Source organism: Planktothrix sp. PLAVEN19ND, assembly GCF_057220675.1.
The window spans coordinates 2,028,358-2,143,700 of record NZ_CM170132.1 but is presented as its reverse complement, the minus strand read 5'-3'; the positions used below and the strand labels follow the sequence as shown (position 1 = coordinate 2,143,700).

Sequence of the window (115,343 nt, the reverse complement as noted above, 5' to 3'; positions counted from 1 at the left end):
AGCGACTTCGTAGAGAGGTAATGTTAAATAATGTGTATCAATGCGCCATCCGGTATTGCGTCGGAAGGAGGCTTGGCGATAGTCCCACCAACTAAACTGTCCACCCTCAGTGGTGAACTTGCGAAAAGCATCTTTAAAGCCTAATTCTAATATTGATTCTAAGGCTTGACGTTCAGCATCACTCGCCATAATATGAGTTTCTCGACCCTTGGGGTTATGAATATCAATATCTTCTAAAGCAATATTAAAATCCCCGCAAATACAAATCTTTTCGGTCTGAGTAAACAGAAGTTTTAAATAGTCTTTGAGATGGTTTAACCAGTTTAATTTATAGTGATATTTGTCGCTATCAATACTGGAACCATTGGGAACGTATAAATTTACAATTGCAATTCCATTAATCATTCCGGTTAAAACTCGTTTTTGTTCATCAAAGTTTTGAGAGGGTTCAGTTTTTAAAATATCCGAGAATCCAAAATGAACCGCCTCTAGGGGAGTTTTACTAAAAATTGCGACCCCGTTATAGGATTTTTGACCATAGATATAGGTATTATAACCCAATTCTTCAAAACAAGAACGAGGAAAATCTTTGTCAATGACTTTAGTTTCTTGTAAACAAAGAATATCAATTTCATTGGTTTGTAACCATTGCAATACCTGATCTTTTCTGGTTCTAATTGAATTAACATTCCACGTTGCAATTTTCATTTTATAGACTATCAAAAAATATCAGAATCTTCAGGTTGAGGAAGCAAATTAGAAGGGGGGCGATCGCTACTCCAAGCCCACCAAACAGAGCCACATTGACAGGCATAAAATTCCTGCCATTTGCGACGGTTATTTTCACTATAAACGGGAGAACGACGATTAATCCAAACCTGTTGGGCTTCTAAACTATTAGCGGAACACTCAGGACAGCAAAACTCAGAAGCGTGAATTGCATCGGTCGTCCAATCTGGAGGGGTGGGTTGAAACGCATCCATTGGCAAAAATACTGAAATCAATGATGGCTACTCCCCCATTATACTAGGAATTAGGGTCAGGAATTTCTACAAATTTATGGCGGGAGGATAAGCCCGATTTAATTGTAATTTGGGATTTGGGGACTCCTAAGTGTTTGGCTAAAAATTTAATTAATTCTTGATTGGCTTTTCCTTCGACTGGGGGAGATTTCAGATGGACGGTAAAACTTCCATCCAGTTCTTCATGGAAAGCCTGTTGTTTAGAATTGGGTTTAACTTTAATTTTTAAGATTGCCAAGGTTTTAAAAAACTGCGATCGCTATTATCAATATAGGATACAGCAATTTGGTATCCTATATTGATTTAAGATTATTTTAAAATTAAGCAGTTAGGGGATAATCTAAACTTTCTAAAGCCTGTTTTACTGCGACTAAATTGTAAGGAAAAGGCGGTTTTAAAGGCCGATAATCTCGTTCATGGGGTTGCCCATGGCGCAATACCGCATTCACCATTAAACAGTCTTCTGTACCCAGATTAACTGCACCGTGAGGAACTCCTGGGGGAATTTTAACCACGGTTGGAACCCGATCACTCAAAGGAATATAACGATATTGACGATTTTGTAAAATCACCAGGACAAATTGACCCCGGACAACCAACAATTGATCGGTTTGAAAACGATGGACAAATAACTTCTCTACCGCCCCCGCCTCGACCTGTACCGTCATCGTTTCATCGCTGGTTTGGGGGGTGAAAAATTCAACCATCCCGGAGCGGATCGAGTTGAGTCTGCGAACTTCAACTTGGTGGATAAGACCCATATTGATAGTCCTCACAATGCAAAATTTTATGCTTTTGTCAAGTGTAAGCGGCGTTTCTGTAAAATTTTGTAATAAAATTAACGAAATTGGGTAATAGAGGCATAAATGCCTCACTACGGTAATAGAATTAACGAAATTCGAGAATGGAGGCATAAATGCCTCACTACGGTAATGAAACACACTCAGTACAGAATGCGATCGCCCTTTTCTACAATTTCTATGAATTTTTATAAATTTTCTCTGTTGATTTCTCTGATTAGTTTCACCCTAACTTCCTGTGGATCTTCCCCAAATTCTACCTCAACAAATCCAACTAATTCCAATCAGCAACCCGCAGAAAATACCCTAAAATTATTATATTGGCAAGCACCAACTATTCTGAATCCCCATTTATCAACGGGGTTCAAAGATTCTGAAGCTAGTCGAATTACTTTAGAACCCTTGGCCAGTTTTAATAATCAATTAGAATTAGTCCCATTCTTAGCCGCAGAAATTCCCAGTCTGGAAAATGGAGGAATTGCGAAAGATGGTAAATCCGTGACTTGGAAACTGAAAAAAGATATTCAATGGTCGGATGGAAAACCCTTTACCGCCGATGATGTTATTTTTACCTATGAATTTATTAGTAATCCCAAAGTGGGAACTACCACATCCGGGACATATGAAATTATTAAAGATATTGAAAAAATTGATGAACATACCATAAAAATCAACTTTAAATCCGTAACCCCGGGATGGTATTCGGTGTTTGTGGGAACCGAAGGAATGATTTTACCTCGTCATATTTTTCAAGCCTATAATGGAGAAAATTCTCGACAGGCACCGGGTAATTTAAAACCCGTAGGAACCGGGCCCTATCGAGTCGTAGAATTCAAACCAGGGGACGTAGTTGTCTATGAAGCTAACCCCAATTTTCGAGAAGCTAAAAAGTTAGGATTTGAACGAATAGAACTCAAGGGGGGAGGCGATGCAGCCTCCGCAGCTAGGGCAGTTTTGCAGACGGGAGATGCGGATTATGCCTATAATCTTCAGGTGGAATCTAATGTTTTAAAACCCTTAGAAGCGACGGGAAAAGGTAAGATTGTTTCTAATTTTGGGGCATTAATGGAACGGATTCTGATTAATCAAACCGATCCAAATAAAACCACACCGGATGGAGAAAGATCGAGTTTGAAATTCCCCCATTCTTTCTTTAGCGATCCTAAAGTACGTCAATCTTTAAGTTTAGCGATCAATCGAGATATTATTGCTAATCAACTCTATGGAATTTTAGGCAAACCAACTTCTAATTTTGTAGTGAATCCTGTTCAAGTTGTTTCCTCCAATACTACCTATCAATTTAATTTAGAAAAAGCCAGTCAACTATTAGATGAAGCGGGATGGAAAGATACTAATAATAATGGAATTCGAGATAAAAATGGGGTAGAAATGAACTTAGTGTTTCAAAGTTCCGTTAATCCTTTAAGGCAAAAAACCCAAGAAGTAATTAAACAATCCTTAGAACAATTAGGCATGAAAGTAGAACTCAAAAGTATTGATCCGAGTGTCTATTTTTCCGGTGATCCTGCTAATCCCGATACCACAGAAAGATTTGCGGCGGATTTACAATTATTTAGTACCGGAAATACTAATCCCGATCCCACCGCCTATTTAAAAACCTATACCTGTGACCAAATTCCGCAAAAAGCGAATAACTGGACAGGGGACAATTATTCTCGCTATTGTCAGCCAGAATATGATGCCCTTTGGAAACAAGCGACCACTGAAATTAACCCCGAAAAACAAAAACAAATCTGGATTAAAATGAATGATATGTTAGTGAATAATTATATTGTAATTCCCTTAATTCATCGGGCGGAAGTAGAAGGAGTCAATCAGAAATTAACAGGCGTAAACTTAACCCCCTGGGATTTAACCGTCTGGAATATCAAAGATTGGAAAAAGACCCCGTAGTAAGCCCCGTAGTAAGCCCTTCAGGGCTATCTTTTATTTTATTATTATTCAACATGACCCGATACCTAATCAACCGGATTCTCACCTCCATTCCCACCCTAATAGCTATTAGTATGGTCGTGTTTTTAATCCTAGCTTTAGCCCCGGGTAATCCCATGGGAGAATTTGCTAATAATCCTGCCATTACACCCGAAGTCCGAGAAAATATTAGGCGATCGCTCGGTTTAGACCAACCTATTCCGATCCGGTATTTAAAATGGATTTTGGCCTTTTTACAAGGAGATCTAGGCTATTCTTTTACCAGTCGTAGCCCGGTTTTAGATTTGATTTTACAACGTTTACCCACAACTCTTTGGATTATGGGGGCGGCTTATATTTTAGCGGTTTTAATCGCCTTTCCCTTTGGGATTATTTCCGCTTTAAAACGCTATTCGGTTTTAGACCAAATCATCACAACGGTTTCCTTTATTGGGTTTTCCTTACCCACTTTTTTTACTGGGTTACTGTTTATTATTATTTTCAGTGTTCAACTCAAATGGTTTCCTTTTATTTATAATAGTACCTTAAAAGTAACCAATTTACAAACATTTTGGCAACAAATCCAACAGTCTATTATGCCTATTTGTGTGTTAGGATTCTATCAAGCTGCAATTTTAATGCGGTTTATTCGGTCTTCTTTTTTAGAACAGTTAAATCAAAATTATGTTCGTACCGCTTATGCTAAAGGTTTACCAAAATTGAATGTAATTAATGGTCATATTTTGAGAAATGCCTTAATTCCAGTTGTGACCTTAATTGCCTTACAAATTCCTGGTTTATTTGCCGGATCATTAGTTACCGAACAGGTGTTTAGAATTCCTGGGATTGGGGCGTTATTAATTGATTCAATTTTTCGCAGTGATACCCCTGTTATTATGGGAATTACGATGGTTTATGCTATTTTAGTAGTAATTTTTAATCTATTTGCCGATATTTTATATGGATTATTAGACCCTAGAGTTCAATATTAATTATTAACTATGACTGTCATTCAACCTTCCGAAAAAACCTCCCAAATCCGCCAATCTAAAACTCTAATTCAGACGGCTTGGCGACAGTTTAAACGAGATAAAATCGCCCTTTTAGGATTAATAATTTTAGGATTATTGATTTTAGCCGTAATTATTGGCCCTTGGGTTTATGGGATTTCTCCGACGGAAATTGATTTTGTTAATTCTCTTTCTTCTCCCACGATAAAACATCCTTTTGGAACCAATGATTTAGGACAGGATCAATTAGCCCGTTTATTAATTGGGGGACGAGTTTCTTTAACCGTTGGTGTCGCAGCGATGGCGGTAGCAATTTTATTAGGAACATTAGTAGGGGCGATCGCCGGATTTTATGGCGGAATTATTGATAGTATATTAATGCGATTAACGGATTTATTTATTTCCCTTCCCCAATTACCTGTATTACTATTAGTTATCTATTTATTTAGAGAATCTATTAAACAAATAGTTGGGCCAGAAGTCGGAATTTTCCTATTAATTATTATAGTAGTTGGTGGGTTAAATTGGATGTCGGTGGCGCGATTAGTGCGAGCGAGTTTTCTCACCACAAGGGAACAGGATTTTGTCACCGCAGCTAAAGCAATTGGTGCGTCTTCTAAGCGATTAATTTGGGTACATATTCTTCCCAATGTTTTGAGTCCAGTGATTGTAGCAGCAACTTTAGCGGTGGGAACTGCGATTATTACAGAATCAACATTAAGCTTTTTAGGATTAGGATTTCCCCCCGATGTTCCCACCTGGGGAAGAATGCTTTATGATGCTCAAAACTATTTAGAAACCGCCCCCTATTTAGCTCTATTTCCAGGGTTAGCGATTTTTTTAACGGTTTTGAGTATTAACGCAGTAGGAGATGGTTTAAGGGATGCTTTAGATCCGCAATCTCATTAATTTATTAGTACCTTCAAACCATTCTTGAGAAGAATTACATCAGACATTTCCCATCTTCGTTGTCGTTTAATTATAGCTTGTAATTTAATATTTTCACCCGACAAGAAAATTTCTAATATTCTTAAAATTGCCACTGATCCCGGTTGTCTCTCCTTTCAATTTCAAGAAAATCAGGTTTTACCTCAGAATTGACAGGATGGATTTTATATGTTATTAATTAAACTATAAAACCAATGATAATCAACCATGAAAAAATATAAATTTTGGGCAGTTTTGGCTGTGTTTACACCTGTTGTTTTTGTGGCTCCAACGATGGCTCAATTCAATACAACCGACCCGGCTGTTTTTTTAAGAGGAGATGCTCGTTCCTGTCAAGGCTGTAATTTGCAAGGGGCTGATTTAAGCAATCAAAGCCGAGTTAATGCTCAACTTAGACAAGCTAATTTGAGCAATGCCAATTTTAATGATGCCAACTTCCGTGGAGCATTTTTTACCTGTGCAAACCTCTCCAATAGCACCATGAGAAAAACTAATTTTTCCTTTGCCAATTTTGTTGATGCTAACTTGAGTGGGGTCGATTTAAGTGGTGCAGATTTAAGTAAAACTGACTTAAGTGGAGCAATTATTGATGACAGAACTAATTTTTCTGGAGCCAACTTAACGGGAGCAAAACTCTGGGATGCCGCCACAATTTTCCAGCCCGGAATGAATTTAAACAGCATTCCGCGAGACTACACGATGGAAACTCAGCGGCGCAAATGTAATAACAGAAGATAAAATCAGTCATCATTTGTAGGGGCGGGTTTATTGAGATTTAAGTGATTAACAAAGATTTAAAAGAACCCGCCCGTACCAGTAATCAGTTATTACCCATTACCCATTACCTTAATTTTTATATATGACATCAACAGTTTTGATTACAGGTGCTTCCCAAGGAACTGGTAAAGCGACGGCTTTATTATTTGCAAAAAAAGGCTACAATGTAATTTTAGCTGCCCGGGAACCGGAACGTTTGGAAACCTTGGCAAATGAAGTTTTATCTTTGGGGGTTTCTACCTTAGCAATTCCGACGGATGTCACTGATATTGAACAGGTTAAATATTTAGTGAATCAATCCTTAGATTATTATGAAAGTATCGATGTTTTAATCAATAATGCCGGAATTTGTTTAACTGCATCCGTTGAACATACCACCTTAGAAGATTGGCATGAATTAATGAATACTAACTTCTTTGGTTATGTCAATATGATCCACACAGTATTACCCCATTTCTTGAAACAAAAACAAGGGACAATTGTGAATGTTGGCTCCTTAGGGGGAAAAATGCCCCTGCCTCAAATGGCAGCCTATTGTGCGAGCAAATATGCGGTGACTGGACTCACAGAATCCTTGAGGTTAGAAGTGCAAAAAAAAGGAATTCATGTCTGTGCTGTTCATCCGGGGATTATTAATAGTAATTTCCTGGAAAGAGCGCAATTTCGGGGGGAAGATGAGTTAGAAGTTGAACAACTGCGTCAACGCTTGGACTCAGCTTTAACCTCTACTTGGGTGAGTCAACCAGAAGATATTGCTCAGGCGATTTGGAATGGGGTAGAGAAAAAACAAGCTGAAGTGGTGGTGGGGCCAGCCCTATTAGCAACGGAAACCTATCGATTATTCCCGGGATTAATGCAATTAATTTTAAATTAGTAGAGTCCCCATTGTAGCATGATTTGATTAGTTTTTGCGAATTAATATGTAACGATATTTAAACCTGATGCAGCAAAATTGCTCTTAGATTGAGTTAGCTGCATTGGTCTATATTTTTTAAAATAAACCTAAAGAGTTATAGGAAAAGAGTTGCAAGCAGTTTCAACTGATTTGCAAAATGCTATACTAAAAGATAACACCCCGAAACTGCCTTAAAAAATTGTCTTAACCAGCCCCAAGTCCGAACTCAGCATTAGATAGACCTCAGCAGGGAAAAAAATTCTACCTTTCGATCATTTTTTATCAAAAGTAACTCAGGAGAATCATTATGGTAAATATCAAGACAGAGGAAAATCCTTCTGGCTTAAAAGATTTGGATGAGCAACCCATCCATATTCTCAGCCAAATTCAACCCCATGGCGTTTTATTGGTTTTAGAAGAACCTAGTCTCAGAATTTTACAAGTTAGCAGTAATGTTGAATCAATTTTGGGGATTTCTACCGAAATTATACTGCATAAATATTTAGAGGACTTATTAGATCCTTTCCAGATGGAACGGATTGAAATTGGATTAAAACAAGATAGCCTCGATTTCATTAATCCAACTAAAATTTGGATCAGAATTAAAGGCGATGATTATGTTATTTTTGATGGAATATTTCACCGCAATAGTTCCGGCTATTTAATTTTAGAACTAGAACCCACTACCTCTCAAGAAAGTATTCCCTTTCTGAGTTTTTATCATTTAGCTAAAATCTCAATTAATCAACTCGAATCTTCCTCAAGTTTGATCGATTTTTGTCAAATTATTGTCCAAGAAGTGCGAAAAATTACGGGATTTGATCGCGTGATGTTATATAAATTTGATCTGGATGGGCATGGAGAAGTAATTGCGGAAGAAAAACGAGAGGAAATGGAACCCTATTTAGGGCTACATTATCCGGCATCGGATATTCCCAAACCAGCCAGAAAGATGTTTAGTTCCAACTGGATTCGCTTAATTCCTGATGCAGCCACTGAACCAGTTCAACTCTTTCCTGAAATTAATCCGATTAGTCATCAACCCACCGATTTAACCTACTCAATTTTGAGGAGTGCTTCCCCTTGTCATCTGCAATATTTACACAATATGGGAGTAGCTTCTTCCCTAACCATTTCCCTAATCAAAGAAGGGAAACTTTGGGGATTAATTGCCTGTCATCATCTCACCCCTAAATATGTTTCCTATGAACTCCGCAAGGCTTGTGAATTTTTAGGGCGAGTGATTTTTTCTGAACTTTCAGAACGGGAAGATACAGAAGATTATGACTATCGGATTCAATTAAACCAAATTCAATCGGCTTTAATTGATGCGATGTCCCAGGCAGAAAATTTTATTGATGGACTCACCCAACATCAACCAAATCTTTTAGATTTAACCAGCGCTCAGGGGGCTGCAATTTACTTTGGTGGGAAATTTACCCTAGTAGGAGAAACACCCCCAGAAACCGATTTAATTTTATTAGTTCAGTGGTTGCAAAAACAGAACCAAAAAGAAGTATTTTATACCAATTCTTTACCCAAACTCTATTCCGATGCCCAAGGTTTTAAAGCTATAGGAAGTGGATTATTGGCTATTTCTATTTCTCATAAAAATTATGTGATTTGGTTCCGCCCTGAAGTCATCCAAACCGTTAAATGGGGGGGAAATCCTCACCAAGCATTTGAAACTAGCCAAGCTGAAGGTCAAGTTTTACTATCCCCTCGAAAATCTTTTGAACAGTGGAAAGAAACCTTGCGTTTACAATCCCTACCTTGGAAACAGGTAGAAATTCAAGCGGCTTTAGAACTGAGAAAAACCCTAATCAATATTGTCTTGAAGCAGGCGGATGAATTAGCTCAATTAGCCCATGATTTAGAACTGTCTAACTCGGATTTAAAAAAGTTTGCCTATGTGGCTTCCCATGATTTGCAAGAACCCTTAAATCAGGTGGTGAATTATGTTCAACTTTTAGAAATGCGTTATCACCAAGCCCTCGATGATGATGCCAAACAATTCATTAATTATGCCGTGGAAGGAGTGAGTTTAATGCAAACTCTAATTGATGATATTTTGGCTTATTCTAAAGTTGATATGCAGAGAATTGAATTTCAATTTACCGAAGTTCAAACTGCTTTAGATCGAGCTTTAATCAATTTGAGAAGACGTATTGCTGAAAATCAAGCTACTATTACTTATGATCCGATGCCGAATGTGTTAGGAGACGGGACTCAATTAATGCAGTTATTCCAAAATTTAATTGCTAATGCAATTAAGTTTAAAAGTGCAAAATCACCTGAAATTCATATCGGTGTTAAACGCATTGAGGAGGCTTGGTTATTTGCCGTTGAGGATAATGGAATTGGAATTGACCCACAATTTGCCGAACGAATTTTTATTATTTTCCAACGTCTCCATACCCGGGATGAATACCCAGGAACTGGGATGGGATTAGCCATTTGTAAGAAAATTATAGAATGCCATCGCGGTAAAATATGGGTAGAATCTAAATTGGGTCAAGGGTCTACATTTTATTTTACAATTCCCGTAGGAGGACGCGAAGGTGAGCACCGAAATGGAAGAAAAATCTAAAATGATCTTTCTGGTTGAGGACAACAATGCCGATATCCGTCTGATTCAAGAAGCCTTGAAAGATAGCCAAATCTCCCATGAAGTGATGACCGTTAGAAATGGAGTTGATGCTATGGCATTTCTTCGCCAAGAGGGAGAGTATGAAAATGCCCCTCGCCCCGATTTAATTCTTCTGGATTTGAACTTACCCCGCAAGGATGGGCGGGAGGTATTAGCGGAAATTAAAAATGATCCGAGCTTGAAACGGATTCCTGTTGTTGTCCTGACAACTTCCCATAATCAGGAGGATATTCATCATAGCTATGACCTCCATGTTAATTGCTATATTACGAAATCCCGAAATTTAAGCCAACTGTTTACAATTGTCAGAGGAATCGAAGAATTTTGGCTAAAAACCGTGACCTTACCGTGCGATTAAAAGATATTTTTGAGAAGGATAAAGATAAACAATGCAGAAAGCTTGCCGTCATCAGGGTACGGAAAAAAAAACAGAGGCTCAGTATTTATCTTCTGGGGAAGAAGAATTTTTATCACCCTATTCAAACCCTGGAATTAATCAAAATCCTCACATTTTTTGTTCTGCCAGTTTTTCTTTATTGGAAAGAGAAAGTAAAGCCAGCAATTCGACCATGAAATCTGCTAGTTCAGTGAAAATCCTGTTAATTGAAGATAGCCTTGCTGAAGCCATATTTTTACAAGAATTACTCAAGGATTCTAATTTTCAACCCTTCAGTTTAGTTCATGTTAAACGCTTGGGAGAAGCTCTGAATCAATTACATGATCATGTTTTTGATGTGGCTTTATTAGATTTAACCCTACCTGATAGTCAAGGGTTGGAATCTGTAGAACGGTTAATTGAAAAATTTCCCAGTTTGCCCATTGTGGTTTTAACCAATACTAATGATGATGAATTAGCAATTATGGCAGTGCGTCAGGGGGCGGAGGATTATTTAGTTAAAAGAGAGGTTGATGGTAATATTTTAGTCCGTTCTCTCAAGTATGCAATTGAAAGAAAACACAACTTAGAAAGTTTAAAAGCCATGAATCAATCTTTGGAAATGAGAGTTCAAGAACGGACTAATGAATTGATCAAAGCTCAGGAACAAAATCAACTCCGCTCGGAATTTGTTTCGATGATTTCCCATGATATTAGAAATCCCTTAAATACGATTTTAGCTTCGGCGGTATTATTACAAGATTATGAACAAAAATTATCCCAGGAGAAAAAAGTTACTTTGTTTCAACGGATTCGATCTGCGAGTAAAAATATGGCTCAATTACTTGATGAAGTTTTATTAATAGGACAAGCGGATTATGGTCAACTGCAATATCAACCTAGTTTGATTAATTTAGAGGTATTTTGTCGCCAACTGGTTGATGAAATACAATTAGGGTATGCAGGAAAATCTCAAATTAATCTGAATTTTAAATTAACTATCAAAGAGGTGATGATTGATTCAAATTTATTAAGAAGAATTCTGATTAATTTATTAGAAAATGCGATTAAATATTCTCCTAAATCTGAAAGTGTTCAATTTGATGTGATCGTTCAAGATCAAATGATTAGCTTTTGTATTCAAGATCAAGGGATTGGTATTCCTGCCGATTCCCTTCCCGTAATTTTTGAACCCTTCCATCGAGCAAAAAATGTGGGTTCTATTTCTGGTACAGGGTTGGGATTAGCGATTGTTAAACATTGTGTGGATGCCCATGGAGGAAAGATTTGGGTTGACAGTCAAATGGGAATTGGAACAACTTTTATTGTTCGTTTACCTTTAGTTAAGGAGGATGAAAATGGATAATTACGAATTACGAATGGGTAAGATATAGAATCTTTAATATATGAGCTATAATTAAAAAATAGAGTGATTATTCCCTTGAAAAACATTAAATTAATCTAAATTTACTGTCTCAGTAATTCATTAATTTATCCTTCCCCATTGTTGCGCTTATAGTGCTTAATAGAGGAGCTAAAGCCCAACAACAAAATTGATTACCTATTCCTTCAAAAAACATTAATTCAGCTTAACTATGAATCTAAATTTACTTTCTAAATTATTTAAAATTTCCCCTAAAAATTTAGGTGCGATCGCTTTAAGTTTTCCTTTCCTAACTATTCCGGTTCCAATTTTATCACAGTTGCCCTCTTTCCCATTACAAATTGTCCAAAAATCCCCCCTATCGCCCGCAGAAATTAATAGCATTGCTGGAGAAATTACCGTTAGAATTGATGGGCCAAAAGGTGGGTCGGGATTTATTGTGGAAAAACAAGGAAATACCTATTATGTTTTAACCAATTGGCACGTCGTTGATCGTGTTGGAGACTATGAAATTGTCACCCCCGATGGTAAACGCTACTTTGTTTATTATAGTTCAATTCAACAACTTCCTAACCTAGATTTAGCCCTAGTTCCCTTTAGTAGTTCCCAAAGATATCGAGTTGCAATTCCATCCGATGCTGGTCAAATTCAACCGGGAAATACTTTATATGTAGCTGGATGGCCTCGTTCTGGAAGTTCTCTTGGACAGCGACTATTTTTAAGTACCAGTGGCACCTTTAGCCAACGTCAACAACCTCGGTTTGGATATAGTTTAGTTTACACTAATTTAGTCAGAAGTGGGATGAGTGGCGGCCCTATTTTAGATGGGGAAGGAAAGGTTATTGGAGTAAATGGAATTGTCCAATTAGGCAATGATTCTGATAAAATTGTTTCTGCGGGAATCCCGATTAATTATTTTTTTGATTGGCGAAAAACGGCAACATTATCTTCAGTTCCTACTCCACCCAATCCCTCGGCTCCGATTACCAATAATCCTGATATTAATGCTTCTAATTCATCGCCTGCCAATACAATCGCTGCGGTTAATAATTCTTTCACTTTAGCCACGACTTTAACCGAACAATCAGGAGAAATATTATCCATAGCTTTAGCCTTTCCCTATGCTATTATTGGTAATAGTAACGGAAATCTTTCAATCTGGAATATTACCACCAGTGGACTAACTCGAACTCTCCCTGCTCATCAGGGATCAATTTATAGCATTAGCCTCAGTCAAGATCACAAATATTTAGTTACAGGAGGGGAAGATGGATTAGTTAAAGTTTGGGATTTAGCTACGGGCTTACAATCTGCAACTTTGCCCTTAATTCAAACTATTCAAGCCCATAATAATCCCGTTTTAGCAGTTAAATTAAGTCCCGATGGTAAAATGATTGCCAGTGGAAGTTGGGATAAAACTATTAAACTTTGGAATCTGCAAACGGGTCAACTTTTGAAAACTTTTATCGGACATGAACAGTTGGTTGGGGCGATCGCATTTAGTCCCGATGGTAAAATTTTAGCCAGTGGAAGTAAAGACAGTAGTGTCAAATTATGGAATGTGGAAACCGGAGAATTAATTCGTACCTTAAAAGGTCATGAATTATCGGTTTTATCCCTAGCTATTAGTCCCGATGGGGAGACTTTAGCCAGTAGCAGTGCCGATGGAAGCATTGGGTTATGGAAATTAAAAACAGGCCAACCCATTCGTCGGTTAAGCGGTCATACCGATGGCGTTTGGTCAATCGTAATTACCAGTGATGGGAAAACATTAATTAGTGGAAGTTGGGATAAAACCGTGAAACTTTGGGACTTAGCCACAGGTCAATTAAAAGGAAATTTAAGAGGTCATTCTGGTTATGTGAATGCTGTTGGGATTAGTCCCGATGGTAACACCTTAGTTAGTGGGGGATGGGATGGGCAAGTGAAGGTTTGGAAGCATCTCTAATTTAACTGTCGTTAGGAAGTGATTCTACTACTAATCTGAATTATTCTGTTATTCTATCAAGGTGTTGTAACGTTTAACTACCTACCTATGAAAGTTGCTGTTTTTAGTACCAAGTCTTATGATCGTCAATTTCTTGAGCTAGAGAATCAAGTCTCCCAAGCCAGTCATGAATTTGTTTTCTTTGATGCTCGTTTGCAACCCCAAACTGCATCACTAGCGGCTGGATTTCCTGCGGTCTGTGTTTTTGTGAATGATGATTTGGGAACAGAAACCCTGGAAATTTTGGCATCTCAAGGTACAAAGTTAATCGCCCTTCGTTGTACGGGATTTAATAATGTGAATCTCAAAACCGCGGCTCAATTAGGGATTAAAGTGGTAAGAGTAACGGAGTATTCTCCCTATGCTGTTGCGGAACACGCCGTGGGATTAATTATGATGCTCAATCGTAAATTATACCGGGCTTATAATCGGGTTCGGGATGATAATTTTGCTTTAGATGGATTGTTAGGTTTTGATCTCTATAATCGCACCGTTGGGGTGGTGGGTACGGGAAAAATTGGACAGATTTTTGCTAAAATTATGACGGGATTTGGCTGTCATCTTTTAGGGTATGACGTTTATCCTAATCCCAATTTTGAGAAACTAGAAAATGCTGAATATGTTTCTTTAGAGGAACTTTGGCAACGTTCGGATATTATTTCTCTCCACTGTCCCCTACTTCCTGAAACTCATCACCTAATTAATCATGAAACTATTGCCAAGATGAAATCAGGGGTAATGTTAATTAATACTAGTCGGGGAAAATTAGTGGATACAAAAGCAGTAATTGAAGGGATTAAATCGGAGAAAATTGGTTATGTCGGCATTGATGTTTATGAAGAAGAAGACAAACTTTTCTTTGAGGATCTTTCCACTACGATTATTCAAGATGATACCTTTCAATTACTGCAATCTTTTCCAAATGTTGTGATTACCGCTCATCAAGGATTTTTTACTGAAAATGCTTTAGATGATATTGCGCGTACCACCATTACTAATCTTTCCGATTTTGAGCAAGGAAATCCTTTGAAAAATGAAATTACTGCATCTTGAAATGCTGGGGATTAATTTGGTGATAGGCTGTTTTGAATTTCCTCTAGCCTATTAGAGCAACTGCCAAAATTGTTATAGCAATTCGTGTAGGATTTGCGAGCACAACCTGTAGGGGTTGGGTCTCCCAACCCTCTTTCTTTGCGCCTGGGTTGGGAGACCCAACCCCTACGATAAAATGTTACAACTTCGGCACGGATTGCTATATTATTTATTTCTTAATTGGAGTGCTGAGAAAATCACTCCTACTCTGCTATCGAATATCCCGCCGGACAATTAACTGCTTGATTGCTGAATAATACGGGTTGAGAAGGAACTTTTTGGGTTGATTGATCACTCTCACAGATAATTGATTTCGTGTTGACATTACTAATGGGTGAAGGTTCAATAAAAACCACTCCAATATAGCTTTTTAATCCGTCTCGTTTAGCTATTGCAACCGATTGAACCATATTTTTTTCATCAACAACTCTAATATTATAGCGATAATTTCGAGTTTCCTCGGGAATACCTTTAATAAATTCTTCTAAATTACTCCTAAAAAGATTATACTTAGTATAACTGGCTTGGTTACCTCGATTCATAATCTCAATATATTGTTGTGCTTCTAATTGTGCATCTTGATCGGCTTGTTCTTTTAATTCTGATGCTGTTGGCATTTTAATAGTAACTGAAGTGGCAATTCTAGGGTCTTCAGATGTTCTTTTAAACAGCAAAGGTTGAGATTTAAACGTCGTAATCGCAGGTTGTTCATCCCCACTAATATTTAAGTCTAACTGAAGTTGTCCATCTTCCTGTAACTCAAAAATTGCAGTTCCGACAATTTTTCCTTGAGCATCACGAAACAGCATAAATCCGGGTTTAAAAGTCGGATCAATCGTGTATTGTAATTGTATGGCTTCGATGGGTGTTACAAATATATAAATCTTGCCATCCTCAGTAAAAATAATACCAGAGTAAAGATTAGTAGGAACTTGCCATTTTCCTACTAATTGTTTAACCACCGGATTTTCAGGTTGAGCCGCTAAGATAACAGGAATAATAGCAGAATTTATCCCTAAATTTGCTACACTAAAACCGACTAAATTTAAGACTAACGACAAAAAAATTAAACTTTTTTTTTGACATAAAATCATTGGCTTTTATCCTTATTTTAAGATAATAAATATTGGGATTCACATAAAATATCGAGTCATATTATCCGTTTCTTATCCACTTAAACGCTGCATAATCCAATCCAAACGATGATCTTGCTCAGTTTGAATACCATTTTCAGGTGGTTTATTAGGCAATAGATTGGTACTTTCATCACAGCCAAGATTGTTCACCGTTGCCCGTAAACGAGAGGATAAAAACTTAGTAATAGCACGATAAAATCTCAAAGAAAATAAAACATCTTCGTCTAATTTTTGAGACAACAGAGGTCGAGAAATAGATAATACACAACAATCTTCCGCCGCTTGTACCGTAGCAGAAGGTAAACGTCCATCGACAAAAGACATTTCTCCTAATACCTCACCCCCACCAATTTTTCCCACAATTTGATTCCCCAATGCAGCCACAGAAACATTTAGGGTTCCACTCAACACAATATATAAGGCATCTAAGGGTTGATTTTCTTCAATCAGAATAGCACCAGCTTGAATGGTTTCTCGCTTACCTTCTGTCACCATCCAGTCTATATCCCGATCATTTAATTCCCCTAAAATCAGTGAAGCATTGGTCATAATGTCTTAATTTTTAGAGAAAATAATCAATGGAAAAGCATTTAAATTGTCGATTACATTTTAAATGATAACAAAAGGTTCTATTCCCCATTTTCTTCCATCTAATATAATTCTAGCATTAATTTTTTGCGATATTCCTGGGTTAAAGGATGTTCGTCTCCGAGTAAATTGAAAATAGTTAACATCGCTTTTTTAGCGGCATCTTCTTTGAATTGACGATGGGTTGACACAATCTCTAAAAATAAAGATAGGGCCGCGGGATACTGCTGGGCTAAGGTGAATTGACAGGCCTTAGCATAATTCTGTTCTAATTGGCTATCTCCAGGGGCGGTAGCATCTTTTTTAAATTGAATTAATTGTTTCAACGCCTGAGCTTTCAGGAAAAATTCTCGCTGATCTTCTGGAATTGTATTTAACAGTTTTTCAGCATTTTCAAATTGGTTTAACACAATTAAAAAATTACCCGCTTCTAACACCACCTCCGGTCGATCTGGATAGGCAGAAAATAGCTGATCGAGTAATTGTTTAGCCTGGGGAAATTTTTGATCAGTAATTGCATTTTTTAACGCTTCTAAACTCAGTTCAAAATCAGATTTTAAATTCATTTTACCCAGGGTTTGCCGAATTTGGATTTCCGTTAAAGCACCAACAAAACCCGGACGCACCTCCCCTTGATCAACAATTCTGACATCGGGTACACCTTCAACTTGATACTCACTTGCTAATTCAGGATTTTGATCAATATCAATTTTTGCTAAAATAAAATCGTATTCTTTCACCAACTTTTCTAAGATTGGTTTTAAAATTTGGCAAGGGCCACACCAAGTCGCATAAAAGTCTACCAATACAGGTTTTTCATAGGAAACCTTGATAATCTCTTGCTCAAAGTTAAATTGATCAACATCGATCGCATATCCCATCTAACAAATCCTCCGATTGACTGCGTTTCCCATTTTATCTTAAATGTTCAGAGTTCAGTTATCAGTTATCAGTCATCAATTATCAGTTACAAATTTACCTCTATTGCTTTTTGCCCAGTACAAATTCCTCATGCTAGATTCGAGGATTGTACCCGGTCAGGTTACCCCCGGCAAAGTCAGACCTGAGATATTTGTCCATGGTTTTCCAAATCACAGTGGTCAATTGGAGATTGATATTCCTCAATAACCCCCCTGGCGACCGCGAGGAACCCTGATGGGGCCAACTTGGGGATCTGGTAAGTGAAATTTAATTATAAATGTATTGAAATTCACGCAAAATTAATGTAGAATCCTGGGAGAAATCGATTCAATCCCCCAGACAACAGCCAAAAGTCCAATTTTTTTGGCATTTTTAGATTCTTTTTGATAAAAATAGAGATCAACTGGGTTGAAACTGTAAACAATAGAGGTATTTATGTCTAAAAAAATGATTGGCGGAATCTTGGTTTTTCTAGGTTTTATGATGTCTCCGTTGTGCTGGTGGAATGATTTAATTTTTAACTTACCTATTGCTTATGGATTTGGATATGTTTTTAGCAAACTGTCTCAAGACTTATTTTTTCCTAGTTCTATTTTTGGATATTGGCTCTCTAATTTAGTGGGAATTTTACTCATGCAATATGGAGCGATGAATGTAGTTGAATCTTCCACCCCGGAACGAAATATCAAGAAAGATTTAGCAATGGGTGTGTTTTCATCAACAGCTTTTACTGTAGTTATGGTAGCATTAGTTCAGTCTAATGTGATTGACCTTTCGCTGTTACCTCATTAGACTGTACATCCGTGCAGTTTGAGGAAAAAATCATGTCTGATTTGAGTCCAAATAAACCGTCATTTGGGGACTGGGGTTCTTTAAAACATTGGTTCACCCTACATTGGCGGTTTTTAATATTAGGCATTTCCTTACCTTTACTTTTGTTTGGAATTCTAGCTTTAAAAGTCGGTGAACATCCCAATGGTTTGTCCTGGGATCTGTCGATTTTATCTGCAATTCATACCACTTGGCAACCGGAAATTGAACCCTTAGTTATCATTTTAACTTCTCTTGGTATATTTCCTAGAATTGTATTACTGGTAATTCCAGTTATTTTAACTTTAGGATATCAAAAAAAATGGCGATCGCTTTTATATTTAGTTTTAACTATTTTAGGTAGTGTAATTATCAGTATATCCACTAAAATTTTCTTTCATCGGATGCGACCTAGTTTGTTTGAATCTTCCTATCCTCTACCTGGAGATTTTTCCTTCCCCAGTGGTCATGCTACATTAAGTATGACCTTTGCAATTACTTTAGTGATTCTAACTTGGAAGACAAAATGGCGTTGGTTAGTAATTAGTTTAGGGGGATTATTCACCCTAGTAATTGCTTGGACAAGACTGTATTTAGGGGTTCATTTTCCCAGTGATATTTTAGGGGGTTGGTTTTTGGCGATAACCTGGTCAATTCTCAGTAGTTTATTGTTCAATATCCATCGGTTTAATTCCATTCCAAATCATCAATCATAGACTCCAGTTAACCCTTGAATTATCATCACATCAATGCCCAGATATTCAGAGTTTTTCAAACCCCTTAATCTATTTTTTTTGTTATTATTACTCCTGATATTTTTTAATCCCCTGGTAATTGTTAAGGCTGGAGAACGGGGGGTTTTTATGGTTTTTGGGAAAGTTCAAACTGAAATTTTAGATGAAGGATTGCATTTTATTATTCCAGTGGCGGAAACCGTACAAAAGATGACTGTGCGGATTCAAAAACAGGAAATATCCGCCGAAGCGTCATCAAAAGATTTACAGGAGGTGTTTACCGATGTAGCCTTGAATTGGCATATTATTCCTGAAGAAGCGAATTTAGCATTTCAACAAATTGGGGATGAAAATGCTATTATAGAAGCGATTATTAATCCGGTGATTGAAGAAATTCTCAAAGCAGTGATGGCCAAATATACCGCCGAAGAAATTATTACTCGTCGAGAAAATGTCAAATCAGAAGTTGATAATTTATTAACGGGTCAATTAATTAATTATCATATTCAAGTGGATAATATTTCTCTGGTTCATGTTCATTTTTCCCAACGGTTTATGGATGCGGTGGAAGCCAAACAAATTGCTGAACAGGATGCCAAAAAAGCAGGCTTTTTAGTTTTGAAAGCCATTAAGGAAGCGGAAGCTAAAGTTAATTTAGCGAAAGGAGAAGCGGAAGCTAATGCTTTGTTACAAAAAACATTAACTCCAGAAATATTGCAAAGGCAAGTAGTTGATCAATGGAATGGAAAATTACCCTTAGTTCTGGATGATAAATCAATTCATAGATTCAATCTGGACACCCTACTTAATCGTTAATTTGATCAGCTAAGGATAACATTTTTTCAAAGGTTTGAGAAATTTGGGTTTGAAACCTTTGGCAATGTTTGATTTTTAAAAAAGGTCGAATTAATTCTAATTCTTGACCATAATCTTGACGATGATCAATAATCCCAATTGCTTTTAACAACCCTAATTTTAATTCTTTTTTAACCATCAACTCAGAAATTCCCGCGGCTACATGACCTTCTTCGACAACGGATTTCACCATTTCTCCGGTATTTAAAACTAAAATAACCTTTAATTCATTCAGGTTAATTCCCCAATTTTGCAGAGCTTCTTCCAAACGTTGTTGAGTTCCTGAACCTGGCTCTCGCATTACCCAATCAGTATTTTTAAGCTCTGCTAAATCAACCTTTTCCCGCGCAAACCAAGGATGGGATTGTCCGACAACAATTAATAAGCGATCGCTACCAATTTCCTCTTGATTTAACAATTTTTTTAGGGTGGGTTTGACCTCACCTTCAATTAAGCCTAAATCAAACTGTCCGTTGGCTGTACCCAAACAAATTTCTTCCGTATTTGCTAAGGTGCAATTGACCATAATTCCCGAATATTGCCGTTGAAACTTACTAATTTTTTCCGGTAGCCAATAGTTACCAATAGTTAAACTAGATCCTAATTTGAGTTCCCCCCGTTGGAGATTATTTAACTCTTTTAATCCTCGTTCAGTTAAAGCCACTTGTTCCAATATTTTTTGAGCTTCAAGTTGTAGTAATTCCCCCGCTTCTGTAATTTCAACATGGCGACCAATCCGATGAAATAACTTAACTCGATATTCTGTTTCTAAACTATGAATCGCAGCACTTACCGCAGGTTGCGTAATATAAAGTCCTTCAGCCGCCCGGGTAAAATGTAGGTGTTCCGCCACCGCCAAAAAAATTCGCAGTTGCTCTAGGGTCATTCCAGCCATTATAAAGTCACTTACCTCTCGCATTATCAGGGGATTGGGATTAGTCTGAATGGGGACTAAAACAATTTAATACAATCGAAATTGTATTCTAATGCAAATTGAGTTAATATGCTTTACAATTTTAGTTTAATTTCACTTAGCCAGTATCTTACATGACTTTAGCTCAAAGGATTGCACCTGAATTTAGCCAGCAACAGCGTTATTTCCAACGTCGTGACCAACTTCCTGCAAGACGGGATCACCTGTGGAAAATTCAGTCTGGTGTTGTGCGTACCTTCACCTACCTGGAAAATGGAACCGTTGTAACCCTGGGTTTATGGGGGGTAGGGGATGTGGTGTCACGGGTTTTATCCAAAGCTGACCCCTACTATATGGAGTGCGTCACCCCAGTTCAGGCGACCTCCTTTCCTATCTCGGAATTTGATGATTTGCAGCCCCTATTAATTGAACATATTCATCAACTGCAAACCTTTTTAGAAATTGTCCATTCTCGTCCGGTTGATGAAGCTTTGCATAAATTACTCATGTTATTAGCCAATAAATTTGGCAGTGATGTTCCCCATGGACAACTGATTGAGTTCCATTTGACCCATCAAGAAATTGCTGAAAGTATTGGGACAACACGAGTCACTGTCACCCGACTTTTGAAAGAATTTGAACAGCAAGGGATCATTGAACGGTTGAATAGACAATTTATTATTCTACCCGGACATCAAGCCTTTTGGCACTATGAAATTTAATTGGTTAGATCTTTTGACAAATAAATTGATAAAATTGATTGTAAGGTTACAAAGAGTAACCCAAATCTTTACCTTAATAATTAGTGAGGTTTATACCATCAATGGCTGTCAATTCTAACCCAATGTTTTTTCCTTCCGATGACTGGTTAACCCTGATCTTTCGCCTAGGAATAGCTTTGTTAATTGGAGGTGTGATTGGATTAGATCGGGAGCAACCGAGTAGACCTGCTGGACTTAGAACCTATATGATTGTCAGCTTAGGGGCTGCAATTTTTGTGATGATCACCCTACAAGCCGGGCTAGATCTTAACTCAACTAATGCCCTGAGTCGGACTATTCAAGGAATTGCCACCGGGGTAGGATTTATCGGGGCAGGAATTATTTTTCAACAGTCAAAACCCAACCTTAAACCTAAAGTTAAAGGGCTAACTTCGGCGGCGGCTTTATGGTTAACCGCAGGTTTGGGAACGGCTACCGGATGTGGATTATGGCAGATGAGTTTAATCGGAACCTTAATGACTTTACTGATTTTAAGGGGGTTCAAAAAAGTCAAAGGGACTTCACTTTATCGGCTGCGAGTGTATAGACCCTTTTATAAACAGCAACGCATCTATCGTCCTAAAACCCAAACTCATACCCATACTGAGGGAACAAATTCAGAAGACTAGGATCGCAAAATAAACAAAACAAATGACCCCATTAATTGCTGATATCTTCAAGGGAATTGCCACCTTTACCGCTACGAATATTGATGATATTCTCATCCTCATCCTATTTTTTTCCAAGGTTAATGCCCACTTCCGCCGTCGCCAAATTATCATCGGTCAATATTTAGGATTTATTTTTATATTACTTGTCAGTTTGCCCGGTTTTTTTGGCAGTTTATGGATTCCTGGTGACTGGATTCGTTGGTTAGGTGTGGTTCCTGTGATTTTGGGGATTTCTTATCTCTTAAAATCTGAAGCAGACAAAATGGAAACTTCCAGCCCTATGGCAATGCCAAAAATGCCGGATAACCCGTCTTTCTCTCGAAATTTTTTATCTCCTCAAACCTATGGAGTAGCGGCGGTAACAGTTGCTAATGGCAGTGATAATATTGCGGTTTATTTTACCCTATTTGCCAGTAGTAGTTTAGACAGTTTATTAACCATCATCGGGACATTTTTATTCCTAGTGGGGGTTTGGTGTTATCTGGCTGATCAGTTAACCAATTTCCCCGCTATTTCCAGAATTTTAACCGGGTATGGTCATACTTTTGTTCCCTGTGTTTTGATTGGTTTAGGAGTTTTTATCGTTAAAGAAAACCTTTTATTAGCACTTCTGGCTCTGTTCATTAGTTATGCTTGGGTCTTATTTTCTAGTCCAGATAAAATAACCTGAGTTAAATTTTAAAATTAACGGGCTATTCATTAATCCCTTTAATCATATTAAGCCCTTTAATCATAAATTAACTACTTGCAATTTCAACAATCTAGGTTAAGATGGTTTTCTCTATTTTTGTCTAATTCCAAACAATGAAAACTGAAAATTATACCGAAACTAACCCCCCTAAATTGATGGACTCATCCGAATCTAAGCCTGAAACCAATCAAAAGCGAAAAAAACTCAACCCCTCCAGGGTTCGAGATCATTTAGCCAATGAACGCACCTATCTAGCTTGGATGCGAACTGCGGTTGGTTTAATGGGATTTGGAGTGGTGATTTTACGTCTGCGCGCGTTTCAACCCGTGACTGTCCCTGGCCCTGGCTATGGTTGGAAATTAGGATTATTATTTTCAGGAGTCGGTTTATTAACCGTATTATTATCGACGGTTCAATATTTTGTTGTCCGTCGAGATATTGAAGAAGATAGTTATGAACCCCCTGACCGTTGGGTGATTTTGTTTAGTTTAGCGGTCACTTTATTAGGAGCAGGAATTATTTATTTTGTCTTCACCAGTCCTGTATCCAGTCCCCTTGATTTCGGTGGCTTTTAATAACAGGTGGTCATAGGGTGCAAAGGAATAGGAATAAAATATCAATATCTATTCCTTATCTATTCCTTTTCTGCTTCTACTTGTGCAACTTCTTCAACTAAAAAAACTAATGCGAAGTTCCGCCTCATTTTTTGATTAATAAAATCTTGAACTAAACGTACTTGTCTTGGCGTAACAGGTTCGGTAGCTCGAACTTTTAAATAAGCAATAGGAGGATCTTGTTTCCAATTAATATGAGTATCTTGTAAATCCACCCGTTGTCCCGTTAAGGTTTTCTGTTCAAAAATGTTTCTCAAATCCGTTTGTAACTGTAGTTGAGTTACGAATTGTAAAAAACTAATCCCTAAAGGAACTGCTACAACGGAAGTAATCATTAATGTTAAAGCAAATTGTTTTCGCAGTCGGGAATAACCTGCCAAAATAAAAACTACCATACAAGCTAAGGCAATCCCAATTAAATTAGTTAAATAAAGTAACGTTGCGCCATAACTTAAATCAAAAAAACCTTGAGATAAGGTTAAACCAACCACACAAAGAGGAGGCATTAAAGCCACGGCAATTGCGGTTCCAGCCACCGCATCACTAATCCCCTTTTCCACCTTGGTAAAACCGCTTAATCCTCCTGCTACAACGGCAATTCCCAAGTCAATTAATGTCGGTTCAGTTCGGGCTAAAACTTCCGAACCAAAATCTTCAATCCCCGTTATTTTTCCTAAGATCATTGATAAGATTAGTGCCACCACCGTTCCTACAATAATCGAGATCATACTACGACGAGATAATTCTTGATCACTTTCTAAAATTCCAAAGGCTAATCCTCGCAACGGTAACATAATCGGAGCCACTAACATCGCCCCAATAATTACGGCTGTACTGTTACTTAGTAATCCAAAGGTAGCAATTAAACAAGCTGTTATTACTAAGACAATATAGTTAAAACACAGTATAGATTCAGCCATTAAATTCTGTCGCATTTGGATGAGGGCATCATCGGATACTTTTTTGAATTTGAGCCTACTTTTCATGACGAATATTAAGATTTATGAAAGTTTAACAATCAGCGATTATCGACTACTAGAGATTAATGGATTTAGGGCATATTAGCATAAAAATGATATAATAATATAACTTCTAAATTTAAAGTTTTATGAAAATAACAGATTTAGCCAAAATTCCAGAACAGGAAGTTTCCCATAACCCAGCAATCAAAAAAAAGGTGATGTTGAGTTTAGGAGATTTACCCCACTTAACAAATTTTTCTCAGGCGTTTTTTGCCCCTGGACAGGTAGCGGGCAGTCATTCCCATATAGATATGTGTGAGGTATTTTTTGTAGAATCAGGTTTAGGAAATATCCGTATTAATGGTATAGATTATCAATTAAACCCAGGGGTTTGTATTGCAGTCGAACCTGGGGAGGTTCACGAAGTTAGTAATACAGGAAATACAGATTTAATTTTAACCTATTTCGGTTTACGCACCTAACCTGTAGTAAGCCCTTCAGGGCTTTTTCCCCACATTAACAGTACCTCGTCAATGAATCGCAACAACGATGTTTATTTAATCGTTAATAGGATTAAAATAATTTTTGATAATATTAATAATCCGTTCCGAAGCGTGACCATCTCCAAAGGGATTAATGGCATTTGCCATGTCTTGATAGGTAATTCCATTCTTTAATAAAATACTCGCTTCTGTAAAAATATCCTGTGCTTTTGTTCCAACTAATTTAGCGGTTCCTGCTTCCACTGCTTCAGGACGTTCTGTGGTTGTTCTTAATACTAATACCGGTTTTCCTAAACTCGGTGCTTCCTCTTGCAATCCCCCGGAATCGGTTAATACAAAATAACAGCGATCAATCGCCGCTACTAATTCGGTATAATCCAAAGGTTCGGTGAGAAATACCCGGGGATGACTCCCTAATTTTTCGGTTAAAGGTTCCCTAACCGTTGGATTTTTATGTAAAGGTAATAATAGGGCGGTATCGGGAAATTCATTCAGAATTTCTAGGAATCCTTCTGCTATTCCCTGAAGCGGTTCTCCCCAATTCTCCCGCCGATGAACCGTGGCTAAAATTAACCGATAGGGACTATTTTCTAATTCGGGAATATTGAGTTTAGGTTTTTGTTTAGCAACGGATAATAAAGCATCAATAACTGTGTTTCCCGTGTGATAAATTTCTCCCCAAACCCCTGAATTTTTTAGGTTTTGAACCGATTGATTGGTGGGGGCAAAATGTAATTGGGTTAACTGAGAAATTAACCGCCGATTGGCTTCTTCAGGATAGGGATTAAACACATCATTGGTGCGTAATCCGGCCTCAACATGACCAACAGGAATTTTTTGATAAAAAGCGGCTAAACTCGCAGCAAAAGCCGTTGTTGTATCGCCTTGAACTAAGACTAAATGGGGATTTAATTGTTTCAATAAATCTTCTAATCCGCGTAAACTTCCACAGGTAATATCTGTTAAGGTTTGTTGCGCTTGCATGATGTCTAAATCTTGGTCTGCGGTTAAATTAAACAACGTCATGACCTGGGTTACCATTTCTCGATGTTGACCCGTTAAAACCACCTGGGTATCAAATCCAGAGGTTTGTTTTAACTGTTGAATAACAGGGGCTAATTTAATCGCTTCTGGACGAGTCCCAAAAACAACCATAACTCGGAGAGGAATCGGAGACATAATCATTAATAATCTTCAATAAAAAGTTAAATTAATTTGAGAATTTATCAAGGTTTTACTATCCTGTTTCCCTTTATTAAGGGAGGACGACTTTAAGATTGTTTGACTTCTAAGGTTCTAATTCTGTTGATAGCCGCAGCTAATTCAAATCGTCTAAAGATTGCCAAATCTCCTTGGGGAAATGGGGCAATAATATCTAATCCTTTGGTGGCAATATCATTCATAATTTGATCTAAAATTTGAGGTAGGGTTTTCTCTCCATCAATATACTGTTGTTTAGCATAAACCATTGCCGCCGCGATCGCCCGTAATTGATCTTGAGAAACAATTTGTTCCACCGCAGAAACATCAATATCTTCGGTTCCAAATAACACCTCGTCCACATCCCTAACCTTCACCCGCACATCCCAACGTCCTCGACTGGGATCTAAACTTTCAGACAAAGGAATTCGCGGACGAATTACACCAAAGTTTTCTCCCCCTTCTAAGGTGCGACCCGTACTATATTGATGGGCAATTTCTTTGGCTTTTTTAGTTAATTCTAGGGCTTGAAAATTCTCCATTCCGATTACCTGATCTGCCACATCAAAATAATCTCCACTGCCACCCATAACTAAAATAGTAGACACAGAATAATCGGTATAAAGTTGGCGAACTTTGTCAATAAAAGGGGTAATAGGTTCTTGATTTTTAGCAATTAATTCTTGCATTCGGCGATCGCGAATCATAAAATTAGTAGCTGCGGTATCTTCATCTACTAATAATACCGCCGGAATTGAGGGAGAATTTTCGGTTAAAACTAATGCCTCTAATGCCTCCATAATATTAGCAGCTTGGGAGGTACTACCACTAGCATTTTCCGTGGAGAATTGCGTTGTCGAACGACCTTGCGGTAATTGATTAATAAATGCAGAAATATCTACTCCCGCCACACTGCGACCATCCTCCGCCCTAATTTTTACCGCCGATGGATTGGTAATCACAAATTCCCGACCATCCCCAGGAATATGATTATAAACCCCTAATTCAATTGCTTTTAATAAGGTTGATTTCCCATGATAACCGCCACCGACAATTAAAGTGATTCCTTGAGAAATTCCCATGCCTTTAATTAATCCTTGGTTGGGACAATTAAACTCCACTTCTAAGGATTTTGGCGATTGAAAAGTGATCACATTTTCGGTTAAGGGGCGACTATCAACCCCACTGCGCCGTGGTAAAATTGCACCATTGGCGACAAAGGCAACTAACGCTTTTTCTGCTAATTGTTCGCGTAAATAATCAGCATCTTCCGCCGTTTCAACGTGACGTTTAATAGCCTCTGCATCTAAATTTTGATATCTTAAAGATCGGTCTACAAGGGTGGGAATATCATCACAAATCATCATCGTAGCTTGACGACCTAAAATATTTCGTCCCCGGGCAGGAAGTCCGACAAAAAAACGCATTTCTACCCCTTTTTCTGAAGTAGAAGCGGTTGGACGGGTGCGTTGTAATACATGGTTTCCGCTAATTATGGGTTTAGCAGAAGGGGGGGTTATAGTAATCAGTGAAGCGGCCGTCCGTTCTAATATTTCCTGACCCATTTTTGTCACCCCAATCATGCCACTTTTGCCCGTTCCCCGATGGCTACTTATCTCCATAGAATTTTGATCAAATTCCCGAATTAGATAGTCTCTTAGGGCAATTTCACGGCTGTGGGTGCGGTATAATTCTGGGGGAAATCCCGCAATTTTTGGGGGAATTTGAACACGGAATTTACTGGGTGCAGCAAAGGGATCGCCTTGCACATAATCAATAATTAGGGTGAAATTGGGAAATTCATAAGTCCCTACAATATCTTTATAAGCTTTATAGCCTCGATTATCGAGATCAAATAATAGCTGTCGGAGATTTTCTTGAGTCTTCATATTAGATAAAAAATAATTAGTTTAATTAAGGGAAGTGGGAAGATTAAAGGAGGTCTGACTATTCAGAAGTTCAGCAACTACATTATAAATTATTTCGGCTGATCCTTCAAAAAAGTTGGGATCTAAATTGGCCATCGTGTCACTGGGTTGATGGTAATGGGGCGATCGCAAATTGGCTGTATCGGTGATTAAAACCGCCGGGATTCCTTGATACCAAAAGGGAGCATGATCACTGCGTAAAACATCCGGTGTGACCAAACCTTTTAAGGGAATAGGTACAGCGACAAGGGGCGGAAATTGAACGGAATTAGAGGTTGATTTTCTAACGGATTGACCAACCCTTTGAAACACTTTTAATAGGGATAAATGTTGGACTTCTCCCACCACGGTTAAAAATTCTCCTCGATCTGGAAATTCAACTCCAGCAGCTTCTAAAAGGGAAGTTACAGCAATTCCTGGAGGATAGGTTTGACAGCCGGGTAAATGACAAGCATAACCCACCATATCTAATATAACTGCCGCTTGTAAATTTGTCAGATTTTTGGGTTTTTCCGTAAAGGCAAAACTTCCTAAAAGCCCGACTTCTTCTTGATCGAAAAAGACAATTTTTAAGCTGCGAGGGGTGTTTTTTTGAGCCAACAAACGGGCAATTTCTAAAATTACCGCTACTCCACTGGCATTATCATTAGCCCCCGGAGAATTGGGAACCGTATCATAATGAGCAGCGAGTAAGATCACTCCGGCTTTTGGATCGGTTCCTAGATGTTCTGCTACAATATTAACACCTTGATCAAAGAATTGTAAATCGGGAGAAAAGTTCAATAATTCTAATTGTTTGACCAAATAATTTCGCACCCTTTCTCGATCAGGATCTTGAAATCTTTTTCCCACTAATACTTTAAGGTGACTCCATAGTTTGGCGGGATCAATTGTATCAATTTGAGGAGAAATTAGGGAAGGAAAAGGCGTAATCTGAGGTTGAGAATTGATAGAAATTGGCTCTATTTTATCATCGGGGAATCCAGCATAGCATCCGACAATAATTCCGATGGCAATTCCCATCCACAAAAAAATCTTAATCCACGGTTTTACCTTCATTCAAAATTAAAATTAATCGGTTTACTGATTATCTTAAATTGTTTCTCCTCTATTTTTATATGGGGAATGTTAATAATTTCTAATTCTACTAACAATTTAGGATGTTTGGGAAGCCATTCTTCAGAAATAGGTTCAAAATTTTCTGCGGTTTTATAAAATCCAATAATTTCTTCCTCTAAACGATTAGCTAATTGATTAATGCGGTCATAATTGTTTTTAAGTTCAATCCAATTTTTTTGAGCCTGAAAGCGATAAATTTGAGCCTGTTTAACGGCGAGTTTAGCCCTAACTTGTCTTAATTTAATGCGAGTGGATTGAATTTCTTGATCGAGTTGTTGTAAATTCAATGACCAGCGCTGGGCTTCATCTTGGGTTTGTTGTTCTAAGGTGACTAAGGATTCTGGGGAAGCATCAGAGGATAAGAAAACGGTAACATGAAAGTTAGAACGCTTACTTCTTAACCTATTATATTCAGCTTTGACCGCATTAATTTGATCTTTAATCGCGTCCCATTCTGTTTGTAAATCTTCTAAAGTTTGGCTCATTTGATCATTTCCTTTGGGTATTTAAGCAAAAACAACGGTTCGATTTCCATAGACTAACACGCGATTTTGCAGGTGTAAACGAACGGCTCTAGCTAAAACTAATCGTTCTAAATCCTTGCCTTTTCTAATTAAATCTGCTACGGTGTCCCGATGACTAACCCGCACGACATCCTGTTCAATAATTGGCCCTTCGTCTAAATCTGCGGTTACATAATGGGCGGTTGCACCGATAATTTTAACCCCCCGTTCGTGCGCTCTTTGATAGGGATTTGCCCCGGCAAAAGCAGGAAGAAATGAATGATGAATATTGATGATTTGGGAGAAATTTTCGACAATTTGGGGAGTTAAAATCTGCATATATTTAGCGAGAACTACTAAATCAATTTGGTATTGTTTTAAAAGTTCTAACTGTTGAGCTTCTTGTTCTAATTTGTTTTCTGCTGTCATGGGCAAATGATAAAAATTAATGCCAAATTGATCGGCAATAGGTTTTAAATTAGCATGATTACTAATTATTAACGGAATTTCAGCAATAATTTCTTTGGCTTGCCATCGCCAGAGTAAATCTAATAGACAATGATCTTGTTTTGTCACCCAAATGGATAACCGAGGAATGGTATCGGAAAAACGGAGTTGCCAATTCGCATTTAAAGGTTTGGCGATCGCACTAAACGCAGGAGAAATTACCTCACGGGGTAAATTAAATCCTTCTAATTGCCATTCAATACGGGTTAAAAAAATATTAGCACTAAAATCCGTATGTTGATCGGCATGAATAATATTTCCCCCATTGGCATAGATGAAATTAGCAATTTTAGCAACCAAACCTTTTTGGTCGGGACAAGAAACTAATAAAGTTGCTGTAGGTGAGTTCATCTTAAACTTTTATTGATTAAATATAATCAAAATTATATCAAATGTTGTTGCGCTTCAGCGCATTTTATTATTTTTAATTAAGATTAAGATGCGCTAAAGCGCAACAACGGCGCAACAACGGTTTAAGGACAGGATTTTAATTGTGTTAATAGTAATACAATTTCATCTACAGCTTCTCTGAGTTGTTGAGTAGATAAGTTGCTTTGATTAATGGTAATACTAAACACTAAGGGTTGATAATCTGGAGGAGAAATATAACCTGATAAGGAGGTAGCTCCCCTCATTGTTCCAGTTTTAGCTTGTACAATTCCCGTAGCAGAATTATCTGTAAAGCGTCTTTTTAAGGTTCCACTTACTCCCCCAATAGGGAGAGAATTTTGATAGAATTCTGCGGTGGGAGAGGTCGCCATGATTCTTAAAGTTTGTACTAAAGCGGAAGGCGTAACTAAATTATTCCGAGACATTCCTGAACCATCAACGAGTTGATAACCTTTGGGATCTACGCCCAATTGATTTAAAATTAATTTGATTTCTTGGAGTCCTAATTCCACACTATCACCCCGAGAATTTTGTGCGCCCAAGGTTCTTAATAGAGATTCAGCAAAAAGATTATTACTGTCTAGGTTAATGGTTTTAATTAATTCTGATAAAGGGGGAGATTCTACAAATGCTAATTCTTCCGGGGGATGGGAAAAATCAGAAGTTATGGAGGTTTTTAATACTTTAATTCCAGAATCGAGTAATATTTTCTGGAATTGTTGAATAAAGTTATCGGTTGGTTCGATAACAGCCGCATAAGCGGATTCCGGTGCTTGACCTACTCTTAATTGTCCTGAAATTCTGATAATAGGTTGACTGAAATCTCGCCCAATTCTCACAAATTCTGGCTCATTTTCTCTGACAGTTCGAGTTTGATTTTCAATTGTCCATCCTGCCGATTGTTCCGGTCGTACCCAGGTGACTTTTAGGGGTTGTCCGACAGCTTGGGGGGCTAATTTTAAGTCTAGGGAATTTTGATTTAAGATTAAACTATTAATCGGGGCTCCATAACCCGCTTGCACGTCTTCCCATTGCCAAGTCGGATGAATGGGTAAACCGGTAAAATAACCATCTACAGCGATTAATTGATTAATCTGATTAATTCCCCTTTTTTTTAGCTGTTGGGCTAGATCTTTGAGTTGAGTTTCTGTTAAGCTGGGGTCGCCTCTCCCGACAACATAAATATTGCCTTGAGTGTCTCCATAAACAGAAGTTCTAATCCTAAAATTTGCTCCTAATTTTTGTAGGGCGGCGGCCGTTGTTAATAGTTTAGCCGTGGAAGCGGGAATAAAATAATATTGACTATCTCGATCATAAACTGTTATATTTTTAGTGAGAGTTTCGATTAAAATTCCCCACCGAGACCGTTGAAATTGAGGACGATTTGCGATCGCATTAATCGCAGGTTCTAATTCCGCAGGACAAATTTTTGTAGCGGGTGAAGTGGTTTGACCCCAAACGGGTTGAGATAAACTAAATAGAGAGATTAAACTACTGAATAAAAATTTTTTCATAACTATTTTTAAAGTTTAGAGTTTTTAAAACTTAGTTTTTATTGATATGGCAGTCGCACCGAACAGTCCGAGCAAAGACTAACATAGTAAACTTATTAAAGTCAAGTCTATTCCCTATTCCCTATTCCCTATTCCCTATTCCCTATTCCCTATTCCCTATTCCCTATTAAAACAAAATTAGCAATTTTTAGACTTCCTCCCGGTTTTCCCATGCGCTGTTCTCCATTATTTAAACATAATTTTAAATACTCGGTATTTTCTAAGGTTTGATTGACTTTTTGGGCAGCTTGATTTAAGATAAAATCATCCGCAGGTTTAGTTCCGATGAGTTGAATTGATAATCCTAATAATCTTAATTGTGCCTCTGCAAACCGATAGGTAAATGCCGGGCCATTCCCCGGAATTGTAATCACAGGTTTTCCTAAACCTACGGCTTGTTCGTTCGCTGTTCCCGCCATTCCTATGACTAAATTAGCCGCGTTTAAAATATCGGCAAAACTATCAGAATAACAAATCACCTCTAAACCCTTTTTATTGGTTAATCTGCCGTTTTGATGTTGCCAATTTAAACCTCTGGCAATTCCATCTAACTCCGCCATTAAACTAGCTACCGCAGCCACTCGAAATTGAATTTTTTGGGAACTAATTTGATCAATTGCTTCTACTAATTTTAACAGCAAGATTAAATTATTTCTAGCTTCAGGAATACGAGAACCCGGAAGAATAGCAATCATTAGGGATTCAGAATCAAGGTTTAAATTAACTCCCCTTGGGGTAAGATTATCCATCATGGGTGTTCCCACGAATTGAGCATTTTTTATCCCTTGATTTTGTAAATCCTCTGCGGTAAACTGATCTCTTGTAAATACAACCAAACAGCGAGGAGACTTGAGCAGAAAAGGTAAAATCAACCCTAAATTAAGTTTACCTTCATAATAACTCGAATAGGCAGACAGAAAAATAATATAAGGTTTTCGGGTTAAATAGGCGATCGCAGCTACAACAATATCTCCCGTTACCATTAAAATATCATAATATGCAGCCTGTTTCCCAATAATTTGTAATTGTTTACCTAATAAACCTATTAAACCTGATGCGATATCCTTGAAAAAAACCCAAGGATTCATATATAAAAATCCCCCCGATGGTAAAGTTCGAGTCGGAGTCAGAATTGGAACTCCCAACCCTTGATAAATATTCCCCTCTCCCACAATAGGCACTGCCGCCATTTCAACATTTGCATCTAAGGATAATAACGCCTTAATAATCTCCCCATTACAGGTATCCTCACCGTGACCATTACTTAAAAATAAAATTCGTTGATTATTCATAAAACTATGCTACAATTATATAAAAATATTCGTCAATTTAAGATTTAATTCATCTAATGATCAATTTTTATGTAAAATAAAAACTGACAATTCTATCAAACATAACCCCAACCGTGAAATTTTTTGTCTATCATACTCCTGAACTAGCCCCTGCGAATGTTCTTCCCGACTGTGCCATCGTCGTGGACGTGCTCCGCGCCACCACCACCATCGCCACCGCTTTAAATGCTGGAGCCGAAGCGGTACAGGTTTTCAGTGACATTGACTCGTTGATGCAAACCAGCGAAAAATGGCCCGCCGATCAACGCATCCGGGTCGGTGAACGGGGCGGGGCCAAGGTGGAGGGGTTTGATTTAGGCAATTCTCCCCTGAGTTGTACCCCGGAATTTGTCAAAAACAAACGATTGTTTATGACCACCACCAACGGAACCCGCAGTTTAGAAAGGATACAAGCCACCCCGGTCGTCTTAACTGCCGCTTTTATTAATCGACGGGCGATTGTGGAATATTTGATCGCCAAAAGTCCAGAAACCGTTTGGGTATTAGGTTCTGGTTGGGAAGGCAGTTTTTCCCTCGAAGACACCGCCTGTGCCGGAGCCGTGGCCCAAAATTTAGTCCATGAAATGGGTTATCCTTTAGATGATTTTGCGGGAAATGATGAAGTTTTTGCTGCTATTTCTCTTTATTCCCAATGGCAAAATAACCTGTTTGAACTGTTAAATCATGCCAGTCATGGTCAACGATTATTGCGTTTAGGGTGTTATGAAGACTTGCAGTATTGCGCCCAGGAGGATATTTTAGATGTGCTACCCATGCAAAAAGAAACCGGAGTTTTAGTTAAGTCAAACATCAAATAACAAAACGGATCGTTTTGGATAAAAGATGTTACAACTTAACTAAAAGGTCTGAATTAATCATTATCTTGATTACCGTTAGTGAATCAACCCTTTTACCCCCCTTCCAACCCTGTAACCTCCCCCTTTTTCTCCTGGATGGGGGAAAGTTTCTACCGCAGCCCCGTTGCACTTCAAAACTTTTATTTAATGTTATCTACCTATCTACAAATCCTCAGTGATTCTCAGCCCCCTCTAGCGACTTTAGATGATTTTGCCCAACGGATTAATCAAGAACACAAACAGTGTTTAGATTCCCCACAAACCGCTTTAATTCATGGGCGGAATGCGGGAGAATGGTTGCTGCACGTTCAAACTCAATTATCCCCGGAAAATTGGCAAGTTTGGTTTCAGGAACATTTCACTTTTTCCCAACAAACGGCCACCATGTATATGCAAATTGCCAAAAAAATGCCTGGGGTAAATCCAGGTATTTTTTCCTCAACAATTGATTCTATTTCTCAGCCAACAAAAACTCTAGTTATTCCAATTATACCATATTCTCAAGCTCTTAATTCAACGGATGAAGTTAAAAATATTTCTGATAAATCCTCTCAAATTCTACCTCCAAAACCCGACTTGCCGTTATTAAATCCAGAGTCCCATGTAGAGACGTTGCATGCAACGTCTCTACATGGGATTTCAACTGAATCAACCACTACAATTCAGAAACCATTAGAAATATTAGAATCTCCTGTAACTCGGATTCAAATTAACCCCAAAGAATCCAGTATTGATGTTGAATTTACTGCTATCAACCCGCCTAAACCTCCAGCCATTGACCCGCCAAAACCTCCGAAAAAAACCGTAGAAATTATTAAATTAATGATTCCTGGGGTTGTTGTGCCAAAAGCTCGTCCTCGGGTAACCAGAAATGGAACCTATTTACCGCCTCGTTATCGAGCGTGGCGAAATCGTGCCGAAGTAGAAATATATCGGCAAATTTCAGAACAAAATATTACCCATAAATTTCCTTTACGCAAAGCAGCAATTGTCATTAAATTATTAGGAAATCATCGAACAAATTCCGATATTGATAATTTAGCAGGTGCTTGTTTAGATGCGTTAACCTTAAATGGTGCGGGGGTATTAATTGATGACCGCTTAAGTTGCTTACCCCAATTAACCGTTGAATTCGATCCCGATGCCAAAAAAACTGGGGTTTCCATTGAAATTGAACCGTTATAATTTTTTGATTCAAGTCTGAATATGAAAAAGGTTTTAGTTACGGGGGGAACTGGATTTTTAGGGCAAAAATTGGCGTTAAAATTACATTCTTTGGGTCAGGATGTTACCGTTTTAGGTCGTAACTTAATTATAGGCGATCGCTTACAACAATTAGGACTCAAATTTTTACCTGTTGATATTACAAATTTCGATAAAATATTATCAGCTATTTCAGAACAAGAGGATGTGTTTCATTGTGCGGCGTTATCCTCTCCTTGGGGACGGGAGAAGGATTTTTACTTAACAAATGTGATCGGAACTCGGAATATTATTCAAAGCTGTTTAACCCATCAAATCAGACGTTTAATCTATGTTTCCACTTCGGCGGTTTATTTTGATTTATCCCATCGGTTTAATATCAAAGAAACCGATAATTTAGCTGCATATCCGATTCATCCTTATATTAAAACCAAGCAATTGGCAGAACAGGAAATTAATCGCGGGTTTCAACAGGGTCTACCCGTGATTTCTATTCGTCCCAGGGGAATTTTTGGCCCTGGGGATAGGGTGATTTTTCCTCGACTTTTAAAGGTGAGTGAAACAACGGGGATTCCCTTAATTAATGGGGGAAAAGCTATTATTGATATGACTTATATTGATAATGTTGTGGATGGGTTGTTATTATGTCAAACTGCACCAGATCAGGTATTAGGAGAATATTTTAATATTAGCAATGGTGAACCGACGGAATTGTTTGATTTATTACAAAGATTATCGGAAAAACTGAATATTTCCTTAAATTTTAAACCGTTATCATACCCGATCGCCTATACTCTATCAACAGCAATGGAATGGATCTATAAATACTTATTAACCGATCAAGAACCCCCTTTAACTCGTTATACTCTGGGTTTATTAGCCTTTAGTCAAACCTTGGATATTACATCGGCTAGAATTAAGTTAGGGTATGAACCTCGAATTTCGATGGAACAGGGGTTAGATGAGTTTGTGAGATGTGGGAGATTTTGATAAGATGCGCTTAAGCGCAACAACGGAATATGGTAGAAATTACGTTTTTGAAGGCGGGATATTGTACCCATCCAGAAGTCATGGTGCTTCCGGGGGGAAGTTGGAAACCCATGGTTTTTCCAGCATTACTTGCCTTAATTCGTCATCCGGTGGGGTGGATTTTATTTGATACGGGATATTCAGAACGATTTTATCAAGAAACCCAATCTCTGCCGAATAAACTGTATGCGGTATTAACCCCGGTTTATTTGCAACCTCAAGACAGTGCTGTTGCTCAACTGGAACAGTTAGGAATTGCACCCGAGGATATAAAATATATAATTATTTCCCATTTCCATGCCGATCATATTGGGGGATTAAAAGATTTTCCTCAAGCGAAATTTATTTGTTTTGAATCGGGATATAATGCGATTAAAAACAAACGGAGTTTTGCAGCATTAAAAGCGGGTTTTTTATCGGGTTTGATGCCAGATAATTTTGAGAAGCGGGTGGTTTTTGTTGAGAATCATCATACCCTAAAATTACCGGAAAATTTTCAACCCTTTGAATGGGGGTTTGATTTGTTTGGAGATGGGAGTTTAATTGCCATTGAATTACCAGGTCATGCGGTGGGACAAATGGGTTTATATTTAACGGATAATAGGGGAAAACAGTATTTTTTAATTGCCGATGCTTGCTGGTTAAATCGTGCCTATCAGGAATTAATTTATCCTCAACGAATTGCGGATATCTTGTTTGCTGATAAAACCGCCTATCGAGAAACCTTGAAAAAAATTAATCAGTTATATCGAAATAATCCTGATGTTAAAATTATTCCCTCCCATAATTCTATTGACTTAACAGAAATTGGGCAATAATACCCTTTTGATAAATTCCTTCCCCCAGCCAGGAAACTAGGGGAAGGCGACCATAAGGAATTATTTGGGTAAGCGTTGGCGGGCGGTCATGCGCCAAGCCAGCAATTCAGGTAAACGCCAGGTAACTCCATTAGATTTCTGATCTAATTCGTCCTGCTCCAAAGCAGTTTTCCAAAAAGCTAAGGCTTGTTTATGGCGATTTTGGGCTTCCAAAACTTGAGCTAAAATATAGTAAGCCACCACATTAGATTCTTTTAATTCTAAGGATTGGCGTAACTCAACTTCAGCCTGTTTTGGATTATTTTCCAGGAAATAAGCCCAGCCTAAATTCTTATACAAGGCGGCTCGGACTCCTTTATCCTTAACCTGTACCAAGGTTTTTTCTAATTTATCAATGGCTTCCTCGGTTTTGCCATCTAAAATTTCCAATCGTGCTAAATTATTAACCGCCGCCTGGGCTGCTCGGTTATTATCCACATCGACTAGAATTTGATACTGTTTTCTGGCTTCCTCAAACTGGTCAAGTTTCTCATAGGTCGAACCTAAATTATAGTGACCCGCACTTAAAGCCCCATGATAGCGAATGGCTTGTAACAAATTGGTTTTAGCCGATTGAAATTCACCTTCTAAATAGTGTTTATAACCCAATTCATTAAAGGATTTACCCATCAACTGATACCAGACTTCTTTGCGGAAGTGACTATTAACAGTATAAGCAATAGGAGCGCCGGAAGTTGTTGTTTCTAATAGCGATCGCTCAACTAAAAAGTCCAAGGAAGTCTGGACTTCGGTTTCCGTTTCCGAGAGAATCAAATCCGTTGCCAACTCACTCAAAGTTGCAGATTTTTGATTTACGGCCAACCAACAGACCAGACGAATTTCAAGCTCCGACAATTCCTGCTCTGTTCGCAGGGATTGACGCACCAGTTCTTCAATCACTAAGGTATTTTGCTTGATGAGTTTCGTCAGATTTCTCACGGTAAAATCAGGAATCTTAGCCGCCCATAATTTTAAAATCAAGGGATTCCCGCCACATAAATGAATCAATTCCGAGAGGAATTTTCCATCCAAATAGAAGGTTTCTTGACCGGATAAAACCATTTGTTGAGCGTCTTGTTCCGATAAACCAGTGAGTTGTAAAGGGGGTTGAGACGCGAAGTTTTGCCAGGATTGTGGAAATTCCCAGCCGATTAATAAAACACTACTGCGATGGGACGATTCACTAATTTGTTGAAATAAAGATTCATAACTTTTGAAAGCCGCATCTTTACTACCGAGTTGTGAGATATATTCTACCTCATCAATCACCAACAAATATCGAGAATCGGACAAGCTTTTTAACAATTGAGCAATCTGTTCCGAATCATCCCAATCTAAAGGTGCTTGAGAATGTTCGGGAAAAGCTGAGGCGATGAATTCACTCGGGGAAGGTTTATCTCGGAGAGATCGCCAAATCACTTGGTCAAAGTCCGGGGCAATTTCCTGTACCAATTTAACCCCCAAGGCGGTTTTCCCAATACCTCCCATCCCCTCCAAGATCATCAGGTGAGCGCGTTCGGTAACTAATCCTTGTTTTAAGGTGACCAGGGCATCAGAACGGCCATAAAAGGCTCCCAATTTAGGGGCGTTACCCCAATCAATTGAAATATTACTACTGAAACCCTGGGGATCAAGGCCACTCATAGACCGCTTTTTGCGCCCAGATTGACCGTTAATTTGTCCTCCTTGATTGTTGCCATCAGCTTGATATTCTGACAGTAACTTTTGCTGAAGTTTGGCTAATTTTCCCGGGCCAGCACCACTAATGTTTAATTTCCTATACACCTCCCCCAAGCGCTTTTGTAGAGCGTCCTTGCGAACCCCTAATTGCTTGGAAATCGCGGTCATTGGTTCTCCTTGGATTGCCCGTGCCATCACTTCGAGTTCATTGTCGGAAATTCCAACTCTCGCGGCCACAGTCTTTAAAAATTCTCTGGGTACCATATCAAATTTAACCTAATAAATTAAGAGTGAATTTTAAGATTGATGCCTAGTGCTAATTCTGTCAATAGGTTTTAATTTCTATCGATTCATATTCAGAACCAAGGATCAATCCCATCTGATCTCTGGCGCAGAGAAAACACAGCCATAACAATTTTGAGTTATACATCTGAGTATGCTCCACACCTTCAAAAACCGCTCAGTTCTCGCGTGAGTAATTAGTCCAAAAAACTAAAAAACTCTAATTTTTGATTCTATCATAGGTTCTCGGTTTTATGAGCTAATTTTTAAAATTTTGGGTTTTCGGTACCCCCACTACTGAAGCCCGGGTTGATATCGAATCTGCTTTTGATCTGGGAAGACCCTACCCAGACCAATTTTAGGTCTAGCGGGGAGAACAGTCCTAGGGTGAAAACAAGAACTTGAGATGATTTTGGGGATAATCGTTTGTAATCAGATAGGTGCTGCTAGGTTAAAAGTGAAGAAGATTGACCGTTCTAAATTATAGGGTAGGGAAAATTTTGAACAGCAGAGTTGAGCCACATTTTAGCAAAAGATCGGATTAGACAATCGACCCAAATCAAAATTTATTCACCTAGGATCAAACCTCAAAACGAATAGCCACGGAGAATCTAAATTGAATCTTTAAATTGTTCTCAATGTCAAAAAAATAATGCTAATATTTTTAAATATTTTCAAAATCAATAAAAATATGGTAATTAGCCGTACCCACCCTCAAGATCTCCACCATTTAAGCACAGAAACCCCTGACCCTGACCCCTTACCTCAAAACTTAGTACAATCAAGGCGAGTAAAACTATTAGCGACGGGAAAATACCTGCCTAAAAATCAAGTTACCGCCGAACAATTAGGGCAAAAATTAGGAATTGAAGCTGCTTGGATTCAAAAAAAATCCGGGGTAATGGTGCGTCATTTTGTTGAAGATGAAACGGCTTCTCAAATGGGTGCGATCGCGTCTAAAAAGGCGTTAGAGGCTGCGGGACTATCCTTAAGTGATATTGATTGTATTGTTTGTACCAGTAGTGTTCCTGAGCAATCAATTCCTTGTACGGCGGCTTTAGTTCAAAAACAATTGGGCGGTGAGTCTTCGGGAATTCCTAGTTTTGATATTAATTCAACTTGTTTAAGTTTCGTCGTCGGGTTAGATACCCTCTCCTATTTAGTCGATGCTGGACGTTACTCCCGGGTGTTATTAGTCGCTTCGGAAATTACCCAAGGAATTGATTGGAAAGATCAAGAAAGTAGCACCTTATTCGGAGATGGTGCCGCCGCCGCCATTATTGGTAAAACCGATATTCAGGAGGGATCAAAAATTATCTGTTCTCGCCTAGAAACCTATAGTCAAGGTGCGAATTTATCCCAATGTTTGGGTGCGGGAAATCGCTATCATCCCCGGGAATACTCCGATAATATCGATCGGTTTTTGTTTAAAATGCAAGGTCGCGCCATTTATCGTTTGGCGGCTAAAATTTTACCTGGATTTATAGAAAGATTATTACAACCTGCGGGATTAACCCTAACAGATATTGATTTAGTGATTCCCCATCAAGCGAGTTTAATGGCGATGGGTTTAATTCGCAAAGGATTGAATATTCCTGAAGAAAAATGGATGGTAATTGCCACAAATCACGGAAACACGATCGCCGCCTCAATTCCGATGACCCTCCACGAAGCTATCCAACAAGGTAAAATTCACCGAGGCGATCGCATTCTGCTATTAGGAACTTCCGCCGGATTCTCCCTTGGGGGAATGGTTTTAGAATATTAAATAATTAATTAATCAGGAGAAATTATGAATATTTTAATCGTCATTTTAGGAATAATAATTATATCAGAGCGGGCAATAAAATGGGTTTTAATTCAACATTTCTTCCAAAAAGCGCAACGGTTATCTGAATCTATACAAACGGTATCATCCTATCAAATTTCCATCCTACAACCAATCTTAAGCGGTGATCCGACCTTATGGGACTGTCTGGGTCACAATTTAGCCCTAAAAACATCCCATCAACTAGAATTTATTTGGCTAATTGATCAGAATGATGCCCCGGCAGAAATGGGATGTCGTCAACTAATGGAAACCTATGCCGATGTCCAGATTAAATTAATCTCCCTACCTCCATCTCCGAATCAAATTAGTCCGAAAATGTTTAAACTGATTGAAGGAGTAAAACAAGCAAAGGGTAATATTATTGCGGTGTTGGACGATGATACTATGTTACCTAATCAAGCCTTTGATCAATGTCTACCATATTTAGAAAAACCTGATATTGGTGTGGCGTTTGGTTTACCCTATTATGTCAATTTTTCTAATTTTTGGTCAACCTTAGTTTCCAGTGTAGTTAATGGCAATAACCTACTTACCTATATTCCCTATACCTATCTAATTAATCCCTTTACCATTAATGGAATGTTTTTTGTGATCAAAAAAGAAGTATTAGAAAAGGTTAATGGTTTTGCCGCTTTAGATAAATTTATTGTTGATGATTATGCGATCGCCCAACATTTTCGCCAACGGGGTTATCAACTCGCCCAAACTCCCGTTTGTCATGGAATTAGTACCCAAATCCAAGACTCCACCCACTATTTTAACCTAATCACACGCTGGTTTATCTTTCCCCAAGCCTCTATTTTAAAATCTTCCCATTTTTCCGAACTAATTGTCTTTTATTTGACAGCATTTATCCCCACAATGTTCCCGTCAATTGTCTTGATTTACAGTATATTATTTCCTTCTATCTATACCTTGATTTATGTAGTTATTTACTTTGGTCTAAATTATGCCCTGTTAAATAACTTCAATCAAAAATATCTGCGAAATGCCACACCAAAAACCCATATTATTGTATTAATTTTAGTTCAAGTTTTACTGCCGATTCATATTATTATCACCCTGTTTCTACCTCGAAAAATTAACTGGAGAGGAAATATTATGCAGTTAAATAAAGATGGCGGGTTTGAATTTATTCAGCGTCGAGATTCCCCTTAACCGGTGATGCTCAATATCCGAATATAGCAACCCGCGCCAAGGTTATAATATTTCAATACTGATATGAAACAACCAGAACTATTACTGGGTGTTCCCTGTCCCCTATTCCCCATTCCCCATTCCCCATTCCCCATTCCCTGCTGACCATTATGCCTAGTTTGCTTGCCGATGTGAAGAATCTGTTAGCCGATTTAATGGGGCGTTACCAGTCCCAAGTAGATTACTTAGCCATTCGTCTGGAAGAAGCTGAAGAAACAGATATATTATTACGAGGAGATCGAATTGAAACCTTGAGTGAAGGACTTTCCATCGGCGGTCAGGTTCGAGCTTGCTATCGAGGCGGATGGGGTTTTTCTAGTTTTAATCGCCTCTCAACCCTAGAAGATCGCATTGGTGAAGCCATCACCGCCGCCAAACTTATTGGTACCGAAGAAACTATTCTCGCCCCAGTTCCAATTATTCAAGATAGCTGTAACCTACCCTTAACGGGAACCGATCCCCGTCAAATTCCCCTAGCCGAAAAAAAAGAATTATGCGATCGCTACGGCCAAATTCTGCGTAGTGTTGACCCCTGTATTGCCACCATTTCTGTCCGCTACAACGACAGCACCCAAAGAATAATTCTGATCACCTCCGAAGGAACCCTCTTAGAACAATCTTGGGTCGATATGGAAATGCGCTTTGCAGCCACCGCCAGAAATGGGGAAACCGTACAAACGGGACGAGAAACCACCGGTTCCCGCAAGGCCTATGAAGACCTGACAAATCTTGATCAGCAGGTTCGCAGTGCGGCGGGGCGGGCGGTAAATTCCCTGGCCCTTCCCCCCGTTAAAGGGAATGTTTATACCGTTGTCATCGACCCCATTTTGTCCGGTTTATTTGTCCATGAAGCCTTTGGTCATTTGTCGGAAGCGGATATGACCTATGAAAATCCTGATTTATTAGAAGTTATGACCTTGGGGCGTCAATTTGGCCCGAAAAATCTCCAAATCTTTGATGGTGCAGCCCCGACCGGACATCGGGGAAGTTATCAGTATGACGATGAAGGAACTCCAGCGACCACCACCCAACTGATCCAAGATGGGGCCTTGGTCGGTCGCCTTCATTCCCGTGAAACCGCAGGTAAATTAGGAGAAGTCCCTACTGGAAATGCCCGTTGTTTGAATTATCATTTTCCCCCCTTAGTCAGAATGACAAATACCTGGATCGAACGGGGTGATACTTCCGTTGAGGACTTATTCAGTGATGTGAAAGAAGGGGTTTATGCTCGCAATTGGTTGGGGGGAATGACTAATGGTGAAATGTTTACATTCAGTGCCGGGGAAGCCTGGATGATTAGAAATGGCAAATTGGCAGAACCGGTTCGAGATGTGACCTTATCGGGAAATGTGTTCACCACCCTAGCAGATATTGAAGCCATTGGTGATGACTTTTATTGGGATGAATCGGGGGGTTGTGGAAAGGGAGGACAAAATGGTTTACCCGTAGGCTGCGGTGGCCCGAGTTTACGCATCCGCAATGTCGTTGTTGGAGGAGAAGCTATGGAATAACGCAAAAACGGTCAGCCGATTAAATGGTGATCAGGTGTTCCGTCGTCCATCACCGCGTTTAGGAGAAATATCTTCGGTATTTTGATCGTCGTGGCTGTGATGGGTGATTTTTATTTGATCGGAGTTCAGAGACGCAGGGAATTCTCTGGACTTGAAAAACTGAATTTGTTCTGGATCACGCTGTTCCATGATTTGAGGTTGAGGGTCAAAACTCTGAGGCACACTCACAATGGTACTGATCATTAAGACGGTAATAAAGTTAGACATTTTTGCCTGATTGTTGGGACGACTACCTGTGAATACCAATGCTTTAATTACCGATCCGGATCATCAATCAAATCCTGATTGATCATCCCCTCATCAAATGTAAAAAAAATGGAGTGAGTCTCAAATTCCAAGAAATATTATAGATATGATTCTATTGTTTCTTAACTCACTCCTGTGTTTTTTGATCATGATCATTAACGTCCACTTCCCCGATGAGGAACGCCTTGTGTATCAAATTCTGGACTGGTTTGAGTTGCGATAAAAGCTACCACTTCACTTTTTGAAGATGAGTTAACATTAATCGGATTAAGAAGATAACGAGTCAGGGTAGCTACTAACAAAGTCGATAGTAAAATAGTGCTGTAGATTCGCATAAGAGTTGTCCGTATTAGAGTGTCTATTCTCTAATACAAGTTCAATCAAATTGATCCGGTAAAAAAACAAACTTTCCCCAGATTGCTTTTGAGTCCTGTAATAGTGTTAGAATAAAGTGGATAAATTTTGTGATCAAGACTCGGGTAAGCGATCGCTAGTTATGACAACTCAAGAACAGAAACATCCTCAATACAATACTGATCGAATGATTGTTCTGAGTCTTTTAGAGCAAGAAGCAACGGACTATAATCTAGTAGAGTTAGCCCGTTTAAAAATTCGTTATCGAGGTTTTCCGGGGGCGAAGGATATTCAAAGCAATTTAGAAATAATCTTACAAACCTGGGGATATACCGACGAAACTTTATTTGAAAAAACTCGCCAAATTCACGCCACAGGTCAAATTTATCGAGGCAAAAAAAACGATCAAGAAGACTGGATTTGAAGGGTGTATTCCTTCTTCTTCATGGTCAAGGTCAGATTCTCCGGCTAAATCCAGAACAAAATTTTCCTGTGCTACTGCGAGTTTTGTGGCAATTTTGTGCAAATATAGAAAGACTGTCTGATAAGAGTACCAGTGACACTTACAGGTGCTATTACCGGGGAGTTAGAGAAGAAATACTAGGTTACAATTTATGAAGGCTGGCGATCGCGTTTCTGTTAAAACATCTGTTGTCGTTTATGTCCATCCCGAACATCGGAATCAGGAATTTGATACTAAGGGACTTGAAGGAAATATTGTATCTGTGATTACCGACTGGCGGGGAAGACCCCTTAGCCCGAATTTGCCTATTGTTGTGGATTTTGGCAATAAATTCAAGGCCCATTTCCGAGAAGATGAGTTAGAATTGATACAATAGTTTGAGAACATAGGGGACAAGAGAATTTTGATTCATGATTTCTCTTTGTCTCCTATTTTTTACCCAAAAACCAACCTAAAATATTAATATCCCTTCGCATTGTTTCAAGTTCTTGGCGGTGGCGTGCGGCGGTTTGATAATACCAGTAACAATATTGAGCAAATTCATCCCGATATTCAACTTCTTGGTGAAACTCACGGGTCAGTTGATGAGCTTGGAGTGCTGCCACCACACCCTGATCGGGTTGTTTAACTGTCTGTTCCCATTCAAATGGCATGATCACAATCCTAGATTAAGGAATGCTTTCACCTTAACACAGGAATCAGTTATAGCAAGAGGCAATAGGGAATAGGCAATGGGCAATAGGTTGAGATTTCCATTGCCTATTGCCCATTCCCCATTCCCCAACACAGGAATCAGTTATAGCAAGAGGCAATAGGGAATAGGCAATGGGCAATAGGTTGAGATTTCCATTGCCTATTGCCCATTCCCCATTCCCCAACACAGGAATCAGTTATAGCAAGAGGCAATAGGGAATAGGCAATGGGCAATAGGTTGAGATTTCCATTGCCTATTCATTCCCCATTCCCCAACACAGGAATCAGTTATAGCAAGAGGCAATAGGGAATAGGCAATGGGCAATAGGTTGAGATTTCCATTGCCTATTCATTCCCCATTCCCCAACACAGGAATCAGTTATAGCAAGAGGCAATAGGGAATAGGCAATGGGCAATAGGTTGAGATTTCCATTGCCTATTGCCCATTCCCCATTCCCCATCTTTACTACAACCAACCCCGTAACCGATAAACTCCTAATCCAATATATTCTTTTAAGGCTTGGGTGGTTTGATGCAAAGACAGGGTATCGGGTATCCAACTGAGTAAAACTCCTTGCCAAGTTTTTTGAGCCTGATTAATTTCAGAAGGAATCATTAAAAAATCCGTGGGTGCTGGAATCACATCCATTCCTAGACGTTTAAAAATTAATAGTGATCGCGGAGTATGTAAAGCAGAAGTCACTAATAAAATCGGCCCTAGAATATTATTTTCTTTCAAAATATTCTGTACATTCACCGCATTTTCATAGGTATTTAATGAAGTCCGATCTTGTAAAATTGCCGAGGGAGAAACACCCATAGCTTCAGCAATTTTAGCCATATCTTGAGATTCGGGATCACCCCCTCCTTGCCAATTAATTCTACCCCCACTTAAGATTAACCAAGGGGCTTTTTTCTGACCATGTAATAAGGCTCCATATAAAATGCGATCGCCGGCTTCCCCGACATCTACCCAAGGACGTGGCGGTAAAGCAGGTTTAGTCCCACCTCCCAAAACAACAATAGCCGCAGCATTAGGAAGTTCAGTTTTGGGCACATTTTGAGATTCAAGATATCCCACTAATAATTGAGCAACCCCTCGACTACTTCCTAATAATAAAATCACTAGGGCACAACCGATCACGGCTCCTGTCCATCGAGGATATTTCCACAGGGTAAATAGAGCCACAAACATTAATAAGCAACTCAATCCCAAGGGGTAAATAAATAAAGGTAAAAGTTTAGATAAAAACAGAAACATGATAAAAAAATTAATTTTTATTTTGTTTAAAAATCCAACCCAAAAGGGTTGTAGCTTGGGTGGGACGGGGATTTGATTTAGATTGGCGTGGTAATAGCTTGGATTTCGTTAGAATATCGGAAAGATTATCGGTAATGGCTTCAATTTCAAAAGTCTCTGTTGATTCTGGTTTCTGATCTATTTGCCACCATTTGACTAAACAGCCTACAGACCATCCCGATATAATCCCTAACTCTACACTGGTCAGTAACAAATCTCCTACAGCGAGAAAACAGAGGGTAAAAAATAATCCCGTTCCCAATCCTGTACGCAATGCTATTGATGATTTTAACATATATTTTTTGAGTTGGTGGATTCGATTGACTAGCTGATAGATTCATGGGGTTTAGCAGCCTATTTACAGTGTAATATCTATTTTAAGCAATTGAAGAATTTTGATAAGGAATAGGGCAATAATTAATCGGTTTGTCTTCGGGATACTTTTGGGCAAATTCCACATTTTGATACAGGTGATTGATCATTTCATTTCCCTCCATAGTGAAGGTTAAATAATGCAACCCGGTTTGAATGTATTGGGCTATAACATTTTTAAAAAAATTTGGATAAGCCTGTCTAATATGATCGGGATGATGATAGCCAAACTGTCGATTTGATCCAGTTTCTTCAAATTCTTGAAATAAATCGGGCATTTTATGAAGATACTTTGGATCAGCCAACTGACCAATTAAATCCGCAGCCCGAATTAAACCAGGATAATCGCTGGTACCTCGATGTTCTTCATCATTAGGAACCGGAAAACGAGTTAACTCAATATAGTGTTGAATTGTGTTAATATCAACTAAGAGATTGTGTTCAAAATATTCTTGGATAAACTGTTTTCCCCGATCAACATGATAAGGAGTTAAACTAGCATCAGTTGTTTCCGGTAGAAGTTGAATTGCTGCTGCATTTTTTCCCGTAGCATAGATTCTGTCTTCTATTCTGTCTTGACGACAAATGCCTTTAACATAGCCAATATCATGACACAATAAAGCAATAATTGTATGTAGCCACTCTTGGGGGGAAACATTTTTTTCGCTGAGATATTTTCCCCGCAAAATTGCTTGTCCCGTTAAAGCTACTAAAATCGTATGTTCAACATTGTGGTATGGTGCATTACTTTTTGAAATTCGCTCCAAAGCAAAATTAGCCACCTCGACCATCAAGTCGGCATAATCAAGTTGTTGGTGGCCGTAAACTTGATAGTAACCTCTGTATAAACGATGAATGCAGTCTTGAATCATCAGAGTTTGAGTTCGGTGGCACATATCGAGGGTTTTCCTTAGAGATAGAGGGGATTTTCCATTGAATGGTGATCAAGAATGGATTTACTTATATTTTGATTCAATTTGAACCGAATGAAAACCAGAAAAGCTCATTAGTTTTGCCAAATTTTTACCGACAGGTAAAATTCCCCCAGGCTAAGTTGATACTTTATCCTGAATTCTCTCCTTAAAACCTCATAAAACCTCAGAAATATTCAGGAATTACCAAGATTTGATTGACTTCTATCACAATTCTCTATACACTTTCAGTGATTTCACTCACACCGGGATTAAAATTAATACTTATAATTAAAATGTACCTGTGCGTAAAGGGTATAATGGTCACGGATGGGAGAGGTTTGTGCAAAAATCTTGATTAAAATTGTAACATCATCAGTTTAATCACAGTATTTTTTATGAATAAATTAAATATATTATAACTAGACTATGGATGCTAAAGCAGCATTAGAATGGATTGATCAATTGATTTTTGAACATCAGGGTAAGCATTTCAATGATTTAGAAAGGGAGGTTTTTATTGGCTCTTGGGAAGGGAAAAGTTACCATGAAATTTATCCTTTAAATCCTAGCTATATTGAAAAATATGTTGGCTATAAACTTTGGCAGAAAATCTCTCAAACCTTCGGAGAAAAAGTTACAAAAAAAACAATTAGAGGCGCAGTAGAAAGGTATCAAAACCAAGATGATTGTGTTCGGTTGAGTCAAATTCCTGGGGAACTACTGCAACTCTCTCCGCATTCTTATCGAGTATTTATCAGTCACGGAAATACTGAGTTAAATATTAATTTTGCACAGCAGTTAGAAGCAATTTTAATTCAAGTTGGGCATCAGGTATTTTCAGCCGCTTGGGAAGTCACCCGCTCTCAAATCAATCAACAGGAAACTGATTTTTTAGCTGAAATTGATACAGAATTAAAACACTGTGACTATTTTATTTTACTGTTATCCCCTCAATCAACCCTTAGTGAAATGGTGATTGAAGAATTGCGTCAAGTCCGAGAATTACAAGATACTCATTCTCACCGTTTACCAATAATTATTTCAATTTGGGTGAATTGTCCAGCTAATTTACCCTTAAATCATGATCTAAGAAGTTATTTATTGGGAACCCTTCAACGCAACTGGACAGATCAACAAGATACGACCTTAATTATACAAGAAATTCTGGGTTTTTTGCAAGAGTCTATTCCCGAATCTCCACAGCAAAATTTACGGTTAAATTGGGATAAATCGGAACTCGAAGAACATCCGAATTTAGCAATAGAATCCCAGCAAATATCCTCGGTTTTTCCCCTTTCAATTAAACCCCTTTATTCCTCGGAAATTCCCTCTCCCCTTCCCGTAGCAGAACCGGAATTACCCAGTGGACAAGTCCGTTTAGAATCGGTTTTTTATATTAAACGGGTTCCCCATGAAGATCAATGTTATCACGAAATGACCCATCCAGGGGCATTAATTCGTTTAAAAGCACCTCGTCAGATGGGGAAAACTTCACTGATGGCGCGAATTTTAGAACAGGGACGGGAACAGGGTTATCGCACGGTTCCTTTAAGTTTTCAACACGCGGATAAATCTATTTTTACTAACTTAAATCATCTGTTACAATGGTTATGTTCTAAAGTAACTCGTAAATTAAAATTAGCCCATCACGTTCCCGATTATTGGAGTGATACATTTGGGAGTAAAGATAATTGTACAGCTTATTTTGAGGATTATTTGTTATCAGAAAGTGATACGCCTTTAGTCCTAGGATTAGATGAAGTAGATCGAGTGTTTCAATATCCGAATATTGCCGATGATTTCTTTAGTTTACTCCGAGCTTGGTATGAAGAAGCTAACTATGGAGGAGGAGATAGTGAACTCTGGGAAAAACTCCGCTTAGTAATTGTTCATTCTACAGAAGTTTATATTCCTTTAGACATTAATCAATCTCCATTTAATGTCGGTTTACCGATTGAATTAACCGAATTTACCGCAACTCAAGTTAACGAGTTAGCACACCGACATGGATTAAATTGGGGAGATATTGAAGTCGAAACTTTAATGAGAATAGTGGGGGGACATCCCTATTTAGTTCGAGTAGCACTTTATCATCTGGTTCAATATTCCATAAGTTTAGAACAATTCGCAGAAATAGCACCTACAGAAGCTGGAATTTATGGCGACCATCTCCGCCGACATTTATGGAATTTACAACAACATCCTGAATTAGCCCAAGCTTTTTATCAGGTGGTTTGTTCTCCTCAACCTGTGGAATTAGAATCAATTTTAGCGTTTAAATTACATAGTTTAGGTTTAGTTCATTTGCAAGGAAATGAAGTTACTCCTCGCTTTGAACTTTATCAAAACTATTTTGGTCATCGTTTAATGATTAAAACCTAATAATTTACTTTAATTTTATGAATTTAACATCTACTCAAACCTATCATTATAAAGTCGGTGGACATCTATCTTTAGATACTCCTAGTTATGTGATTCGACAAGCCGACCGGGACTTATATGAAGCCTTAAAAGCGGGAGAATTTTGTTATGTTTTGAATGCGCGTCAAATGGGAAAAACCAGTTTACGAGTCAGAACTTTACATCAACTACAAGATGAAGGTTTTGCTTGTGCGGCGGTAGATTTAACAAAAATTGGTTCCCAAGATATTACACCCGATCAATGGTATGCGGGAATTATGAGGCGTTTAGTCACCAGTTTTCGGCTTCCCATTCATTTAAAAGCTTGGTTACAGGAACGAGAATTTTTACCCCCCATTCAACGGTTAAGCGAGTTAATTGAACAGGTATTATTAGACTGTATTCAACAACCGATTATTATTTTTATTGATGAAGTTGATAGTATTCTTAGCCTGAATTTTTGTGCGGATGATTTCTTTGCATTTATTAGAACCTGTGACGAATATCCCTTATTAACCTTTGCCTTATTAGGGGTCGCCACACCCAATGATTTAATGCAGGATAAAAGCTGTAACCCTTTTAATGTCGGTCGTCCCATTCAACTGAATGGATTTTGTTATCAAGAAGTACAACCCTTAATCAATGGATTTATTGGGAAAATTAGTCAGCCTGAATTAGTCCTAAAAACTATTTTAGACTGGACAGGAGGACAACCTTTTTTAACTCAAAAACTTTGTTATCTAATTCATCAAAAAGTAATTGAAAATACTCAATATTTGGATATTCCTAGTTCTCAAGTCCAGAGTTGGGTTGAACAGTTAATCCATACCCGTTTTATTGAAAATTGGGAATCTCAAGATGAACCTCCCCATTTAAAAACAATTCGAGATCGGATTCTAAAAGCCGATAATCGGATTATATCTCGCTTAACTTTATATCAAAATATTTTGCAAAAAGGCAGTATTCCCACGGATATTACTGTGGAACAAATGGAACTGCGATTATCGGGATTAGTGGTTAAACAGGGAACCGAATTAAAAGTCTATAACCGAATTTATGAAACGGTTTTTAACGAAAATTGGTTACAAAGAACCTTAGCGAGTCAAGAACCAAGTTTTAATCAAATTATTGCCGAAAAAGAACAAAAACTCTTGTCCATGTTGCGAGAGATGGAAGGGAAAGAATTTGATGATATTTTAAGTGAAATTTTAGGTTCAATTGCCTTAAAACTGGTAGAATTAATGTGTGTGGATCGGATGACGATTTATTTTATTGATAAAGAGAAAAACGAAATTTGGTCAATTAGTACCCGATTTACCGGAAATCAAACCACAAAAATTTCAATTTTAGCGAATAATCAAACCGCCGGACGAGTCACAATTTATAAAAAAGCGATTCCCACAACTTCAGATTATTCTGCGGACTGGTATTCGATTTTTGCCGAAACCCAAAATCCTAGAATTGGGTATCAAATTTATAATCAGTTAACCCTTCCTCTAGGAGAAGATAATCAAACAATTTTTGCTTTTGTTCATTTAGTTAATAAACTTAAAAAAAATCATTTTTTAGCCGATTCTTTTCCAGATAAAATTGATAAAGCTGGATTTACTGAAATCGAACCTCAGCAATTTTTACAATATGTTCCCGGTTTACAACGCATTTTAACAAGCTGTTATGAAAGTTATAAACTAACCCAAAAAATACAAGCCTCTGAAGCCCTAACAGAAGCCACTAGAACGGTTCATCAAAGTAGTTTAGACTGTGAAGAAATTATTCAACGGGTGATGAAAGCAGCCAAAAAATTGATGAATGCGGATCGAAGTACCCTATGGTTATTAGATAAAATTACCCAGGAACTATGGACACAAATTCCCTTTGAAGATGGCTCAATTCGAGAACTGCGATTAAAAATCGGACAAGGATTTGCGGGAAAAGTTGCAGAAACGGGAAATACTTTAAATATTCCCTTTGATTTATATGCTCATCCTGATTCGGAAATATCGCAAAAAACCGATCAAAAAACCGGATATCGTACTTGTAGTTTATTGTGTATGCCTGTTTTAAATCCCGATGGTGAATTAATTGGTGTAACTCAATTAATTAATAGGCGCAAACAGGGTGAATTTCCCGAATATGAACCCGATGATTGGCCGACAGCACCGGAATGTTTTGAGGCGAGTTTTGATGCTAATAGTCAAAAATATATGCAGATTTTTAATTCTCAAGTCGGCGTAGCTTTATATAATGCCAGACAATATGAAGCGATGAAACAACACGCAGAAAATACTCCCCAAGGCGTGATTAGCCAAACCTTAGCTATGTTAAATCAAGTTATGGATGGACAGGGGTTTGATGAAATTTTAGATGCCACATTACGCTCAATTACTTTGAAAACAGGAAAGTTATTAAATGCAGATCGCACGACTATATTTATGTTGGATGAAGAACGGAATGAATTTTGGTCAATGATTGCCGAAAGTGAAGAAAATTGTCCCTTGGAAATTCGAGTTCCAGCTGATAAAGGTATTGTGGGAGAAGTTGCCAAATTAAAAAAAGTCGTGAATATTCCTTATGATTTTTATGATGATCCTAGATCAAAAACGGCTCAAGAACAGGATCGGAGAAATGGCTATCGAACTTATTCAATGTTGGCTTTTCCGTTATTAAATGAACAGGGAATTTTAGTGACGGTTGTGCAAGCGATTAATAAGTTAAAATTAGGATGCGATCGCAGTCTTCCCTTATCAGAAAAAATCGATCATCAAGGATTTACAAGTGATGATGAACAACAATTTTTAGAAAATGCTCCCTTAATTCGGATGATTTTAGAAAGTTTTTGTTCCTATCATAAAACCGCCAGAGGACAAAGAGTTGCAGCCGCTCTAATGGCCGCGACTCGTTCCGTGAGTCAAAGTAGTTTAGAACTTGATGAAATTCTCAAACGAGTCATGGCTGCCGCCAAGGATTTAATGATGGCAGATCGGAGTACATTATGGTTATTAGATCGGCAAAATAATCAACTTTGGACTAAAATTACTTTTAATGATGGTTTAGAAAAAGAAATTAGAATTCAAGTAGGTCAAGGGTATGCGGGAAAAGTTGCAGAAATGGGAGTTTCTTTGAATATTCCCTTTGATTTATATGATTATCCTGACTCGGAAACTGCTAAAAAAACCGATCAGAAAACGGGATATCGTACCTGTAGTTTATTGTGTATGCCTGTTTGGAACCCCGATGGCGAGTTAATTGGTGTGACTCAATTAGTTAATAAAAAGAAACCCCTTGAAGACAATGATCAAGTGTTAAGTTATGATACGGAAGTTCCCGAAGCATTTCGAGTTAGTTTTGATAGCAATGATCAGAAATATATGCAAGTTTTTAATAATCAAGTTGGGGTAATATTACAAAATGCTGAACTTTTAGCCGCCGTTAAACACCAGGAAAAAAGTTTCCGCGAAAAATTTAATCAAGGCAACAGGCAACAGGGAACAGGGAATAGGTAATGGGTAATGGGTAATGGGTAATGGGTAATGGAAAGAGTTTACTTCTCCTGCCTCCCCTGCCTCCCCCTGCTCCCCCTGCTCCCCCTGCCTCCCCTGCTCCCCCTGCCTCCCCTGCTCCCCCTACCTCCCCTGCTCCCCCTGCCTCCCCTGCTCCCCCTACCTCCCCTGCTCCCCCTGCTCCCCCCCTGCCTCCCCTGCTCCCCCTGCTCCCCCTGCCTCCCCTGCTCCCCCTACCTCCCCTGCTCCCCCTGCCTCCCCTGCTCCCCCTGCCTCCCCTGCCTCCCCTGCTCCCCCTACCCATTACCTATTACCATTCCCGCTCTAAACGGGGAGGTAAACGCAATTTAGGGAACTGATAAAAGGTGTTTCCCTCATCATCAATTTCGGGGAATGCTGCAAAAACTTGAACTTGATGATCTAAATATTTTTGGGCAAATTCCGGGCTAACTCCGGCTAAAGCTGATAGTTGAATTAGGGATACTTTGCCACCTTGGGCTGCAACTAATCGATAAAATGCCGAATCTAATTGACGTTGTTGTTCTCGACTATTTCCTAAATTAACAATCAATAAAGTTACTAATACACCCAAACCAGCAACGGAAATCAACTCTAGGATAGCCATAATTAATAAAAACTAAATTAAACAAAATATGGGATTAACAATTAACAGTTTATCGGTTCTGTTAATTGTTAATAATTTACCCTAAATTAAGAGGGTTGCACAAGATTTTCAGCCCCTCGAATCACTTTTGCTGATTCAATCACATCTCCTTTTCTCAGTTCTTCTAACACTTCTTTTCCCTGGGTGACATAGCCAAAGACAGCATAACGACCATCTAATAAATTAAGTCCAGCCGGAGTTAATTCCGGTTCAAATAGGAAGAAGAAAACTTGAGAAGATCCACCGTCGGGAATGGCTTCTGGACGGGCTAAGGCTAAAGTTCCAAAAGCAGAAAAGGGCAAAACCGGATGATCTTGATAACGACCAATTTCTTCAAAGGTGGTGTTATAAATCGGTTCTTGATCTCCTTGGGCTAAAATTTCTAACGGAATACCCCGATATTTTCCAGTTTTAGGATCAATAAAACCATCGTCCGCGCCTTCAGGATCTCCGACTTGCAGAGCATAGGATTCTTCTGAACGAATGAATTTTAAGCCATCATAAAATCCCCGTTGCACTAAATCCACAAAATTACCTGCCGTCACCGGGGCACTATAACCATCCACAACCACTGTTAAATCGCCTTTATTGGTTTGAATTTCAACGGTAGCCCGACCTTTCAATTGGGGCAAATTAGAATATTCGGCGGGAACTTCAAAGGGAAATTCCTTAACCATTAATTCTTCTAATGTGCCAATGTTATCTAATATTTTACCCTGAGTTAATAAAAGGGTTTGCGTATCTTTGAGTTCAACGGCTGCCCGTAAACTATCAATATCCTGTTTAATTTGTTCAACTAATACTTGAGCTTGGGGCTGGCGTTCTTCGGGAATATTGGCCAATAATTCTGCCTCTTTGGTGGCTAAAACCCGAGAAGCGGTGGTGATATTGCCATTAATATTACTCCAGCGTTTTCCCCGCAGTTGGGACTTAATGCCTTCCAAACTGGATTGGATTTTTCTCGCTGCTTCGTTATCAATGGGCAGAGCATAGCGTAACAGGGCTTGACCATCGGTAATGGCATTGCCTTGGGGTAGGATACTTTCCCGTTTTGGGGAACTGTCACCCTCCCACCAGGCGGCACTCAGACCCACCGATAGGGTAAATAGCAGCACAGCCACTAAACCCGTTCTCAACCAATGTTTATAGGTGTTTCTCATGGAATTGGACAAATGCAACATAAATCTTAACTTTTGTTCTCTATACTGATATTGCCACTATTTAGCCCGTTGTTGCGGGAAAAAAATTAATCCTCTGTTCCCCGTTCAGGGGTACAATTAGATGCCGATTATTCTGCCCAGGTATTAGCTTGCATGATTTCCAGTAACGACTTTCGCACAGGTGTCACGATTGTATTAGATGGTTCAGTCTGGCGTGTAATAGAATTTCTGCACGTTAAGCCCGGAAAAGGTTCTGCTTTTGTGCGGACAAAGCTCAAAAACGCACAGACGGGTAGTGTAGTAGAACGCACTTTTAGGGCGGGAGAGACTGTTCCTCAAGCGACCCTGGAAAAAAGCGAAATGAAACATACCTATAAAGATGGGGAAGACTTCGTTTTCATGGATATGGAAACCTATGAAGAAGCCCATTTGAAGGAATCTGAGATTGGTGATCGGGTTAAATATCTTAAAGATGACATGACCGTTAACGTGGTTCGTTGGGGAGAGCAAGTTCTGGAAGTAGAACTCCCGAACTCTGTCACCTTAGAAGTGGTCGAAACCGATCCCGGAGTCAAAGGAGATACCGCCACAGGGGGTACAAAACCCGCTATTGTGGAAACAGGTGCTCAGGTTATGGTTCCCCTATTTATTACTAAGGGGGAACGGATTCGGATTGATACCCGTACCGATAGCTACCAAGGTCGAGAGTGAAAACTCACCGAACTATGATTTCATATTTAAGCGGTTTAGGCTGTTGGGCGATGGGTTAAACACACCCCAACGGACTAAATCAAGATAGACTGCAAATTTAGGGGAGACATACCAACTGTGCAACTAGATTTGAACCAGCTTCGTGAACTGCTGGCTGATCTCGATAAAACTAACATTTCAGAGCTAACACTCAAAAGCGCAGATTTTGAACTGACCGTTCGTAAAGAAGTTTCGCCCGGATCTCAGGCTTTGTCTCCGGTGGAAACGCAATTAACGGCTGCGGGGGTTAGTTCACAGTTGGTGTCGTCTCCGGTGGTACCTACTGCGATTGTTCCTCCAGTTGGGGAAGCTCTCACTTCATCGACCCCAGCAACACCATCGGTGGCTGCTCCTCCACCCCTTTCGGCGGAATCAAAGTGGGTCGAAATTACTTCCCCGATGGTGGGAACCTTCTATCGTTCTCCTGCACCGGATGAGCCCCCTTTTGTGGAAATTGGCGATCGCATTTCTACGGGTCAGAGCGTTTGCATTATTGAAGCCATGAAGTTGATGAATGAAATTGAGGCGGAATTTTCTGGCCAAGTAATGGAAATTTTAATTCAGAATGGTTCCCCCGTTGAATATGGCCAGCCATTAATTAAAATTAAACCAGATTAAATTACCAAATCCCATGGCCAGCCATCCAGACATTCTCAAATCTCCTTAAAACCTAAATTCTCGATCAAAAATTGAGCGAGTGATCGGTTGTGGAATTTCTAAACCTTCTCCCCCCAATACCGTTAAGGGTTTCCCGGCAACGGATAGCCAAACTTTGCTGTTGGGGTTGAGGGTTGTAGAGGTATAAACGATTTGCCCTAAGCGTCCGGTCATGGATGCACTTCCCCCACCTTGGGTAAATTCGGGGGATAAGTCCACATAAACGTCATCGTTGTTGATGGTTAAGTTCAGAAGTTTTGTTCCCTTGGGAATTTCACTAAATTGATTCGGGTCAGAAACCCCGGCTAATAATCGATCCAAGGCAATACTTAAAAATACCGTCGGGTCATTTTGGGCTTGAATTTGTACAGGTTGAGAAATAATCGCCAACCGACCGTTTTTATCCTCTACCCAATAAATCCCTAGGGTTTTCTCTACGGTTTCCGATGGTGAGGTCGTGGGCAGTGGTAAGGTTGGGGTTGGGGAGGAGACAACAGGTTCTTTGGGAGAACGGGAGCTTAATGTCCACCAGCTTAACCCCGCGCCCACAGCAATTAAGCAGGCGGCAATTCCTGCCATAATTCCAATGGGAATAACACGAGTCTTTTGGGGATCTTCCATTGATTTTAAATTTTATATTTCATAACATAGAAAATCCTGACTAGGGATAAACCAAGCCAGTCTCAAAACAATAATACTATAATTTTATCAGAAAAATGGGTTTAAAACCCCTAAGTTCCACTTAGGCTTTTTATTCTATTTTAGAGTATACTAAAGAAGTGATTGTGAGCAACAAAAACAATGAAAGCCAGGTATCGGTACAGAATCTACCCAACTAACCAACAAAAGAGGCTGATGTCTCAATTGTTTGGTTGTTGTCGGGTAGTTTTTAACGATGACGAGCGCTTACTGCCAAGAACAATATCGCGAGGGTAACAAAAAACCTTCTAGCAGTGAACTTTCTAAAAGACTGACAGAACTCAAGAAAACCGAGGAAAAGCAATGGTTAACAGAAGTTTCCTCTGTTCCCTTACAGCAGTCTTTGAGGGATTTAGAACAGGCTTATTCCAACTTTTTTAAATCCTGTAAAGGGCAAAGAAAAGGCAAGAAAGTTAAGCCACCTAAATTTAAGAAGCGTAAGTCTAAACAGTCTGCTAAGTTCACTGATAACGGCTTCAAACTCTATCCTGATTCTAGTTACATTCACCTAGCTAAAATAGGTGATATCAAAGTAATCTGGAGTAGAGAATTACCCGCAACACCTTCTAGTGTTACCCTAATCAAAGATAGTGCTGACAGGTATTTTGTTGGCTTTGTAGTTGAGTTTAATCCTCGGCAATTACCTAAAAACAATAATTCAGTAGGAATTGATTTAGGGATCACCGATTTTGCTACACTAAGTAATGGTGAAAAAGTTAAATCTCCCCAACCTTTAAAGAAACAATTAAAGCGTTTAAGGAAATTACAACGCAATTTGTCAAGAAAACAGAAAGGTAGCAAAAGAAGGGAAGTTGCTAGAAAGAAATTAGCTAAACTTCACACTAAGATTTCTGATATTAGAAACGACTTCCTTCATAAATTTTCAACTAAGATTATTCGTGAGAATCAAACAATAGTCTTGGAAGACTTGAATGTTTCAGGAATGGTTAAAAACAGAAAATTAGCCCGTGCTATTTCTGATTTGGGTTGGCGTAGTTTTAGAGCTATGTTAGAAGCTAAGTCAGTCATGTATGGACGTGATTTTCGAGTGATTGATAGATGGACTCCCACTTCTCAAACTTGCTCTTGCTGCGGTTTTCGCGGTGGCAAAAAAGAGTTAAATGTTAGAGAGTGGATTTGTTTGAATTGTGGTATTTCTCACGATAGAGATGTTAACGCTGCAATTAATATTTTGGTCGCCGGAGGACATTCGGAGACTCTAAACGGACGTGGAGAGAAGGTCAGTCTTTCTGCAAAGAAAGCACATCTTGGCGAAGCGTCAACCCGCCAGAATTTCAGCAGTTGTCCCCTGAGCTTGTCGAAGGGTTGATTTGTTGAAATAGATGGAATCCCCGCCCGTTTTACGGCGGGGTGGATGTCAACTAACAGACTAATAACTACTAATAACTGATAACTTATAACTGATCACTGATTAGTCAATAGCTTTTTTAGTTGCGTCCTTCACATCTTCAACCGTATGACGGACTTTTGCTTCGGCTTGCTTGGCTTTTCCTTCCGCTTGAGTTTGGGGATCTCCAGTCACATCTCCCACCGCTTCTTGAATTTTACCTTCAATATTTTTTGCGGTTGCTTTAACGCGATTTTCTAAACTCATGATCTTACTCCGTATTGGCTTGATTCCAGCTAAATAAACCGAATTGAACTACACTGATTTTTTTACAGTTGGCTTAGTTATCTGTACAGATACTAATAGTAAATATAGGAAAAAGAGTCTTCCTTCAGACAGATATCTATTCAATTAATCCAAAATTAATGAATGAGTTCGGATCAAGATTTTAGCTTTTCAGCATTCTCATGTTTTCCTAAAGGTTAAGTTAAGAAAATATAAGAATTATAGGTATTTATAATTATTCGACAATTATTCGACTAGAATGTGAGGGTATTCATAAGAAAATTTACCGTTGCTTAGACCAGACGAGACAGTGTAGCTCTTGGTTTCAAAGGTTTTTTAAATATTGTTTTAATTCTGCTCTCTTTGTCGATCAATTGACTGCGCGTTTTCCATTAATCATTAAGGTATTGTGCAATCATGAAAAATAAATCAGAATTTAATCTCATATTAGGAACCAATTCTCCCGATTTAATTAACGGCACATCGGGTCAGGACAAGATTTTTGGACGTAATGGCGATGATGATATTCGTCCTGGCGAGGGAAACGATATCGTCCATGGTGGCCGAGGAAACGATCTGATTTTCGGGGGAGGCTCCACTGATGCCGAGGACAATGATACTCTGTATGGCGAACAGGGTGACGACCGAATTTTTGGACAAAGTGGAGACGATCAGATTTTTGGTGGTATTGGTAACGATAGTATGGGGGGAGATCTGGGAAATGATCTCCTGGAGGGCGATTCTGGCAACGATACCCTCGATGGTGGCAGTGGCAATGATTATTTGAAAGGTGGCCCGGGAGATGATCTTCTACTGGGCAATGGTGGTGTTCAGGGTGTACCGTCCATCACTTATCCATCCAACGACACCCTAGTGGGAGGGGCGGGCAATGATACCCTAGACGGTGTATTTGATATCGTCACGGGTTCTTCATCCGGAACAGATGAAATAGATATCCTGACTGGAGGTGGAGAGAAAGATACTTTCATCTTGGGCAAGAATCAGGTGTATTACGATGATGGGGATTCATTGTCTCCTGGAGTCAAGGATTATGCACTGATTAAAGATTTTCAAAAACATCAAGACACAATTCAATTGTTTGGCAATTCTAATGACTATGTTTTAGGGGCATCTCCTTTCCATGCTTCTGACACAGGTATTTTCCTAGACACCAATCGGAATAATATCTTCGACCCTAATGATGAGTTAATTGGCGTTGTCTCAGACGTGAAAAATTTACGCTTATCGGGGGCTTATTTTAACTATGTGTAGTTAGTTGTATAATACTGTGTTCCCCGTGCTGGATTATTAACCTCAGCACGGAAAAGCCGTTTTAAAAAAGGAGAATCGATCATGAATACATTATCGGGTATTGGTAGTGCTGTTGTTAACTCAGTTCCGAATACGTTTAAATGGATCAGAAGCGAACTTCAAAAGGATGCAAAGATTGATAGTTTAGAAACGATCATTCAGCAACAAAACAAGGAGATTGAAGAATGCAAGAAAGAGATTGAAAAACTGACTGAAAGATGTCAATATTTTCAAAAAAAACTTGATGATGCAGATGTCAAGTATGATATAACTAAGATTACTGGTTTTATCAGCCGTACAGCCCAAGAAGCTCAAAAAATAAATGAGGGATTTAAAGCTTGTGATGATGCTGGTTATATGGTTGATATAAAGGCTAATTGTTGGATTGAGCAGGCTATGGAGCCAATCTCAAAAAAATATCAGGAACTTTTGACATCAAAGGAACAGGTAGAAAATTTTAAGCAAGACATAAGTAAGTACATGGAATGGCTTTCTAAAAGCCTTCATCAAGGTAGATATCTTGTTTTAACAGATTTCATCACTGTTCGTTCTATTGGCAATCCTATTCCTTATCAAGCAGCAATAGAAGATATAAAAAAACAAGGAAAGGAATCAGATTTAAAATCAGCAGAATTGCACTACTTTGAAATGTTTCTGAATCATTTAAAATCAGAAATGTGAAGATTAAGTAGGTAGGCGTAATTAAACCCAACTAGGTAGATTGGAAAAACCCTTGCTGTAAATGGCTTTCGGCTATGCTGGAATAGTGGGATATTCGGGATATTCTCGCCCACCTACTTATTGTTAATTGGAGCTTGGCAGTTTTTCTTTAATTTCGTTTAGAAAATCTATAAGTTTTCCAATATCTTTTCCGACTTCAGGAACAAAATCCGTTTTTAATTCTGTGGCCTCTTGCGTAACTCGATTTATAAAATCACGCAACTGCTCAACAGGAGGTTGGTCAGGCAAATTGTTCATAAAACATAAACTCCTAAACAGTTTAATGTTAACAAATACTCATTCTGATGCAATATCTTTAATCAGAAATCAATTTATATTTCTTAACAATTTTCAATTTAAGGAATTTGGCGTAAATCTAAGGTTAAAGGATATTCGGGATTTAAGTGTAAGGGTGGAAGTTTGATTAACCCAGATGTGTGGCCTATGGCGACAAATCGTTCTAACATTCGACCTTCTGCTTCTCGATGATTGATCGGAAATTGTTGATAGATTTTACCATTAGGCGGACTCACAAAATAAGTACAACCCCCGATAGAACGGTCTGACCAAGTATCAACAATATCAAAAATTAAAGGATCATGGGGAGCAATAGAGGGATGTAATAAAGAGGTATAGCGTCGCGCCCGAAACCTGACCGCACCGACATATTCTCCTGAATTTCCAGTGGATTTTAATGGAACAGGGCGACCCTGACAGGTAACAATATATCGAGCCGAATAACTATCAATATTGGCAGAATTTCCTAGAGCATTTCTTAATAGAATTTGCACCCTTTCCATCGAGGAATCTACATAACGTGCCGTACTTCCTGACACCGTTTCTTCTCCTAAAACGTGCCAAGGTTCAATTCCATGACGTAGTTCTAATTCTACTCCCTCTTTTGTAATTTCTCCATAACGGGGAAACCGAAATTCAATAAAAGGAGCAAACCAATCAAATTGAAATTCATAACCAACGGTTTTTAAGTCCTCAATAATTGTTTTTAAATCCTCTCCCAAATAATGGGGTAACATAAATCGATCATGTAGAGTTGTTCCCCAACGAATTAACGAATGGTTGTAGGGTTTTTCCCAAAACCAGGCTACTAATGCCCGAATTAACAACATTTGTAATAGGTTCATCTGAGGATGAGGAGGCATGGCAAAAGCCCTAAATTCTAGTAGCCCTAATTGATTTCTGGGGTTCTCAATTGGATACAACTTATCAATACAAAAAGCTGAACGGTGGGTATTTCCGGTAATATCAACTAATAAATTTCTTAATAATCTATCTACTAATTCAGGCGGAATATGGGCTTCAGGTTTTAACTGTTGAAAGGCAATTTCTAACTCATATAAACTTTCATGTCTAGCTTCATCTACCCGGGGAGCTTGACTGGTGGGCCCCACAAATAAATCACAGAATAAAAAGGATAAACTGGGGTGATTTTGCCAATAGGTAATTAAACTTTTTAATAAATCGGGACGACGTAATAACGGACTATCATAAACGGTTTTTCCGCCTATGGTAACATGGGCACCTCCCCCAGTAGGAATTCGTCGTCCATCTAATAGATATTTTTCCGTTCCTAAACGGGATAATCTCGCTTCTTCATATAAAATAGTGGTAATTTCGACTAATTCTTGCCAATTAGAGGCGGGATGAATATTAACTTCAATCACTCCTGGGTCTGGGGTAATCTGAAACCCGATAATTCCGGTATTAGCCGGGGGTGTATATCCTTCTATTAGGACTGAATATTGGAGTTGGGCGGTGGTATTTTCAATGGCCGTAATTAAATCAACAAAACTCCGAGGGGAGGAAATTGGAGGTAAGAAAACGTGAATTTTTCCCTGTCTAACTTCCACACTTAAAGCCACCCGAATCGAATTAATGGGAGATTCTAAGGGTGCAAAATTCGGAATAATTGGCGGATGAGTTAAGGGAATAATTGCTTCCTGTTCAAGTTGATCATCTTGCCAATTTAAAGAACTTAAAGGTAGGCGAAATCCTATGGGTAAATTTCCCGTTACAAGTTCTATTTTGTTGGGGGTAGAAAGTCGCCATTGGCAACTACTCCAATGAATATTTTCTGCCTTTTTAATTGCTAAAATCGGCAATGTATATCCAGCTATAATATTAGAATTTAGTTCGTAAACCGAAATAATACAATCAGATTTAACTCCTAAATTTCTCACTAAAGATTCAATAAAAATCTGGGCATTTTTTGAGGTATAATTATAATCTTTATCCTCCTGAGCATAGAGTTCTCGATTATGCCATAAAGGAATTCCATCTGTTCTCCAATAACACCCTAAAGCCCAACGGGGCAATGCTTCACCTGGATAAGATTTTCCTAATCCATAATGAATTAATCCCCCATTTTGAGCAAATTTAGCTTCTAATCGGTTTAGTAATTTCCCAGCAATTTTGTATTTTTCTTCTCCTAATGCTGCAATCCGCCATTGGGAAGATTCAAAATCATCAATTGAAACAAACGTCGGTTCTCCTCCCATGGTTAAGCCCACATTAAAATGCTGTAAATTGTTTTCAACTATTTCGCCTAAATCATTGATTTTTTGCCATTGTTCTTGCGTATAAGGTTTAGTAACTCTAGGGATTTCGTGATAGCGAGAAACTGTTACCGAAAAGTCTAGTTTTGACTCGCAAGGTTCAAAAGTTCCCTGAACTGGCCGGGCATCTTGGGGGTCGGCTACACAAACTAAAGGAATATGACCTTCAGCAGTAATTAAACCCGAGGTGGGGTCAAGTCCAATCCAACCCGCACCCGGAAGATAAACCTCAGCCCAGGCGTGTAAATCAGCATTATCATAAACTGGCCCTGGCAACCCATCCAAGGGCGGAATATCATTACTAAGTTGAATTAAATATCCAGAAACAAATCGAGCCGCCAATCCATAATGGCGTAAAATTTGAACTAATAACCATCCCGTATCTCGACAGGAACCGATTTTTTTCTCTAGGGTTTCTTCACAGGTTTGGATACCTGGATCTAATCTGATTTGATATTGGATATCTTGAGCTAGTTTCTGGCTTAAATCAAGTAAAAAATTAGAGGTATAAATATTCTGTTGACGATGAAGTTCTACCCAATTTTTGAGTAATTCTCCCGATTCCGTAATCTCTAAAAATGGACTAAGTTCTTTGGCTAGACGCGGTTCATATTCAAAAGGATAGTTGGTAGCGTAGCTTTCAATTAAAAAATTGAAGGGATTAATTGGTTGAATTTGGGCAATTAAATCTACTTCAATTTTAAAATAATCAGTGGTTTGGGGAAAGTTAACCTTGGCCAAAAAATTGCCATAATGATCCTGTAACCAGGTCAGTTGATAGTCGGAGGGGGAAATATTCAGAGCATAACTCAATATCGGTGTCCGACAATGGGGAGCAGGACGCAATCCTATGGTCTGAGGGCTAAGAATAACCGGACGTTCAAACTGATAGGAAATCTGATGGTTAAGACTAACTTTAATGGACATTTTTTAAATATATTAGATATGCAATATTAGCTAGTGACGAAAAACTGGTACGGGCGGGTTCTTTTAGATCTTTGTTAATCACCGCGCATCTCGATGAACCCGCCCCTACAACTAATAACTGATGACTGATTTCGGGTACGGGCGGGTTATTTGATATCTTTGTTAATCACCTAAATCTTGATGAACCCGCCCCTACAATTGATGACCACAATTAGAACAAAATCGGTCTTCTGGTTTGACCGATGTCCCACATTGACTACAAAAAGACTTAGGACTTGCCTCCGGTGAACCCGACCCCATTCGCAATTCCATATCACCCATTCGCATGGACATCGGGTTCATGTTCATCTGCATATCCCCCATTTTTAGGTTCATGGGTTTCATGGGTTCCATTTTCATCGGTTTCCATCGGTTTCAGTGGAGAAACAGGTACGCTCGTGACTTCGTGAACCGTGAGTTGTTGAGAGTCTATCACCGAGGGCATTTCACCCAGAATACTAACGCTAGTTCCTTGAATTTGTAAGCTTCTTTCCCCTTGTTCGGATATGACTTTGAGTACCAGACCATGGGGAGTTTGGAACACCTGGGGGGGTAAAGTCCAAACTCCGGTTGTAAAACTGCTACTCGCTTGTTGCTGTTGTCCAGGGCCACTGCTAATGAGGGTGACAACAGTTTGGGCTCCCTGATTTTCTAAATAAATGCTTTGACCTGTCCCTAGCTCGCATACATAGCCCATAGGAAGGCTCCTTTGTCAATTCTATAGTGCTATTTTGCATTGTAGGGTCGAGTTTCTCAAAGGATAGGGTTTCTTAACAATTGTATTAGAAGTTACTCAAAGAAAAATTAAAAACGATCCATTCTCCCTCAACAATGGCGATCGCTCCTCCCGGAAAAGGATCGGTTTGGGTACGGTTTGGAGCACTAATTAAAGCGGTTAATTTTTCAATTTGTTCAAAATTAGCAGATTTTTTCATAACCTTTTGTAAGACTTTTCGACTGACTCGACGTTGTAGGGCTTCATGGGTTTGACGCAGGGCTAAACGATTGATTTTTAATCGATCTTGACTGCCATTTTCCCAAAATACCACCTGTTGAAATAGGGTTTCTGTGAGTTCTTCTAAATAGTTAACTTCCGATCGCAATAATTCTGCGGTTTGGGCTAGATGAGATTCGACTTGGGGGTTAAAATGGGTTTGTAAATAGGGTAAAAGTTCTTGACGAATGCGGTTACGAGCATAATGCCAATCATTATTGGTACTATCTAGCCAAATTTTTAGGGCTTTTTCTTGACAAAACTGCCCTGTTTGTTCCCGAGTAATTTCTAATAAAGGACGAACCAAAATTATCGAATTTGTTGATATTGAATCAAGAGGACGTTGCCAAGTTAAGGCTTGTAAACCATCGGCACCACTACCTCGAATTAAATTATAAAGTAGAGTTTCAGCCCGATCGCTTTTGGTATGACCTGTAACAATATAGGGATAATTATGGCTTTGAGCAATTTCAGTTAAAACCTGATAACGCCATTCCCTAGCTGCGGCTTCTGTAGCGGGAATAATAGCAGCAGTTTCTCGATAAAAGGGGATTTGCCAACTATCAGCTAATTGTTCAATATAATCGGTATTGGCTTGAGAATCAGAACGCCAACGATGATCACAATTCACCATGGCAATTTGCCAATGCCATTTGGGTTGTAAATCTAATAATAATCGAATTAAACATAAGGAATCCTGTCCCCCAGATACCGCCACCAATAACCGTTGAGATGCAGGTAAAATATTACGAGCGCGTAGGGTACGATGGAGTTGGGTATGTAATAGAGTCCATTCGGAAAGATTAGACATGATTATCTGTAAAAACAGAGAAATTGATAATTATTTTCCCGATAATAACACTATAAAAATACATATTCATTACCCATTACTCCCTACTCATTCATAATTCGTAATTCATAATTCGTAATTCGTAATTCACTAACAAATCCCTATGCCAAATTTATACACGGAAATTGAGATTGCAGCCTCTAAAAGCCAAGTTTGGTCTGCTTTATATGAAAAACAATATTGGTTTAAATGGAATACATTTTTATGGGATCGAGATCCGAGTCAACGGTTCATTTTAAACCAAAAAGTGACCTTAGCGGTGCGTCGAACTTCCCACGAACCTGAAACAGTATTTCAACCCTTAATACAGACGTTAAAACCGGAAATCTGTTTGGCTTGGAAATCAGAAATTCCTGGGTTTAGTAACCAAACTTGGTTTGAACTTCAAGAAATTGGATTCAACCGGACTCAATATATTCTTAGATATAGCGGTACGCATTACAGTTAGGACACTTCTAAATCCAGCCAACTCATTCCCCATTCCCCATTCCCCATTCCCCATTCCCTATTCCCTTTTACAAGGCAATTTCTTCTCCTTGCTCAGTAAAAATTACCTCATTAATTTGCCAGTTAGAATTACTGATAATTGTTTTCCTCAAACTGCCAAATAAAGCTAATTGTTCACAACTAGATAGGGAATTAAACGTCCGATCTGCATTAGTCGGAACCCGAAAATCAATCGTCACAACCTGTTTGTCTGGCTCCACTTTTATCCGATAATTTAAGGTAAAATCCGAACTACTTTGTTGTTCTAAAACCTCTGCGATCGCCCTTTCTAAAGCCTGTTCTTTAGGAAGCGTAATTTGTCGAGGAACTAACTCAGAACATTGACTATCCACCTGATAAATGGTCACGGGAACGGTGTCAGCAGGGGAGAGAGTTTGTTTTTGAGGTTCAGAGGTCGGTTGAGGGGAAACAGTGGCTTCAGGCGTCGGTGACTGTGGGGTTTCAGTGTCTACCGGAGGGGTACTACAACTACTTAAGCTAAGAATAGTAACACTAAGGATACAAGCGGTCAAAAAAGATTGGATAATGTTCATGGTTCAAAGGGTATTCTGAAAATAACTGTTAGTTTATTCTTCAAGCCTTGAGGTTGATATTCCGCTTTGAACGATCACCCAGTATAATTAAATATTGGATCAAAATTTCGATGATTTTAAACCTCAAATTTTGATTCTAAAATCCTATAATTACTAATTATTTGACAATGGCTACTGCTCCCTGGACTCGCCGCCACATTTTATCCCTAGCTGATTTTACAGCAACGGAATATAATACCATTTTACAAACCGCCACTAGCTTTCGAGAAGTCTTAGGACGTCGCACCAAAAAAGTCCCCGCCCTCCAAGGTCAGGTGGTCGCTAATTTATTTTTTGAACCCTCGACCCGGACTCGTAACAGCTTTGAACTTGCAGCCAAACGACTCTCCGCCGATACCTTAAATTTTGCCCCGGGGACTTCATCCCTGAGCAAAGGAGAAACCATTCTCGATACCGCTAAAACCTATTTAGCCATGGGGACGGATATGATGGTTATTCGCCATAAAGAGGCGGGAGTTCCCTTTGCGATCGCCGCCGAATTAGATCGTTTAAATGCAAAAGTAGCGGTTTTAAATGCGGGCGATGGTCAACACGAACACCCCTCCCAAGCACTCTTAGATTTATTTACCATTTGTCGAATTCTTGACCCGGATCACCCTCAAATTGAACAATTAAATGGCAAAAAAATCGCCATCGTTGGAGATATTTTACATTCTCGGGTCGCCCGTTCTAATATTTGGAGTTTAACCGCTACCCAAGCGGAATTACACTTAGCCGCCCCCCCAACTTTACTTCCAGAATTATTTGCGGAATTTGGCAAAAATCGTCCCGGCAAATTATTTTTACATTGGAATTTAGACGAGGCTTTGGAAAATGCTGATTTTGTCATGACTTTGCGCTTACAAAAAGAACGGATGACCGCCCATTTATTACCCAGTTTACGCGAATATCATCAATTATTTGGTCTGACCCACGAACGGTTAAAAGTCTGTAAACCCCATGTTAAAATATTACATCCCGGGCCAGTAAATCGAGGAGTAGAATTAAGTTCGGAATTAATGGATGATCCAGAATTGAGTTTAATTTCTCAACAAGTGACCAGTGGAATTGCCGTTAGAATGGCACTCTTATATTTAATTGGAGGCGGAAAACCTAATCAATAATTAGGGTTTAATTTTGGGGAGGTTTAATTAATAATTTCCTAAGACTTGTCTTAATTGTTTTAATTCAACTTCGGTTAAATCTCGCCATTGACCCGGTACAAGTCCTGTTAAACTTAAATGGGCGATCGCCACCCTCACCAAACGCAACGTCGGAAACCCCACCGCCGCCGTCATTTTCCGCACTTGACGGTTACGACCTTCGGTTAAGGTTAATTCCAACCAAGCCGTTGGGACGGTTTTCCGAAACCGAATGGGAGGCTCCCTGGGCGGTAAACTGGGTTCGGTAGAAAGTAGTTTAACCTGGGCGGGTTTTGTCCGATAATCTGATAATTGTACCCCCCGAGTTAACTGTTGTAATGCTGTTTCATCCGGTATTTTTTCCACCTGTACCCAATAGGTTCGAGGATGGGCAAATTTAGGATCAATTAAGCGATGTTTCACAAAATTATCATCGGTTAAAAGTAATAATCCTTCACTATCTCGATCTAACCGTCCCACGGGATAAATAGTCGGAATCGTAATAAAATCCTTCAGGGTTTTACGCATAGCTGTTGTCGGATCATCATCGGTAAACTGACTCAAGACATCATAGGGTTTATAAAATAAAATATATCGATAGGACATGGGTAATTAATCTAAGTTTAATTCGTTAAAAACGATAGAATTATTGTTTTTATATTGACGAAAACATCAATCTCGCCTATAATGGGGAAAATTCCCTCAAACCTTGGACGGACAAACTGCAAAAAATTGTTAAGCTCGTCGGAGATGTCTAATAGTCAGAACCCCGGCATAACTGCTACCATACCAATTATGCGCCACTGGCGGCTAGGGTGGCTAGGATGTTTAAATTAACCGTTACTTAAAATTACAGCGAATGGCTAAAGATACTAAAGATAATTCTGGGGCAGAAAAGAAAAAAGCTCTAACCCTTGTATTAAACCAAATTGAGCGCAGCTTTGGCAAAGGGGCCATTGTTCGGTTAGGGGATTCCACCCGCATGAAAGTGGAAACCATTCCCAGTGGTGCATTAACCCTAGACCTGGCCTTGGGGGGCGGTTTACCCAAGGGACGGGTTATTGAAATCTATGGGCCAGAAAGTTCGGGTAAAACCACCTTAGCCCTGCACGCGATCGCCGAAGTCCAAAAAGCCGGAGGAGTCGCCGCCTTTGTCGATGCCGAACACGCCCTAGATCCGAGCTATGCGGCCGTCCTAGGGGTGGATACCGAAAATTTACTGGTTTCTCAACCGGACACCGGAGAAATGGGCTTAGAGGTGGTGGATCAACTGGTACGGTCTGTGGCCGTGGATATTATTGTGATTGACTCCGTGGCCGCCCTCGTTCCCCGGGCTGAAATTGAAGGGGACATGGGGGACTCCCACATGGGGTTACAAGCTCGGTTAATGAGTCAGGCGTTACGCAAAATTACAGGAAATATTGGTAAGTCAAATTGTACCGTGATTTTCCTCAACCAATTGCGTCAAAAAATTGGTGTTGTCTATGGAAACCCGGAAACCACAACGGGGGGAAATGCCTTAAAATTCTATGCCTCTGTACGTTTAGATATTCGTCGAATTCAAACCTTAAAACGGGGAACGGATGAATACGGAATTAGGGCGAAAGTTAAAGTGGCTAAAAATAAAATTGCCCCGCCTTTCCGTGTTGCAGAATTTGATATTATTTTTGGAAAAGGCATTTCTACTTTAGGCTGTTTAATTGATTTAGCCGAAGAAACTGGAATATTAAAACGTAAAGGAGCTTGGTATAGTTACAACGGCGATAATATTGGTCAAGGACGAGACAAAACCCTCACCTATTTAGAAGAAAATGCCACCTTGGCGAAAGAAATTGAACAAAAAGTTAGAGGCGCTTTAGATAGTGGGGCTGTGGTTTCAGCTAATTCTGTCACCCAGGTTGATAGCCATGATGACGAGGATTTCGATACCAGTTCAGAAGAAGAATAACCCTATGTAGTAAGCCCTTTAGGGCTTAGAGTCCTTCAGGGCCCAGAGTCCTAAAGGACTTACTACAATAGACTCAACTTTTGCAGCGCCACTTCGGCGGCTTTTTTTTCCGCATCCTGTTTGCGCTTCCCTTTTCCATAGCCATATACCTTATCCCTAACTCGGACTTCAATGGCAAATTCCTTGGCATGATCTGGCCCAGATTCTCCCACCACATAATATTTGGGGTTTTCACCGGATTTTTCTAACGCCCATTGTTGAAAGCGGTTTTTACAATCAATTAAGGTTTGAGGGGTGGTTTCCGACTGGGGAAAGACCATTTCATTGGCAACGGTAGAAAATAGGGGATGTATAAACTCTCGGACAACATCAATATTGGTATCTAAATAATAGGCTCCAATATAGGCTTCAAAGGCATCACTCAGCAAGGAAGGGTTGGTGCGTCCCCCGTCTCGAATCGCTCCTTTTCCTAACCGTAATAACTCTCCTAAGTTAAATTGCACCGCAAATTTAGCTAGTTGTTTTTCGTCAACCAACACAGACCGCAAACGGGTCATATTTGCCTCACTCATTTTGGTCATATCCTCGGGATAGCGTTTTTTAAATAGCAATTCTCCGACTAAAAATCCTAGGACGGCATCCCCTAAAAATTCTAATCTTTCATTGTCTTCTCCCGCGTTAGGATGTTCATTCAAATAGGAGCGATGGGTTAATGCTTGTAATCGCAATTGTTCGTTTTTAATCTCTGGTAGTTGGGTTTTTGTCATATTATATTTAGGCGATCGCAATTTTTCTCAACTTAGACTAAAATCAATTCTCCATTACAATCTTGAATAATTCCCTCCTTAATTACCGCCTCTACAAATTTACCGAATTTAGCAAAAATTTTTCCATCGGGTTTAGCAATGGATGAGACTTTTTTGTATCCTGCAAGTTGAGGATGGTTTTTGATTAAACGACCTAGCACAGCAAGAGTAGCTTTTTTTCCATCTTTTTGAACCTTTTTGATCAATTCAATTAAACATTTTTTAGCTTCTTCATAAGGAATTATGGCGGGAGAATCTACTGTTTCTGGAGTTGCTTTATCGAGATTAACAGAGTCGATTAATTCATTAATATTATAGGCTATATCCACGGATTTTTTCAAGGCTTTACTAACATTAGCACCATGAATTAATATTACTTTTTTCTCTGACTTTTTCAAATCTTTAACTAAGGGTAAAAAGTCTTTATCCCCTGTAATTAAAATTACAATTTTAATGCTCTTCTCTGGCATTATATCATCTTCGCAATCTTGAATAATCTGATTGTCAACGGCATTTTTTTTCAAGGGAGCAACATGAATTGTTTTAAAACTATTTGCAGAGACTTTCTCTGCAAATAGTTGAGTTTCTCCCCTCCAGTTAGAATAAGCTTTCTTTTTCAATTCCCAGATACAGCCTTGTCGATTTAACCATTGATTCAAAAGTTCAATTTTTTCAAGAGAAATCCGAACATTTTGAACATCCCAAGAAATTGCTATGTTGCCTTTCATAACTGGCTCCTAATTTTTTTTTGATGAATTAGACGCCTAGTATTAATAAAGTTTTGAATTCTAACCCTTCAAACGCCTTTGCCTGAATTAAGACCTATTCGCCATTTCCGAGTCCAAAACAGGACTCCAAAACTAGCACTTTCAGCGCAGTGTCTAAAGAATTGAATTAAAACCCGTAGTTTTGATTGTGTTTGGCTAAAGTCTCAGGTATCGGAATCAGGAATACAGCTAGAGGCAACAGACAGAAGACAAGGGACAGGAGTAAAACACTTAATAATTAAGGATCACAGCCATCATTAATGTCCTAACTGCATTGGCAACTACTGTATTTTTGATTCCGATAGATGAGACAGAAGTCAATTTTCCACTCAAACCTAATAACTAGGTGAATCCACTATAATCAAGCCCTCCGAAAATGTCAAGTATTTTTTTTGCTATTTAGGTTAGGGCCGATAATTTTAAACTCACCGAGTTGAGTCTAAAAACTTGTGATCAAGGTTGAGCTTGCACAAACACGGTTTATCCCATAAATAGCCCTATTTGTGCAAGCCATCACCAACAAAAACAGTTTTTTGTTAAAAAACTCAGATTTTATGACAGTTTACTAAAACATCCTTCCCTGAGATTAGGGATTTTCGTCAGTGTTGTTTTCATTTTCTTTATCTTTTTTATGGCTATTCTTGCCACCTTTGCGTCCAATAGCCGCCATGTGTTCGCGATTTTGGCTGACCGCCTTACCGCCCTTGCGTCCGGCTTCTCTGGCTTCTTCGGAAGTAAATTCGTGAGCGCGTCCCGACTCATGGGCTGCTTTACCGCCTTTACTTGCAATTTCCCGTTGCTTTTCTTGATCCATTGAAGCAAATCCACGTTTTTCCGTAGCCATGATTTTCTCCTTATTTTTTATTAATTGGCTAAACATACTGTATCTGGAGTGATTAGGGTTTACCTTCTACCAGAAGATAGACTTAACCTTTTTCACCAATAAACCGAAACCATACTATTAATAGTAGCATTTCTAATTTAACTCATGGGGAAATGTTCTATTTATTTAATCAATATCCGCTCCAAACCCAGACCTAAAAAGTATGCCTCTACTTAATAAACAATGGTATAAAATAAATCCTTCATTTTTTCCTTTCCCACCTGAGCAAATAATTCATCAAGGGAACTCGCATCTGCAATTAAATGACCTTTTTCCAAAGCCACCCATCTACCTCGATAATGTTGACGATGCCGAATTACCCAATTGAGATTTAAAGGAGTATCGGGGTTGCGGGAGAGTTGCTGAAAAGGCACATTGGGTGACGATAAAATTCTAGCATAGCGTTGAATTTTATCGTGATTAGGATAATCTTGACTGGCTTGAGTAGAGAGGGTTTTAGCTTGATTAAAATTCCCTTGACCCAACGCCAAATCAATCGCTTGAATTAAGTCTTCCGGGGTATCAGCATTCATAGGGATTAAAAACGAATAAACTTCAGCCCTTAACGATTAGCGACCAGAGACTCGAATCAAAGCCAAACGTTGACTGCTTCAGTTTAATAGGTTAGAAAGGCAAACTAAGGCAAAATATTAGCGAATTAAACCCGTTCGTCCGGGTGTTCGCGGATCCAATCTTGCCACAAATCCGGGCGACGTTCACGGGTACGTTGAAGTTGTTGTTGTTTTCGCCATTGCTCAATTTTGCCATGATGTCCTGATAATAAAACATCAGGAACGGGCAGTCCTCTAAACACCGCCGGACGAGTATAGTGGGGATAATCTAGTAATCCTTGTTCAAAACTTTCAGCTTTGAGAGATTCCTCCTTTCCTACAGTTCCTGGTAACAATCGCACCACTCCATTTAAGAGTGCCATAGCTGGAATTTCTCCCCCTGTGAGAACAAAATCCCCCAAAGAAACTTCCCTGGTTACTAAGGGGATAATTCGTTCATCAATGCCTTCATAATGTCCGCAAATTAAGACAATTTGATCACAGTTTAACGCTAAATCTCGGAATAGCCCTTGGTGCATTTGTTCCCCTTGGGGAGTTAAAAAAATCACTTCCCGACGAGGGAATTGGGGTAAAGACTCAACCGCCGCATAAATCGGTTCTGGTTTTAAAACCATGCCCACACCACCCCCAAAAGGTTCATCATCCACTCGGTGATGTTTGTCCTGGGTAAAATCCCGGGGATTAACTAAATGGACATGAGCAATTTCTTTCCCCAGGGCTTTACCCAAAAGACCTGAGCTAAGGGGAGAACTAAAAAAATCGGGGAATAGAGTAATAATGTCAAAACGCACAGTATTATTAGTTGATCACTTAGGCTTAAAATTTTTTTAGGCTCAAACTTGTAACAAACATCTCATGGTATATGATAGTCCATAAACTAAAATATTTGTTAATTCGTATCAAAATATACTAAAATGAAGCAGCTTTTTTGACTCGGGCTTTGCTACCCGAACTGGGTTCGGTTTGAAATTAACCCGTGAAAGAATTGGGAGTCCAAAGCTGATCCTTTAGGTGACTACCACGAAAAACCCGTGGCCCTTCCCATCAGAGGACTCCACCAGGTGAATTCTGATTCAGGAGGGTGGGAGATCAGGTGATCTCGGTCTCCACAGAGGAATCAAAACCAGCCCCATCGAACATGAGGGCAAAACTCATCACTCCAGTAGCTGAACCCAGTATAGATTGATTCGAGGAGACACACTATGCAGCAGTTGACATCTCAAGCCCTTGAACAAATGATTCCCCAACAAACCAAAACCTCTATCATGATTATTGGTGGAGCAGAAGACAAAGTTCATGGACGTGAGATTCTGCAAACCTTTGTTCACCGGGCTGGTGCTTCCAACGCCAACCTTGCCATCATTCCTTCCGCCTCCCGCGAACCCGCGGTTCAAGGAGAGAGATACCAAAAAATCTTTGAGGAAATGGGGGCAAAATCCATTGCCGTCTTTGATATTCGCGAACGCCATCATTGTGAAGATCCCAAGTGGCACGCCTTCTTGGAGACCTGTACCGGGGTATTTATGACCGGCGGTGATCAACTGCGACTTTACAGTTTATTAGCCGATACCCTGCTGATGGAAAAAATTAGAGCCGGGGCCAGACAGGGGCGCATGGCCTTGGCTGGAACCAGTGCCGGAGCCGCCGTGATGGGCCACCACATGATTGCCGGAGGCGGCAGTGGGGAATCTCCCAATCGCTCCCTGGTGGATATGGCAACGGGCTTAGATATTGTGCCAGAATTGGTTGTCGATCAACACTTCCATAACCGGAATCGCATGGCACGATTGGTGAGTGCGGTGGCAGCCCACCCCGATAAAGTGGGCATTGGCATTGATGAAGATACCTGTGCCTTATTTGAAGCCGAAGGCCTATTGCGGGTGGTGGGAAAAGGGTGCGTGACCATTGTGGATACCCACGAAATGTCCTACACCAACTTAGTGAATGCAGGAGCCACCGATCCCCTGAGTGTCTTCAATTTGCGGGTACATATTTTATCCTATGGTGATCAGTATAACCTCCATTCCCGTCGTCCTAGTTCTGCACCCAGCGTGTAAATTCACAGATCACCGACTCCAGGACGTGGTTCAGATCAAGGTTTTCCCCTCTAATTTTGAAGATGGGGAACCCCGATTAGGGGCGATGGAAAATGGGCAGGTCTCGAAAGTTTTAAATCCCCACTGCTCTGATCTCCAAAACGGCAATCGTTGTGAAAAACTGTTCACTGCAAACAGTTTACAAGTCACCTTAGCTTGAAATTGAATAAAGCGGACTATCATCCCGGCCCATTCGGAGCATTATGTACTCACACCCCTATGAAAATTCTTAAAATACAAACCTTAAGAGGCCCTAACTACTGGAGTATCCGACGCCATCAACTGATTGTGATGCGTTTGGATTTAGAAGAATTAACGGAACGCTATAGTTGCGATATTCCAGGCTTCTATAACGGCTTAACTTCTGTTCTCCCCAGTTTAATTGAACATCACTGCTCACCAGGCGTCCGAGGGGGGTTCCTCAGTCGGGTAGAAAGGGGAACTTTAATGGGACACATTATTGAACACGTTGCCCTGGAGTTGCAACAGTTAGCCGGAATGCCCGTAGCATTTGGCCGTACCCGAGAAACCTCCAGTCAGGGGATTTTTCAGGTGGCTTTTGAGTATGATAATGAACACGCCGGCCGTTATGCGGGCCGAGCCGCCGTCCGATTGTGCCAAAGTATTGCCGATACGGGTGCCTATCCCAGTGAAGAACTCGCCCAAGATATTGAAGATCTCAAAGAATTAAAAGCTCAAGCCTCCCTGGGCCCTAGTACAGAAACCATTATTAAAGAAGCCGAAGCCCGGGATATTCCCTGGCAACAACTGAATGCTCGGTTTATGATTCAGTTTGGCTATGGCTGTTATCAAAAACGGATTCAAGCCACCCTGAGCAACCAAACCGGAGTCTTAGCTGTAGAACTCGCCTGTGATAAGGAAGGAACAAAACAAATTCTCCGGGATGCCGGGGTTCCCGTGCCGCGGGGGACGGTGATTCGCTATTTGGATGAACTCCAAGATGCTATTGAGGAAGTCGGAGGCTATCCGATTGCCATTAAGCCCCTCGATGGCAACCATGGCCGCGGGATTACCCTGGATATTACCAAATGGGAAACGGCGGTGATGGCCTACGAGGAAGCCAGTAATGCCTCTAAAACCCGCAGTGTGATTTTAGAACGCTTCTATACCGGTCGAGATCATCGGGTGTTAGTGGTGAACGGCAAAATGGTGGCCGTGGCCGAAAGGGTTCCGGCCCATGTGGTGGGGGATGGCAAATTAACCATTGAACAGTTAATCGAAAAAACCAACCGTGATCCCCGTCGAGGTGATGGCCATGATAATGTCCTAACTCGGATTGTGGTGGATAAAACCGTGCTATCGATGATTGCGGAAAAAGGTCATACCCTGGACACCATTATGCCCCCGGGAGAAGTCTGTTTTCTGCGGGCTACGGCTAACCTCAGTACGGGGGGCAGTGCCATTGACCGCACCGATGAAGTTCACCCGGATAATGTCTGGCTGTTTGCTCGGATTGCTAAAATTATCGGTTTGGATATTGCCGGAATTGATGTGGTCACCCCCGATATTTCTAAACCGCTACGGGAAGTAGATGGGGTGGTAGTGGAAGTCAACGCCGCCCCAGGGTTCCGAATGCACGTCGCCCCCAGTGAAGGCTTACCCCGGAATGTGGCGGGGGCGGTGATGGATATGTTGTTTCCCCCCGGTCAACCCAGTCGCGTCCCGATTTTAGCCGTCACCGGAACCAATGGGAAAACCACGACTACCCGTTTGTTAGCTCACATCATCAAACAAACGGGTTTATCGGTAGGTTATACCACCACCGACGGGATTTATATAGGGGAGCATTTAGCCGAACCTGGGGACAATACTGGGCCCCAAAGCGCCCAACTGATTCTGCGAGATCCGATGGTGGAGGTGGCTGTGCTCGAATGTGCTCGGGGGGGTATCCTGCGGGCGGGGTTAGGCTTTGATACCTGTGATGTCGGGGTGGTACTGAATGTGTCGGCCGATCATTTGGGATTGGGGGATATTGATACCCCGGAACAAATGGCGAAGGTGAAAAGCGTGGTGGCCGAGGTGGTGATGCCCAAAGGCTATGCGGTGCTAAACGCCGATGATCCATTGGTGGTACAAATGGCCGAACGGGTGAAAGCTCAAATCGCCTATTTCACCATGAATCCCGATAATGAGATTGTGTTGAAACACACGGAATCCGGGGGATTGGCCGCCGTCTATGAAAATGGCTATCTGTCGATTTTAAAAGGGGATTGGACGCTGCGGATTGAACAGGCGGTGAATGTTCCAATTACGATGAAAGGTCTGGCCCCCTTTATGATTGCCAATGCTTTGGCGGCCTGTTTGGCGGCCTTTGCCCAAGGGGTGAAAATAGAGCATATTCGAGCGGGTTTGTCAACCTTTATCGCCTCGACTTCCCAAACCCCCGGACGGATGAATTTATTTAATATGGGGAGTTATCACGCCCTGATTGATTATGCCCATAACCCAGCTAGTTACATGGCTTTAGGGGCATTTGTGAAAAATTGGCCGGGGCATCGGATTGGGGTGATTGGTGGCCCGGGCGATCGCCGAGACGAGGATTTTGTCACCTTGGGTCAACTGGCGGCGGATATCTTTGATGAGATTATTGTCAAGGAGGATGATGATACCCGCGGCCGAGAACCGGGTTCGGCGGCGCAGTTAATTAGCCAAGGGATTCAGCAGATTTTAGGCCCTATCCCTGACCCTCGGGTACGTTATGAAACGATTTTGAATGAAACCCAAGCGGTGAATACGGCTTTGGATCGGGCTGGGGCGGGATCGTTGGTCGTGATTTTACCCGAAAGTGTGAATCGCGCGATTCAATTAATTGAGGTTCGCAACCCCATCCATGAGTCTAATAACAATTCCCATTCTCCCAGCCTCAATTCCTCGACGGTGATCAAATCTTCTATCACACTCTAGGGGTGGGTTCTGTAGGGGCGGGTTCTGTAGGGGCGGGTTCTGTAGGGGCGGGTTCTGTAGGGGCGGGTTCTGTAGGGGCGGGTTCTGTAGGGGCGGGTTCGACAGGACTTACGCAAGCACGCTATATATAGAGTGTCAAAAGTAGGCGATCGCATACCAATGATAATAGCAATCGTCCCAAAAAGTCCTGATTATTTATTTAAAAATAAACCCAAAACAATCAAACAAGTTCCATTTTTATCGAAGGAAAATTCAATTCTTTGATTAAATAACTTGACAAAGATTCAGCTTTTAACTGATAGACTGTTTTCTGAGTCAGATGAGCTAATCTTTTCAATTGATTCCAAACTAAAATGGCACAAGCAATATGATTTCTTTGAATACTAGCTTTACGACACTGGCAAGATTCAATCCCTGTTAACTGCTTAATTTCTCGATGAAATTCCTCTATTTTCCAGCGAATAGCACAGGTTTTTTTCGTATCCAATGTGGATGCTTGAGTTAAGTCATTAGTTGCTACATATTCCGTTCTGTTGGTAGAAACAATAACCCGAAATAGCTTGACTTTATGAGATTTAGGGAAATTTTTGATTTTGATTAACTTCCCTGATTTTTCTTCAGTATTAGACCAGTTTAACTTTTCAATTGATTGGTATTTTTCTTTTCCTCCTGTGTCATCTACTAAACGATTCTTTTTCAATGGGCAATAATAAATTTTTCCTAATTCGTCAATCATTGCCATTAGTTTTTGTGACCCATACCAACTATCCATCAGGACTTTTGCGAAGGGGAGTTGTTTTTCTGTCACCAGATTATTCAACATATCAGCTACATGATCTAGTTTGGTTTTATCATCATACTCTGGCTGATATATGCGATAATCAATTACCCAAAATAAACCTAGTTCTGGATTAACATAAACACAGTTAACCAGCCCAATACCTGACAGTACACGATGTTCTGTTCCGCTATATTGACGACGGACTAATTCAATCTTTTCCCCAAACCTTTTATCCAGCACTGTATCATCAAAAATGATCGCACTATTTTCACTTATTTGGATATCTTTTTTGACATTTTGCCACAAAGATTCCGAGGTAAAATTTTCTTTGGTTAAGTAACGGTTTATGGTATCATGGCTAACGTTTTCTAAGTGGTTGGCTAAGTTATTTAAAGTATAATTGTTTGGACTGCTTAATAGATACTGGCAGTAATCTAATTGGCTAAACGACATATTTTTCACCCCAAGTTAACTTAATCAGTTTAGCATAAATATTGACTGTTAAATATCTGTCAATCAGTATGATTTTTGTGTCTAAATTTTATATTGCTGGCGCAAATACTTGAATAATTGGCAGCGTTCGCTGGCTTACCGCACACCATATATAGTGTGCTTGCGTAAGTCCTGTTCGAGTTAACCTTTGCTACCCACAAACAACCGACCAAAACCCGCCCCGATTACTACCCACTACCCACAAACAACCGACCAAAACCCGCCCCGATTACTACCCACTACCCACAAACAACCGACCAAAACCCGCCCCGATTACTACCCACTACCCACAAACAACCGACCAAAACCTGCCCCGATTACCCATAAATCAACGATTAATTCAGTATTATTGTGGGGTTGGGCGGGTTTATAATAATCAGTTGTTGGAAATGGATATTAGTACGGAACCCGCCCCTACGGGGTTGGGATACATTAGGACTTGTGGGAATTCTTTTCTGTCTCAGAGGAGACAGAATCAGAAATATCTGGGGTTGGGCGAGGGTTTATAATGATCAGTTGTTAGAAACAGATATGAGTAAGGAACCCGCCCCTACGGGGTTGGAAGCAATTAGGACTTGTGGGAATTCTGTTCCGTTTCGGAGGGGACTGAATCAGAAGCCTCTGGAGGACTGGAGAGTCCATCTTTAAAGCCTTTGAGACTTTGGCCTAAACTTTTCCCAATTTCAGGAATTTTTTTAGGGCCAAAAATTAACACCGCCACCACTAAAATAATTGCAATTTCCGGCCAACCTAAACCAAACATAATTTTAAGCTACTTTTCTAAAGGGATGAGTTAATGTTTATCCTAAACTGATATTTTAAAATATAAGTCCGAAACGATTAAAATACTTCCATGATGAACACTTCTCCCCCCTCAATTCGAGAACAACAGCATTCCCTCATCCGCCAACTCGCTACCCAAATTGAGGCCAGTTGGCATCAATATCTGGATTTGCAACCCTACCATTTACCAGAGGATTTAGGATATGTGGAGGGACGCTTAGAAGGGGAAAAGCTGATCATTGAAAATAAATGCTATCAAACCCAACACTTTCGTAAACTCCATTTAGAATTGGCAAAAGTTGGCCAAAACCTGGATATTCTCCATTGCGTGATGTTTCCCAGGGTGGAATATGATATCCCCATGTTTGGGGCGGATTTAGTGGGGGGACGGGGCCAAATTAGTGCCGCCATTGTGGATTTATCCCCAACCCATTTGGATCGGAGTTTACCGTTACCCTATCAACAGCAATTACAACCCCAACCCCAACAAAAGTTTTCCCAACCCCGGGAAATTCCCACTTGGGGAGATATTTTTTCGGAATTTTGTTTATTTATTCGACCAACAACACCGGAAGAAGAAACTCAATTTTTGCAAATTGTGACCCAATATTTGAAAGTTCATTGTGAATATGCGATCGCTCAAAACCCGATTTCCGAGGAACAGAAATTAGAAATTATTGCTGGTCAAGAACGGTATTGTACTCAACAACAACAAAATGATAAAACTCGCCGTGTCCTAGAAAAAGCCTTTGGTGAAGAATGGGCTAATAACTATATGACAACGGTTCTATTTGATCTGGCTAAAAGCTAACTTAAGTGGATTTACCAGATTCTGATTTACTGCTTTTTTTTCGTTGAGTTTTACCTGGAGTTTTACTTTGATTTGTTTCTTCAACGGGAGTGTCATGGGGTGATGATTTAATCCCCGCCGGTCGAGTAGTACGGAAGGTCACATTTACTCCTTCATTCGATTGTTCTAAGACTAGCAGAGGCGTGGGTTTGGCTTTTTGATCCCATTCAATATGAACAATCCGCCCTTGAATCGTGGGTTGCCAATTATCATGTTCATCACTAGGACTTAAATAGGTTTCTAAACAATCAATAATTTCATTAATGGTAGTAGATGTCGATTGGGTGGGTAACTTCATCAGTCGCACTTGAATCCGAAATAATACCCGTTTTTTCGAGTCTCCAGCAATTCCGGTTTCATATTCGACATCAAAGATGGAATCCACTTGACGGGCTGTTCCGGCGGTGCTTTGTTCTCCCACGGCCGTTTGAGTCGGGCGGAGGGCGATGGAAATTTGTTGTTTAACTTTCATCTTAATTTGAACAATAATGGCATAGTGGAAAACATCCTCCGCCATCCGCATTCTCAAGTAATCTAAGTTAAATTCCCGGGAGTGAATTAAGTCGGGATTTTTCTCCATTTTGGCAATCGTTCCCACCGCCAATTTATATTTTTTCTGTAGCTCTTTATTCCTAAATATTTCTGTGTTTACCTGTTTAGTTAAAGCCTTGGTTTTGATTTTGAAAAAAATCATACTTCCTAATAGTAAAACAAACAAAACACCCGTCGCCCCCATCCAGATTATATCCGTACCCAGTTGGGGACTTTTAGCCGGAGGTTTTGGGGGCTTTGCTGCCAGCAAAGGCTGAACTAGAATAATTTGATTAGACATAAGTTATAATCACTAAACTGTAGACTCAACTTTCGTAATTTGGAGTAAAACTGTTTTAACCGATCCAAGATATGTTAAAATGAAAACAGTAGGACAATAGTACATCTGTAGTCTTCTAACGATCTGATTGAATTTATTTTAATTGCTCGTTTTTTCTCCTTCAATGTTATTCATAAATTTCATGGCTTTCAGGTTGATAAATTTCTGGTAAAGCTATTAAAAGAAACTAAAATAAACCCTTGATATTGTCATGATCAAATTATTTAACTCCAAGTTATCAAAGATTCCATTCCATTGCCTAGGATTTAGTAAAAACTCACTAAACAAGAGATGGGATAGTTCCCTTTATACCTTACTAGAACCCTGAAGTTTTTATGTTACACTGCAAGCCAGGTTTATGCTTCTACTCTACTGCTATTCTAGCTAAGAATGTTTCCTATTCCCTTGATTTTAGTATTGCGTTGTGAGTTACGAACCCCTACACCACAAATACCGTCCCCAAACCTTTGCCCATTTGGTTGGACAAGAGGCGATCGCTACCACCCTCACGAATGCGATCGAGTCTCAACGCATCGCCCCGGCTTACCTGTTTACCGGGCCAAGGGGAACGGGCAAAACTTCAAGCGCCAGAATTTTGGCCAAATCTCTGAATTGTTCGGCCAATTCCACTCCCACGGCCACTCCTTGCGGGGTTTGTGATATTTGTAAAGGGATTACCAATGGCTCAACCTTGGATGTGATTGAAATTGACGCGGCTAGTAATACCGGGGTTGATAATATTCGAGAATTAATTGAGCGATCGCAATTTGCCCCGGTTCAATGTCGGTATAAAGTATATGTTATAGATGAATGTTTAACTGGAGATAGTTTAGTTCAGACCCGTCAAGGACTCATCCGAATTGATAATCCCCAATTGAAAGGAAAAGAAGTTTTAAGTTATAACGAAGATAAAGGAATGTGGGAATATAAAAAAGTTCTTCGATGGTTAGATCAAGGAGAACGTTCTACCCTTGTTATTAAAACAAAAAATTACGAAATTAGATGCACAGATAATCATTTATTAAGAACAGAAACAGGATGGATAGAAGCCAAAAACGTCAGAGAAGGAATGAAGATCTTATCCCCTGTGAATGTGGGTGTGGAACCTTCATTTACAAATGGGGGACTGATGGAAAAATCCGAAGATTTTCCAGAGGACATCAATTTTATGGAAATGCCTATGGCAAAAAATCCTATAACTTGGATGTCATCATGGAACAAGCTGAAGTTATTCAACCTTTCTGTGCCTGTGGGTGTGGAGAAAAACTGGATGTGCCCCAATTTCTTCAACAAAAAGGTAGAGGAATTCAAAGTATTCAAACTCACTGGGAAAAACATCCTTACAGAAAAGGACACGGAATTTGGGATAAAAGAACCGAACATTTCTTGGCTAAGTCCACAGTTTTGTCAATCGATCAACTTGGGCTTATCTATGGAACTTTACTCGGAGACGGTTCCATCACCTATCCTAACAAAAATAGCCGATTTCCCCGATTGGCTTGGACACATGGAGACAAGCAAAAAGAATGGATGGAATACAAAGCATCTCAATTGTCAGACTTACGACCTAAATTACGAATTACCCCAAATCAAGGGTATGGAAACCTATCCATCTGTTGTCATACCGCTTGCCATATCCAACTCCAAGAAGTCTTTAACGTTGTTAAACCAAATAACAACAAAAAAATCGTTTCTGTTGACTGGCTTAACCGGATTAATTCAGAAGGACTTGCCTGGTGGTACATGGATGATGGAACACTCATCCTTAGCCCACACGGAAGCCCTAGAATTAACTTTTGTACTGAAGGATACTCCGGCGAAGAAAATCAAATCATTGCCAATTGGCTCACCACAAAAGGATATCCAGCCACAGTACAATCCTATACAAAAGCAAAGTCAGGTAAACTCTACTACCGGATCGCCTTGGGTGCTGAAGTCACCAGAAAATGGCTGTCAGACTTTGAACAGTATTCAATCCCATCAATGGAATACAAGTTTAGAAACAGTCGTATCTGTTCAAGCCGGAGAAATCGCTAAAGTTTATGATATTGAAGTAGAAGATCATCATAATTTTGTCGCTAATGGACTTTTAGTTCATAACTGTCATATGTTAAGTACGGCAGCGTTTAATGCCCTCTTAAAAACCTTAGAAGAACCTCCAGATCGAGTTGTATTTGTATTAGCAACCACTGACCCCCAACGGGTTTTACCTACTATTATTTCTCGATGTCAACGGTTTGATTTTCGACGAATCCCCCTAGATTCAATGATCAAACATTTAAAATATATTGCTCAACAGGAAAATATTAATATTGCTGATGATGCGGTTTTTATGGTGGCTCAAATTGCCCAAGGGGGGTTAAGAGATGCCGAAAGTTTGCTGGATCAACTCAGTTTATTATCCGGTGAAATTACTGTTGAAAAAGTCTGGGATTTAGTGGGGGCAGTTCCTGAACGGGACTTAATCAGTTTATTAGAAGCCATTGATTCCGGGGATACGGCTATTATTTTAGACTGTATTCGTAACCTCTTAAACCGAGGACGGGAACCTTTAATTGTTCTGCAAAATTTAGCCGGATTTTATCGAGATTTATTAATTGCTAAAACCGCATCAACTCGTTCTGATTTAGTCGCTTTAACCCAACCGACTTGGGAACAACTGTGTCAATTTTCCCACCGTTGGGATAGTACAATTATATTAGCAGGTCAGAAACATTTACGCGAAAGTGAAGCTCAAATCAAACATTCAACTCAACCGCGTTTATGGCTAGAAATTATCTTATTAGGGTTACTTCCAGCAGCGTTACAAAAATCTGTTATTACTCAAACGGTTACTGTTACCCAAACTCCTCAAAGAATGGTTCAACCTCAACCCGAAACCATTCCCTTTGTGCAACGTTCAGAACCTTCAAACCCGCCACCAAACCCAGTTAATTCTCCAGTTTCTCAACCTACCTATACCCCAGAACCTCAACCCCAAGTTAAAGCAGAAATTCCCGCAACTCCCGCAGAACCACCTATTGTTACTGATGGTAATTTAGATCAAATTTGGCAAAAGGTATTAGCTTGTATTGAACTCCCAGGAACACAATCTTTCTTTCGACAACACGGGCGTTTAATTCAGTTTAATTCGGAAGTTGCATATATTAAAATGAAATCTGAACCTCTGTTAAAAATGGCACAAACTAAACAAAAATTATCCAGTTTAGAAAAAGCCTTTCAGCAGGTTTTCGGTAATTTCGTTAAAATTAATTTTGATAGTAGAGGCGGAAATTCTGTCAATCAAATTCAAGAAGTTAATCCTCCTTCTCCCTCCTATCCTCCCGTTAATAATCCTACGGTTTCTTCTCCTGAAGTTGTACAACCTCCTGTAATTAATACTCAAGAAGAACAACAAATTTCTGAATCTCCAGATCAGAATATTAATAAACAGAATCAAATCGAAACGATTAATAATTATTCATTTAAACCGATTGAAACAGTAGAAACACTTCCGATAAGTCCTGAACAAGCAGATACTCAGGCGTTAGCGATCGCCTCTCAAAAACTAGTCGATTTCTTTCAAGGAAAAATGATTGAATTAGAAGAAAAACCCACATCTAAAACCGCTACTTTATTAGACAAAAAAGCTGATTCTATTGAAATCAATGAAAATGAGAACTTTATAGAAACCGATGATCTGGATGAAGACAATGATGATGATTTTTGATTTCGGGTCTTTGTAATTTCTTCAAAAATACCGGGTATTTCAGAGTATGAAAAACTGCTATATTGTTAAGGAGAGTGGTGCGTGTGTGGAGCTTACGCACCCGACTTGTTTATCTAGCTAGGGAGGTTTTTTCTAAGGGAAAACCTAACTGTTCTCGCTGTTCTAAATAGCGTTGGGCGACCCGTCTAGCTAAATTCCGAATTCGACCAATATAACGGGTTCTTTCTGTCACAGCAATGACTCCCCTAGCATCCAATAAATTGAAACTATGGGAACATTTGAGAACATAATCTAAACTCGGTAAAACCAATCCTTTTTCGATTAATTGCTCCGCTTCTTGTTCATAAAGTCCAAACAAAGTAAACAAAAATTCCGGGTTGGAGGCTTCAAAATTATAGGTACATTGTTCTATTTCTCCCTGGAGGTGAACATCCCCATAATTAATCCTATCAGTCCAGGAAATTTTAGTCATGGCATCCACATTTTGTAGATACATGGCTAGACGTTCTAAACCATAGGTAATTTCGATAGAGACGGGACGACAATCAATACTTCCGCATTGTTGAAAATAGGTAAATTGGGTAATTTCCATCCCATCTAACCAAACTTCCCAACCCACACCCCAAGCACCCAAAGTAGGAGATTCCCAGTTATCTTCTACAAAGCGAATATCATGATCTTCGGGATTAATTCCTAACAGTCTCAAGGAGTCTAAATAAACCTCTTGGATATTATTAGGAGAGGGTTTAATTAACACTTGATATTGATAATAATGCTGAAAACGGTTGGGGTTTTCTCCATAACGGCCATCGGTGGGACGGCGACAGGGTTCGACATAGGCGACCGACCAGGGTTCCGGGCCAATGGCGCGTAAAAAGGTATGGGGGTTCATGGTTCCCGCCCCTTTTTCGGTATCATAGGATTGGGCAATCAAGCAGCCGCGATCGCTCCAAAATTGATTCAATGTAGCAATAATTGATTGAAAATTCACGGGATGTAATTCTGATCTAATTGTTTTTACGTTAATCAATTTTACCATTAATTTTTGGGCATGGATGAAATGCCTTTAAATAGCATTACTAATCCTCCAATTAAAATTGCGATCGCTATTCCCCCCATCACCGCATCTAATACCCCAGTATTTTCCATTTATTGTTAATTTCCTATCATTATTCTGATTCTATTCTAACACAATTTGTTTTCTCTAATATTTTTACATAAATCTGTAGGGGCGGGTTCTACAAAAATATTAAAATACCATCCTTAATCTAAATAAACCCGCCCTTTTCTTTAATCCTCGAAAAAAGGAGAGAGGGCGGGTTTACAAAGATTAACAGTAGGATGTCAAAAACCCTAGGGAAACCCGCCCCTACAAATTAATGGGATATTAATATAGCGTTAGTTTCAAGTTTGGTTGATAATAAAATAGGTTATTTTTATAAAAATCATGTTAAGACAGTCTAAGGGAAAATTTTTGCTCAAGTCTGAAGCATTACTCGAAGAATTTATCTGGTTACATCTTAAACCTTTGCTTAGTTTAGATCCAGTTAAAAAACAATATTTTATTAATAAACAAAATCGTTCTGATATATTAGGAGTTAACCCAGAAGGTAGACTGGCAATATTAGAGCTTAAAAAAGGAGAAGGAAAAGGGAGTATAGATCAACTATTAAGATATCAAGATTTTTTCAGAAAAGAATCTCATCAAGATCCTAATTTTGAACGAGTAGATTTTAGTAAAAAATTTCTTTTAATTGCGATCGCTTCACATTTCAATAGTTCAACCATTGATTATGCTCAAAAAATGATTCCTGATTGCTTATTATTAACCCATGAAGTCAAACAATACGACAATGGAGAATATTTTTTGCTTTTAAAAAAACTTGACAATAGAATTTTATCAAAAATTCCAATTGAAATCATAGAAGATTCATTATTTGAGTCTTTACCTTCCTTTATTCAGGGATATTTGTTAGACAAACCAGAAATTAGAGAAAGGATTTTATTAATCATTCAAAAAATACTATCTTATAGTCCTGATCTAAGTTTAGAGACTCAATATAATTATTCTTCAAAAGAAATGATTTTTGCAAAATTCAATAAAAAGGGTGAGTTATTAACTGATAAAACTTGCATATCTTTTATGTATGATCCCGCCGAACAAACAGATCCAAAAGATAAATTATCATTATATGTTTATTTACCTACTATCTTTTCAATGGTGACTAAGAATGTTAAAAGAGTAGATAGAATTAGAATATGTACTGATGATTATACCAATGTTGAAAAAATTGAAGATTTTTATACTCGTTGTTATAGAAATGATCCTTGTTACTTAAATTATCCTTTAAGAACAACAGAAATTAATGAAGTTTATAAGAGTTTCCAAGATTATTATATCAATTATCGAAAATATATGAAATCTCGTCAAAAGCTAAGACCAGTTGATGCTTCTGATTTTACTTCAGTAGATAGTATAATCCAGATGGCTTTAGAGGATTGGTCTGTTAGATAATATTTGTGTTATACTCAAAAATATCATATTATTCTAATATTCTCTATCTTGATTTAATCTTTCAGAACAATCCTTATGCCCACCTTAACTGTAACAATAGAACAAATTATTGATCTGATCCAACAATTACCACTAGAACAAAAACGGATAGTGTTGCTAGAACTTGCAAAAGAAGCCGAAACCCAACGCCTAGAAGAAAAATCACGAGAGATTTTAAAATCTCAATACCCTGAAGGTAATTTAGTTGATGAGTTCATTCAAGAACGACGAGAAGAAACAGGTAATGATTGCTAACTGTTCACAGTTGGCTATGATTAATGATAAAATTTATAAACACTAAGAAGTCTGGAAAATATTCTGTACCATTTGTTGATTAGAACGCATTACAGCATTATCTAACGCTGCAACTTCTCCTGAGTCCAAATACCACCCTAACGCCCCTAAATTATCTTGTGCTTGCTCTAGGTTTTTTGCCCCAGGAATTGGAATTGTCCCTTTACAAATACACCAATTTAAAGCAACTTGGGTTAAGGTTTTAGAGCGAAATTCTGCAATTTCTTTCAGACTAGCAAAAATGGGTTGAATTCCCGGTAATAATTTTTTAAATAATCCCCCGCGAATGCCTTTAGGTAAAGGAGTATTTTCCGAGAATTTCCCCGTTAATAATCCTAACCCTAACGGACTATAGGCAATTAATTTAATTCCTAATTCATCACAAACCTCTTTTAACCCTAATTCCGTGACTGGATAGGTCGATAATAAAGAATATTGTACCTGTAAAGTTGAAATCGGAATCCCCCGATCTGCAAATTTTTGATAAACTTTTTTTAAGCGTTTCGGCCCATAATTAGATAAGCCAATTCCTTTAACTAATCCCTGTTCATATAAATCCCCCAAACCCTCTAATAAATTCCCTTCTTGCCAAGGTGCGTAATTAGCTGTAGACCAGTGCATCTGAACTAAATCGACATTTTTTCCTAACCGTTGGGCTGAATTTTCACAGGCATGAATCATCGATTTACGAGTTAATCTCCAAGGATAGGGGGCTAATTTTGTGGCGATACAAATTTGCTCTTGATTAATTCCTTGATATTCTTGAGAAAACTGTCCTAAAAGCGATTCACTGCGTCCATTTAATTTTCCTGTCCCATAGGAATCTCCCGTATCAAATAAGGTGACACCCTGACTAACACACAAATTAAATACTTGTTGTAATTGTGTATCCATACTGGGATCATAACCCCATAGGAGGCGATTTCCCCAGGCCCAAGTTCCGCATCCCATCGCAGGAAGATCTAATTTTTGACGGCTTTCCATTGGTTTTAATTTTTCTAAATAATGTTTATATTAAGAGGAGTTAGGCTATTTCAGTTCAACCAACAGAAAATTTATGACCTCCCTACAACAAGACCTGAACCCCAGATTAACAGAAAGCCCTCAAACCGAAACCGAACAATTTCAATGGACAAAACAGTGGTATCCCGTCGCCGTGGTCGAGTTTCTTGACCCCACCCGTCCCCATGCCATGCAATTGTTAGGTGAAGATATTGTCCTATGGCGGGATGGTTCAGGTCAATGGCGGTGTTTTGCCGATGCTTGTCCCCATCGCCTTGTCCCCTTGTCCGAAGGTCGAGTCGAGTCCGATGGCACACTTTTATGCGCCTATCATGCTTGGCGGTTCAATAGTCAGGGACATTGTGTTAGCATTCCCCAATCTCAAGATGCAGAAACGGAGGCTAAACATTGTTCCAACCCCAAATCCTGCGCCGTTGTTTATCCCACCCAAGAACGTCAGGGTTTATTATGGGTTTGGGGAGAATCTGGTTCCCAAGCGCAACAGGAGAGTCAGTTAAGACCCCCCCGTCTAGTTCCTGAATTAGAGGAAAATTCCGATCAAATTGTCAAGTTACCTTGGGGTTTTCGTGATATTCCCTACGGTTGGGATTTCTTTATGGAGAATGTTTCCGACCCCGCCCATGTTCCCGTTTCCCATCATGGAATTGTTGGGAATCGCTACAAAGATGCCAAATATTATGACATGATTTCCCGGCGAAAAATATCAACTCAAGACGGATTTGCTTTTGAAATTACACCGACGGAACCCAATATTTTAGAGGCGGTTCATGATTTTCAACCTCCCTGTCATCAGAGAATTTCTGTTACCAATATAGATGGAGGAAAAATGATCTTGGCGTTGTATGCAACTCCCACTCGTCCGGGGTGGTGTCGTAACTTTGGCTGTCAGGTTTTAATTAAAGGTAAACAAGGTAAAAAACCTGCCGGGTTAGGATTCTTTGCCTTGTCTATGCCCACTTGGTTAAATCATGTCTTGGCTTCGTCGTTTATGCACCAAGATTTAGTGTTTTTGCACCACCAGGAAAAAACTTTAGCTAAACGCAAAGATAAACGTTGGTTAGAGGAAGTTTTTACACCGAATCCCCAAGATAAAATGGTGATTACGTTCCGTCAATGGTTAGAAAAACGGGCGGGAGGTGGTATTCCTTGGTCAGAAAACTGTAATCCAAATCTTCCCCCCGCAGACTTAAATAAACAACAACTATTTGATGTTTGGACAATGCACACCCAAAACTGTCAAGTGTGTCAAAATGCGCTGAAAAATATTAACCGATTAACGGTTTTTTCTAATATCGCTGCTATCCTTTGTTTTGGGTTAGCAGTTATGGTTGATGCTCGAACGGTTCATCAGTTAATGGCAATGCCTCCTATCGGATTTTGGGTATTATTGGGATGTGCGATCGCTTTTGCTACCTCTGGATATTTCTTGAAAAAATTCAGTCGTTTATTCTATATTTATGAGTTTGAACACGCTCATAATGATTAATTGTATTAGCGGTTGATAGAACCATAAAATTAACCCGTTCAGGCGGGTTTTGTCACATCTTTTTAATGATTGGTCGTCTATATTTACGGATTTTAGATAAGTTCTAAAAGGGTTTACAATTGATTATTTAATTACTTTTAAAGCAAGAAATTTGTATTCCCAAATCCGTATAATTAATCAGATTAATTAATTGAGTTTAGGCTTTTTTTTCTTTACCAATGTCTCCTACAAAGGTTTTGTATTTTTGATCTAATGCCCATAAAGTTTGGAATAATACATTGGCTCCTTGGGTACAATGTTCGGGGGAGGTATATTCAGCTTCGGAATGACTAAAGCCTCCTTTTGAGGGGACAAAAATCATCCCCATATCGGTAATTCTGCCGATTTCTAAGGCATCATGTCCGGCGCGACTAGGAAGATAATAATAATTTAAGTTTAATGGTTTACAGACTGATTCAATTGTGGATTGAATTTCAGAAGCTGCTAAGGTAGGTTTAACACTGAGTAAGGGAGTTATGGAAATTTGGGTATTAGTTGAATTAGCGATCGCTATTATTTTATTTTGCAATTGTGCTAACATTTCTTGTAAACAATTATCAGATAAATCTCGCATATCTATAGAAAGTTCTACCTGCCCGGGGATAATATTAACTGCATTGGGTAATACATTAAGATATCCCACGGTTGCTACGGGTTGAGATGGCATTTTTAACGCTATTTCTCGCACGGATAAAATTAATTTTGCCGCCGCTACTAAGGCATCCTGTCGCATTTCCATCGGCGTTGTTCCGGCGTGGTTAGCTTTTCCCATAATCGTAATTTTTAGGCGTTCCATGCCCACCACCCCCTGCACAATTCCAATAGAAACTCCCTTTGTTTCTAATATGGCCCCCTGTTCAACGTGCAGTTCCACAAACGCCGCCAGATCGGCCCGTGAGCGTGCTGCCGTTGCTAGGTTATCCCAGTTGCCTGCCACTCGTGCTAAACAGCCTTGAATCGACTCTCCTGCCTTCGATTGATAACGATCCGGAGTATCGAGTAACACCGTCCCGGCCATCGCCTGGGCACCGATCATGGTACTTTCTTCGTCGGTAAATACTATCACTTCTAGGGGATGATGGAGTTGTAGATCATGGTCTTTTAAAGTGTGTGCTACTTCTATGCCAGCTAATACCCCCAAGGCTCCATCATAGCGTCCGCCCGTGGGTACGGTGTCGAGATGGGAACCCGTCGCTAAAGCCGGAGCCGTAGGACTTTTACCAGGATAGCAGCCGATGAGATTTCCCGCCGCATCGGTGCTGACGGTCATTCCCGCTTCTAGCATCCACTGTTTCACAGTAGCACGCGCCTGTAGATCTTCCGGGGAAAAAGCGAGGCGACAAATACTTCCCGAAGGCTGTTGACCGATTTGGGCTAAAGTGTTAATTCGGTGATGTAGGCGATCGCTATTAATACGAATTTGGGTAATCTTATCCATGATTTGATACTTCTGAAAACCAATAAATCAAAATTTAATCTTTTTTAACCTCTGTTTTTTATTCTCTCCACAATTCTCTTGATTTCCATGCCATAATACTGTATAAAATGTACTTTACAAGCTAAAAAAATGCTATAAATTGATCGCTGAGTTTAATCAAAATATGACAGATAACACTAAACGTATCTTTATTTGTGGTTCTGCCCTCCAGGGTCAACCGGATCATAAAAATTTAGGGAAAGCAAAATTGATTAAATCTGCTAAAACTTTACCCCTATATCGCTTACACGCGGCGGGCAATGGTTGGCATCCGGCAATTTATGAAATTGGAGAAGACGGAATTTCTATTCCTGGAGAAGTCTATGAAATTTCCCACGCCCAGTATGAACATTTACTAATTAACGAACCTCCAAATATGTATCCAGGGGATATCAAGTTAGAAGATGGGGAAGTCCTAACTGCGATGCTCTATCCCCGGGAATTAGTCGAACACTATCGATGGCCAGATATTTCCGCCTTTGGGGGTTGGGCTGCGTATAAAAAATCAAATCCAATTAATTGATTTATATGACCAAAATATCCCCATCCTTTCTCATTTCTGTCTTGTTGAGCAGTCCCGGGTTGATGATAGGGTCTTCTCTGGTTAAAGCTCAATCGGTTATTCCTGCAAATGATAATACTAGAACATTAGTTACACCCGTAACAGTCCCAGGGAATTCCTCAGTTATTAATATTACCGGGGGAAAAGTTTCTGGGGATGGGGCTAATTTATTCCATAGTTTTCAACAGTTTAATGTTCCCCAGAATCAAATTATTAATTTTATTTCTACCCCCAATATTCAAAATATCTTAGGGCGAATTAATGGGGGAAATCCGTCTTTTATTGATGGATTAATTCAAGTTACGGGCGGCAACTCTAATCTATTTTTAATGAATCCGGCGGGAATAATTTTTGGTTCCCATGCCCGTTTGGATGTTCCCGCTTCGTTTTTGGCAACAACCGCCGATGGCATTGGTTTAAGTTCTGGGAGTTGGTTTCCGGCGGTGGGAGATGCCAATTGGAATCAGCTTGTGGGTCGTCCTAATGCCTTTGTTTTTCACTCATCTGAACCTGGGAGTATCATTAATTTGGGTGAATTAGAAGTCGATGCAGAACAACAATTAACCTTACTAGCCGGAACTATTATTAATCAAGGTTCCCTGCAAGGGGGGACAATTTTAGTGCAAACTGTACCCGGAGAAAACTTAGTTAGAATGAGTCAAGCGGGTTATTTACTCAGTTTAGAAATTAGTCCAACCGTGGAAGAAAAAGAATTAGCGATCGCTCCTTTATCTCTCCCACAATTATTAACCGGAGCAGGAATAAAAGAAGCCACAAATCTGAGTATTAATCAAGCGGGAGAAATTGTTTTAACTCAAGGAAAAACCGTACAATCCGGGGATATTGTATTATCAAATACTGCCACAATTGCCGATAATGCTTTTTTCCATGCGAGTCGGAATCTAACCTTAATTGAAAGTCAACTCTACACCACAGAAAACCTAAACCTATTCGCTAACAATACCGTCATCATTCGGGATGGAAAAATCCCCTTTCAAGCATTTTCTGGGGGAAATCTCACGATTCAAGGAAATCAAAATATTGATATTTTAGCCCTGAATTTTCCTCAAATTCCCCTACAAGCGGGAGGGAATTTAACCTTAATTAGTGATGGGTTAATTTCGGGAGATACCCATTTTGCAGCCAGAGGAAACTTTCAAATCTTGAATTTATCAGGAGGCGGAGGAACCTTTTTCAGTCTCTATGACCCGATTATTTATGCTAATGGGAGTGTGATTTTTGGAGATTATCAAGGGGCTTCCTTAAAAATAGAGGCTCAAGGTTCAATTCTAGGGGGAGATATTAATATTACCCAAGCGGATACAACTTTATTAACTTCAAATGACCCAGAATTGGAAATTTTAAGCAGTAGTCCCAGTTTAATATTGCGTTCAGGACAAACCATAACAAATTCTACTCTCAAGGGAAATACATCACTAGGAAATACCTTTTTTATTAATTCTAATCAAACCCTGGGAAATAATATCTCAGTTGGAAATATTACTACCGCCGGAGGGCCTGTTATTCTAAAATCCCCAGGAGAAATTGTTATTGATTCTATTGATAGTTCTGGAGGAAATATTCAATTAGAGAGTAACGGAAATCTGCTCGTATCAGGAACTTTATTATCTGGGGGTGGTAATATTTTGATCAGCACAGATAATTTATTTCGAGTGCAAGGAACTGTTACTGATTCAACTGGAACAAACGTCAGTATTTCCTCTGCGGGCGAGAGTCAAGATGGCAATATTGTCATTGAACATGGAGGCGGTACGGAGATTCCTTTTATTATTGGAGATGCGAGTCAAAATGGAACAGCAAGGTCAATTACAACAGGTTCAGAAACCCTACAAACGACTTTTGAGGTTCCTGTTCCTCCTGCCCGTTTTACCCAGGGAAATATTACGATTAGTACCAATTATACTGCCCCACCAGAAACCCCAGGGGAACAACCCACAGGGGAAAAGCCTACAGGTGAACAGCCTATAGTTGAACAACCTATAGTTGAACAGCCTATAGTTGAACAACCCATAGTTGAACAACCTATAGTTGAACAGCCTATAGTTGAACAGCCTATAGTTGAACAGCCTATAGTTGAACAACCTATAGTTGAACAGCCTATAGTTGAACAGCCTACATGGGAAATTACCCAAGCCCAGAAGGAACAAGCAAAACAAACGCTTCTGCAACCTCAACTTCGTCAGAGTCTTCAAAATAGAATAACAATTCAAGAACAGCCAGTATTAACGGTTGAACCATCGATTGATGGAACAATTAACGATGAATTATCGGAATCAGGTGGTGGATTAACTGTTCAAATGAATGTCAATAATCAACTTACTATTGAAAATTCATCAATTAGTAATTCCAGTTTGACTACGAATAATCAACTTACTACTGAAAATTCATCAATTGGTAATTCTAGTTTGATCGCAAATTCTATTAAAAATCTTCGGTTGGAGATCAATCAAAGTTTTGCGTCTGATAATATTGAAACTGCGATCTCACAAATTGAAGAATTAGTAAATTTGGAATATCTCAATTATTTAGGAAAACCAGCATCAAATAAGCAATTAACTATAGGGGAAATTCAAAATCAATTAAAATTAATGCAAGCTAAAACGGGCAAAAAAACAGCATTAATTTATGTGTATTCTCGACCCGGAGGATTAGAACTGGTAGCGGTTACGACGGATACAATGGTTCGCAAAACAATTTCAGAGGCAATTCCAGAAAAGTTGTTTGCCAAAATCAAAGAATTTGTGGGAGAAATTACCTCTCCTCGTCAACGCAATACCACTAGCTATTTAGCATCAGCACAACAACTTTATCAATGGATGATTGCACCCGTTGAGGTAACTTTAAAGGTGGAAAAAGTTGATATTATTATGTTGAGTTTAGATTCGGGCTTAAAATCCCTGCCCTTAGCTGCTCTGCATGATGGCAAGCAATTTTTAATTGAAAAATATAGCTTGAGTATGATTCCCAGTTTTAGTTCTTTAGATACTCGCTATCGTTCTATTTCTCAAGCAGATGTTTTAGCTATGGGGGCTTCTATTTTTCGAGAACAAAACTTTTTACCCAGTGTTCCTATTGAAGTCAAAACCATTGCCGAACAACGTACCCAAGGTAAATATTTTTTGAATGAAGAATTTACTTTAGAAAATCTTAAACAACAATATAAAGCCCAACCTTCTCCGATTGTCCATTTAGCCACCCATGCGGATTTTTTACCGGGTAGTCCCCAGAATTCTTTTATTCAATTATGGGATACTAAATTAACTTTAGATCAAATGGAGCAAATGGGATGGAGTCGTCCAACAACAGATTTATTAACCCTTTCTGCTTGTCGAACAGCCATTGGGGATAAGCAAGCGGAATTGGGGTTTGCAGGGTTAGCGATCGCTTCTGGAGCTAAATCAGCTTTAGCAAGTTTATGGTATATTAGTGATGCTGGAACCTTGGGATTAATGACGGAGTTTTACCACCATTTAAGCGAAACCACAACTAAAGCAGAAGCTTTACAAAAAGCACAAGTTAGCTTACTGCGAGGGACGGCAATCTTTAAGTCTGATCATTTATTGCTATCTGAAGAAAACATAGAAATTCCCCTTCCCCCAGAACTCAGAAATTTAGAGAATTTTTCCTTAATTCATCCTTACTATTGGGCGAGTTTTAACTTAATTGGTAGTCCTTGGTAAAAGTTAGGGTTGTGGTCGTGTCTTCCCTCGCTCATGGCTCCAGCTTTTTTGAGAAACTAAAGACAACGCTGAACACATCTGTTATGATTGTTCCTACCACAATCTTTTTGCTCCTAACAACCTAATTCACCCGCTATCTCTACAGTCTTACCCTGAATAGACAGGGCTACTTTGTCCTGGGGAAAATATTTGTTTTACCTACCCCTTATCCTGAAATACCAAGAATTGGGAAGTTAGGTTAAACGGATAGACATTTCCTTGAGTTAAAATCGTTTTTTTAAATCTCAATTTCCCTTAAATCATCCCCAAATTTTATTCCCATGAACGGCTTATTTTATCCTTTTTTCTTTCTACAAATTAGCAATTTATTGTTTTTAAAAGGGCGATCACATATATAAGACTATTCTGTTTAATCAACGTGATTAAATAAAAGTATTTAAAATTTTCCTTCAACAAAATCAAAAACTAGGATAACAAACTCATGCCAAATCTTAACTATATTTGGGCGCAAAACCTTGGCGGTACTGGTAATGATGCTGGCAAAGAAATTGGTGTAGATAGCGCAGGAAATATTTACACGACTGGAGATGGAGATATTACTAATAGTAACTTTAGTATCTTCGTCAATAAGTTAGATAGCAGTGGAAATCCATTGTGGCTAAAACCATTTGGCGTGGGTAATAATGTTGCTGATGTTAATGGTTTGAGTATAGACATTGCAAATAATATCTATTTTACAGGAGCTATTTTTCCAGCTATGGCTGCTCCCGGCACACAGATTGATTTTGATGGGAATGGTACTAACGATGTCACTGGCAATGGAAATCGAGATATATTTGTTGGTAAGTTAGATAATAATGGCAACTTATTATGGGTAAAAAACTTAGGTAGTAATAATGATGATAATGCTAGAAGTAGCAGTGTAGATGCCACAGGCAATGTTTATATCACTGGATCTTATTTTACAGTAGGTAATGGCAATAATATCTTCGTTAGTAAATTTGATACTAATGGCAATATTCAGTGGAGCAATATCTTAAATGGAAGTAGTAATGATGTTGGTGATAGCATTAGTGTAGATAATGCCGGTAATGTGTACCTCACCGGTTATTTTGATAGCCCAAGTATAGATTTTAATGCTGATGGTATTGCTGATATCACAAACGATGGACTTTTAGATATATTTATTACAAAATTTGATACCGATGGTAACTATCTCTGGGCAAAAAACTTAGGAGGAACCAATGATGAAGCAGGTTATGGGATTGAGGTTGATGCACTAAATAATATATATATTACTGGTTATTTTAAGAGCCCAAGTATAGATTTTAATGGTGATGGTATTACTGATATCACAAACAATGGACTCTCAGATATATTTATTGCAAAATTTGATACAGATGGTAACTATCTCTGGGCAAAAAACTTAGGGGGAACCAATAATGAACAAGGGTACGATCTTGCCTTAGATAATTCAGGTAATGTTTACACAACAGGCTCTTTCCAGGGTGTAACAGACTTTGATCCTAACCCAGATTATCAAAGTATCCGCACGAGTAGTCCCGGCAACCTCGATGTTTTTATCTCCAAATTAGACTCTTTTGGTAAGTTTGTCTGGGCTAAACGCTCAGGAGGTAGTGGTTTAGATGAAGGTTATGGCATTGCCATAGATGGACTCAATAATGTGTATACTACGGGTAGATTTTCAGGAACAGACTTTGACCCTGGTTCTGGCCAAGCAGCCGATTACTTAACAAGTAACGCTTTACAAGATCTTTTTATCTCCAAAGTAGATTTTACATTCTTATCCTTTTATGAATTTAATACAGCAACATTTACAATCCCAGAAGGGAATACCACTGCAACCCCTAACGTTATTCAAATTAATCGAACTGAAAACACAACTATTTCTGAAGATATTACTGTCATTGCTACTGGAGGAAATGCGATTGCAGGAACAGATTACACTGCGGGGCCATTTACAGTCAGTTTTGGAATTGGACAAACCAGTGCTTTCATTCCCATTGAAATCTTAGGAAATCAAATTATTGAACCCAATAAAACTCTTAATTTAGAGATTGTAGATTTTAGTGGCGAAGGAGGACTAGGGAATCAATCAATAGCGACATTAAACTTAATAAATGATGATACTGCTTATGATTTTAGTTTAGCTAGTTATACCACAACCGAAGGCAATATTACAACTACTTCCAGCCTTGTACAAATTGTTAAAACTGGTGATATAAGTGTTGCAGAAGATATTACAATTACAGCAACCGGAGGGAGTGCTACCCCGGGAACTGACTACACATCAGGGCCATTTTCTGTTAGTTTTCTAGCCGGACAAACCAGTGCTTTTGTCCCCCTTGAACTGTTAGGGGATTTAGTTGATGAACTCGATGAAGATATTACTTTAAGCATTACAGGTTTTAGTGGAAATGGTACTACGGGAACACTGGTTTCTACTACCCTTAATATTACTGATGATGACACATCAGGTGTGAGTATTATTCAAACAGGAAATAGTACCGATCTTGTTGAAGGTGGCATCACTGATAATTATACCATTGCCTTAACTTCCGTTCCCACTGCACCCGTTACTATTACCTTAACTCCTTCTCATCCTGAAATTGATTTAGGTGCAGGTGCAGGAGTTTCTATTACCTTAACTTTCGCTGCGGATGCTGCGGCATTAAATCCCCAAACCGTTACGGTTACAGCCATTAATGATAGTATCTTTGAAGGAAATCATAGCAGTATTATCACCCATTCTGTCTTTAGTGCTGATCCCAATTATAATGATCCAATTGTTCCTATTACTATTGATGGAATAGCTGGAAATACAGTGACAGCTAATATTACGGATAATGATATTACTGATATTACTCTCACTACCTCAGACATCCTCACATCTGAAGTTGGAGACACCGCTAATTTCAATCTAGTTTTAACCTCCCAACCCACATCAGATGTCCTCGTTAGTCTAACGAATAATGACACCACTGAAGGAAGTTTATCAACTCCCAGTATTACCTTTACTCCTAATAATTGGAGTACCCCTCAACTTGTTACCGTTACCGGAGTCGATGATAATATTCAAGATGGAGATATCTCTTATTCTATTATTACCAATGTTGACCCCAGTAGTGATAGAAAATATACCACCTTACCCCCCGATACCCTAAATTTAATTAACCAAGATAACGATAGTATTGGGATTAACCTAACCACCTCCGACACCCTCACATCCGAAACCGGAGATACCGCCAATTTCACCCTAGCATTAAAATCCCAACCCACATCAGACGTTCTCGTTAGTCTAACGAATAATGACACCACTGAAGGAAGTTTATCAACTCCCAGTATTACCTTTACTCCTAATAATTGGAGTACCCCTCAACTTGTTACCGTTACCGGAGTCGATGATAATATTCAAGATGGAGATATCTCTTATTCTATTATTACCAATGTTGACCCCAGTAGTGATAGAAAATATACCACCTTACCCCCCGATACCCTAAATTTAATTAACCAAGATAACGATAGTATTGGGATTAACCTAACCACCTCCGACACCCTCACATCCGAAACCGGAGATACCGCCAATTTCACCCTAGCATTAAAATCCCAACCCACATCAGACGTTCTCGTTAGTCTAACGAATAATGACACCACTGAAGGAAGTTTATCAACTCCCAGTATTACCTTTACTCCTAATAATTGGAGTACCCCTCAACTTGTTACCGTTACCGGAGTCGATGATAATATTCAAGATGGAGATATCTCTTATTCTATTATTACCAATGTTGACCCCAGTAGTGATAGAAAATATACCACCTTACCCCCCGATACCCTAAATTTAATTAACCAAGATAACGATAGTATTGGGATTAACCTAACCACCTCCGACACCCTCACATCCGAAACCGGAGATACCGCCAATTTCACCCTAGCATTAAAATCCCAACCCACATCAGACGTTCTCGTTAGTCTAACGAATAATGACACCACTGAAGGAAGTTTATCAACTCCCAGTATTACCTTTACTCCTAATAATTGGAGTACCCCTCAACTTGTTACCGTTACCGGAGTCGATGATAATATTCAAGATGGAGATATCTCTTATTCTATTATTACCAACATTAACCCCAATAGTGATAGCAACTATATTAATTTACCCCCCGATACCCTAAATTTAATTAACCAAGATAACGATAGTATTGGGATTAACCTAACCACCTCCGACACCCTCACATCTGAAGTTGGAGACACCGCTAATTTCAATCTAGTTTTAACCTCCCAACCCACATCAGACGTTCTCGTTAGTCTAACGAATAATGACACCACTGAAGGAAGTTTATCAACTCCCAGTATTACCTTTACTCCTAATAATTGGAGTACCCCTCAACTTGTTACCGTTACCGGAGTCGATGATAATATTCAAGATGGAGATATCTCTTATTCTATTATTACCAATGTTGACCCCAGTAGTGATAGAAAATATACCACCTTACCCCCCGACACCCTAAATTTCATTAACCAAGATAACGATAGTATTGGGATTAACCTAACCACCTCCGACACCCTCACATCTGAAGTTGGAGACACCGCTAATTTCAATCTAGTTTTAACCTCCCAACCCACATCAGATGTCCTCGTTAGTCTGAATAGCAATAACCCCCAAGAAGGAAGTTTATCAACTCCTAGTATTACCTTTACTCCTAATAATTGGAGTACCCCTCAAATCGTTACTATTACCGGAGTTGATGATAATATTCAAGACGGAGATATCTCTTATTCTATTATTGCTAGTGTAGAGCAAAATAGCGACAGCGAATATACTCAGTTAGCAGATCAGAATATTACTATTACTAATATCGATAATGATACTGCTAATATTTTAATTAATCCGAATATTTTAAAAATTATAGAAGGAAGCAATAATACTTATTCTATTGTTTTAACAACAGAACCGATAGAGCCGATTACAATTAGTTTTAAGACCGATGCAGAACTCAAACCCATTTCAGATATTATTTTTGATAAAAGCAATTGGAACATTCCTCAAACAGTCGTGGTAGAAGTAGTAGATAATCAAGAATTAGACGGCGATCGCAGTACCACTATCACTCATCAAATCACCAGTTCTGAACCTAGTTATAATGGATTAACAATCAGTTCAGTTTTTGTAGGGATTCAGGATAATGATTCTCTCGCAGAAATTTCGATTAATCCCACTAATCTTAGTTTAACAGAAGCGGAAGAAAATGCAACCTATCAAATTAGTTTAAGTGCAAAACCTAATAATCCTGTAATTATTAATATTGAAACAGAAAAACAATTACAACCCATTTCATCCCTAACCTTTGATCAAAATAATTGGAATCAACCCCAAACTATTGAAGTCAAAACCGTTGATGATGCGATCGCAGAATCTCCCCAAACCACAATCATTCGCCATACCGTCAATACTAGGGATTCTCAATATATTGGAGTTCCTATTTCTGATATCACCGCCACAGTGAATGATAATGATATCCCCTCCATTAAAATTACCCAAAGTCAGGGAAGTACAGATATTACGGAAGGGGGAGCCACAGATTTTTATGAAGTAATTCTTACCAGTCAACCGATAGCAAATGTTATCGTTAAGATTACCCCCGATAGTCAAACTAACTTAGGAAATGGAGAAGATAACCCGATTGAATTAACCTTTACCCCGGATAATTGGAGTAGTCCTCAATTAGTAACGGTTACTGCTATTGATGATAGCTTAGTTGAGGATGAAATTCACACCAGTACCTTATTGCATTCAATTAGTAGTAGTGATAATAATTATAATAATACAAATTATATTTTTATTGAGCAAGTTAAAACTAATTTACTAACTGTTAATATTACTGAAAATGATAAACCTCTACCCCCGGGAACACCTGGTATTCGTTTAATTCAACCCGTTAACAGTACAGAAGTTTGGGAAGGATTTGGGTCAGATAATTATAAAGTAGTCTTGGAAAGTGAACCGACGGCTACTGTTTTAATTACGATTAATTATAATAACCAAGTAAAAGGAGATAAACAAACACTTACTTTTACTCCAAATAATTGGAATATTCCTCAAATTGTTTGGATTGAAGCTCTTGATGATCAAGTGAAAGAAGGCGAGCAACTATCATTATCACTTAACCATATTACTAATAGTCAAGATAGTCGCTATCACGCTTTAGAAAAACAACTGATATTGAATATTGAAGATAACGATAATATAGACGAAATCCCAAATACAAACTTCAATACTGCTATAGCTTTAAGCTCCAAAGATAATGAAATTATAGCTTCCAAATCCGATGATATTATCTATGGACGAGAAGGAAATGATGAGTTAATGGGTCAAGGCGGAAATGATATGATTTTAGGTCAACAAGGCGCCGATGGTCTCATGGGAGAAGACGGGAATGATTTACTAATAGGAGGAAATAAAACGGATTTTATTGATGGGGGTATCGGAGATGATATTCTATTTGGAGGAGAGGGAAATGATCGGTTATGGGGAAGGGAAGGAAATGATCAACTTTTTGGAGAACTAGGAAATGATCGCTTAGATGGGGGAGAAGGAACAGATACGTTAACCGGATTTTTGGGAAATGATGCGTTTGTAATCAGTGATTCTCTGGGAACTCAAATTCTGGATGAAGTCGATGTAGTGACTGATTTTAAACAAACGGAAGATAAAATTGAATTACCGTCTGGTTTAACCTTTGAACAGTTAAAAATTACTCACAGAACAAATGAACGGAATCAGGATACCTTCATCCAACTCAAGTCCAATGGAAACTATCTCGTAATTTTACAAAAAATTGCAGCTACGAATTTGGATAGTGGAGATTTTATTTAAACGATTTGAAGAATACAGTAGAGTGTGTAAGTGATTGTTTATATTCAATCTTTATTAGAAGATGGGGAAGTCTTAACTGCGATGCTCTATCCTCGGGAATTAGTCGAACACTATCGATGGCCAGATATTTCCGCCTTTGGGGGTTGGGCTGCGTATAAAAAATCAAATCCAATTAATTGATTCCCATGATTAAAATATCCCCATCCTCTCTAATTTTTGTATTGTTTGGAACTCCCGGGTTCGTGATCATTGGGTCTTCTATTGTTGAGGCTCAATCAGTTATTCCTGCAAATGATAATACTAGAACATTAGTTACACCCGTAACAGTCCCAGGGAATTCCTCAGTTATTAATATTACCGGGGGAAAAGTTTCTGGGGATGGGGCTAATTTATTCCATAGTTTTCAACAGTTTAATGTTCCCCAGAATCAAATTATTAATTTTATTTCTACCCCCAATATTCAAAATATCTTAGGGCGAATTAATGGGGGAAATCCGTCTTTTATTGATGGATTAATTCAAGTTACGGGCGGCAACTCTAATCTATTTTTAATGAATCCGGCGGGAATAATTTTTGGTTCCCATGCCCGTTTGGATGTTCCCGCTTCGTTTTTGGCAACAACCGCCGATGGCATTGGTTTAAGTTCTGGGAGTTGGTTTCCGGCGGTGGGAGATGCCAATTGGAATCAGCTTGTGGGTCGTCCTAATGCCTTTGTTTTTCACTCATCTGAACCTGGGAGTATCATTAATTTGGGTGAATTAGAAGTCGATGCAGAACAACAATTAACCTTACTAGCCGGAACTATTATTAATCAAGGTTCCCTGCAAGGGGGGACAATTTTAGTGCAAACTGTACCCGGAGAAAACTTAGTTAGAATGAGTCAAGCGGGTTATTTACTCAGTTTAGAAATTAGTCCAACCGTGGAAGAAAAAGAATTAGCGATCGCTCCTTTATCTCTCCCCCAATTATTAACCGGAGCAGGAATAAAAGAAGCCACAAATCTGAGTATTAATCAAGCGGGAGAAATTGTTTTAACTCAAGGAAAAACCGTACAATCCGGGGATATTGTATTATCAAATACTGCCACAATTGCCGATAATGCTTTTTTCCATGCGAGTCGGAATCTAACCTTAATTGAAAGTCAACTCTACACCACAGAAAACCTAAACCTATTCGCTAACAATACCGTCATCATTCGGGATGGAAAAATCCCCTTTCAAGCATTTTCTGGGGGAAATATCACGATTCAAGGAAATCAAAACATTGATATTTTAGCTCTGAATTTTCCTCAAATACCTCTACAAGCGGGAGGAAATTTAACCTTAATTAGTGATGGGTTAATTTCGGGAGATGCTCACTTTGCAGCCAGAGGAAACTTTCAAATCTTGAATTTATCAGGAGGCGGAGGAACCTTTTTCAGTCTCTATGACCCGATTATTTATGCTAATGGGAGTGTGATTTTTGGAGATTATCAAGGGGCTTCCTTAAAAATAGAGGCTCAAGGTTCAATTCTAGGGGGAGATATTAATATTACCCAAGCGGATATTGCGTTATCCAATTCTAGTGATGCTGATGCGGGTATTTTAAGTGGGAGTCCTAGTTTAATCTTGCGTTCAGGTCAGACTCCGAGTAACTCTCCAAATTTAGAAGAAAGTACCACAATTAATGATACTTTTTTTATTAATTCAAATCAGAATTTAGGGAATAATATTTCCGTTGGTAATATTACCACCACCGGAGGGCCTGTGATTCTCCAATCCCCTGGAAAAATTGCCGTTGACACCATTAGAACTTCTGGGGGAAATATTGAATTAAATGGGGTTGACAATATTTTAATTTCAGGGATTTTAGCCTCTGGTGGAGGGGATATTAAAATTGCCACAGAAAATTTATTACGAGTTCAAGAAACCTTCACCGATTTTAATGGAATTAATGCCAGTATTTCCTCGGCGGGGCAAAGTCGAAATGGCACTATTACAATTCAACATGGGGGCGGTGTAGAGACTCCTTTTATTATTGGAGATGCAGCCAAAAACGGAACCGCCGGGGCGATTACAACGGGTTCAGAAACCTTACAATCAGGTTTTGCTGTTCCCGTTCCTCCGGCTACTTTTACCCGAGGAAATATTACTATTACAACCAATTATACTGCTCCCCCTGAACCCACACCCGAACCCACAATAGAACCCACGGTAGAACCCACACCCATTCCCACGGTAGAACCGATTCCGTTGCCCTTCCCGACCCCAATTCCCCCAATTCCGTTGCCCTTTCCGACCCCAATTCCCCCAATTCCGTCGCCTTTTCCGACCCCAATTCCCCCAATTCCGTCGCCGATTCCTGCACCCATACCCACACAAATTCCCACACAAATTCCTACACAAATTCCCACACAAATTCCCACACAAATTCCCATACAAATTCCCACACAAATTCCCACACCCATTGTCCAACGGGAGAGGGAAACAGTTGAAACACTTTTGCAACCAACTCCTAGTTTGTTAACAGAACCTGATGCGGATGAAAAAGATATAGTCAGGAATAAAACTGAGCAGGTATTGACAATTGATCCGTTAATTGCTCTAACAATAAAGAATCAATTATCGGGAGATACGGGTGAATTAACGGTTAAAACTAATGAAAATAATCAAATCACCCTTGAAAGTTCATCGATTAGTAATTCTAGTATTGCAGAAACCTCTATTCAAGATGTTCGTGTAGAAATTAATCGGATTTTCGATGCGGGTGATGTGGGAACGGCAGTTGTAAAGATTGAAGAATTAGTTAATTTAGAATATGTCAACTACTTGGGAAAACCCGCTTCTACTAACCAATTAACTGTACCCGAAATTCAAAGCCAATTAAGGAAAATTCAAGCGGAAACGGGCAAAAAATCAGCCGTTATTTATGTATACTCTCGACCAGAAAAATTAGAATTAGTTGCAGTTTTAGAAAATACAGTAGTTCACAAAAATGTTCCCGAGGCAATTCCAGAAGTATTGTTTTCCAAAACCAAGGAATTTGTGAGTGAAATTACATCCCCTCGTAAACGGGATACGACCAGTTATTTACAATCCGCACAACAACTTTATCAATGGATGATTGCACCTCTTGAGGAAACCTTAAAGGAAAATAATATCGATATTTTGATGTTAAGTTTAGATACGGGACTTAAATCCCTTCCTTTAGCGGCTCTCCATGATGGCAAACAATTTTTAATTGAAAAATATGGCTTGAGTATGATTCCGAGTTTTAGCTCCTTAGATACTCGCTATCGTTCAATTTCTCAAGAGAAAGTTTTAGCGATGGGGGCCTCTGTTTTTAAGGAACAAAGTGCTTTACCCAGTGTTCCCACTGAAGTTAAAACCATCACCGAACAACGCACCGAAGGAGAATATTTCTTGAATGAACAGTTTACTTTAGAAAACCTTAAACAACAATATCAAACGCAACCTTTCCCGATTGTCCATTTAGCCACCCATGCCGATTTTCGACCGGGTAGTCCCCACAATTCTTTTATTCAGTTATGGGATACCAAATTAACCTTAGACCAAATGTCTGAAATGGGATGGCAACAGCCAACGGCGGACTTATTAACCCTGTCTGCCTGTCGAACTGCCATCGGGGATAATCAAGCAGAATTGGGTTTTGCCGGGTTAGCGATCGCCTCTGGAACCAAGTCAGTTTTAGCGAGTTTATGGTATATTAGTGATGCTGGAACCTTGGGATTAATGGCGGAATTTTACCACTATTTAACCAAAACCAACACTAAAGCAGAAGCGTTACGAAATGCACAAATCAGCTTATTGCGAGGGACAGCAAAATTTCAGTCTAATTCTTTATTCTTATCAGAAGAAAATCTATCAATTCCCCTGCCTCCAGAGCTGGAAAATTTAGAAAATTTATCTTTAGTTCATCCTTACTATTGGGCGAGTTTTAACTTAATTGGTAGTCCTTGGTAATAGGTAATTACGAATTACGAATTGGTAATAACTGATGACTAATAACTGATTTATTCTTCCCATAAAAGAGCGATCGCAAATCTAACTAATTCCCCCATTAACGAAATTCTTTCCGTCGGACTGGCGACCTGTTCCCAACGGAATAAATTCTCCTTAAATAGAGGTTCTCTTTGGGCGCGTTGCACAATACCTTGAATAATCACTTGATGTTGCAAATCCTCAAGTTCTACACCATTTTTAGCCAGGAAATCTAATAATCTTTGGACACTAACCACAAATTTTTCTGGTTCCTGCGATCGCAAAATCCCTTGAATTTGACGAGAAATCTCTTGATACAAAGTTTGATGGTTATTCCCTTCGATTATAACAGGAGAGATCACCGCTTCAGGAATTCCATCCAAATCAGCCGCCGCATTAAAAATAGGAACCTCTAAATTTAATAACCCCAAAATATCCGATCGCTTCTGTATAAGTTTCTGCTTCATGGCCGGATAGGACGTTAAAATCTGTTGACTCAAAAGTTTAGCATTGACTAAATAATTTGCCCTAATATGCAGTAAAAAACTATCCGGTTGGGTTTCAAATCCTTGAATGATCAACTCAAGTTCATGACTCTCCTGTTCTACTTTAACTAAAGTATAAACCAAGGCTTCCCAATTCGGATATTCCGTAAATTCTACCGGAATTAACTGGCTATCTTCTGGCGAATCTTGAGCTAATTCTCCAGGTAAAAAATCTCGGTCACTGGGATAACGATTTTTGGGTTTTTTATTCGTATAATCAAACTCAGTATAAACATATTCACACTCTACTTTATTCAGTTCCACATCTGATTTTTGCCAATTATAAATACAACACCCTGTTAATTTTGCTCCCTCCAAATTTGTTCTAATTAAACGAGTTTCGATTAATAAACTATCTCGCAAATCCGCCTCGCTTAAAATCGTATCCCCCAGATAAGCCCCGCTTAAATCCGCCCGACGGAGGTTTGCCCCCCTTAAATTCGCTTCGGTTAAATTTGACCAAAGTAGATAAACTTCCTCTAAATTTGCCCGTAATAAATAAGCCTTTTTAAAACTGGTTTTTAATAAATAAGCTCCGGTTAAATTTCCGCGACTTAAATCTGCCCCATCAAGAACCGCATCGGTTAAATCTGCCCCCGTTAATACAACTCGGTGCATATCCGCCCCCGTTAAATTCGTAGACCGTAAAGTAGCACCATTTAAGTCTGCTTCCGTTAAGTTGGCTTCAATCAGAATTGCATCTTTTAAATTAGCCCCCGCTAACTGAGATTCTCGTAAATTTGCCTTGGTTAAATTTGTCGCCACTAAACTTGCCCGGGTTAAATTCGCCTCCATTAATTCTGCACCGATTAATACAGCATGATTTAATTTTGCCTGTTCTAAATTAATCTGATCTAATTTCGCGCTTGTTAAATCCGCATTGCTTAAATCCGCTTCAATTAAAACCGCCCAGTTCAAATCCGCCTGTTGTAAAGTGGCAAATCGTAAGTCCGCCTTCGTCAGATTTGCACCACTTAAATTGCTTTGATTCAGATTACTCCGGGTTAATACCGTACTGCGTAAATCAGCCCGACGAAAACACACTCCCACTAATTGAGTTTTGCTTAATACCGCCCAACTGAGGTTAACACCTGTGAGGTTCGCGCCCGTGAGGTTAACCCCCTGCAAATTGACACCGCTTAGGTTCACCTCACTTAAATCAATATAAGTAAAATTGCGCTCTCCCGCTTGGTACCGATCTAAAAATTCTTGTCTGTTCATGGGACAGCTTGAAAAAAGGCCGAAAAGGGTTAATCAACAGTCTATCTTGTTTTTTCTAGTCGTGATGGGGTTGGGGAAGGGGTCGCACCGGAATCTGTCTAACCGAAAAAAAATTTCATCTCCCCCCTAGACAAACCCCAAATGATCTGTTAGTATACTTAATTGTCGCTCCTGGAGAGGTGGCTGAGCGGTCGAAAGCGACAGATTGCTAATCTGTTGTACGGCAGGTAACTCCGTACCGAGGGTTCGAATCCCTCCCTCTCCGTTTTAAAGCCCGTTAGCGAGGATGAAGCCAATCTTGGATTTCCTGGGTTAACCAGGCGCATTCCTCCGCCACAAATAGTTCACCAATATTATTCGTTCCCGAGGTTGTCCGAATCACTACCTGATATTTGGATTGGTTTTTTTCCATAAACACGCCGATAATATTCCCGATGGAACCCGATTGTAAACGATATTTCATTCCCCTGGATTTTCTAAAAATTCTGAATTGGAAATGATCAAATTCTACTTATTAGTAAACAGTAATCAGTAAAGAAGTGGACAGTTGATTAAATCTTAACTCTTGCGCTAATAACTGATAATGCGGATACTTGATAACTGAATTATCCCTGCTGTAACTTCCCATAACACTGCTCACAGATGAAACAAGTTCAGACATTTGTAGTCCGATTTCTCCTTACCCTTACAATCGGTGGTTTAGGATGGTATGCTCTAGCCGCATCGGTACGCATACAAGCCGCACCGTCCCCAAATCTCCCTCCCACCTCAACCCCTCCTCTGTCTCCAGTCCCTAAACCGCCTCAACCTCCATCACCTCAACCCACCATCGACCCCCAACCTGAAGCCCTACGCAATAAACAGCGAATTGTGGTGGTTGGGGATAGTATTACTCAAAGTGGAGGACAATATGGGGGTTATGTCTGGCTATTACAACGCTATTTGAATTTACTATATCCTAATAAACCCGTGGAAATCATCAGTTCAGGTGTTTCTGGGAATACTTCAACCCAACTGAATGAACGATTTAAACAAGATGTTTTAGACAAAAAACCCGATTTAATTACGATTAATATTGGGGTGAATGATGTTTTACAAAGTTTCCAAACTCCGACGACCGCCAGACCGAATATTCCCACAACCCAAGAATATCGGCAAAATTTAACCGCAATGGTACAGGTAGCAACCTCAAAAGCCATTCCGGTTTTATTATTATCACCTACTATTATTCAGGAAGATCTGAGTAGTCGAGAAAATCAACGCATTGCAGAATATATCGCGGTAATGCGGGATGTTGCCCTGCAATATCGCTGTCAATTTATTGACTTAAATATTCCCTTTCGTCATGTCATTATCACCTATCAACGTTATGGGGGACAGGGACAAAATCTATTAACTCGGGATGGGATTCACCCGAATATTGCCGGACATCAAATTATTGCCTATAATATTCTCAAAAGTTGGGGTGTGCCTGAACCCAAAATCCAAAGTTTAAAAATTAGTAATTAATTTAATTCTCTATAGCAATTCTTATCGCTGTTGATAACCAGGGTTAGGGTATAGCAAGAGGCAATAGGGAATGGGCAATGGGCAATAGGTAAATACTTACTATAAGTAGCTTTTAGCTTTCAAGAATGTCCTAATAGATGTGGCAACTGCTATATCACCCCCAGCATGAGTAATTCCCCCTTTTTAGGAATGGTTGAGAATTGTTAATTTTAATCCGGGACTATCCAATGATGCTAATTTACGCGATAATCAATAACGTCTGAAATTCTTCCATCAATTAAGAGGTTGAACTTCAAACATCAAAATTCAGTTATTGCCATTATCGTTTATTTTTGTCAGACCCTAAAGTTATAGCATCTATTACTGAATATGAAATTACAAGACATTTTAGGAACCGAACAACGTTACGATGTGAATGCGATCGCATCGGATCAAGAATTAACTCGCCAAATTCAGGTGATTTTAATTAATTTGACCTTGCTTGATCCCCCATCAGATGGCAGTTTTGGGCAGAAATCTACCGCCGCTCTGCATCGGTTTCAAACCTTAATGGAATGTGAGGAACCCGGATTTTTAGGGGTGAAAACCGCCAAAAAATTAATTGAAACCAAACGGGAACAACTTCCTACCGATGTTCCGGTTCTTAAAATTACCCAAGAAACAATTTTAAAACTCAGACCCGTGACATCTTCCCAATTAAGTGAAGCTGAGAAAAAAGGCGTAAAAGCCGGTCAAGAATTCAAACTTATCGCCTATGAACCCCTGCGCGGTCATATTAGAGTCGCTTTTCGGGGAAATGAATTTGGAGAACAATCAATTTGGTATGTGTTTGACCAACACGCTGAAATTTATCAAGGGAAAAATTTAGTTTATCCTAAACCCCGTCCTAAAAGTATCAAACTCGCTAATTTTCCCTATAAATCTCAACTGGATAACTTTTATAATCCCACCGGGTCTTGTAATGTCACTTCCATCGCCATGTGTTTGCAATATTTAGGCATTCCTCGGCGTACCAGTGGCGGTCAATTTGAAGATGAACTCTATGAATATGCCTTAAAAAAAGGTTATAGTCGCTGGAGTCCCTATGATTTAGCCAAAATTGTTAAAGATTATGGAGCCAAAGATTTCTTTTCCGACCGAGCAACCCTAGAGGAATTACAAGACTGGTTAGCTGAGGGTAAACCAGCGGTACTTCATGGTTATTTTACCGCCTTTGGTCATGTTATGCCCGTGGTGGGTTATGACGAAAAAAACTTACTGGTACATGACCCCTATGGAGAATGGTTTCCCTCGGGATATCGCACGGATTTGAATGGTGCTTATTTGCCCTATTCCTACAATTTAATCCGTCGAGTTTGTATGCCCGATGGGGATTTTTGGGTACATTTTATTACCACGTGAACTACCCACACTTCTCTGTTCACAAGTCCAACTTCTAACATCAAGCGGTAGGGGCGAATGGCCATTCGCCCCTACTTGATTTAGGCAGATATTACTTTTCCATTTGTTGATGGGTAGTTAAAATGAAACTTGATTACGGATGTGTTCTAAATAAAATTTAGCCACTCGGTCAATGGGATTTAGGGCTAAACAAGATTCAAAGGCTTTAATTGATTCCTGATAATTTTCAATATTATAAAGAGAAACTGCTTCTTCAAATAGAGTTTTAGTCGCCAATTTTCCGGCCTTAATTTTAGGTAAATCGGCATCAAAAACTTCAAAAACAGACACCATTTCCGATTTCCCTTTCACATTAACCCGACCCATTAACCGAATGCCATAAAGACTAGGATCTTGTAACGCCTTTAACGTATATTCAGAAATTAATAAAGGCACACCAAAATATTTGGTTAGTCCTTCAATTCGAGAGGCTAAATTCACCGCATCGCTAATCACCGTACTATCCATGCGATTTTCTCCGCCCACGGTTCCCAACATTAAAGATCCCGTATTAATTCCAATTCCAATAGATACGGTTGGTCGGTCGGGTCGCCCCCGGTAACTATTATATTCCACCAGTTCTTGTAACATGGTAATTCCAGCTTTAATGGCATCATCTGCACCCCCATTAAATAACGCCATAATCGCATCACCAATATATTTATCAATAAACCCTTGATGTTGGGTAATTGCAGGTTCCATACGCGAAAGATAGGAGTTAATAAATTGGAAATTATCTTCCGGGGTCATCTTTTCTGAAAGGGCTGTAAAGTCTCGAATATCGGAAAATAAAATAGACATTTTATGTTGTACTCCTTCCCCTAATTTCACCTCGGCAATGCTGTTATAACCGAGGAGAGAGAGGAATTGTTGAGGCACAAAACGAGTGGCAGCTTCTGTTAATTCTAATTGAGTTTGCATGGCAACTTCTAAATTACTATTGACTTCAAAGAGTTCCTCAATAAACTGTTGTCGCTCAACTTCAGCTTTTTTCCGTTCCGTAATATCGGCAATAAATCCTTGGTAATAGAGTAAATTGCCATCGGGATTAAAGACAGGTTTAGCACTGGCAGAAATCCAAATTTTATGTCTATCCGCTCGATAAATTTGAAATTCAAAGTTAGAAACCGTTTCCTGTTCCTCCATTAAATTAATAAATTCTTGATGCCGTTCCGGTTGTACATATAAAGAATACCTAGAAGTATGTAGAATATCCATCAAGGCTTGGGGGGAATCATAACCATAAATCCGAGCCATGGCCGGATTAACATTAATATAAGAATGTTCAGGACTATATTGAAAAATTCCTTCTAAGGCATTTTCATAAATACTGCGATAGTTCTCCTCCGCAATTCTTAGGGCTTCTTCCGCTTGCCGACGTTCGGTAATATCAATTCCCACGGCAACGGAAGCCGAACCTTGCTGATATTTCTGCACCACAATTAAATAGTAACGCCGTTGATTATTTTGCATAATTGGCAGAATTTGGGAGGCTGAATGTTCAGGACTTGCCAGAAACTGATGCAGAAATTTAACATAGTCGGAACCCTGTTCAAAAAATCCGATTTTTTGACCTAAAATTTCTTCAGTTTCCAAACTTAAATTATCCGCTAGATGACGATTG

At 39.3% G+C, this 115,343-nt stretch carries 100 protein-coding genes and 1 tRNA gene (2 of these 101 only partly in view); 53 read left to right on the top strand and 48 right to left on the bottom strand.

Annotation, left to right across the window (positions count from 1 at the left end; all coding sequences use genetic code 11):
* From xth to AC2D3N_RS09085, 4 genes are all read right to left on the bottom strand, one after another.
* Positions 1 to 708 carry the 5' portion of an exodeoxyribonuclease III gene (gene xth / locus AC2D3N_RS09100; RefSeq protein WP_079677541.1) on the bottom strand. It extends 111 nt beyond the left edge of the window, so 708 of the gene's 819 nt are visible here — the first part of the coding sequence; its start codon is at positions 706 to 708; its stop codon lies off the left edge, out of view.
* A gap of 11 nt (positions 709 to 719) precedes the next feature.
* Positions 720 to 983 carry a hypothetical protein gene (locus tag AC2D3N_RS09095; protein WP_079677540.1) on the bottom strand — a complete coding sequence of 88 codons (264 nt, stop codon included), beginning with the start codon at positions 981 to 983 and terminating at the stop codon, positions 720 to 722.
* Between the two features lie 43 nt (positions 984 to 1,026).
* Positions 1,027 to 1,260, bottom strand: coding sequence for a DUF167 domain-containing protein (locus AC2D3N_RS09090; protein WP_079677539.1), 234 nt, complete (start codon positions 1,258 to 1,260; stop codon positions 1,027 to 1,029).
* Between the two features lie 82 nt (positions 1,261 to 1,342).
* Entirely contained in the window at positions 1,343 to 1,783 is a 441-nt protein-coding gene (locus tag AC2D3N_RS09085; protein WP_079677538.1) for a cupin domain-containing protein, read from the bottom strand.
* Positions 1,784 to 1,954: 171 nt separating this feature from the next.
* Between AC2D3N_RS09085 and AC2D3N_RS09080 the strand changes: the two genes are divergently transcribed.
* From AC2D3N_RS09080 to AC2D3N_RS09035, 10 genes are all read left to right on the top strand, one after another.
* Positions 1,955 to 3,736 (top strand): peptide ABC transporter substrate-binding protein, encoded by a 1,782-nt coding sequence (locus AC2D3N_RS09080; RefSeq protein WP_484693411.1) that lies wholly within the window; start codon positions 1,955 to 1,957, stop codon positions 3,734 to 3,736.
* 53 nt (positions 3,737 to 3,789) lie between these two features.
* A complete protein-coding gene (locus AC2D3N_RS09075) occupies positions 3,790 to 4,746 on the top strand; it encodes an ABC transporter permease (protein ID WP_079677964.1) in 957 nt (318 codons plus the stop codon).
* Between the two features lie 9 nt (positions 4,747 to 4,755).
* Entirely contained in the window at positions 4,756 to 5,673 is a 918-nt protein-coding gene (locus AC2D3N_RS09070) for an ABC transporter permease (RefSeq protein WP_484693410.1), read from the top strand.
* Positions 5,674 to 5,919: 246 nt separating this feature from the next.
* The gene (locus AC2D3N_RS09065) at positions 5,920 to 6,450 is read left to right on the top strand and encodes a pentapeptide repeat-containing protein (RefSeq protein WP_484693409.1); all 531 of its coding nucleotides are present in this window, start codon (positions 5,920 to 5,922) and stop codon (positions 6,448 to 6,450) included.
* 121 nt (positions 6,451 to 6,571) lie between these two features.
* Complete coding sequence (locus AC2D3N_RS09060) at positions 6,572 to 7,363, top strand: SDR family NAD(P)-dependent oxidoreductase (RefSeq protein WP_079677532.1); 792 nt, start codon at positions 6,572 to 6,574, stop codon at positions 7,361 to 7,363.
* A gap of 328 nt (positions 7,364 to 7,691) precedes the next feature.
* Complete coding sequence (locus tag AC2D3N_RS09055) at positions 7,692 to 9,974, top strand: ATP-binding protein (RefSeq protein WP_484693408.1); 2,283 nt, start codon at positions 7,692 to 7,694, stop codon at positions 9,972 to 9,974.
* On the top strand, positions 9,958 to 10,392 hold the full coding sequence (locus AC2D3N_RS09050; protein WP_484693407.1) for a response regulator: 435 nt from the start codon (positions 9,958 to 9,960) through the stop codon (positions 10,390 to 10,392). Before AC2D3N_RS09055 ends, AC2D3N_RS09050 begins: the two co-directional genes overlap by 17 nt.
* Positions 10,393 to 10,423: 31 nt before the next feature.
* On the top strand, positions 10,424 to 11,776 hold the full coding sequence (locus AC2D3N_RS09045; protein ID WP_234996612.1) for a hybrid sensor histidine kinase/response regulator: 1,353 nt from the start codon (positions 10,424 to 10,426) through the stop codon (positions 11,774 to 11,776).
* Between the two features lie 229 nt (positions 11,777 to 12,005).
* Positions 12,006 to 13,742: a trypsin-like peptidase domain-containing protein gene (locus tag AC2D3N_RS09040; RefSeq protein ID WP_484693406.1), complete on the top strand. Its 1,737-nt coding sequence runs from the start codon at positions 12,006 to 12,008 to the stop codon at positions 13,740 to 13,742.
* An 87-nt stretch (positions 13,743 to 13,829) separates the two neighbouring features.
* On the top strand, positions 13,830 to 14,834 hold the full coding sequence (locus AC2D3N_RS09035) for a 2-hydroxyacid dehydrogenase (protein WP_079677528.1): 1,005 nt from the start codon (positions 13,830 to 13,832) through the stop codon (positions 14,832 to 14,834).
* Positions 14,835 to 15,076: 242 nt separating this feature from the next.
* Here AC2D3N_RS09035 and AC2D3N_RS09030 read toward each other — a convergent pair whose 3' ends face one another.
* The 3 genes from AC2D3N_RS09030 to AC2D3N_RS09020 form a co-directional block, all read right to left on the bottom strand.
* Positions 15,077 to 15,967, bottom strand: a complete 891-nt coding sequence (locus AC2D3N_RS09030; protein WP_079677527.1) for a type IV pilin-like G/H family protein — start codon at positions 15,965 to 15,967, stop codon at positions 15,077 to 15,079.
* A gap of 72 nt (positions 15,968 to 16,039) precedes the next feature.
* Complete coding sequence (locus AC2D3N_RS09025) at positions 16,040 to 16,558, bottom strand: cyclic nucleotide-binding domain-containing protein (RefSeq protein ID WP_079677526.1); 519 nt, start codon at positions 16,556 to 16,558, stop codon at positions 16,040 to 16,042.
* Positions 16,559 to 16,659: 101 nt separating this feature from the next.
* The gene (locus AC2D3N_RS09020) at positions 16,660 to 17,478 is read right to left on the bottom strand and encodes a tetratricopeptide repeat protein (RefSeq protein ID WP_079677525.1); all 819 of its coding nucleotides are present in this window, start codon (positions 17,476 to 17,478) and stop codon (positions 16,660 to 16,662) included.
* Positions 17,479 to 17,953: 475 nt separating this feature from the next.
* Between AC2D3N_RS09020 and AC2D3N_RS09015 the strand changes: the two genes are divergently transcribed.
* Genes AC2D3N_RS09015 through AC2D3N_RS09005 form a run of 3 tightly spaced genes read left to right on the top strand, consistent with a single transcriptional unit; the run spans position 17,954 to position 19,878 of the window.
* The gene (locus AC2D3N_RS09015; protein WP_042151711.1) at positions 17,954 to 18,310 is read left to right on the top strand and encodes a DUF7980 family protein; all 357 of its coding nucleotides are present in this window, start codon (positions 17,954 to 17,956) and stop codon (positions 18,308 to 18,310) included.
* Between the two features lie 32 nt (positions 18,311 to 18,342).
* Positions 18,343 to 19,044, top strand: a complete 702-nt coding sequence (locus tag AC2D3N_RS09010) for a phosphatase PAP2 family protein (protein WP_484693405.1) — start codon at positions 18,343 to 18,345, stop codon at positions 19,042 to 19,044.
* Positions 19,045 to 19,077: 33 nt separating this feature from the next.
* Positions 19,078 to 19,878 carry a prohibitin family protein gene (locus tag AC2D3N_RS09005; protein ID WP_484693404.1) on the top strand — a complete coding sequence of 267 codons (801 nt, stop codon included), beginning with the start codon at positions 19,078 to 19,080 and terminating at the stop codon, positions 19,876 to 19,878.
* Here AC2D3N_RS09005 and AC2D3N_RS09000 read toward each other — a convergent pair.
* Positions 19,868 to 20,836 carry a LysR family transcriptional regulator gene (locus AC2D3N_RS09000; protein ID WP_234996611.1) on the bottom strand — a complete coding sequence of 323 codons (969 nt, stop codon included), beginning with the start codon at positions 20,834 to 20,836 and terminating at the stop codon, positions 19,868 to 19,870. The two genes, AC2D3N_RS09005 and AC2D3N_RS09000, sit on opposite strands and share 11 nt — an antisense overlap.
* A 128-nt stretch (positions 20,837 to 20,964) precedes the next feature.
* Here AC2D3N_RS09000 and AC2D3N_RS08995 point away from each other — a divergent pair, with 128 nt between their 5' ends.
* From AC2D3N_RS08995 to AC2D3N_RS08980, 4 genes are all read left to right on the top strand, one after another.
* On the top strand, positions 20,965 to 21,552 hold the full coding sequence (locus AC2D3N_RS08995; protein ID WP_484693403.1) for a Crp/Fnr family transcriptional regulator: 588 nt from the start codon (positions 20,965 to 20,967) through the stop codon (positions 21,550 to 21,552).
* A 101-nt stretch (positions 21,553 to 21,653) separates the two neighbouring features.
* The gene (locus AC2D3N_RS08990) at positions 21,654 to 22,220 is read left to right on the top strand and encodes an MgtC/SapB family protein (protein ID WP_339394349.1); all 567 of its coding nucleotides are present in this window, start codon (positions 21,654 to 21,656) and stop codon (positions 22,218 to 22,220) included.
* 22 nt (positions 22,221 to 22,242) lie between these two features.
* Positions 22,243 to 22,932: a cadmium resistance transporter gene (locus AC2D3N_RS08985; protein ID WP_079677520.1), complete on the top strand. Its 690-nt coding sequence runs from the start codon at positions 22,243 to 22,245 to the stop codon at positions 22,930 to 22,932.
* A gap of 176 nt (positions 22,933 to 23,108) precedes the next feature.
* Positions 23,109 to 23,528: a YidH family protein gene (locus tag AC2D3N_RS08980; RefSeq protein ID WP_079677961.1), complete on the top strand. Its 420-nt coding sequence runs from the start codon at positions 23,109 to 23,111 to the stop codon at positions 23,526 to 23,528.
* Between the two features lie 59 nt (positions 23,529 to 23,587).
* Here the strand turns inward: AC2D3N_RS08980 and AC2D3N_RS08975 are convergent, their stop codons facing one another.
* The gene (locus AC2D3N_RS08975; protein ID WP_200816705.1) at positions 23,588 to 24,553 is read right to left on the bottom strand and encodes a TIGR00341 family protein; all 966 of its coding nucleotides are present in this window, start codon (positions 24,551 to 24,553) and stop codon (positions 23,588 to 23,590) included.
* Between the two features lie 122 nt (positions 24,554 to 24,675).
* On the opposite strand from AC2D3N_RS08975, the gene AC2D3N_RS08970 reads away from it, so the two are divergent.
* Positions 24,676 to 25,011, top strand: a complete 336-nt coding sequence (locus AC2D3N_RS08970; RefSeq protein WP_079677519.1) for a cupin domain-containing protein — start codon at positions 24,676 to 24,678, stop codon at positions 25,009 to 25,011.
* A 75-nt stretch (positions 25,012 to 25,086) separates the two neighbouring features.
* On the opposite strand, the gene wecB is transcribed toward AC2D3N_RS08970, so the two are convergent.
* The 7 genes from wecB to AC2D3N_RS08935 form a co-directional block, all read right to left on the bottom strand.
* Positions 25,087 to 26,211 carry a non-hydrolyzing UDP-N-acetylglucosamine 2-epimerase gene (gene wecB, locus AC2D3N_RS08965; protein WP_484693402.1) on the bottom strand — a complete coding sequence of 375 codons (1,125 nt, stop codon included), beginning with the start codon at positions 26,209 to 26,211 and terminating at the stop codon, positions 25,087 to 25,089.
* 92 nt (positions 26,212 to 26,303) lie between these two features.
* On the bottom strand, positions 26,304 to 28,121 hold the full coding sequence (locus AC2D3N_RS08960) for an ABC-ATPase domain-containing protein (protein ID WP_079677518.1): 1,818 nt from the start codon (positions 28,119 to 28,121) through the stop codon (positions 26,304 to 26,306).
* Between the two features lie 21 nt (positions 28,122 to 28,142).
* Complete coding sequence (locus AC2D3N_RS08955) at positions 28,143 to 29,219, bottom strand: M20/M25/M40 family metallo-hydrolase (RefSeq protein ID WP_079677517.1); 1,077 nt, start codon at positions 29,217 to 29,219, stop codon at positions 28,143 to 28,145.
* Complete coding sequence (locus AC2D3N_RS08950; RefSeq protein ID WP_484693401.1) at positions 29,216 to 29,764, bottom strand: hypothetical protein; 549 nt, start codon at positions 29,762 to 29,764, stop codon at positions 29,216 to 29,218. Before AC2D3N_RS08950 ends, AC2D3N_RS08955 begins: the two co-directional genes overlap by 4 nt.
* 21 nt (positions 29,765 to 29,785) lie before the next feature.
* Positions 29,786 to 30,640 (bottom strand): formyltetrahydrofolate deformylase, encoded by an 855-nt coding sequence (purU, locus tag AC2D3N_RS08945; protein WP_484693400.1) that lies wholly within the window; start codon positions 30,638 to 30,640, stop codon positions 29,786 to 29,788.
* Positions 30,641 to 30,762: 122 nt separating this feature from the next.
* A complete protein-coding gene (dacB, locus tag AC2D3N_RS08940; RefSeq protein WP_484693399.1) occupies positions 30,763 to 32,193 on the bottom strand; it encodes a D-alanyl-D-alanine carboxypeptidase/D-alanyl-D-alanine endopeptidase in 1,431 nt (476 codons plus the stop codon).
* A 149-nt stretch (positions 32,194 to 32,342) separates the two neighbouring features.
* Entirely contained in the window at positions 32,343 to 33,524 is a 1,182-nt protein-coding gene (locus AC2D3N_RS08935; protein WP_484693398.1) for a lipid-A-disaccharide synthase-related protein, read from the bottom strand.
* 113 nt (positions 33,525 to 33,637) lie between these two features.
* On the opposite strand from AC2D3N_RS08935, the gene AC2D3N_RS08930 reads away from it, so the two are divergent.
* The 4 genes from AC2D3N_RS08930 (at position 33,638) to AC2D3N_RS08915 (ending at position 37,470) form a co-directional block, all read left to right on the top strand.
* The gene (locus AC2D3N_RS08930) at positions 33,638 to 34,381 is read left to right on the top strand and encodes a 2-phosphosulfolactate phosphatase family protein (RefSeq protein WP_079677512.1); all 744 of its coding nucleotides are present in this window, start codon (positions 33,638 to 33,640) and stop codon (positions 34,379 to 34,381) included.
* Between the two features lie 186 nt (positions 34,382 to 34,567).
* The gene (locus AC2D3N_RS08925) at positions 34,568 to 35,605 is read left to right on the top strand and encodes a RusA family crossover junction endodeoxyribonuclease (RefSeq protein WP_234996610.1); all 1,038 of its coding nucleotides are present in this window, start codon (positions 34,568 to 34,570) and stop codon (positions 35,603 to 35,605) included.
* A 21-nt stretch (positions 35,606 to 35,626) separates the two neighbouring features.
* Positions 35,627 to 36,613, top strand: coding sequence for an NAD-dependent epimerase/dehydratase family protein (locus AC2D3N_RS08920; protein ID WP_484693397.1), 987 nt, complete (start codon positions 35,627 to 35,629; stop codon positions 36,611 to 36,613).
* Between the two features lie 29 nt (positions 36,614 to 36,642).
* Entirely contained in the window at positions 36,643 to 37,470 is an 828-nt protein-coding gene (locus tag AC2D3N_RS08915; protein WP_484693396.1) for an MBL fold metallo-hydrolase, read from the top strand.
* Positions 37,471 to 37,530: 60 nt separating this feature from the next.
* Here the strand turns inward: AC2D3N_RS08915 and AC2D3N_RS08910 are convergent, their stop codons facing one another.
* Entirely contained in the window at positions 37,531 to 39,426 is a 1,896-nt protein-coding gene (locus tag AC2D3N_RS08910) for a tetratricopeptide repeat protein (RefSeq protein ID WP_484693395.1), read from the bottom strand.
* A gap of 736 nt (positions 39,427 to 40,162) precedes the next feature.
* Between AC2D3N_RS08910 and AC2D3N_RS08905 the strand changes: the two genes are divergently transcribed.
* The 3 genes from AC2D3N_RS08905 to AC2D3N_RS08895 all read left to right on the top strand — a co-directional run bounded on the left by AC2D3N_RS08905 (position 40,163) and on the right by AC2D3N_RS08895 (position 44,010).
* Positions 40,163 to 41,239: a beta-ketoacyl-ACP synthase III gene (locus AC2D3N_RS08905; protein ID WP_484693394.1), complete on the top strand. Its 1,077-nt coding sequence runs from the start codon at positions 40,163 to 40,165 to the stop codon at positions 41,237 to 41,239.
* A gap of 24 nt (positions 41,240 to 41,263) precedes the next feature.
* Positions 41,264 to 42,460: a glycosyltransferase family 2 protein gene (locus AC2D3N_RS08900; protein ID WP_484693393.1), complete on the top strand. Its 1,197-nt coding sequence runs from the start codon at positions 41,264 to 41,266 to the stop codon at positions 42,458 to 42,460.
* Between the two features lie 149 nt (positions 42,461 to 42,609).
* A complete protein-coding gene (locus tag AC2D3N_RS08895) occupies positions 42,610 to 44,010 on the top strand; it encodes a TldD/PmbA family protein (protein WP_484693392.1) in 1,401 nt (466 codons plus the stop codon).
* A 30-nt stretch (positions 44,011 to 44,040) separates the two neighbouring features.
* On the opposite strand, the gene AC2D3N_RS08890 is transcribed toward AC2D3N_RS08895, so the two are convergent.
* Both AC2D3N_RS08890 and patX read right to left on the bottom strand, forming a co-directional pair.
* Complete coding sequence (locus AC2D3N_RS08890) at positions 44,041 to 44,277, bottom strand: hypothetical protein (protein ID WP_079677507.1); 237 nt, start codon at positions 44,275 to 44,277, stop codon at positions 44,041 to 44,043.
* A gap of 194 nt (positions 44,278 to 44,471) precedes the next feature.
* Positions 44,472 to 44,651, bottom strand: a complete 180-nt coding sequence (patX, locus tag AC2D3N_RS08885; RefSeq protein WP_144017674.1) for a heterocyst-inhibiting protein PatX — start codon at positions 44,649 to 44,651, stop codon at positions 44,472 to 44,474.
* A gap of 161 nt (positions 44,652 to 44,812) precedes the next feature.
* Between patX and AC2D3N_RS08880 the strand changes: the two genes are divergently transcribed.
* Both AC2D3N_RS08880 and AC2D3N_RS08875 read left to right on the top strand, forming a co-directional pair.
* Positions 44,813 to 45,094, top strand: a complete 282-nt coding sequence (locus AC2D3N_RS08880; RefSeq protein ID WP_079677506.1) for a DUF3288 family protein — start codon at positions 44,813 to 44,815, stop codon at positions 45,092 to 45,094.
* Positions 45,095 to 45,284: 190 nt separating this feature from the next.
* Positions 45,285 to 45,509: a ferredoxin-thioredoxin reductase variable chain gene (locus tag AC2D3N_RS08875; protein WP_079677505.1), complete on the top strand. Its 225-nt coding sequence runs from the start codon at positions 45,285 to 45,287 to the stop codon at positions 45,507 to 45,509.
* Between the two features lie 52 nt (positions 45,510 to 45,561).
* Here AC2D3N_RS08875 and AC2D3N_RS08870 read toward each other — a convergent pair whose 3' ends face one another.
* The 4 genes from AC2D3N_RS08870 to AC2D3N_RS08855 form a co-directional block, all read right to left on the bottom strand.
* Positions 45,562 to 45,786, bottom strand: a complete 225-nt coding sequence (locus AC2D3N_RS08870; protein WP_484693391.1) for a hypothetical protein — start codon at positions 45,784 to 45,786, stop codon at positions 45,562 to 45,564.
* 506 nt (positions 45,787 to 46,292) lie between these two features.
* A complete protein-coding gene (locus tag AC2D3N_RS08865; RefSeq protein WP_079677503.1) occupies positions 46,293 to 47,087 on the bottom strand; it encodes a YdcF family protein in 795 nt (264 codons plus the stop codon).
* A gap of 10 nt (positions 47,088 to 47,097) precedes the next feature.
* Complete coding sequence (locus AC2D3N_RS08860; RefSeq protein WP_079677502.1) at positions 47,098 to 47,421, bottom strand: hypothetical protein; 324 nt, start codon at positions 47,419 to 47,421, stop codon at positions 47,098 to 47,100.
* A gap of 82 nt (positions 47,422 to 47,503) precedes the next feature.
* Positions 47,504 to 48,394, bottom strand: a complete 891-nt coding sequence (locus tag AC2D3N_RS08855) for a metal-dependent phosphohydrolase (protein ID WP_484693390.1) — start codon at positions 48,392 to 48,394, stop codon at positions 47,504 to 47,506.
* 444 nt (positions 48,395 to 48,838) lie between these two features.
* Between AC2D3N_RS08855 and AC2D3N_RS08850 the strand changes: the two genes are divergently transcribed.
* Together AC2D3N_RS08850 and AC2D3N_RS08845 are read left to right on the top strand one after the other, a co-directional pair.
* Positions 48,839 to 50,794, top strand: coding sequence for an AAA-like domain-containing protein (locus AC2D3N_RS08850; RefSeq protein WP_079677500.1), 1,956 nt, complete (start codon positions 48,839 to 48,841; stop codon positions 50,792 to 50,794).
* A 17-nt stretch (positions 50,795 to 50,811) separates the two neighbouring features.
* Entirely contained in the window at positions 50,812 to 54,315 is a 3,504-nt protein-coding gene (locus tag AC2D3N_RS08845) for a GAF domain-containing protein (protein ID WP_484693389.1), read from the top strand.
* Between the two features lie 307 nt (positions 54,316 to 54,622).
* Here the strand turns inward: AC2D3N_RS08845 and AC2D3N_RS08840 are convergent, their stop codons facing one another.
* Positions 54,623 to 54,937, bottom strand: coding sequence for a hypothetical protein (locus AC2D3N_RS08840; RefSeq protein ID WP_484693388.1), 315 nt, complete (start codon positions 54,935 to 54,937; stop codon positions 54,623 to 54,625).
* An 86-nt stretch (positions 54,938 to 55,023) separates the two neighbouring features.
* On the bottom strand, positions 55,024 to 56,157 hold the full coding sequence (locus AC2D3N_RS08835) for a peptidylprolyl isomerase (protein ID WP_484693387.1): 1,134 nt from the start codon (positions 56,155 to 56,157) through the stop codon (positions 55,024 to 55,026).
* Between the two features lie 132 nt (positions 56,158 to 56,289).
* Here AC2D3N_RS08835 and efp point away from each other — a divergent pair, with 132 nt between their 5' ends.
* A complete protein-coding gene (gene efp, locus AC2D3N_RS08830; protein ID WP_079677496.1) occupies positions 56,290 to 56,847 on the top strand; it encodes an elongation factor P in 558 nt (185 codons plus the stop codon).
* Between the two features lie 117 nt (positions 56,848 to 56,964).
* A complete protein-coding gene (gene accB, locus AC2D3N_RS08825) occupies positions 56,965 to 57,504 on the top strand; it encodes an acetyl-CoA carboxylase biotin carboxyl carrier protein (RefSeq protein ID WP_079677495.1) in 540 nt (179 codons plus the stop codon).
* Between the two features lie 45 nt (positions 57,505 to 57,549).
* Here accB and AC2D3N_RS08820 read toward each other — a convergent pair whose 3' ends face one another.
* On the bottom strand, positions 57,550 to 58,164 hold the full coding sequence (locus AC2D3N_RS08820) for a GerMN domain-containing protein (RefSeq protein ID WP_079677494.1): 615 nt from the start codon (positions 58,162 to 58,164) through the stop codon (positions 57,550 to 57,552).
* A gap of 180 nt (positions 58,165 to 58,344) precedes the next feature.
* Between AC2D3N_RS08820 and AC2D3N_RS08815 the strand changes: the two genes are divergently transcribed.
* Complete coding sequence (locus AC2D3N_RS08815) at positions 58,345 to 58,479, top strand: helix-turn-helix domain-containing protein (RefSeq protein WP_339394347.1); 135 nt, start codon at positions 58,345 to 58,347, stop codon at positions 58,477 to 58,479.
* Positions 58,439 to 59,572: an RNA-guided endonuclease InsQ/TnpB family protein gene (locus tag AC2D3N_RS08810; RefSeq protein WP_484693386.1), complete on the top strand. Its 1,134-nt coding sequence runs from the start codon at positions 58,439 to 58,441 to the stop codon at positions 59,570 to 59,572. Before AC2D3N_RS08815 ends, AC2D3N_RS08810 begins: the two co-directional genes overlap by 41 nt.
* A gap of 102 nt (positions 59,573 to 59,674) precedes the next feature.
* Here AC2D3N_RS08810 and AC2D3N_RS08805 read toward each other — a convergent pair whose 3' ends face one another.
* Positions 59,675 to 59,857, bottom strand: coding sequence for a CsbD family protein (locus tag AC2D3N_RS08805; RefSeq protein WP_079677493.1), 183 nt, complete (start codon positions 59,855 to 59,857; stop codon positions 59,675 to 59,677).
* Between the two features lie 435 nt (positions 59,858 to 60,292).
* Here AC2D3N_RS08805 and AC2D3N_RS08800 point away from each other — a divergent pair, with 435 nt between their 5' ends.
* Positions 60,293 to 61,147 (top strand): calcium-binding protein, encoded by an 855-nt coding sequence (locus tag AC2D3N_RS08800; RefSeq protein ID WP_484693385.1) that lies wholly within the window; start codon positions 60,293 to 60,295, stop codon positions 61,145 to 61,147.
* Positions 61,148 to 61,228: 81 nt separating this feature from the next.
* A complete protein-coding gene (locus tag AC2D3N_RS08795; protein WP_484693384.1) occupies positions 61,229 to 61,867 on the top strand; it encodes a hypothetical protein in 639 nt (212 codons plus the stop codon).
* 123 nt (positions 61,868 to 61,990) lie between these two features.
* Here the strand turns inward: AC2D3N_RS08795 and AC2D3N_RS08790 are convergent, their stop codons facing one another.
* From AC2D3N_RS08790 to tilS, 5 genes are all read right to left on the bottom strand, one after another.
* Positions 61,991 to 62,164: a hypothetical protein gene (locus AC2D3N_RS08790; RefSeq protein WP_159451513.1), complete on the bottom strand. Its 174-nt coding sequence runs from the start codon at positions 62,162 to 62,164 to the stop codon at positions 61,991 to 61,993.
* Positions 62,165 to 62,262: 98 nt separating this feature from the next.
* Entirely contained in the window at positions 62,263 to 65,406 is a 3,144-nt protein-coding gene (locus tag AC2D3N_RS08785; protein WP_484693383.1) for a transglutaminase family protein, read from the bottom strand.
* 192 nt (positions 65,407 to 65,598) lie between these two features.
* The gene (locus AC2D3N_RS08780) at positions 65,599 to 65,739 is read right to left on the bottom strand and encodes a zinc-ribbon domain-containing protein (RefSeq protein ID WP_484693382.1); all 141 of its coding nucleotides are present in this window, start codon (positions 65,737 to 65,739) and stop codon (positions 65,599 to 65,601) included.
* The gene (locus tag AC2D3N_RS08775; protein ID WP_484693381.1) at positions 65,720 to 66,142 is read right to left on the bottom strand and encodes a hypothetical protein; all 423 of its coding nucleotides are present in this window, start codon (positions 66,140 to 66,142) and stop codon (positions 65,720 to 65,722) included. The genes AC2D3N_RS08780 and AC2D3N_RS08775 overlap by 20 nt, the downstream gene beginning before the upstream one ends.
* 85 nt (positions 66,143 to 66,227) lie before the next feature.
* Positions 66,228 to 67,250, bottom strand: a complete 1,023-nt coding sequence (gene tilS / locus AC2D3N_RS08770; RefSeq protein ID WP_079677488.1) for a tRNA lysidine(34) synthetase TilS — start codon at positions 67,248 to 67,250, stop codon at positions 66,228 to 66,230.
* A 142-nt stretch (positions 67,251 to 67,392) separates the two neighbouring features.
* Here tilS and AC2D3N_RS08765 point away from each other — a divergent pair, with 142 nt between their 5' ends.
* Positions 67,393 to 67,737, top strand: coding sequence for an SRPBCC family protein (locus AC2D3N_RS08765; RefSeq protein WP_079677487.1), 345 nt, complete (start codon positions 67,393 to 67,395; stop codon positions 67,735 to 67,737).
* Between the two features lie 67 nt (positions 67,738 to 67,804).
* Here the strand turns inward: AC2D3N_RS08765 and AC2D3N_RS08760 are convergent, their stop codons facing one another.
* Positions 67,805 to 68,329 carry a hypothetical protein gene (locus AC2D3N_RS08760; protein WP_079677486.1) on the bottom strand — a complete coding sequence of 175 codons (525 nt, stop codon included), beginning with the start codon at positions 68,327 to 68,329 and terminating at the stop codon, positions 67,805 to 67,807.
* Between the two features lie 167 nt (positions 68,330 to 68,496).
* Here AC2D3N_RS08760 and AC2D3N_RS08755 point away from each other — a divergent pair, with 167 nt between their 5' ends.
* Positions 68,497 to 69,492 carry an aspartate carbamoyltransferase catalytic subunit gene (locus AC2D3N_RS08755; protein ID WP_079677485.1) on the top strand — a complete coding sequence of 332 codons (996 nt, stop codon included), beginning with the start codon at positions 68,497 to 68,499 and terminating at the stop codon, positions 69,490 to 69,492.
* A gap of 27 nt (positions 69,493 to 69,519) precedes the next feature.
* Here the strand turns inward: AC2D3N_RS08755 and AC2D3N_RS08750 are convergent, their stop codons facing one another.
* Positions 69,520 to 70,116 carry a pseudouridine synthase gene (locus AC2D3N_RS08750; protein ID WP_079677484.1) on the bottom strand — a complete coding sequence of 199 codons (597 nt, stop codon included), beginning with the start codon at positions 70,114 to 70,116 and terminating at the stop codon, positions 69,520 to 69,522.
* Positions 70,117 to 70,369: 253 nt separating this feature from the next.
* Between AC2D3N_RS08750 and recA the strand changes: the two genes are divergently transcribed.
* Complete coding sequence (recA, locus tag AC2D3N_RS08745; protein ID WP_484693380.1) at positions 70,370 to 71,458, top strand: recombinase RecA; 1,089 nt, start codon at positions 70,370 to 70,372, stop codon at positions 71,456 to 71,458.
* Positions 71,459 to 71,520: 62 nt separating this feature from the next.
* Here recA and rnc read toward each other — a convergent pair whose 3' ends face one another.
* The 5 genes from rnc to trmD all read right to left on the bottom strand — a co-directional run bounded on the left by rnc (position 71,521) and on the right by trmD (position 75,277).
* Positions 71,521 to 72,225 (bottom strand): ribonuclease III, encoded by a 705-nt coding sequence (gene rnc, locus AC2D3N_RS08740; RefSeq protein WP_079677482.1) that lies wholly within the window; start codon positions 72,223 to 72,225, stop codon positions 71,521 to 71,523.
* A 32-nt stretch (positions 72,226 to 72,257) separates the two neighbouring features.
* A complete protein-coding gene (locus AC2D3N_RS08735) occupies positions 72,258 to 72,992 on the bottom strand; it encodes an NYN domain-containing protein (RefSeq protein WP_484693379.1) in 735 nt (244 codons plus the stop codon).
* Between the two features lie 625 nt (positions 72,993 to 73,617).
* Positions 73,618 to 73,875, bottom strand: coding sequence for a KGG domain-containing protein (locus AC2D3N_RS08730; RefSeq protein ID WP_036833253.1), 258 nt, complete (start codon positions 73,873 to 73,875; stop codon positions 73,618 to 73,620).
* A 212-nt stretch (positions 73,876 to 74,087) separates the two neighbouring features.
* Positions 74,088 to 74,447: a hypothetical protein gene (locus tag AC2D3N_RS08725; protein ID WP_079677479.1), complete on the bottom strand. Its 360-nt coding sequence runs from the start codon at positions 74,445 to 74,447 to the stop codon at positions 74,088 to 74,090.
* Between the two features lie 125 nt (positions 74,448 to 74,572).
* Complete coding sequence (trmD, locus tag AC2D3N_RS08720; protein WP_484693378.1) at positions 74,573 to 75,277, bottom strand: tRNA (guanosine(37)-N1)-methyltransferase TrmD; 705 nt, start codon at positions 75,275 to 75,277, stop codon at positions 74,573 to 74,575.
* 411 nt (positions 75,278 to 75,688) lie between these two features.
* Here trmD and AC2D3N_RS08715 point away from each other — a divergent pair, with 411 nt between their 5' ends.
* Positions 75,689 to 76,543, top strand: coding sequence for a cyanophycinase (locus AC2D3N_RS08715; RefSeq protein WP_079677477.1), 855 nt, complete (start codon positions 75,689 to 75,691; stop codon positions 76,541 to 76,543).
* 258 nt (positions 76,544 to 76,801) lie between these two features.
* Complete coding sequence (gene cphA, locus AC2D3N_RS08710) at positions 76,802 to 79,507, top strand: cyanophycin synthetase (protein ID WP_484693377.1); 2,706 nt, start codon at positions 76,802 to 76,804, stop codon at positions 79,505 to 79,507.
* Positions 79,508 to 79,727: 220 nt separating this feature from the next.
* On the opposite strand, the gene AC2D3N_RS08705 is transcribed toward cphA, so the two are convergent.
* Positions 79,728 to 80,741, bottom strand: coding sequence for an IS701 family transposase (locus AC2D3N_RS08705; RefSeq protein ID WP_484691139.1), 1,014 nt, complete (start codon positions 80,739 to 80,741; stop codon positions 79,728 to 79,730).
* 607 nt (positions 80,742 to 81,348) lie between these two features.
* Positions 81,349 to 81,543, bottom strand: a complete 195-nt coding sequence (locus tag AC2D3N_RS08700; protein ID WP_079677476.1) for a Sec-independent protein translocase subunit TatA/TatB — start codon at positions 81,541 to 81,543, stop codon at positions 81,349 to 81,351.
* 90 nt (positions 81,544 to 81,633) lie between these two features.
* On the opposite strand from AC2D3N_RS08700, the gene AC2D3N_RS08695 reads away from it, so the two are divergent.
* Positions 81,634 to 82,374 carry a phycocyanobilin:ferredoxin oxidoreductase gene (locus AC2D3N_RS08695; RefSeq protein WP_484693376.1) on the top strand — a complete coding sequence of 247 codons (741 nt, stop codon included), beginning with the start codon at positions 81,634 to 81,636 and terminating at the stop codon, positions 82,372 to 82,374.
* A gap of 1 nt (position 82,375) precedes the next feature.
* On the opposite strand, the gene AC2D3N_RS08690 is transcribed toward AC2D3N_RS08695, so the two are convergent.
* A complete protein-coding gene (locus AC2D3N_RS08690; protein ID WP_484693375.1) occupies positions 82,376 to 83,245 on the bottom strand; it encodes a hypothetical protein in 870 nt (289 codons plus the stop codon).
* A gap of 463 nt (positions 83,246 to 83,708) precedes the next feature.
* Here AC2D3N_RS08690 and dnaX point away from each other — a divergent pair, with 463 nt between their 5' ends.
* Positions 83,709 to 86,993, top strand: a complete 3,285-nt coding sequence (gene dnaX, locus AC2D3N_RS08685) for a DNA polymerase III subunit gamma/tau (RefSeq protein ID WP_484693374.1) — start codon at positions 83,709 to 83,711, stop codon at positions 86,991 to 86,993.
* 109 nt (positions 86,994 to 87,102) lie between these two features.
* Here the strand turns inward: dnaX and glyQ are convergent, their stop codons facing one another.
* Positions 87,103 to 87,984 (bottom strand): glycine--tRNA ligase subunit alpha, encoded by an 882-nt coding sequence (gene glyQ, locus AC2D3N_RS08680; protein ID WP_484693373.1) that lies wholly within the window; start codon positions 87,982 to 87,984, stop codon positions 87,103 to 87,105.
* A gap of 456 nt (positions 87,985 to 88,440) precedes the next feature.
* On the opposite strand from glyQ, the gene AC2D3N_RS08675 reads away from it, so the two are divergent.
* Both AC2D3N_RS08675 and AC2D3N_RS08670 read left to right on the top strand, forming a co-directional pair.
* Positions 88,441 to 89,508, top strand: coding sequence for a hypothetical protein (locus AC2D3N_RS08675; protein ID WP_484693372.1), 1,068 nt, complete (start codon positions 88,441 to 88,443; stop codon positions 89,506 to 89,508).
* Positions 89,509 to 89,583: 75 nt separating this feature from the next.
* Positions 89,584 to 89,802: a hypothetical protein gene (locus tag AC2D3N_RS08670; RefSeq protein ID WP_079677470.1), complete on the top strand. Its 219-nt coding sequence runs from the start codon at positions 89,584 to 89,586 to the stop codon at positions 89,800 to 89,802.
* Between the two features lie 42 nt (positions 89,803 to 89,844).
* On the opposite strand, the gene AC2D3N_RS08665 is transcribed toward AC2D3N_RS08670, so the two are convergent.
* On the bottom strand, positions 89,845 to 90,825 hold the full coding sequence (locus AC2D3N_RS08665) for an aldo/keto reductase (protein WP_484693371.1): 981 nt from the start codon (positions 90,823 to 90,825) through the stop codon (positions 89,845 to 89,847).
* Between the two features lie 73 nt (positions 90,826 to 90,898).
* Here AC2D3N_RS08665 and AC2D3N_RS08660 point away from each other — a divergent pair, with 73 nt between their 5' ends.
* On the top strand, positions 90,899 to 92,350 hold the full coding sequence (locus AC2D3N_RS08660; RefSeq protein ID WP_484693370.1) for an aromatic ring-hydroxylating dioxygenase subunit alpha: 1,452 nt from the start codon (positions 90,899 to 90,901) through the stop codon (positions 92,348 to 92,350).
* A 196-nt stretch (positions 92,351 to 92,546) separates the two neighbouring features.
* Here the strand turns inward: AC2D3N_RS08660 and AC2D3N_RS08655 are convergent, their stop codons facing one another.
* Positions 92,547 to 93,827: an allantoate amidohydrolase gene (locus AC2D3N_RS08655; RefSeq protein WP_484693369.1), complete on the bottom strand. Its 1,281-nt coding sequence runs from the start codon at positions 93,825 to 93,827 to the stop codon at positions 92,547 to 92,549.
* Positions 93,828 to 93,990: 163 nt separating this feature from the next.
* Here AC2D3N_RS08655 and AC2D3N_RS08650 point away from each other — a divergent pair, with 163 nt between their 5' ends.
* The 5 genes from AC2D3N_RS08650 (at position 93,991) to AC2D3N_RS08630 (ending at position 108,986) form a co-directional block, all read left to right on the top strand.
* Entirely contained in the window at positions 93,991 to 94,389 is a 399-nt protein-coding gene (locus tag AC2D3N_RS08650) for an allophanate hydrolase-related protein (RefSeq protein ID WP_079677468.1), read from the top strand.
* Between the two features lie 62 nt (positions 94,390 to 94,451).
* Positions 94,452 to 98,129 carry a CHAT domain-containing protein gene (locus tag AC2D3N_RS08645; RefSeq protein WP_484693368.1) on the top strand — a complete coding sequence of 1,226 codons (3,678 nt, stop codon included), beginning with the start codon at positions 94,452 to 94,454 and terminating at the stop codon, positions 98,127 to 98,129.
* Between the two features lie 481 nt (positions 98,130 to 98,610).
* Positions 98,611 to 105,024: a Calx-beta domain-containing protein gene (locus AC2D3N_RS08640; RefSeq protein ID WP_484693367.1), complete on the top strand. Its 6,414-nt coding sequence runs from the start codon at positions 98,611 to 98,613 to the stop codon at positions 105,022 to 105,024.
* Between the two features lie 30 nt (positions 105,025 to 105,054).
* Positions 105,055 to 105,204, top strand: coding sequence for a hypothetical protein (locus AC2D3N_RS08635; RefSeq protein WP_484693366.1), 150 nt, complete (start codon positions 105,055 to 105,057; stop codon positions 105,202 to 105,204).
* Positions 105,205 to 105,209: 5 nt separating this feature from the next.
* Complete coding sequence (locus tag AC2D3N_RS08630) at positions 105,210 to 108,986, top strand: CHAT domain-containing protein (protein WP_484693365.1); 3,777 nt, start codon at positions 105,210 to 105,212, stop codon at positions 108,984 to 108,986.
* 50 nt (positions 108,987 to 109,036) lie between these two features.
* Here AC2D3N_RS08630 and AC2D3N_RS08625 read toward each other — a convergent pair whose 3' ends face one another.
* Positions 109,037 to 110,770 (bottom strand): pentapeptide repeat-containing protein, encoded by a 1,734-nt coding sequence (locus AC2D3N_RS08625; RefSeq protein ID WP_079677466.1) that lies wholly within the window; start codon positions 110,768 to 110,770, stop codon positions 109,037 to 109,039.
* 173 nt (positions 110,771 to 110,943) lie between these two features.
* Between AC2D3N_RS08625 and AC2D3N_RS08620 the strand changes: the two genes are divergently transcribed.
* Positions 110,944 to 111,035 (top strand) — tRNA-Ser (locus AC2D3N_RS08620).
* 12 nt (positions 111,036 to 111,047) lie between these two features.
* Here AC2D3N_RS08620 and AC2D3N_RS08615 read toward each other — a convergent pair.
* The gene (locus AC2D3N_RS08615; RefSeq protein ID WP_079677465.1) at positions 111,048 to 111,233 is read right to left on the bottom strand and encodes a hypothetical protein; all 186 of its coding nucleotides are present in this window, start codon (positions 111,231 to 111,233) and stop codon (positions 111,048 to 111,050) included.
* Positions 111,234 to 111,412: 179 nt separating this feature from the next.
* Here AC2D3N_RS08615 and AC2D3N_RS08610 point away from each other — a divergent pair, with 179 nt between their 5' ends.
* A complete protein-coding gene (locus tag AC2D3N_RS08610; RefSeq protein WP_079677464.1) occupies positions 111,413 to 112,279 on the top strand; it encodes an SGNH/GDSL hydrolase family protein in 867 nt (288 codons plus the stop codon).
* A gap of 369 nt (positions 112,280 to 112,648) precedes the next feature.
* Positions 112,649 to 113,680, top strand: a complete 1,032-nt coding sequence (locus AC2D3N_RS08605) for a C39 family peptidase (protein ID WP_079676802.1) — start codon at positions 112,649 to 112,651, stop codon at positions 113,678 to 113,680.
* Positions 113,681 to 113,797: 117 nt separating this feature from the next.
* On the opposite strand, the gene AC2D3N_RS08600 is transcribed toward AC2D3N_RS08605, so the two are convergent.
* Positions 113,798 to 115,343, bottom strand: partial view of a PAS domain S-box protein gene (locus AC2D3N_RS08600; RefSeq protein ID WP_484693364.1) — the 3' portion only. 1,424 nt of this gene lie beyond the right edge of the window; the window shows 1,546 of its 2,970 coding nt (coding positions 1,425-2,970); the start codon falls outside the window, past its right edge — the gene reads right to left on this strand; its stop codon occupies positions 113,798 to 113,800.

Coding starts and splice junctions, on each gene's coding strand:
- AC2D3N_RS09095 (WP_079677540.1), bottom strand. CDS start 983: ATGGATGCGTTTCAACCCACCCCTCCAGATTGGACGACCGATGCAATT.
- AC2D3N_RS09085 (WP_079677538.1), bottom strand. CDS start 1,783: ATGGGTCTTATCCACCAAGTTGAAGTTCGCAGACTCAACTCGATCCGC.
- AC2D3N_RS09080 (WP_484693411.1), top strand. CDS start 1,955: ATGAAACACACTCAGTACAGAATGCGATCGCCCTTTTCTACAATTTCT.
- AC2D3N_RS09075 (WP_079677964.1), top strand. CDS start 3,790: ATGACCCGATACCTAATCAACCGGATTCTCACCTCCATTCCCACCCTA.
- AC2D3N_RS09070 (WP_484693410.1), top strand. CDS start 4,756: ATGACTGTCATTCAACCTTCCGAAAAAACCTCCCAAATCCGCCAATCT.
- AC2D3N_RS09065 (WP_484693409.1), top strand. CDS start 5,920: ATGAAAAAATATAAATTTTGGGCAGTTTTGGCTGTGTTTACACCTGTT.
- AC2D3N_RS09060 (WP_079677532.1), top strand. CDS start 6,572: ATGACATCAACAGTTTTGATTACAGGTGCTTCCCAAGGAACTGGTAAA.
- AC2D3N_RS09055 (WP_484693408.1), top strand. CDS start 7,692: ATGGTAAATATCAAGACAGAGGAAAATCCTTCTGGCTTAAAAGATTTG.
- AC2D3N_RS09050 (WP_484693407.1), top strand. CDS start 9,958: ATGGAAGAAAAATCTAAAATGATCTTTCTGGTTGAGGACAACAATGCC.
- AC2D3N_RS09045 (WP_234996612.1), top strand. CDS start 10,424: ATGCAGAAAGCTTGCCGTCATCAGGGTACGGAAAAAAAAACAGAGGCT.
- AC2D3N_RS09040 (WP_484693406.1), top strand. CDS start 12,006: ATGAATCTAAATTTACTTTCTAAATTATTTAAAATTTCCCCTAAAAAT.
- AC2D3N_RS09035 (WP_079677528.1), top strand. CDS start 13,830: ATGAAAGTTGCTGTTTTTAGTACCAAGTCTTATGATCGTCAATTTCTT.
- AC2D3N_RS09030 (WP_079677527.1), bottom strand. CDS start 15,967: ATGATTTTATGTCAAAAAAAAAGTTTAATTTTTTTGTCGTTAGTCTTA.
- AC2D3N_RS09025 (WP_079677526.1), bottom strand. CDS start 16,558: ATGACCAATGCTTCACTGATTTTAGGGGAATTAAATGATCGGGATATA.
- AC2D3N_RS09020 (WP_079677525.1), bottom strand. CDS start 17,478: ATGGGATATGCGATCGATGTTGATCAATTTAACTTTGAGCAAGAGATT.
- AC2D3N_RS09015 (WP_042151711.1), top strand. CDS start 17,954: ATGTCTAAAAAAATGATTGGCGGAATCTTGGTTTTTCTAGGTTTTATG.
- AC2D3N_RS09010 (WP_484693405.1), top strand. CDS start 18,343: ATGTCTGATTTGAGTCCAAATAAACCGTCATTTGGGGACTGGGGTTCT.
- AC2D3N_RS09005 (WP_484693404.1), top strand. CDS start 19,078: ATGCCCAGATATTCAGAGTTTTTCAAACCCCTTAATCTATTTTTTTTG.
- AC2D3N_RS09000 (WP_234996611.1), bottom strand. CDS start 20,836: ATGCGAGAGGTAAGTGACTTTATAATGGCTGGAATGACCCTAGAGCAA.
- AC2D3N_RS08995 (WP_484693403.1), top strand. CDS start 20,965: ATGACTTTAGCTCAAAGGATTGCACCTGAATTTAGCCAGCAACAGCGT.
- AC2D3N_RS08990 (WP_339394349.1), top strand. CDS start 21,654: ATGGCTGTCAATTCTAACCCAATGTTTTTTCCTTCCGATGACTGGTTA.
- AC2D3N_RS08985 (WP_079677520.1), top strand. CDS start 22,243: ATGACCCCATTAATTGCTGATATCTTCAAGGGAATTGCCACCTTTACC.
- AC2D3N_RS08980 (WP_079677961.1), top strand. CDS start 23,109: ATGGACTCATCCGAATCTAAGCCTGAAACCAATCAAAAGCGAAAAAAA.
- AC2D3N_RS08975 (WP_200816705.1), bottom strand. CDS start 24,553: ATGAAAAGTAGGCTCAAATTCAAAAAAGTATCCGATGATGCCCTCATC.
- AC2D3N_RS08970 (WP_079677519.1), top strand. CDS start 24,676: ATGAAAATAACAGATTTAGCCAAAATTCCAGAACAGGAAGTTTCCCAT.
- wecB (WP_484693402.1), bottom strand. CDS start 26,211: ATGTCTCCGATTCCTCTCCGAGTTATGGTTGTTTTTGGGACTCGTCCA.
- AC2D3N_RS08960 (WP_079677518.1), bottom strand. CDS start 28,121: ATGAAGACTCAAGAAAATCTCCGACAGCTATTATTTGATCTCGATAAT.
- AC2D3N_RS08955 (WP_079677517.1), bottom strand. CDS start 29,219: ATGAAGGTAAAACCGTGGATTAAGATTTTTTTGTGGATGGGAATTGCC.
- AC2D3N_RS08950 (WP_484693401.1), bottom strand. CDS start 29,764: ATGAGCCAAACTTTAGAAGATTTACAAACAGAATGGGACGCGATTAAA.
- purU (WP_484693400.1), bottom strand. CDS start 30,640: ATGAACTCACCTACAGCAACTTTATTAGTTTCTTGTCCCGACCAAAAA.
- dacB (WP_484693399.1), bottom strand. CDS start 32,193: ATGAAAAAATTTTTATTCAGTAGTTTAATCTCTCTATTTAGTTTATCT.
- AC2D3N_RS08935 (WP_484693398.1), bottom strand. CDS start 33,524: ATGAATAATCAACGAATTTTATTTTTAAGTAATGGTCACGGTGAGGAT.
- AC2D3N_RS08925 (WP_234996610.1), top strand. CDS start 34,568: ATGTTATCTACCTATCTACAAATCCTCAGTGATTCTCAGCCCCCTCTA.
- AC2D3N_RS08920 (WP_484693397.1), top strand. CDS start 35,627: ATGAAAAAGGTTTTAGTTACGGGGGGAACTGGATTTTTAGGGCAAAAA.
- AC2D3N_RS08915 (WP_484693396.1), top strand. CDS start 36,643: ATGGTAGAAATTACGTTTTTGAAGGCGGGATATTGTACCCATCCAGAA.
- AC2D3N_RS08905 (WP_484693394.1), top strand. CDS start 40,163: ATGGTAATTAGCCGTACCCACCCTCAAGATCTCCACCATTTAAGCACA.
- AC2D3N_RS08900 (WP_484693393.1), top strand. CDS start 41,264: ATGAATATTTTAATCGTCATTTTAGGAATAATAATTATATCAGAGCGG.
- AC2D3N_RS08895 (WP_484693392.1), top strand. CDS start 42,610: ATGCCTAGTTTGCTTGCCGATGTGAAGAATCTGTTAGCCGATTTAATG.
- AC2D3N_RS08890 (WP_079677507.1), bottom strand. CDS start 44,277: ATGTCTAACTTTATTACCGTCTTAATGATCAGTACCATTGTGAGTGTG.
- patX (WP_144017674.1), bottom strand. CDS start 44,651: ATGCGAATCTACAGCACTATTTTACTATCGACTTTGTTAGTAGCTACC.
- AC2D3N_RS08880 (WP_079677506.1), top strand. CDS start 44,813: ATGACAACTCAAGAACAGAAACATCCTCAATACAATACTGATCGAATG.
- AC2D3N_RS08875 (WP_079677505.1), top strand. CDS start 45,285: ATGAAGGCTGGCGATCGCGTTTCTGTTAAAACATCTGTTGTCGTTTAT.
- AC2D3N_RS08870 (WP_484693391.1), bottom strand. CDS start 45,786: ATGCCATTTGAATGGGAACAGACAGTTAAACAACCCGATCAGGGTGTG.
- AC2D3N_RS08865 (WP_079677503.1), bottom strand. CDS start 47,087: ATGTTTCTGTTTTTATCTAAACTTTTACCTTTATTTATTTACCCCTTG.
- AC2D3N_RS08860 (WP_079677502.1), bottom strand. CDS start 47,421: ATGTTAAAATCATCAATAGCATTGCGTACAGGATTGGGAACGGGATTA.
- AC2D3N_RS08855 (WP_484693390.1), bottom strand. CDS start 48,394: ATGTGCCACCGAACTCAAACTCTGATGATTCAAGACTGCATTCATCGT.
- AC2D3N_RS08850 (WP_079677500.1), top strand. CDS start 48,839: ATGGATGCTAAAGCAGCATTAGAATGGATTGATCAATTGATTTTTGAA.
- AC2D3N_RS08845 (WP_484693389.1), top strand. CDS start 50,812: ATGAATTTAACATCTACTCAAACCTATCATTATAAAGTCGGTGGACAT.
- AC2D3N_RS08840 (WP_484693388.1), bottom strand. CDS start 54,937: ATGGCTATCCTAGAGTTGATTTCCGTTGCTGGTTTGGGTGTATTAGTA.
- AC2D3N_RS08835 (WP_484693387.1), bottom strand. CDS start 56,157: ATGTTGCATTTGTCCAATTCCATGAGAAACACCTATAAACATTGGTTG.
- efp (WP_079677496.1), top strand. CDS start 56,290: ATGATTTCCAGTAACGACTTTCGCACAGGTGTCACGATTGTATTAGAT.
- AC2D3N_RS08820 (WP_079677494.1), bottom strand. CDS start 58,164: ATGGAAGATCCCCAAAAGACTCGTGTTATTCCCATTGGAATTATGGCA.
- AC2D3N_RS08815 (WP_339394347.1), top strand. CDS start 58,345: ATGAAAGCCAGGTATCGGTACAGAATCTACCCAACTAACCAACAAAAG.
- AC2D3N_RS08810 (WP_484693386.1), top strand. CDS start 58,439: ATGACGAGCGCTTACTGCCAAGAACAATATCGCGAGGGTAACAAAAAA.
- AC2D3N_RS08805 (WP_079677493.1), bottom strand. CDS start 59,857: ATGAGTTTAGAAAATCGCGTTAAAGCAACCGCAAAAAATATTGAAGGT.
- AC2D3N_RS08800 (WP_484693385.1), top strand. CDS start 60,293: ATGAAAAATAAATCAGAATTTAATCTCATATTAGGAACCAATTCTCCC.
- AC2D3N_RS08795 (WP_484693384.1), top strand. CDS start 61,229: ATGAATACATTATCGGGTATTGGTAGTGCTGTTGTTAACTCAGTTCCG.
- AC2D3N_RS08790 (WP_159451513.1), bottom strand. CDS start 62,164: ATGAACAATTTGCCTGACCAACCTCCTGTTGAGCAGTTGCGTGATTTT.
- AC2D3N_RS08785 (WP_484693383.1), bottom strand. CDS start 65,406: ATGTCCATTAAAGTTAGTCTTAACCATCAGATTTCCTATCAGTTTGAA.
- AC2D3N_RS08780 (WP_484693382.1), bottom strand. CDS start 65,739: ATGTCCATGCGAATGGGTGATATGGAATTGCGAATGGGGTCGGGTTCA.
- AC2D3N_RS08775 (WP_484693381.1), bottom strand. CDS start 66,142: ATGGGCTATGTATGCGAGCTAGGGACAGGTCAAAGCATTTATTTAGAA.
- tilS (WP_079677488.1), bottom strand. CDS start 67,250: ATGTCTAATCTTTCCGAATGGACTCTATTACATACCCAACTCCATCGT.
- AC2D3N_RS08765 (WP_079677487.1), top strand. CDS start 67,393: ATGCCAAATTTATACACGGAAATTGAGATTGCAGCCTCTAAAAGCCAA.
- AC2D3N_RS08760 (WP_079677486.1), bottom strand. CDS start 68,329: ATGAACATTATCCAATCTTTTTTGACCGCTTGTATCCTTAGTGTTACT.
- AC2D3N_RS08755 (WP_079677485.1), top strand. CDS start 68,497: ATGGCTACTGCTCCCTGGACTCGCCGCCACATTTTATCCCTAGCTGAT.
- AC2D3N_RS08750 (WP_079677484.1), bottom strand. CDS start 70,116: ATGTCCTATCGATATATTTTATTTTATAAACCCTATGATGTCTTGAGT.
- recA (WP_484693380.1), top strand. CDS start 70,370: ATGGCTAAAGATACTAAAGATAATTCTGGGGCAGAAAAGAAAAAAGCT.
- rnc (WP_079677482.1), bottom strand. CDS start 72,225: ATGACAAAAACCCAACTACCAGAGATTAAAAACGAACAATTGCGATTA.
- AC2D3N_RS08735 (WP_484693379.1), bottom strand. CDS start 72,992: ATGAAAGGCAACATAGCAATTTCTTGGGATGTTCAAAATGTTCGGATT.
- AC2D3N_RS08730 (WP_036833253.1), bottom strand. CDS start 73,875: ATGGCTACGGAAAAACGTGGATTTGCTTCAATGGATCAAGAAAAGCAA.
- AC2D3N_RS08725 (WP_079677479.1), bottom strand. CDS start 74,447: ATGAATGCTGATACCCCGGAAGACTTAATTCAAGCGATTGATTTGGCG.
- AC2D3N_RS08715 (WP_079677477.1), top strand. CDS start 75,689: ATGCAGCAGTTGACATCTCAAGCCCTTGAACAAATGATTCCCCAACAA.
- cphA (WP_484693377.1), top strand. CDS start 76,802: ATGAAAATTCTTAAAATACAAACCTTAAGAGGCCCTAACTACTGGAGT.
- AC2D3N_RS08705 (WP_484691139.1), bottom strand. CDS start 80,741: ATGTCGTTTAGCCAATTAGATTACTGCCAGTATCTATTAAGCAGTCCA.
- AC2D3N_RS08700 (WP_079677476.1), bottom strand. CDS start 81,543: ATGTTTGGTTTAGGTTGGCCGGAAATTGCAATTATTTTAGTGGTGGCG.
- AC2D3N_RS08695 (WP_484693376.1), top strand. CDS start 81,634: ATGATGAACACTTCTCCCCCCTCAATTCGAGAACAACAGCATTCCCTC.
- AC2D3N_RS08690 (WP_484693375.1), bottom strand. CDS start 83,245: ATGTCTAATCAAATTATTCTAGTTCAGCCTTTGCTGGCAGCAAAGCCC.
- AC2D3N_RS08675 (WP_484693372.1), top strand. CDS start 88,441: ATGTTAAGACAGTCTAAGGGAAAATTTTTGCTCAAGTCTGAAGCATTA.
- AC2D3N_RS08670 (WP_079677470.1), top strand. CDS start 89,584: ATGCCCACCTTAACTGTAACAATAGAACAAATTATTGATCTGATCCAA.
- AC2D3N_RS08665 (WP_484693371.1), bottom strand. CDS start 90,825: ATGGAAAGCCGTCAAAAATTAGATCTTCCTGCGATGGGATGCGGAACT.
- AC2D3N_RS08660 (WP_484693370.1), top strand. CDS start 90,899: ATGACCTCCCTACAACAAGACCTGAACCCCAGATTAACAGAAAGCCCT.
- AC2D3N_RS08655 (WP_484693369.1), bottom strand. CDS start 93,827: ATGGATAAGATTACCCAAATTCGTATTAATAGCGATCGCCTACATCAC.
- AC2D3N_RS08650 (WP_079677468.1), top strand. CDS start 93,991: ATGACAGATAACACTAAACGTATCTTTATTTGTGGTTCTGCCCTCCAG.
- AC2D3N_RS08645 (WP_484693368.1), top strand. CDS start 94,452: ATGATAGGGTCTTCTCTGGTTAAAGCTCAATCGGTTATTCCTGCAAAT.
- AC2D3N_RS08640 (WP_484693367.1), top strand. CDS start 98,611: ATGCCAAATCTTAACTATATTTGGGCGCAAAACCTTGGCGGTACTGGT.
- AC2D3N_RS08630 (WP_484693365.1), top strand. CDS start 105,210: ATGATTAAAATATCCCCATCCTCTCTAATTTTTGTATTGTTTGGAACT.
- AC2D3N_RS08625 (WP_079677466.1), bottom strand. CDS start 110,770: ATGAACAGACAAGAATTTTTAGATCGGTACCAAGCGGGAGAGCGCAAT.
- AC2D3N_RS08615 (WP_079677465.1), bottom strand. CDS start 111,233: ATGAAATATCGTTTACAATCGGGTTCCATCGGGAATATTATCGGCGTG.
- AC2D3N_RS08610 (WP_079677464.1), top strand. CDS start 111,413: ATGAAACAAGTTCAGACATTTGTAGTCCGATTTCTCCTTACCCTTACA.
- AC2D3N_RS08605 (WP_079676802.1), top strand. CDS start 112,649: ATGAAATTACAAGACATTTTAGGAACCGAACAACGTTACGATGTGAAT.